This is a genomic window from Gordonia rhizosphera NBRC 16068, assembly GCF_000298195.1.
In the GTDB taxonomy this organism is placed as follows: domain Bacteria; phylum Actinomycetota; class Actinomycetes; order Mycobacteriales; family Mycobacteriaceae; genus Gordonia; species Gordonia rhizosphera.
The window spans coordinates 1-91,330 of sequence record NZ_BAHC01000018.1 but is presented as its reverse complement, the minus strand read 5'-3'; the positions used below and the strand labels follow the sequence as shown (position 1 = coordinate 91,330).

At 67.6% G+C, this 91,330-nt stretch carries 83 protein-coding genes and 1 pseudogene; 54 read left to right on the top strand and 30 right to left on the bottom strand.

From position 1 onward, the window contains the following. On the top strand, positions 1-397 hold a 397-nt coding region (locus GORHZ_RS01740; RefSeq protein ID WP_006329781.1), incomplete at its 5' end, for a P-loop NTPase. Between the two features lie 158 nt (positions 398-555). On the opposite strand, the gene tatB is transcribed toward GORHZ_RS01740, so the two are convergent. The 4 genes from tatB to sigE form a co-directional block, all read right to left on the bottom strand. Further along, positions 556-1,005: a Sec-independent protein translocase protein TatB gene (gene tatB, locus GORHZ_RS01735; protein WP_006329768.1), complete on the bottom strand. Its 450-nt coding sequence runs from the start codon at positions 1,003-1,005 to the stop codon at positions 556-558. Positions 1,006-1,041: 36 nt separating this feature from the next. Then, entirely contained in the window at positions 1,042-2,538 is a 1,497-nt protein-coding gene (locus GORHZ_RS01730; protein WP_083877162.1) for a trypsin-like peptidase domain-containing protein, read from the bottom strand. Positions 2,539-2,547: 9 nt separating this feature from the next. Further along, positions 2,548-3,129: a hypothetical protein gene (locus GORHZ_RS01725; RefSeq protein ID WP_006329766.1), complete on the bottom strand. Its 582-nt coding sequence runs from the start codon at positions 3,127-3,129 to the stop codon at positions 2,548-2,550. 150 nt (positions 3,130-3,279) lie between these two features. Further along, positions 3,280-3,891: an RNA polymerase sigma factor SigE gene (sigE, locus tag GORHZ_RS01720; RefSeq protein WP_006329765.1), complete on the bottom strand. Its 612-nt coding sequence runs from the start codon at positions 3,889-3,891 to the stop codon at positions 3,280-3,282. Between the two features lie 269 nt (positions 3,892-4,160). On the opposite strand from sigE, the gene GORHZ_RS01715 reads away from it, so the two are divergent. Continuing rightward, entirely contained in the window at positions 4,161-4,829 is a 669-nt protein-coding gene (locus tag GORHZ_RS01715; RefSeq protein ID WP_006329764.1) for an O-methyltransferase, read from the top strand. Between the two features lie 24 nt (positions 4,830-4,853). On the opposite strand, the gene manB is transcribed toward GORHZ_RS01715, so the two are convergent. The 3 genes from manB to rfbD are packed head-to-tail and all read right to left on the bottom strand — an operon-like array spanning position 4,854 to position 7,817. Then, a complete protein-coding gene (manB, locus tag GORHZ_RS01710; protein WP_006329759.1) occupies positions 4,854-5,960 on the bottom strand; it encodes a mannose-1-phosphate guanylyltransferase in 1,107 nt (368 codons plus the stop codon). Further along, entirely contained in the window at positions 5,950-6,843 is an 894-nt protein-coding gene (locus tag GORHZ_RS01705; RefSeq protein ID WP_006329753.1) for a glycosyltransferase family 2 protein, read from the bottom strand. The genes manB and GORHZ_RS01705 overlap by 11 nt, the downstream gene beginning before the upstream one ends. Before the next feature lie 53 nt (positions 6,844-6,896). Then, positions 6,897-7,817: a dTDP-4-dehydrorhamnose reductase gene (gene rfbD / locus GORHZ_RS01700; protein WP_040529701.1), complete on the bottom strand. Its 921-nt coding sequence runs from the start codon at positions 7,815-7,817 to the stop codon at positions 6,897-6,899. A gap of 227 nt (positions 7,818-8,044) precedes the next feature. On the opposite strand from rfbD, the gene GORHZ_RS01695 reads away from it, so the two are divergent. The 4 genes from GORHZ_RS01695 (at position 8,045) to GORHZ_RS01680 (ending at position 12,099) form a co-directional block, all read left to right on the top strand. Beyond that, the gene (locus GORHZ_RS01695; RefSeq protein ID WP_040529713.1) at positions 8,045-10,051 is read left to right on the top strand and encodes an LCP family protein; all 2,007 of its coding nucleotides are present in this window, start codon (positions 8,045-8,047) and stop codon (positions 10,049-10,051) included. A gap of 26 nt (positions 10,052-10,077) precedes the next feature. Beyond that, positions 10,078-10,800, top strand: a complete 723-nt coding sequence (locus GORHZ_RS01690) for a TIGR03089 family protein (RefSeq protein ID WP_006329749.1) — start codon at positions 10,078-10,080, stop codon at positions 10,798-10,800. 74 nt (positions 10,801-10,874) lie between these two features. Beyond that, positions 10,875-11,249: a nitroreductase family deazaflavin-dependent oxidoreductase gene (locus tag GORHZ_RS01685; protein WP_040529700.1), complete on the top strand. Its 375-nt coding sequence runs from the start codon at positions 10,875-10,877 to the stop codon at positions 11,247-11,249. A gap of 16 nt (positions 11,250-11,265) precedes the next feature. Further along, positions 11,266-12,099, top strand: coding sequence for a dienelactone hydrolase family protein (locus GORHZ_RS01680; RefSeq protein ID WP_006329747.1), 834 nt, complete (start codon positions 11,266-11,268; stop codon positions 12,097-12,099). A 23-nt stretch (positions 12,100-12,122) separates the two neighbouring features. On the opposite strand, the gene purE is transcribed toward GORHZ_RS01680, so the two are convergent. Continuing rightward, a complete protein-coding gene (gene purE, locus GORHZ_RS01675) occupies positions 12,123-12,668 on the bottom strand; it encodes a 5-(carboxyamino)imidazole ribonucleotide mutase (RefSeq protein ID WP_040529711.1) in 546 nt (181 codons plus the stop codon). After that, complete coding sequence (locus GORHZ_RS01670) at positions 12,665-13,879, bottom strand: 5-(carboxyamino)imidazole ribonucleotide synthase (protein ID WP_083877159.1); 1,215 nt, start codon at positions 13,877-13,879, stop codon at positions 12,665-12,667. The genes purE and GORHZ_RS01670 overlap by 4 nt, the downstream gene beginning before the upstream one ends. Positions 13,880-13,959: 80 nt before the next feature. On the opposite strand from GORHZ_RS01670, the gene GORHZ_RS01665 reads away from it, so the two are divergent. After that, entirely contained in the window at positions 13,960-14,520 is a 561-nt protein-coding gene (locus tag GORHZ_RS01665) for a GtrA family protein (RefSeq protein ID WP_006329738.1), read from the top strand. Here the strand turns inward: GORHZ_RS01665 and GORHZ_RS01660 are convergent. The 3 genes from GORHZ_RS01660 to GORHZ_RS01650 are packed head-to-tail and all read right to left on the bottom strand — an operon-like array spanning position 14,492 to position 17,119. Further along, a complete protein-coding gene (locus tag GORHZ_RS01660; RefSeq protein ID WP_006329736.1) occupies positions 14,492-15,868 on the bottom strand; it encodes a sensor histidine kinase in 1,377 nt (458 codons plus the stop codon). The genes GORHZ_RS01665 and GORHZ_RS01660 overlap by 29 nt on opposite strands. A gap of 22 nt (positions 15,869-15,890) precedes the next feature. Further along, positions 15,891-16,565, bottom strand: coding sequence for a response regulator transcription factor (locus GORHZ_RS01655; RefSeq protein ID WP_006329729.1), 675 nt, complete (start codon positions 16,563-16,565; stop codon positions 15,891-15,893). Continuing rightward, positions 16,562-17,119 (bottom strand): PH domain-containing protein, encoded by a 558-nt coding sequence (locus tag GORHZ_RS01650; protein WP_006329728.1) that lies wholly within the window; start codon positions 17,117-17,119, stop codon positions 16,562-16,564. The genes GORHZ_RS01655 and GORHZ_RS01650 overlap by 4 nt, the downstream gene beginning before the upstream one ends. A 116-nt stretch (positions 17,120-17,235) precedes the next feature. On the opposite strand from GORHZ_RS01650, the gene GORHZ_RS01645 reads away from it, so the two are divergent. Then, complete coding sequence (locus GORHZ_RS01645) at positions 17,236-17,814, top strand: hypothetical protein (protein ID WP_006329727.1); 579 nt, start codon at positions 17,236-17,238, stop codon at positions 17,812-17,814. Positions 17,815-17,836: 22 nt separating this feature from the next. Here the strand turns inward: GORHZ_RS01645 and GORHZ_RS01640 are convergent, their stop codons facing one another. Continuing rightward, a complete protein-coding gene (locus GORHZ_RS01640; protein WP_006329726.1) occupies positions 17,837-18,625 on the bottom strand; it encodes a biotin--[acetyl-CoA-carboxylase] ligase in 789 nt (262 codons plus the stop codon). A 144-nt stretch (positions 18,626-18,769) separates the two neighbouring features. Between GORHZ_RS01640 and GORHZ_RS01635 the strand changes: the two genes are divergently transcribed. The 13 genes from GORHZ_RS01635 to GORHZ_RS01575 all read left to right on the top strand — a co-directional run bounded on the left by GORHZ_RS01635 (position 18,770) and on the right by GORHZ_RS01575 (position 29,732). Continuing rightward, positions 18,770-20,398: an acyl-CoA carboxylase subunit beta gene (locus GORHZ_RS01635; RefSeq protein ID WP_006329724.1), complete on the top strand. Its 1,629-nt coding sequence runs from the start codon at positions 18,770-18,772 to the stop codon at positions 20,396-20,398. After that, positions 20,395-20,643, top strand: coding sequence for an acyl-CoA carboxylase subunit epsilon (locus tag GORHZ_RS01630; RefSeq protein ID WP_006329723.1), 249 nt, complete (start codon positions 20,395-20,397; stop codon positions 20,641-20,643). Before GORHZ_RS01635 ends, GORHZ_RS01630 begins: the two co-directional genes overlap by 4 nt. Then, a complete protein-coding gene (locus GORHZ_RS01625) occupies positions 20,637-21,281 on the top strand; it encodes a Maf family protein (RefSeq protein WP_006329716.1) in 645 nt (214 codons plus the stop codon). Before GORHZ_RS01630 ends, GORHZ_RS01625 begins: the two co-directional genes overlap by 7 nt. Positions 21,282-21,416: 135 nt before the next feature. Continuing rightward, a complete protein-coding gene (locus tag GORHZ_RS01620; protein ID WP_006329714.1) occupies positions 21,417-22,313 on the top strand; it encodes a sulfurtransferase in 897 nt (298 codons plus the stop codon). Then, the gene (locus GORHZ_RS01615) at positions 22,310-22,762 is read left to right on the top strand and encodes a SufE family protein (RefSeq protein WP_006329713.1); all 453 of its coding nucleotides are present in this window, start codon (positions 22,310-22,312) and stop codon (positions 22,760-22,762) included. The genes GORHZ_RS01620 and GORHZ_RS01615 overlap by 4 nt, the downstream gene beginning before the upstream one ends. After that, positions 22,759-24,276: a condensation domain-containing protein gene (locus tag GORHZ_RS01610; protein ID WP_006329711.1), complete on the top strand. Its 1,518-nt coding sequence runs from the start codon at positions 22,759-22,761 to the stop codon at positions 24,274-24,276. Before GORHZ_RS01615 ends, GORHZ_RS01610 begins: the two co-directional genes overlap by 4 nt. Positions 24,277-24,471: 195 nt before the next feature. Further along, on the top strand, positions 24,472-26,271 hold the full coding sequence (locus GORHZ_RS01605) for an acetyl/propionyl/methylcrotonyl-CoA carboxylase subunit alpha (RefSeq protein WP_006329709.1): 1,800 nt from the start codon (positions 24,472-24,474) through the stop codon (positions 26,269-26,271). Positions 26,272-26,282: 11 nt separating this feature from the next. After that, positions 26,283-26,639, top strand: a complete 357-nt coding sequence (locus GORHZ_RS01600; protein WP_006329707.1) for a GNAT family N-acetyltransferase — start codon at positions 26,283-26,285, stop codon at positions 26,637-26,639. Positions 26,640-26,837: 198 nt separating this feature from the next. Then, a complete protein-coding gene (locus GORHZ_RS01595; protein ID WP_006329705.1) occupies positions 26,838-27,272 on the top strand; it encodes an SRPBCC family protein in 435 nt (144 codons plus the stop codon). 406 nt (positions 27,273-27,678) lie between these two features. Then, complete coding sequence (locus tag GORHZ_RS01590) at positions 27,679-28,122, top strand: SRPBCC family protein (protein ID WP_006329703.1); 444 nt, start codon at positions 27,679-27,681, stop codon at positions 28,120-28,122. A 40-nt stretch (positions 28,123-28,162) separates the two neighbouring features. Then, complete coding sequence (locus GORHZ_RS01585; RefSeq protein ID WP_006329701.1) at positions 28,163-28,603, top strand: SRPBCC family protein; 441 nt, start codon at positions 28,163-28,165, stop codon at positions 28,601-28,603. A gap of 39 nt (positions 28,604-28,642) precedes the next feature. Further along, positions 28,643-29,083 carry an SRPBCC family protein gene (locus tag GORHZ_RS01580; RefSeq protein ID WP_006329699.1) on the top strand — a complete coding sequence of 147 codons (441 nt, stop codon included), beginning with the start codon at positions 28,643-28,645 and terminating at the stop codon, positions 29,081-29,083. Positions 29,084-29,294: 211 nt separating this feature from the next. Next, positions 29,295-29,732: an SRPBCC family protein gene (locus GORHZ_RS01575; protein WP_006329697.1), complete on the top strand. Its 438-nt coding sequence runs from the start codon at positions 29,295-29,297 to the stop codon at positions 29,730-29,732. Between the two features lie 15 nt (positions 29,733-29,747). On the opposite strand, the gene GORHZ_RS01570 is transcribed toward GORHZ_RS01575, so the two are convergent. Continuing rightward, positions 29,748-30,350, bottom strand: coding sequence for a nucleotidyltransferase family protein (locus GORHZ_RS01570; RefSeq protein ID WP_040529709.1), 603 nt, complete (start codon positions 30,348-30,350; stop codon positions 29,748-29,750). A gap of 228 nt (positions 30,351-30,578) precedes the next feature. On the opposite strand from GORHZ_RS01570, the gene GORHZ_RS01565 reads away from it, so the two are divergent. The 3 genes from GORHZ_RS01565 to uraH are packed head-to-tail and all read left to right on the top strand — an operon-like array spanning position 30,579 to position 33,433. Further along, positions 30,579-32,561, top strand: a complete 1,983-nt coding sequence (locus tag GORHZ_RS01565; RefSeq protein ID WP_006329693.1) for a solute carrier family 23 protein — start codon at positions 30,579-30,581, stop codon at positions 32,559-32,561. A 9-nt stretch (positions 32,562-32,570) separates the two neighbouring features. Beyond that, positions 32,571-33,110, top strand: a complete 540-nt coding sequence (gene uraD / locus GORHZ_RS01560) for a 2-oxo-4-hydroxy-4-carboxy-5-ureidoimidazoline decarboxylase (RefSeq protein ID WP_040529692.1) — start codon at positions 32,571-32,573, stop codon at positions 33,108-33,110. Next, positions 33,107-33,433 carry a hydroxyisourate hydrolase gene (gene uraH, locus GORHZ_RS01555; protein ID WP_006329690.1) on the top strand — a complete coding sequence of 109 codons (327 nt, stop codon included), beginning with the start codon at positions 33,107-33,109 and terminating at the stop codon, positions 33,431-33,433. Before uraD ends, uraH begins: the two co-directional genes overlap by 4 nt. A gap of 122 nt (positions 33,434-33,555) precedes the next feature. Here uraH and GORHZ_RS01550 read toward each other — a convergent pair whose 3' ends face one another. After that, positions 33,556-34,500, bottom strand: a complete 945-nt coding sequence (locus tag GORHZ_RS01550; RefSeq protein WP_006329689.1) for an AraC family transcriptional regulator — start codon at positions 34,498-34,500, stop codon at positions 33,556-33,558. A gap of 120 nt (positions 34,501-34,620) precedes the next feature. On the opposite strand from GORHZ_RS01550, the gene GORHZ_RS01545 reads away from it, so the two are divergent. Both GORHZ_RS01545 and GORHZ_RS01540 read left to right on the top strand, forming a co-directional pair. Further along, positions 34,621-35,187 (top strand): flavin reductase family protein, encoded by a 567-nt coding sequence (locus GORHZ_RS01545; RefSeq protein ID WP_006329688.1) that lies wholly within the window; start codon positions 34,621-34,623, stop codon positions 35,185-35,187. 50 nt (positions 35,188-35,237) lie between these two features. After that, the gene (locus tag GORHZ_RS01540) at positions 35,238-36,848 is read left to right on the top strand and encodes a 4-hydroxyphenylacetate 3-hydroxylase family protein (protein WP_006329687.1); all 1,611 of its coding nucleotides are present in this window, start codon (positions 35,238-35,240) and stop codon (positions 36,846-36,848) included. Between the two features lie 123 nt (positions 36,849-36,971). Here the strand turns inward: GORHZ_RS01540 and GORHZ_RS01535 are convergent, their stop codons facing one another. Continuing rightward, positions 36,972-40,397 carry a pyruvate carboxylase gene (locus GORHZ_RS01535; protein ID WP_006329686.1) on the bottom strand — a complete coding sequence of 1,142 codons (3,426 nt, stop codon included), beginning with the start codon at positions 40,395-40,397 and terminating at the stop codon, positions 36,972-36,974. Positions 40,398-40,630: 233 nt separating this feature from the next. Between GORHZ_RS01535 and GORHZ_RS01530 the strand changes: the two genes are divergently transcribed. The 5 genes from GORHZ_RS01530 (at position 40,631) to GORHZ_RS01510 (ending at position 48,525) form a co-directional block, all read left to right on the top strand. Continuing rightward, positions 40,631-42,115: an MFS transporter gene (locus GORHZ_RS01530; protein ID WP_006329684.1), complete on the top strand. Its 1,485-nt coding sequence runs from the start codon at positions 40,631-40,633 to the stop codon at positions 42,113-42,115. A 52-nt stretch (positions 42,116-42,167) separates the two neighbouring features. Continuing rightward, positions 42,168-43,526, top strand: a complete 1,359-nt coding sequence (locus GORHZ_RS01525) for an 8-oxoguanine deaminase (protein WP_006329682.1) — start codon at positions 42,168-42,170, stop codon at positions 43,524-43,526. Between the two features lie 10 nt (positions 43,527-43,536). Next, positions 43,537-44,355 (top strand): FAD binding domain-containing protein, encoded by an 819-nt coding sequence (locus GORHZ_RS01520; RefSeq protein WP_006329680.1) that lies wholly within the window; start codon positions 43,537-43,539, stop codon positions 44,353-44,355. Continuing rightward, the gene (locus GORHZ_RS01515; RefSeq protein WP_006329678.1) at positions 44,352-47,171 is read left to right on the top strand and encodes a molybdopterin-dependent oxidoreductase; all 2,820 of its coding nucleotides are present in this window, start codon (positions 44,352-44,354) and stop codon (positions 47,169-47,171) included. Before GORHZ_RS01520 ends, GORHZ_RS01515 begins: the two co-directional genes overlap by 4 nt. A 79-nt stretch (positions 47,172-47,250) precedes the next feature. Continuing rightward, the gene (locus tag GORHZ_RS01510; protein WP_006329676.1) at positions 47,251-48,525 is read left to right on the top strand and encodes an Nramp family divalent metal transporter; all 1,275 of its coding nucleotides are present in this window, start codon (positions 47,251-47,253) and stop codon (positions 48,523-48,525) included. A 7-nt stretch (positions 48,526-48,532) separates the two neighbouring features. On the opposite strand, the gene GORHZ_RS01505 is transcribed toward GORHZ_RS01510, so the two are convergent. Next, positions 48,533-49,756 (bottom strand): acyl-CoA dehydrogenase family protein, encoded by a 1,224-nt coding sequence (locus tag GORHZ_RS01505; protein WP_040529690.1) that lies wholly within the window; start codon positions 49,754-49,756, stop codon positions 48,533-48,535. Positions 49,757-49,863: 107 nt separating this feature from the next. Here GORHZ_RS01505 and GORHZ_RS01500 point away from each other — a divergent pair, with 107 nt between their 5' ends. The 3 genes from GORHZ_RS01500 (at position 49,864) to GORHZ_RS01490 (ending at position 56,176) form a co-directional block, all read left to right on the top strand. Then, a complete protein-coding gene (locus tag GORHZ_RS01500; RefSeq protein WP_006329665.1) occupies positions 49,864-50,565 on the top strand; it encodes a (2Fe-2S)-binding protein in 702 nt (233 codons plus the stop codon). Between the two features lie 115 nt (positions 50,566-50,680). Further along, positions 50,681-55,315, top strand: a complete 4,635-nt coding sequence (locus GORHZ_RS01495; protein WP_006329664.1) for an ATP-dependent helicase — start codon at positions 50,681-50,683, stop codon at positions 55,313-55,315. 63 nt (positions 55,316-55,378) lie between these two features. Next, entirely contained in the window at positions 55,379-56,176 is a 798-nt protein-coding gene (locus GORHZ_RS01490) for a DNA-formamidopyrimidine glycosylase family protein (protein ID WP_006329662.1), read from the top strand. Between the two features lie 43 nt (positions 56,177-56,219). Here the strand turns inward: GORHZ_RS01490 and GORHZ_RS01485 are convergent, their stop codons facing one another. Together GORHZ_RS01485 and glpD are read right to left on the bottom strand one after the other, a co-directional pair. Continuing rightward, positions 56,220-56,642 (bottom strand): pyridoxamine 5'-phosphate oxidase family protein, encoded by a 423-nt coding sequence (locus GORHZ_RS01485; protein WP_006329660.1) that lies wholly within the window; start codon positions 56,640-56,642, stop codon positions 56,220-56,222. A gap of 109 nt (positions 56,643-56,751) precedes the next feature. Continuing rightward, positions 56,752-58,494 (bottom strand): glycerol-3-phosphate dehydrogenase, encoded by a 1,743-nt coding sequence (gene glpD / locus GORHZ_RS01480; protein ID WP_040529687.1) that lies wholly within the window; start codon positions 58,492-58,494, stop codon positions 56,752-56,754. 54 nt (positions 58,495-58,548) lie between these two features. Between glpD and glpK the strand changes: the two genes are divergently transcribed. Further along, positions 58,549-60,057: a glycerol kinase GlpK gene (gene glpK / locus GORHZ_RS01475; RefSeq protein ID WP_040529685.1), complete on the top strand. Its 1,509-nt coding sequence runs from the start codon at positions 58,549-58,551 to the stop codon at positions 60,055-60,057. A gap of 17 nt (positions 60,058-60,074) precedes the next feature. Here glpK and GORHZ_RS01470 read toward each other — a convergent pair whose 3' ends face one another. Next, a complete protein-coding gene (locus GORHZ_RS01470) occupies positions 60,075-61,478 on the bottom strand; it encodes an NAD(P)H-quinone dehydrogenase (protein WP_006329655.1) in 1,404 nt (467 codons plus the stop codon). A gap of 131 nt (positions 61,479-61,609) precedes the next feature. On the opposite strand from GORHZ_RS01470, the gene GORHZ_RS01465 reads away from it, so the two are divergent. Beyond that, entirely contained in the window at positions 61,610-62,092 is a 483-nt protein-coding gene (locus GORHZ_RS01465; protein WP_006329654.1) for a gamma-glutamylcyclotransferase family protein, read from the top strand. A 30-nt stretch (positions 62,093-62,122) separates the two neighbouring features. On the opposite strand, the gene GORHZ_RS01460 is transcribed toward GORHZ_RS01465, so the two are convergent. Together GORHZ_RS01460 and GORHZ_RS01455 are read right to left on the bottom strand one after the other, a co-directional pair. After that, positions 62,123-63,280, bottom strand: coding sequence for an amidohydrolase (locus GORHZ_RS01460; protein ID WP_040529682.1), 1,158 nt, complete (start codon positions 63,278-63,280; stop codon positions 62,123-62,125). Next, complete coding sequence (locus tag GORHZ_RS01455) at positions 63,277-63,975, bottom strand: enoyl-CoA hydratase/isomerase family protein (RefSeq protein ID WP_006329652.1); 699 nt, start codon at positions 63,973-63,975, stop codon at positions 63,277-63,279. Before GORHZ_RS01455 ends, GORHZ_RS01460 begins: the two co-directional genes overlap by 4 nt. A gap of 36 nt (positions 63,976-64,011) precedes the next feature. Between GORHZ_RS01455 and GORHZ_RS01450 the strand changes: the two genes are divergently transcribed. The 5 genes and pseudogenes from GORHZ_RS01450 (at position 64,012) to GORHZ_RS01430 (ending at position 69,514) form a co-directional block, all read left to right on the top strand. Further along, positions 64,012-64,815 carry a purine-nucleoside phosphorylase gene (locus tag GORHZ_RS01450; protein WP_040529679.1) on the top strand — a complete coding sequence of 268 codons (804 nt, stop codon included), beginning with the start codon at positions 64,012-64,014 and terminating at the stop codon, positions 64,813-64,815. A 5-nt stretch (positions 64,816-64,820) separates the two neighbouring features. After that, positions 64,821-66,443: a phospho-sugar mutase gene (locus tag GORHZ_RS01445; protein WP_006329649.1), complete on the top strand. Its 1,623-nt coding sequence runs from the start codon at positions 64,821-64,823 to the stop codon at positions 66,441-66,443. Then, a complete protein-coding gene (locus GORHZ_RS01440; RefSeq protein ID WP_006329647.1) occupies positions 66,443-67,234 on the top strand; it encodes an ABC transporter ATP-binding protein in 792 nt (263 codons plus the stop codon). Before GORHZ_RS01445 ends, GORHZ_RS01440 begins: the two co-directional genes overlap by 1 nt. 125 nt (positions 67,235-67,359) lie before the next feature. Next, a complete protein-coding gene (locus tag GORHZ_RS01435; protein WP_040529677.1) occupies positions 67,360-67,971 on the top strand; it encodes a DUF8020 domain-containing protein in 612 nt (203 codons plus the stop codon). A gap of 300 nt (positions 67,972-68,271) precedes the next feature. After that, a pseudogene (locus GORHZ_RS01430) lies at positions 68,272-69,514 on the top strand (HNH endonuclease signature motif containing protein). A 349-nt stretch (positions 69,515-69,863) separates the two neighbouring features. On the opposite strand, the gene upp reads toward GORHZ_RS01430, so the two are convergent. Beyond that, positions 69,864-70,487, bottom strand: a complete 624-nt coding sequence (gene upp, locus GORHZ_RS01425) for a uracil phosphoribosyltransferase (RefSeq protein WP_006329633.1) — start codon at positions 70,485-70,487, stop codon at positions 69,864-69,866. 203 nt (positions 70,488-70,690) lie between these two features. On the opposite strand from upp, the gene GORHZ_RS01420 reads away from it, so the two are divergent. Next, entirely contained in the window at positions 70,691-71,965 is a 1,275-nt protein-coding gene (locus tag GORHZ_RS01420) for a SatS C-terminal domain-containing protein (protein WP_040529706.1), read from the top strand. 163 nt (positions 71,966-72,128) lie between these two features. Here the strand turns inward: GORHZ_RS01420 and GORHZ_RS01415 are convergent, their stop codons facing one another. From GORHZ_RS01415 to GORHZ_RS01400, 4 genes are all read right to left on the bottom strand, one after another. After that, on the bottom strand, positions 72,129-73,541 hold the full coding sequence (locus tag GORHZ_RS01415; protein ID WP_006329615.1) for an IS1380 family transposase: 1,413 nt from the start codon (positions 73,539-73,541) through the stop codon (positions 72,129-72,131). 143 nt (positions 73,542-73,684) lie between these two features. Then, a complete protein-coding gene (locus tag GORHZ_RS01410; protein WP_006329613.1) occupies positions 73,685-74,821 on the bottom strand; it encodes an adenosine deaminase in 1,137 nt (378 codons plus the stop codon). Then, positions 74,818-76,164, bottom strand: coding sequence for a thymidine phosphorylase (locus tag GORHZ_RS01405; protein ID WP_006329611.1), 1,347 nt, complete (start codon positions 76,162-76,164; stop codon positions 74,818-74,820). The genes GORHZ_RS01410 and GORHZ_RS01405 overlap by 4 nt, the downstream gene beginning before the upstream one ends. Then, positions 76,161-76,562 (bottom strand): cytidine deaminase, encoded by a 402-nt coding sequence (locus GORHZ_RS01400; protein ID WP_040529674.1) that lies wholly within the window; start codon positions 76,560-76,562, stop codon positions 76,161-76,163. Before GORHZ_RS01400 ends, GORHZ_RS01405 begins: the two co-directional genes overlap by 4 nt. 224 nt (positions 76,563-76,786) lie before the next feature. Between GORHZ_RS01400 and sdhC the strand changes: the two genes are divergently transcribed. The 10 genes from sdhC to GORHZ_RS01350 all read left to right on the top strand — a co-directional run bounded on the left by sdhC (position 76,787) and on the right by GORHZ_RS01350 (position 87,556). Then, positions 76,787-77,194, top strand: coding sequence for a succinate dehydrogenase, cytochrome b556 subunit (sdhC, locus tag GORHZ_RS01395; protein WP_040529673.1), 408 nt, complete (start codon positions 76,787-76,789; stop codon positions 77,192-77,194). Positions 77,195-77,206: 12 nt separating this feature from the next. Beyond that, positions 77,207-77,665: a succinate dehydrogenase hydrophobic membrane anchor subunit gene (locus GORHZ_RS01390; RefSeq protein ID WP_006329607.1), complete on the top strand. Its 459-nt coding sequence runs from the start codon at positions 77,207-77,209 to the stop codon at positions 77,663-77,665. 17 nt (positions 77,666-77,682) lie between these two features. Beyond that, positions 77,683-79,437: a succinate dehydrogenase flavoprotein subunit gene (gene sdhA / locus GORHZ_RS01385; protein ID WP_006329606.1), complete on the top strand. Its 1,755-nt coding sequence runs from the start codon at positions 77,683-77,685 to the stop codon at positions 79,435-79,437. Continuing rightward, positions 79,437-80,228: a succinate dehydrogenase iron-sulfur subunit gene (locus GORHZ_RS01380; RefSeq protein ID WP_006329604.1), complete on the top strand. Its 792-nt coding sequence runs from the start codon at positions 79,437-79,439 to the stop codon at positions 80,226-80,228. The genes sdhA and GORHZ_RS01380 overlap by 1 nt, the downstream gene beginning before the upstream one ends. Positions 80,229-80,325: 97 nt before the next feature. Further along, a complete protein-coding gene (locus GORHZ_RS01375; protein WP_006329602.1) occupies positions 80,326-81,705 on the top strand; it encodes an aspartate aminotransferase family protein in 1,380 nt (459 codons plus the stop codon). 61 nt (positions 81,706-81,766) lie between these two features. Next, positions 81,767-82,990 (top strand): PucR family transcriptional regulator, encoded by a 1,224-nt coding sequence (locus GORHZ_RS01370; protein ID WP_245551318.1) that lies wholly within the window; start codon positions 81,767-81,769, stop codon positions 82,988-82,990. A gap of 206 nt (positions 82,991-83,196) precedes the next feature. After that, entirely contained in the window at positions 83,197-84,897 is a 1,701-nt protein-coding gene (locus GORHZ_RS01365) for a PHA/PHB synthase family protein (RefSeq protein ID WP_006329600.1), read from the top strand. An 11-nt stretch (positions 84,898-84,908) separates the two neighbouring features. Then, positions 84,909-85,361, top strand: a complete 453-nt coding sequence (locus GORHZ_RS01360; RefSeq protein WP_006329598.1) for a MaoC family dehydratase — start codon at positions 84,909-84,911, stop codon at positions 85,359-85,361. Continuing rightward, positions 85,358-86,245 (top strand): alpha/beta fold hydrolase, encoded by an 888-nt coding sequence (locus tag GORHZ_RS01355; protein WP_006329596.1) that lies wholly within the window; start codon positions 85,358-85,360, stop codon positions 86,243-86,245. Before GORHZ_RS01360 ends, GORHZ_RS01355 begins: the two co-directional genes overlap by 4 nt. Before the next feature lie 51 nt (positions 86,246-86,296). Next, positions 86,297-87,556: a D-alanyl-D-alanine carboxypeptidase family protein gene (locus GORHZ_RS01350; RefSeq protein ID WP_006329594.1), complete on the top strand. Its 1,260-nt coding sequence runs from the start codon at positions 86,297-86,299 to the stop codon at positions 87,554-87,556. A 170-nt stretch (positions 87,557-87,726) separates the two neighbouring features. On the opposite strand, the gene GORHZ_RS01345 is transcribed toward GORHZ_RS01350, so the two are convergent. From GORHZ_RS01345 to GORHZ_RS01335, 3 genes are read right to left on the bottom strand one after another with little or no spacing between them, the layout of a single operon-like run. Next, entirely contained in the window at positions 87,727-88,764 is a 1,038-nt protein-coding gene (locus GORHZ_RS01345; protein WP_006329592.1) for a YhjD/YihY/BrkB family envelope integrity protein, read from the bottom strand. 38 nt (positions 88,765-88,802) lie between these two features. Further along, complete coding sequence (gene trpS, locus GORHZ_RS01340) at positions 88,803-89,837, bottom strand: tryptophan--tRNA ligase (RefSeq protein WP_006329590.1); 1,035 nt, start codon at positions 89,835-89,837, stop codon at positions 88,803-88,805. A gap of 54 nt (positions 89,838-89,891) precedes the next feature. Beyond that, entirely contained in the window at positions 89,892-90,728 is an 837-nt protein-coding gene (locus tag GORHZ_RS01335) for an exodeoxyribonuclease III (protein WP_006329588.1), read from the bottom strand. 125 nt (positions 90,729-90,853) lie between these two features. Here GORHZ_RS01335 and GORHZ_RS01330 point away from each other — a divergent pair, with 125 nt between their 5' ends. Together GORHZ_RS01330 and GORHZ_RS01325 are read left to right on the top strand one after the other, a co-directional pair. Continuing rightward, complete coding sequence (locus GORHZ_RS01330; RefSeq protein WP_006329586.1) at positions 90,854-91,036, top strand: (2Fe-2S)-binding protein; 183 nt, start codon at positions 90,854-90,856, stop codon at positions 91,034-91,036. Between the two features lie 102 nt (positions 91,037-91,138). Next, positions 91,139-91,330, top strand: a 192-nt coding sequence (locus tag GORHZ_RS01325; RefSeq protein WP_006329584.1) for a ferritin-like domain-containing protein, incomplete at its 3' end; no start/stop codon positions are given.

The following is a 91,330-nucleotide window of genomic DNA, read 5'->3' as shown; positions in this document are numbered from 1 at the left end:
CCTCGTCGTCACGACCCCGCAGCAGGCGGCGGCCGAGGTCGCCGAACGGGCCGGCGCCATCGCACTGCAGACCCGACAGAAGATTCTCGGTGTCGTGGAGAACATGTCCTGGCTCGAGCTGCCCGACGGCACGCGGATGGAACCCTTCGGGTCCGGAGGCGGTGCCAAGGTGGCCGAGCGTCTGACCAGAGCGGTCGGCGCACCCGTCGAACTGCTGGGTCAGGTACCCCTCGAGACGGCCCTGCGTGAAGGTGGGGATGCCGGTGAGCCGGTGGTGCTGTCGGCCCCGGACTCGCCGTCGGGGTCGGCGCTGCGCGCCATCGCGGAGAAGCTGGCGGTCCGCCGGCGCGGCCTGGCCGGTATGAGCCTGGGTATCGACACCACCCGCCACACCTGAGCCCACGACTTCTGAAGCCACCTCGGCTGCGGCACTCGACGGTCGTCCGCCGAGTGCCGGTTGGTCCGCGAGTGGCACGCCGGCTGCCGGCATGGTCGTGAGACAGGTGCTGGTGGCGAGCGACGACCCGGCAGGCGGGGGACGAACCGGGAGATCTTCTACGTGGCGTCCCAGTCGGTGACGGAGCGGCGACGGGGGGCCTGGGGCGTGACGTCGCCGGTGGTGGCGGGGGCCGCCGGGGGGTCCGTCGGCACGGGCGCGGAGACCGGCTTGATCGGGGGCGTGTCGGTGCTCGACCGGTCCACCGTGGTGGCATCGAGGCCGAGGGTGAACAGCGAATCGTCGCCGTCGAGCAGGTGCTTGGTCACCATCGCGCGCGGTGTCATCCCCCGCAGTTCGTTCAGTTCGGCCAGCGGTTTGCGCAACTCGTCGAAGTCGGGACCGAGTTCGTCTTTCAGCTGGTCGGTCGCCCCGGTGGCGTAATCGCGCACCTGCCGTAGCGACTTCATCGTCCAGGACACCGCGCCGGGAAGGCGGTCGGGCCCGAGGATGATCAGCCCGGCCGCCAGCAGGACGGCGATCTCACCCCAACCGATACTGCTGAACATCTCGTCTTCCCCGTCGCTCGAACCCGGATTCCGCCATCAGTCGCTCTGCGGCGTGATGTCTCCATCGAATGTACGGCCATCGCGCCAGTACGTGAACGGGACCGCCTCGCCGATCTTCGCGGTCCGCACGGCGACGGTCAATTCGTCGGCGCTCTCGATCGGGCGGCCGTTGAACGAGGTGATCACGTCGTCCTCGCGCACCCCGGCACGGTCCGCGGGCCCGCCGGCCACGACGTTGCGGATCTGCGCGCCGAGCACCCGGTCGTTGCGGACCGAACTCGCGTTCACACCGATCTGCGGGTGGTCGACCTTGCCCTGCCGGATCAGCGTCTCGGCGATGGGTATCACCTGGTTGATCGGGATGGCGAAACCGAGACCGATCGATCCGCCGCCGGGTACCAGTCCGGCGGTGTTGATGCCGACGACCTCGGCAGCATCGTTGACCAGCGGACCACCGGAGTTGCCGGGATTGATCGCGGCGTCGGTCTGGATTGCGTCGATCACCGCGTCGGTGTCGGATTCGGCATCCGGCCGCAACGGCACGGGCCGGTTCAGCGCGCTCACGATGCCGCTGGTCACCGTGCGATCGAGACCCAGCGGTGAGCCGAAGGCGACCACTTCCTCGCCGATCTGCAGGGTGTCGGAATTGCCGAGCGTCGACACCGTGGGGTTGTCGACGTTGTCGACCTTGAGGACCGCCAGATCGGTCTTGACGTCGCGCCCGACGATCCGTGCCGGAACCCGGGTGCGATCGAAGAACACGACCTCGAGTTTGGCGTTGCGGTCGTTGGCCGCCATCGAGATGACGTGATTGTTGGTGACGATGTAGCCGTCGCGGTCGATGATGAATCCGGACCCGGTCCCCACCGCGCTCGAGGTACGGACGTCGATGGCGACGACCGACTTCTCGACGGCGCGGGCCACCTCGGCAACGGGCGATCGCGGAGCGTCGCCGCGGCCGTCGGCAGTGGACAACTCTACGGAATCCGAGTTCAGCGGTGCCACGACCTCGGCGGTCCACCGGCCGACGAGACCACCGAACACCCCGATGAGCAGGGCGAGCACGCCGAGGGTGGCAAGCGCGTGCCAGGCGACTCGCCGACCGAACAGCACGTCCGTGACCCCGAGTCTCGGCCCCGGATCGGTGGGTTCGGCCTGTGTCGGGGTGGCGAGCGCCGGCTGATCCATGGCGGCGATGCTCTCCGGGTCCCGCCACGGGTCGGCCGGTGAGTCCGGGGTATCGGGTACCCCGTAGGCCGCGAGCGGATCCCGTTGCAGAGTGTCCGCTTCGCCCTCGGGTCGGCCGAATGCCTCGGCGAGGACGGGGTCGGGTGGGGCGATCTCGGGTGCGGGTCCCCGCCGATCAGAATCCGGAGATTGGTCGAAGGACCCCCGCACACCGTCGGGACGGCCGAAAACCGCGGCCGTCTCCGGTGAGATGGCCGCATGCCGTGACGTGGCCGGAGCCGACGCGCCCTCGGCGCCGTCGACGGATCGCTCGAGGGCGTCCTCCCCGGTCTTCTGCCCTGTCATGTCCACGTGTCAGCGGCCCCGCCACCGGCTCATCCGCGCGCGAGTGCTCGGCTGGACGGCCTGATCGGGTGTGACGCCGCGATCGGCCCCGGTGACCGGGAATCCCGGCGCCTCCATCGGGCTCGTGCGGCCGTCGCGGTGCCACGGCGTCACGTCGTCGCGCCGATCTTCGGTATCGGCGACATCGATCTCCTGCGTCGGGATCTGGCTGAGCTGACCGAGGAGCGTGGCGGGTATCGACACGTCACCGGCCGACCGCAGGCGGGCGCGCGCCGACATCTGCGCGTCGACGGCCGCCATGCATTCAGGGCACAGTGCGAGATGCTGCGTAGCCCGTGTATGGGCTGTCACACCGAGCTCACCGTCGACGAACGCGGCCACGGCCTCGGCCGCGAGATGTTCGGTCGGCGCGAACCGTCGGCCGCCGGCCATGCCCGGCGCGCGATAGGTGCGATTGGGAGAGAACGACGCGGTGACCGGCGACCAGGTCGCCGGGTTCCAGGCCGAGCGACGGCGTCCGCGGAGATTCGACGCTGACGGCGGGTTCTCGTCCCATCCCCCCGAGGTGGTTCGACCTCGGTTCATCTCCATCTGACGCTCACCTCTTCCACCAAGCGGTCGTCGCCCGCATGGTCTTCCGGACCCAATGTGTATGCGGGGCGACAACCCAGCCTATCCGAAGGTCCCAACGATGTCGGGGCGGCTGCGGTTCCCGGGGAATCTCCGGGTGATCGATACCGACTACCGGGTGCTGCCGACCGCGACCGACCGGCTACCCGTGTGTCCCTTCGCCGCGAGGTGGTCGCGGATGGTCTGCCGGCCGCGGTGGATCCGGCTTCGGACGGTGCCCAGCTTGACGCCCAGCGTCGTCGCTATCTCCTCGTAGGACAGACCCTCGATGTCACAGAGCACGACGGCCGCACGGAACTCAGGGGGCAGCGCGTCGAGCGCATCCTGCAGGTCGGGATCGAGGTTCGCGTCGTGGAAGATCTGCTGCGGATCGGGCGTGTCGGCAGGCACCCGGTCGTACTCCTCGGGCAGCGCCTCCATGCGAATCTTGCTACGACGACGCACCATGTCCAGGAACAGGTTGGTGGTGATGCGATGCAGCCAACCCTCGAATGTGCCGGGACGGTAGTTCGACAACGACCGGAAGACCCTGATGAAGGTCTCCTGGGTGAGATCCTCCGCGTCGTGTTGATTGCCCGACAGGCGATAGGCCAGGCGGTACACGCGATCGGCGTGTTCACGCACCAACTCATCCCAGGACGGCATCAGGGTCTCGTCACCAGTGGCATCGAACCCGGCCGTCCCCGACGGGACGACATCTGCAGACCCCAGCGGATCAGTCATTCGGTGGCCTAGTTTCCTCTCCCCGACATCGCAGCCGATGTCGGATGTTCACGTCGGTAAACCTCATCAGGCGCGGCAGTATTCCCTCTCTGCCCGCGTACCTAGAACCCTCTCCCATCGTGGTGTGGTCGCCGTATGAGACACCTGAGGTTTCGCTGAGGAAGTGAACGGGCGTGCCAAGCTGCCCGCAAATGACGCCTGACCACGGAATTCACGTTCGGCTGGCGCGCCGCCCACGCTCGGGTCGGAATCCGACCTACGCTCGGGGAATGACCGATTCATCAGGGGGTTCCCGACCGACGGCACCGGCGGGATCCGCCGCCCTCCACGACTACGCGGAGTCGGCGATCGTCGAGGACGACGCCCTGGTGGCGGCGCGGGCCCGCGCCGACGAACTCGGTGCCACCGCGGTCAGTCCGGCCGTCGGCGCCCTGCTGGCCCTGCTGGCCCGCGCGACCGATGCGCGCGCCGTCGTCGAGATCGGTACCGGGGCCGGCGTCAGCGGGCTGTGGCTGCTGGCGGGCATGGCGTCGGACGGCGTGCTGACCACGATCGACCCCGAACCCGAGCATCATCGCGCGGCTCGACTGTCGTTCGCGAGCGCCGACATCGCGCCGGGTCGCACCCGACTGATCAACGGTACCCCCACCGAGGTCCTGCCGCGTCTGTCCGACAACTCCTATGACCTGGTGTTCGTCGACGGACCGCTCATCCATCATCCCCGTCATGTCGCCGAGGCGATCCGGATGCTGCGCCCCGGCGGTGTGGTCGTGGTGCACAACGCCACCGCCGATGGCGCGGTGGCGGACACGACCCGTACCGATCCTCCCGCAGCGGCCGCCCGCGCGGCGGCGATGTTGATCGCCGACGACGAGCGTCTGCTGCCGGTGGTGATCCCGCTTGGTGCCGGCGTCCTGGCCGCCGCCAAGGCGCGCTGATCGACGGACCGTCGGCCACCGCACTCAGACGTCGGTGGAGAACCGAATCCCGTGGTCGGGGATCTGAATCCCCGGCCACACCCGGGCACCGCGGAGCAACTCGCAGCGCGCGCCGATATCCGCGCCGTCGCCGATCACGGTGTCCCGGATCAGGGCCCGTGGACCGACCCGCGCCCCGAACCCGACGATGCTGCGCTCCACCACCGCGCCGGCCTCGATGACCGCACCGTCGAAGACGACGGCGCCGTCGAGTCGCGCACGAGGACCGATCTCGGCGCCGCGCCCCACCACGGTCCCGCCGATGAGCACCGCTCCCGGACCCACTCCGGCGCCCTCGTGGACGAGTGACTCGCCGTGCCGGTCGCCCAGCGCCGGCGACGGTGCGATGCCGCGGACCAGGTCGGCCGAGCCGCGCACGAAGTCCTCCGGTGTCCCCATATCGCGCCAGTAGGCGTGGTCGACGTGTCCCTGGATGTGCCGGCCCTCGGCCAGCAGCTTCGGGAACACCTCGCGTTCAACCGAGACCGGGCGGCCGGGCGGGATCTCCTCGATCACCGAGCGGCGGAACACATAGGTGCCGGCGTTGATCTGATCGGTCGGCGGGTCCTGGGCCTTTTCCAGAAAGTCGGTCACCCGGCCGTTCTCGTCGGTCGGCACACAACCGAAGGCGCGCGGATCACCGACCCGCACGAGGTGCATGGTGACATCCGCCCCGGAGCTTCGGTGGGTGGCGAGCACGTCACGGACGTCGGTGCCGCCCAGCACGTCGCCGTTGAACACCAAGATGGTGTCGGCGGTCAGCTCGTCGAGCACGTTGCGGATCCCGCCACCGGTACCCAGCGGCTCCTCCTCGGTGACATAGCGCAACCGCAGGCCGAGTTTGGAGCCGTCACCGTAGTACTCGGAGAAGACGTGGGCCTGAAACGACGTGCCCAGTATGACGTCCTCGACCCCGGCCTGCCGGATCCGCGACAGCAGGTGGGTGAGGAACGGGACTCCCGCCGTCGGCAGCATCGGCTTGGGCGCCGACAGGGTCAACGGACGCAGCCGCGTTCCCTTGCCGCCGACGAGCACCACCGCCTGCACGGCAGGCGGGACCTCGGTTCCCTCGACCAGGTTGTCACTGACCACCGGTTCCTCCTCGATTGTTGTCGGTAGTGCGCCGCGCCGCGATGACCGCCACCCGGGAGCGCACCGCGAGCCCGACTCGCAGCGCCAGTCGGATCGGCGCCCGCAGGATGCCCGGATTGCGATCCGCCTGGAACCGGTACGCGCTCTGGTGGTGCGCGGGCAGCATCTTCTCCGGATTGCGACCTGCCGCGTGTCCCTTGGTGTGCACGATCTCCGCGCTGGGTACATAGACGTTGAGCCAGCCCGCTCTGCCGAGCCGGTCACCGAGATCGACGTCTTCCATGTACATGAAGTAGCGCGAGTCGAATCCGTCGATCGAGTCGAAGGCGGCGCGCCGGACCAGCAGACACGAACCCGACAGCCACCCCACGGGTCGCTCACTGGGGGCCGCGTCGTCGGCTCGGTAGGCCGTGGTCCACGGATTGGACTTCCAGATCGAACCGAACAGCGCGTGTCCCGCGCCGGAGATGAGGTCGGGGACCCGGCGAGCCGAGGGGTAGACCGAGCCGTCCGGCTCACGGATCAGCGGGCCCAGCGAACCGGCCCGAGGCCAGCGCCGTGCGGCGGCGAGGAGTTCGTCGAGACAGCCCGGTCCCCACTCGACATCCGGGTTGGCGATCGCGATGAACTCCACGGCGGGGTCGACCTCGGTGACGGCACGGTTGATCCCGCCGCCGTAGCCGATGTTCCCGCCGGTGTGGATCAGGGTCACGTTGTCGAAATCCTGCTCGGCGGCCTCCGGGGCGCCGTCGGTGGAACCGTTGTCGGCGATGACCACGTGCGGCACCGGAGCCGACGTCGCCTTCTCCAGGCTCCGCAGGAACGTCGACAGGTGCTCCCCCGACGAATAGGTCACCGTCACGACGGCAAGCTGAGCAGTCACCGGGTCAGGGTAACCAACGTCGCGCGCACTCGGTGTCGCACGATGCGCCGACATCACCCGACTCCCGCGCCGGCGGAGTGCACGGCCGCGTGCAGCGCCTGCCGCCAGTCCCGCAGCGGAGTCAGGCCCGCGGCCGCCCACGACGACCCGGACAGCACCGAAAACGCCGGTCGTGGGGCCGGACGCGGGAAGTCGGCGGTGGTACACGGCCGAACCCGGGCGGGATCGGCGCCCAGCTCCTCGAACACCGCCCGCGCAACCTGATTCCAGGTCACCGCTCCGGCATTTGTGGCGTGTACCACCACTCCGCAGGTCGTGGGACCGGGGCCGGCGGCAATGAGCTCGGCCAGCCCGGCGGCCAGGTCGAGTGCGTAGGTCGGCGATCCGGTCTGGTCGTCGACGACGCTCAGCTCGTCGCGCTGCGATTCCAGCCGGCGAATGGTCCCCACGAAATCGGGGCTGTCGGGCCCGCCCGTGTAGACCCAGGCGGTCCGGACGATCGTGGTGCGGGGGTCGGCGGCCATCGAAGCGCGCTCACCGGCCAGCTTCGACGCGCCATAGACCGTCTCGGGTTCACCGGTCGGCTCGTCGGGTTCGTACGGGACCGTCCGTCGCGGGGCGTCCGCGGTGGCTGCGGCGCCGGCGAACACGTAGTCGGTGGAGATGTGGATCAGCCAGGCACCGGCCGCTGCGGTCGCGCGCGCGAGGTTGGCCGGTCCGTCCCGGTTCACCGCGAAGGCGCGCCCCACGTCGGTCTGGGCGCCATCGACGTTCGTGTACGCCGCACAGTTGAGCACCACGTCGCCGGGACCGAGATCGGTCAACGCGCGCGCCACCGACGCCGGGTCGGTGATGTCGATCTCGGCGGAGGTTAATGGGCGCAGCACCCAGGACGGGTTCGGGCGCGCCTGCACGGCCGCACCCAACTGCCCCCCGGCGCCGACCAGGTACACAGTCGGACTCATGGCACACATCGTGCCGTATGCGTGTGGCGCTCGGGCGGCGGGGCGGTGATCGGAGTCTCGGGACACCGCTCGGCGTTGCGGCCGTGATTTCGGAGTTCACTTCAGTAGCCTTGCGTCAGTACAGCAACACCAGACACGCCGATCTCATGAACAACGGCACACACTCGTGTAACACGCGCAACGCGCGGTGGACACTCGCGCCGAAGTTCGCCGACGACGAAAGGGATTGCCCCTCCGTGGAGTCTCGACCCGACGGTGCCCGCCGACGATCCGATGGTCGCGCACAGCCCGACGAGCCCACCGGTGGTCGCGCACGACGCGCGCAGCCACCGGCATCGGGACGTGCGTCCGACCAGCCCCGTCGTCGCCGCCCGCCCGCCGACTCCCGCGACCCGCGCGACGGCGAACGCCGCAGCCCCGGGGAACGTCGCAGCCCGGGGGAACGCCGCACGCCCGGCGAACGCGGTGTTTCCGGGGATCGACGCAGCCCGGCCGGCGAAGGTCGCCGGTCTGCTCCACCCCCGCGGCGCCGCCCCTCCGGAGCCGACGACGAGACCAGGCGGGCGTCCGGGGAGATCCACAAACGCCGCCGCGGCGACGATCGCGCCGCACCCCCGGCGGCGGCCCGTCGCCGTCGACCCCAGGGCGACTCGGCACCCGGCGAGCCCCGGCCTCGTCGTCGCCCCGAACGGGCGGGCCCCGCCGACGCCGCACGGACCGCCTCGACCGGGCCACAGAACACCGGGCCACAGAACCCGGCACGATCCCCGCAGCCCGCGCCCGCGAAACGCCGGTGGTCGTGGCGGTCGAAAACCGCCCGGACGGGCGTCGGCCGCGGGCTGATCGCGCTGCTGTCACTCTCGGTGCTGGTGTGCACCGGGTACGCATGGAACAGCGTCAACAGTCTGAACTCCAACATCACCCAGCTGGCCGGCCTGCCCCTCGGCGGCACGAAGGACGGCGCGGTCGACATCCTGCTGGTCGGCATGGACTCACGCACCGACGCGAAGGGCAACCCGCTCTCGGCGAAGGAGTTGCGCTGGCTGCGCTCCGGCGACCAGGTCACGACCAGCACCGACACCATCGTGCTGATCCGTATCCCCGATGACGGATCGTCGGCGACCGCGATCTCGATCCCGCGCGACTCCTACGTCGAGGTCCCGGGGATCGGCATGTCGAAGATCAATGCCGCCTACGGCGCCACCAAGGAAGGCGTCCGACGCCGTGAGGTCGAGGCGGGCACCCCGGAAGCGCAGGCCGAACACGACGGCACGCTGGCCGGACGCAAGGCCCTCATCGACACCGTCGCGACACTGACCGGGGTGAAGGTCGATCACTACGCCGAGGTCGGCCTGCTCGGTTTCGCCCTGCTGACCAATGCGGTCGGCGGCGTCGACGTCTGCCTGAAGAACCCGGTGAACGAGCCGTTCTCGGGCGCACGCTTCACCGCCGGACGCCAGACGCTGCGCGGCCCGCAGGCGTTGAGCTTCGTCCGGCAACGCCACGACCTCCCCCGTGGGGACCTCGACCGCATCACCCGCCAGCAGGTGTTCATGGCGTCGCTGACCCAGAAGATGCTGTCCGCGCAGATGTTGACCGACCCGGGCAAGCTGTCCGAACTCCAGAATGCGATCTCCCGGTCGGTGGTCATCGACGACGACTGGGATGTCCTGAAGTTCGCCGAGCAACTCAAGGACCTCAGCGGCGGCCGCGTCAAGTTCGCCACCATCCCGGTCGTCACCGAGCAGGGCTGGAGTGAGGACGGACAACAGAGCGTCGTCGAAGTCGACCCCAAGCAGGTGCAGGCCTTCACCGAAGGCCTCCTCAACAAGCAGCAGGCGAGCGCCGGCAGCGTCGACCGTGCCGACTACACCGTCGACGTGGTCAACGCCGGCACCATCGACGGGCTCGCGTCGAATGTGTCGAACATCCTGACCAACAAGGGGTTCCAGACAGGCAAGACCTCCAGCGGAGCGGCCGACGACCGTGACTCCGTCGTCTACGCCCACGCCGACGACGCCGGCGCACGCCTGCTGGCCAAGGAACTCGGTGGTGCGCCGGTGCGCGTCGACCCGTCGTTGCCAGAGCGGCGCCTGCGGGCCGTCCTCACCAACACCTACGAGGGGCCGGGTTCGATCAGCGACACCGGGGCTCAGGCCGACAGCACGCCGGCCGTCGAGCAGGTGGCCGCAAACCGTCCGCCCATCACCGCCGGCACCGACGGCCCGACCTGCGTGAACTAGACACACCACGAGGAGGCGCTGACCCGATGACCGCCGGATCGATCACCGACGCCGTATTCGGCGTCCTCGAGGACTGGACCCAGCCCCTGCTGACCCACTACGACCACGAGTCCGGGGAGCGGACCGAACTGTCCGGCGCGACCCTGGGCAACTGGGCGGCCAAGTCGGCCAACTTCTTCGTCGACGAGGCCGGGTTCGACTCGGGCGACATCCTTCTCGTCGACCTGCCCGAGCACTGGCAGACCGTGGCGATCCTGCTCGGCGCCTGGTGGGCCGGTGCGCGCGTCGTGCTGCCCGAGGACGACCCGGATCCCACGACGGTCCTCGCGGTCGTGACCGCACGGGACCGCATCGACCACTACGACGACGTCGACGAGGTTCTCGTCGCCTCGCTCGACCCGTTCGCGCTGGGGGTTCGCGACCTCCCGATCGGTGTCACCGATTTCGCGACGGCCGTCCGCGCACACGGTGACCGGTATTCGCCGCGCACGGCGGCACGCGGCCCGGTGCTCGACGACGCCACGACCGAGGTGGTGCTGGCCGGCGCCGCTGCGGCCGCGCAGGCCGACGGTGTCGGCGCCGGCGATCGTGTGCTGACCCTACGGCCGTGGCGCGCGACGTCGGAGATCGTCACGAACCTCCTGGCGCCGTTGGTCGCCGGCGCCTCGCTGATCACCGTCGCACACGCCGACGAGGCCAAGATCACCGACCTCGCGAGCACCGAACGCGCATCGGTCGTGTTGCGCTGAGGGGCCTCGGCCTCAGCAGGGCCAGTTGATGTCGCACCTCCCGCAATCGGCCGTCGTACGGCATCCTCGTACGCATGAAGATGCCCATGACGGTCGCGCGATTCAACAAGGTGGTCACCAACCCGATCCAGCGCCAGTGGGCGCCGAGGTTCGCTCCCTGGGCGATGATCGAACACGTGGGACGAAAATCGGGCACCAAGTACTCGATCCCCGTGTTGGCCTGGGTGGACGGCGACCGCCTCTCCATCGTGCTGACCTACGGCCGCCACACCGACTGGGTCCGCAACGTCACCGCGGCCGGCGAGTTCGGACTGATCCGGAAGTCCAAGCACTACAAGGTGGTCCGGCCGCGGATCATCCCGTCGGATTCACCCGACGTCGCTCGCGGAGCCCGAATCCCCGCTCGCCTCTTCGATTCCGTCCTCATCGGGACGATCGTCGACGGCTGATCAGGAGACGACAGACATGACAAACGACTCTCTCGACGACTTCACCGCACGAGAGGTCACCGTCTCGGACACGACCCGGCGCGTCTACTCACAGGGCACCGGTCCGGCCGTGATCGTGATCGCGGAGATGCCCGGGATCACCCCGAAGGTGGCCGATTTCGCCCGGAAGGTCGCCGCGCGCGGTCTGACCGCCGTGATGCCGTCGCTGTTCGGGGTGGACGGCCAGGACCCGCGACCGGCGAATCTCGGCAGGATCGGGACCGCGCGGACGATGGTCGGAACCATCGCGAAGGCCTGTATCAGCCGCGAGTTCACCGTACTTGCCACCGGGAAGACCTCACCGATCGCGGACTGGTTGCGCGGTCTGGCGGCGCAGGAGCACGAACGCTGCGGAGGTCGGGGCGTCGGCGCGGTCGGGATGTGCTTCACCGGTGGATTCGCTCTGGCCATGGCGACAGACGACCGACTGCTCGCGCCGGTCATGTCGCAGCCCGCGCTGCCGTTCGCGATGACTCCGTCCCGCCGAAGGTCGATCGGTTTGAGTGACGCCGACCTGACTCGCGTGACGTCGCGCTGTTCCGCCGGTCTGCAGGTGATGGGCCTACGATTCGAGGGCGACCGCGGGGCACCGAGACAACGATTCGAGTTCCTCCACGAGCAGCTCGGTGACGCCTTCCTCGCGGTCGAACTCCCCGACTCCGCGGCGAATCCGGATTCGATGCTGTCGCAGCCGCATTCGGTGCTGACCGAGGACCTCATCGATGAGCCCGGACAGCCCACCTACCAAGCGCGGGAACAGGTCCTCGACTTTCTCGTTCAGAGGTTGTTGGAAACGCCACCGGAGCAGTGAGGCGCCCCCGGATCCAACCCGGTCTAACCCAGCCCGAGGAGTTTGCGGCGCAGCGCTTCGTCCTTCTCCAGCACCATGGCCTCCAGCCCGCGCTGGAAATCCTCCATCCGCGAACGCAATCCGGCATCCGACGACGCGAGGATACGCACCGCGAGCAGTCCGGCGTTGCGTGCGCCGCCGATCGAGACGGTGGCCACCGGCACCCCGGCCGGCATCTGCACGATCGACAGCAGCGAGTCCATACCGTCGAGAGTCCGCAGCTGCACCGGCACACCGATCACCGGCAGCGGTGTCGCCGACGCGACCATACCCGGCAGATGTGCGGCGCCACCGGCTCCGGCGATGATGACCGAGATCCCACGTCCGGCCGCACCGGCGGCATAGTCGAGCATGCGTTGCGGGGTCCGGTGCGCCGAGACCACACCCACTTCGAAGGGCACCTCGAACTCCGCGAGCGCCTCCGCGGCGGCCTCCATGGTCGGCCAGTCGGAGTCGCTGCCCATGATCAGCCCGACACGTGGGCGGGGCGCCTCCGTGGTCGCGGTGGTCGTGTCTGCCGTCTCGGTCATGAGTGCGGATCCCATCCATCGGTCCATTCGGCACGCGACATCCACTGAGCGGCACGCTCGGCGCGTTCCCGGACATCGTCGACCGAATCGGCTGGGGTACCAACAATGTTCACGTGCCCGATCTTTCGGTCGGGTCGTTCACCCTTACCGTACAGATGCACCTTCGCGTCGGGCATCCGTGCCATCAGGTGATGCAGCCGTTCGTCCATGGACATCGTCGGCGCGTTGTCGGCGCCGAGGATGTTCGCCATCACCGTGACCGGCGCCCGCGATGTGGTGTCGCCGAGCGGATAGTCGAGCACCGCACGGATGTGCTGTTCGAACTGCGAGGTGACCGCGCCGTCCATGGTCCAATGCCCGCTGTTGTGGGGACGCATCGCGAGTTCGTTGACGACGATCTCGCCCTGGTCGGTCTCGAACAGCTCCATGGCCATCACCCCGACGACACCGAGTTCGTTCGCCAGTCGCAGCGCCATCTGCTGGGCCTGTTCGGCGACGTCGGTGGGCAGCCCGGTGGCCGGGGCGATCACGACCGCGCACTGGCCCTTGCGCTGAATCGTCTCCACCACGGGCCACGCGGCGCCCTGACCGAACGGCGACCGCGCGATCATCGCCGACAACTCCCGCCGCATCGGCACCTTCTGCTCGGCGATGAGCCCGACACTTCCGTCGGTCTGGTCGAAGACGTCCAGCGCCTCGTCGCGGTCGTCGAGCAGCCACACTCCGCGCCCGTCGTAGCCGCCGCGGACCGCCTTGACGACGATCTGCCATCCGTGCCGCTCACCGAAGTCGATGAGCCGGGTGCGCGCGGCGTCGTGATCACCGGCGAGGTCGACGAAATCCGGTACAGGCAGTCCCAGCTCCGTGAGGCGACGTCGCATGGCGAGCTTGTCCTGCGCGTAGTGCAGGGCCGCCGACGGCGGACGTACTGTCACCCCATCTGCCTCGAGCGCCTGCAGATGCGCGAGTGGCACGCCCTCGTGGTCGAAGGTCAGTGCCGTCGCTCCCTGCGCCGCGGACCGCAGGGCCGACAGGTCGTCGTGCGAGCCGACCACGACGTCGGCACTGACCTGGGCCGCGGGGTCGCTGCTGCTGACGGCCAGGACCCGCAGGCACTGACCCAGCGCGATCGCCGCCTGGTGGGTCATGCGCGCCAGCTGGCCGCCCCCGATCATCGTCACGGTGGGCATTTCGGAACTCACGCGACACATCGTGGCACGAACGCGACATCATTCGCACATGAGCGCCCGCACAGGCTACTCATGGGTTCGGTTTCGTACACTCGGACCTTGTGCCCAACATCGACGAGCTGGTCGCTCGACTTCCCGAGCCGGTTCACCGGCTGGTCTTGCGCCACCACGAGCTGATCAAGTTCGCTCTCGTCGGCGGCACCACGTTCGTTTTCGACCTGGCGATCTTCTATGGCCTGACGTTCACCGTCCTGGAGGCGAAGCCGGTGGTCGCCCGTATCATCTCCGGAACGTTGGCGACGATCCTCAGCTACATCCTCAACCGGGAGTGGGCGTTCAAGAACCGCGGCGGACGGGAACGTCACCACGAGGCGCTGCTGTTCTTCGCGATCAGCGGGATCGGCGTGATTCTGGCGGCCGCGCCGCTGTGGCTGGCCAACAATGTCTTCGACATGCGGTCCAACCTGTCTCTCGTCGAACTCGCGGTCGTCGATTTCATCCTCGGCTTCATCATCGGCAACATCCTGCAGATGGGCTTCCGGTTCTGGGCCCTGCGGAAGTTCGCGTTTCCCGTCGAGCAGTTACGCGGGGGCGATGCGGGTTCCACGGACCTGTATCCGACCGCGCAGGAACTCAGCGATGAGGAACTCGGTCACGCGTGACGCGTGCCGGATGAGCTTTCGCGGTGCCCGCGGGTCCGACGCCGTTCGGGTCCGGGTCGTCCCCGTCGGGGTCAGGAGCGTCGGTTGCCTGCGCGGCCGGCACGACGATGGCGAACACCGGTGGGCGGCGCGCGGTCAGGTCGAGTCGCCCGCCGTCGGCCTCCACGAGTGCCCGCGCGAAGGACAGACCGACACCGGTGCTGCGGCCCGCGGAGAACCCGCGCCGGAAGATCAGACTCACCAGCGCGTCGTCGACGCCGTCGCCCTCGTCGGAGACGGTGATCCGCAGCATCTCCCCCGACGGAAGGTCGTCGACGGCGATCCGGCAGGTACCCGCACCGTGCTGCAACGCGTTGTCGACGAGGACGCTGAGCGCTTCGCGCAGCCGGCCGGGACGGGCGCTGAGCGCGGTCGGCCGCCCCGAGAATGTGGCCGAGATCTTTCGTCCGTCGGCCGCGAACGCGGCCTTGAAATCGCCGACCAGCGTGCGAACCATGTCCTCGACATCGATCGTGCTCGGCGTCGCGGGATCATTCCGGGAGGCGGCCACCATCTCGTCGAGTTCGCGCGAGAGCCGTTCGACCTGTTCGAGCGCCGCCTCGGCCTCGGTGACCACCGCAGGGTCGTCGTGCAGAGAGAGTTCGTCGAGCCGCAGCTGTATCGCGGTGAGCCGGGACCGCAGCTGGTGGGAGACGTCGCCGACGATCTCCCCCTCACGCTCGAGGCGCAGCGCGATCTCCGCGTTCGCGTCGTCGAGGGCACGTGACACCCGGTCGAGTTCGCTGATGCCATAGGACTTCCACTCCGAACGGAAGTCGCCTTTGGCCATCGCGGCGGCCCGCCCCGCGAGATCGATCAGCGGGTCGGCGACGCGACCGGCGGTGACGGCGGCGACGATGGTGCCCGTGGCGATCGACCCGGCGACGACCACCGCGACGATGCCCACCGCGGCGAGCTGATCATCGCGAACCTGGGCCATCGGGATCTCCAGCAGCAGCGATCCGGCCTGGCCGAGCGCAATCGACTCCTTCATCGAAGCGCCCTCGATCGGAACCCCGACAACGGTCTGCGCCTGCGCTCCTCCCGACACCGGGTACCGGATGGTCAATCGCCCGTTCTCCGGCAACAGCAGACGAAACGCCTCGGTATCCAACGAGCCCGGGGCGACGGTGCCCTCTTCTCCCTCCGCACGGATCAGCTGGTCGGAGATGAGCTTGAGCCGGTAGTCCAGCGTCTGGCGGGCGTTGTCGGCGACCCACCACCACGCCACCACCGACAGCGGAATCCCCAGCAGCAGGCCGACCGCCACGATCATGGCGATCATCGTGTTCAGGATTCGGCGCCGCATGAAGTCTCCCGACCGTCGCCGATCACGGATCGAATCGGAAGCCGACACCGCGCACCGTGACGATGTGGCGGGGCCGGTCCCGCTGGTCGTCGCCGATCTTGCGACGCAACCACGAGATGTGCATGTCGAGTGTCTTCGACGACCGCAGGTCGGCTGATCCCCAGACCTCGGTAAGGATCTCGTCGCGGCTGACCACCTGGCCCGAGCGCTCCATGAGGAACCGCAAGAGATCGAACTCCCGGTTGGCCAGCACGAGGTCCTCGCCGTTCACCAGGACGCGCCGACCGCGGGTGTCGAGTTGGATGTCACCGCCGTCGAGGACCTCGTCGGTACTCTGCTGCCGGCGCAGGAGGGCTCGGACCCGGGCCAGCAGTTCGGCGAGGCGGAAGGGTTTCCCGACGTAGTCGTCGGCGCCGGCATCGAGGCCGACGACGAAATCCACCTCGTCGGTGCGTGCGGTCAACATGAGTACGGCCAGCTGTGGACGGGCGACCCGCACCCGCCGGCACACCTCGAGACCGTCGATCTCGGGCAGCCCGAGATCGAGGATCAGCAACTCGAAGCGACTGTCGAGGGCCCGATCCAATGCCTCGGCACCGTCGGTGACCACCTGACATCCGTAGCCCTCGCGCGTGAGGGCCCGCGCGAGCGGCTCGGCGATCGCGGTGTCGTCCTCGGCGAGCAGTACGTCGGTCACCGTCCCACTCCTTCGTCGAACCGCGTGTTCTCGTCACCCGGCAACTCGTCTTCGTCCTCGTTGATGTCGAGAACCTCGTGATACAGCAGCGCATGCACCCGTTCGACCTGCGGGATGTCGTCGAAGGAGAGCGGATCGTCGGAGGCCGACTCGATGATCAGGGTGCCGGTCCTCAGGAGCCGATCGATCAGACCGTGCCGGAACTCGACGGTGTTGATCCGCCGGATCGGGATGTCGATGCCCGATCGGGTGACGATCCCGTTGCGGAAGATCACCCGCCGATCGGTGAGCACGAAATGCGTCGATTTCCACGAGATCAGCGGCCGCAGGAAGTACCAGATGAACCCGAGTACCCAGGCCACCCCGACCACGATCAGCAGCACCATCGTCGTCGTCGACCCCAGCTCGGATCCGCTGATCATGCCGGCGAGCACCCCCGCGACCGCGGTGATCACCAGGAACAGCAGAAACGGCCCGATCAGGCATTTCCAGTGCGGATGCCGGTGCAGCACGATCTCCTCGCCGGGCGCGAGGTTCTCCCGTGGGTAGGACATGAAATCAGCTTAATCCGAGCCGGCCGACTGGCCCCCGATCCCACGATGTGCGGTGGGTAGACTTCCGACCAGGCGACATCTCTAGAGACGCAAGCGGTACGAGGTCAGGAAGACGTATGAGCTACCAGGATCCCCGCGACCCCCGCGATCCGCGGACCAGGCGATACGAGTCGGGATACCCGGAATCGAGGGCGTACAGCCACCACGATCAGGAACCCACCCGGTACTCGCCGAGCGGCCGGTACCAACCCGAGCCGCAGCGCCCCCGGCTGGGCCCCGACATCAACCCGACGATGTTCGTGGGTGGGGTCGTGATGACCGGAGTGGTCACCGGCCTCGCCGCGTGGCTGGCTGCCTGGATCATCCGGGCAATCGTCGAACGCATCAACGAGGCCGGCCGTTTCGGGGTGTGGAATCCGCTGGCGCGCGACGAGATCTGGTTCGCGGTGATGGGGTTCCTGTGTGCGCTGGCCGCCGGCGCCCTCTGGTACGTGTTGCAGCTGATCACGCCGTCACCCGACCAGTTCTACCGCTGGATCGTCGCACTCCTCATCGCCGCCGCCGCCATCATCCCGCTGGTGTTGTCGGTCGAGGTGTCGGTGGGCATCGCCACGGCGGTGCTGCACCTGATCATCGGGGTCCCGGTGCTCGTCCTGATACCCACGATGGGTCACAAGAGCATCAACACCGGCTGACCGCGCCGATCGGGCGGCCGACTCAGTCGGCCGCCCGCAGATGGGTGACATCACCGGCTGAGGCCACCACCTCGCGTCCGTCCGCGTCGACGACGATCCGGCCGGCGGTGTCCACGCCGATGGCGGTGCCGATCACCTCCTCGTCGTCCGGCAGGGTCAGCCGGACGCGTCGACCGACGGTGTCGCTGCGGTCGCGGTAGATCTCGGCCAGCCGCGTCACGTCGTCGGGCCAGGACTCGAGCAGGTCGGCGAGCGCTCGCAAGAACGCATCCGCGAGGTCGGTCAGCGACACCTCGGTCCCGGTCACGATCGCCAGCGACGTCGCGGTCGGCACCGGCAGCTGCTCGGGGGTCATCGAGGTGTTGATCCCGATACCGATCACGGCGATCCCGCCGCCGGGTGCGGTCGTGAACTCCGACAGGATGCCGGCCACCTTCCGATCGTCGATCAGCACGTCGTTGGGCCACTTGAGGGTCGGGCGCACCCCGGCCACACCCTCGATAGCGGTCACCGCGGCGAGCCCCGCGATCAGCGACAGCCATCCGAGATCCTCGGTCCGGTCGCCGACACGCACCGCCGCCGACATGGCGAGTTGGCCGCCCGCGGGCGCTTCCCACACCCGCGTGTGCCGACCGCGTCCGGCCGTCTGGTCGGTGGTCATGCGGACCGTCCCGGCGACGTCGCCGACGGCGGCGCGCGCCACGAGATCCGCGTTGGTCGACCCGGTGGACCCGACCACCTCGATCGTGTGCCATCGCGTACCGCTCAGTCGCTCGGTGAGAACAAGAGGATCGACGGTGTGGTCAGTCATGTCGGAAACGCTACTGCGCGACCGGCGACGCCACGTCGGGAACCGCGCGGATCGGTTCCCGACCGATCGCTCGGGAACCTGAGGGATATCTCACGTTGGTCCTGGTTGACGTGGCTCACACCAGGGTCGTTAGCATCGTTGTTCATGACGACAGCTTCGCGCGACGATGACGCAGCCCCCGATATCCACACCACAGCGGGGAAGCTCGCCGACCTGCGCAATCGCCTCGAGGAGATCCAGCACCCCGTCGGCGAGGCCGCGGTCGAGAAGATCCACGAGCGGGGCAAGCTCACCGCCCGCGAACGCATCACCCATCTGCTCGACGAGGGCTCGTTCGTCGAGCTCGACGCCCTGGCGCGCCACCGCAGCACCAACTTCGGCCTCGCCGAGCGTCGTCCCCTCGGCGACGGTGTGGTCACCGGTTACGGCACCATCGACGGCCGCGAGGTCTGCATCTTCTCCCAGGACGTCACCGTTTTCGGCGGTAGCCTCGGCGAGGTCTACGGCGAGAAGATCGTCAAGGTCATGGACCTCGCGATCAAGACCGGCCGACCGCTGATCGGTATCAACGAGGGCGCCGGTGCCCGTATCCAGGAGGGTGTCGTCTCCCTCGGTCTCTACGGCGAGATCTTCCACCGCAACGTCCGCGCCTCCGGTGTGATCCCGCAGATCTCGCTGATCATGGGCCCCGCCGCCGGCGGCCACGTCTACTCGCCGGCGCTGACCGACTTCGTCGTCATGGTCGATCAGACCAGCCAGATGTTCGTCACCGGGCCCGATGTCATCAAGACCGTCACCGGCGAGGACGTCACGATGGAGGACCTCGGCGGAGCCAACACCCACATGACCAAGTCGGGTGTGGCCCACTACGTCGCCTCCGACGAGGAGGACGCCCTCGACTACGTCAAGGAACTGCTCGGTTACCTGCCGAGCAACAACCGGGCCGAGGCCCCGCGCCTTCCCGTCGCGCAGCCGGCGGCCGGATCGATCGAAGAGACCCTCACCGACGAGGACCTCGAGCTCGACACGCTGATCCCGGACTCCCCCAACCAGCCCTACGACATGCACGAGGTCATCAAGCGCATCCTCGACGACGACGAGTTCCTCGAGGTGCAGACCGAGCGCGCGACGAACATCATCGTCGGCTTCGGTCGCGTCGACGGGCGTAGTGTCGGCATCGTCGCCAACCAGCCGACCCAGTTCGCCGGCTGCCTCGACATCAACGCCTCGGAGAAGGCCGCGCGCTTCGTGCGCACCTGCGACGCCTTCAACATCCCGATCGTCACCCTGGTCGACGTCCCCGGCTTCCTGCCCGGCACCGACCAGGAATACAACGGCATCATCCGGCGCGGCGCCAAGCTGCTCTACGCCTACGGCGAGGCCACGGTCGGCAAGATCACCATCATCACCCGCAAGGCCTACGGCGGCGCGTACGACGTGATGGGTTCCAAGCACATGGGCGCCGACGTGAACCTCGCGTGGCCGACCGCGCAGATCGCGGTGATGGGCGCGTCCGGCGCGGTCGGGTTCGTCTACCGCAGCCGCCTCAAGGATGCCGCCGCCAAGGGTGAGGATGTCGACGCGCTGCGCCTCGAACTGCAGCAGGAGTACGAGGACACCCTCGTCAACCCCTATGTCGCCGCCGAACGCGGTTACGTCGACGCGGTGATCCCGCCCAGCCACACCCGCGGCCAGGTGGCCACGGCGCTGCGTCTGCTCGAGCGCAAGATGGTCACCCTGCCCCCGAAGAAGCATGGGAACATCCCGCTGTGAGTGACGACACGACTACCGTGACCGAGAACGACACCGAGCCGACCGCGGCACCGCTGTTGAGCATCGTCCGTGGCAACCCGACCGACGAGGAGGTGGCGGCGCTGGTGACGGTCGTCGCCGCGGCCGCGAGTTCATCGGGCAGCGCCCCGGCCGACGAGGGGCCCCGCGACGACTGGGGTCGTCCCGAGGACCGGTTGCGGCCGATCTGGGGTGCGCCCGGCAGCTTCACCAACCTGAGGTGGTGACCACCACCTCGGTGGTCCTCGGGTCCGCGTCGCCGGCCCGGCTGCGGGTGCTGCGCGAGGCCGGCCTGGACCCGCGGGTGATCGTCTCCGACGTCGACGAGGACGCCTTGCTGGCGACCCTCGCCGGCGTCTCCCCCGCCGACATCGTGGTGCGGCTCGCGGACGCGAAGGCCGATGCCGTCGTCGCCGAGGTCCTCGCCTCCGGCGACGACGCGTCCGATGTCGTCGTCCTGACCTGCGATTCGATGTTGCTGCTCGATGGACAGCTGACCGGGAAGCCGCACACCGCCGACGCGGCACGGGCGCAGTGGCGACGTATGCGTGGGCGGTCGGCCGAGCTGTTGACGGGACACTGCGTCTCGCGCGTCGGGTCCACGACGATGTCGTCGCGTGCACACGCCTCGGCCGCCACCACGATCCACTTCGCCGACATCGACGACGCCACCATCGACGCCTACGCCGCGACCGGTGAACCCTTGTCGGTCGCCGGGGCATTCACACTCGACGGTCTCGGGGGCTGGTTCGTCGACGCCATCGACGGCGACCCGTCGTCGGTGATCGGCATCGGTCTCCCCACTGTGCGCAGACTCCTCACCGACGTCGGCGTCGACGTGACGTCTCTGTGGCGCCCGGTGTAACGATGCCGACACCCCGCAACACCGCCCACCGCACGCGGACAGGCCAGGTGACTCGGTAGGCTCGTCTATCGACACCACAGCTCGAATCCTCCGGGTCACCGGTGGGTTCGCCACCATTCCTGGGAGGGACCGCAGTTGAGCGTTGAGACCGATCCGAATCCGGCGTTCGCCGCCTACGCACACCCGGAGCGTCTCGTCACCACCCAGTGGCTGTCCGCCCACCTCGGCAGCAAGGGACTGAAGATCATCGAGTCCGACGAGGACGTTCTCCTCTATGACATCGGCCACATCCCCACCGCGCAGAAGATCGACTGGCACCTGCACCTCAACGACCCGATCACCCGCGACTACATCGACGGTGAGCAGTTCGCCGAACTGATGCGCAGCAAGGGCATCGAACGCGACGACACCGTCGTCATCTACGGCGACAAGAGCAACTGGTGGGCCGCCTACGCCATGTGGGTGTTCACCCTCTTCGGTCACCAGGACGTCCGTCTGCTCGACGGTGGGCGCGACGCCTGGATGTCCGAGGACCGCGACACCTCCTTCGACGTCCCCGAGTACCCGCGATCGGACTACCCGGTGATCGAACGTGACGACACACGGATCCGGGCGTTCGCGGCCGAGGTCCTCGGCGTGCTCGGCGAGCAGCCGCTCGTCGACGTCCGGTCGCCGCAGGAGTACACCGGCGAACGTACCCACATGCCGGACTACCCCGAGGAAGGGGCGTTGCGCGGCGGGCACATCCCCACCGCGCTCTCGATCCCGTGGGCCCAGGCGGCGGCCGCCGACGGGCGCTTCCGCCCGCGCACCGAGCTCGAGGAGGTCTACGGCGGGCTCGACCCCGAGACCCCGACGATCGCCTACTGCCGGATCGGGGAACGCTCGAGCCACACCTGGTTCGTGCTCACCTACCTGCTGGGCTTCTCCCACGTCCGCAATTACGACGGCTCGTGGACCGAGTGGGGCAACGCGGTGCGGGTGCCGATCGCGATCGGACCGGAGCCGGGATCGGCTCCGGCGCCGAGATGAGCCTGCCCGCCACCCTCGCCGAGATCGTCGACGACTTCGGCGCGGTGAGCGATGCGGACAAGGTGACCATGCTGCTGGAGTTCTCGCGGGAACTGCCCGACCTGCCCGACCATCTCCGCGAGGAGGCCATGGAGCCGGTTCCCGAATGCCAGTCACCGGTGTTCGTGTCGGTGGACGCGTCCGACCCGGGGGCGGTCCGGCTGCACTTCAGCGCGCCGCCGGAGGCTCCGACGACCCGCGGTTTCGCCTCGATCCTGCAGCAGGGCCTCGACGGTGTACCCGCCGATGACATCCTCGCGGTGCCTGCGGACTTCTACCACGATCTAGGGCTCGGCTCGGCCGTCAGTCCGCTACGCCTGCGCGGCATGGCTGGGATGCTCGCACGAATCAAGAACCAGGTCCGCACCCAGACGGGTGCGGACCCGGGCGCGTCGCCGACCCCGGCATGAAGTTCATCCAGATCCGCGAGGAGTCGATCGAGCCGGGTGGACTCGTCGAATGGATGCCGTATGTGCCCGGTGGGCTCGGTGCGTGGAGTCACGACTCCCGGCTGACCTCCCACAACCACGAGCAGCACCTGCGGTCCGCGTTCGACTATCGGGTCCGCACACGACGCGAGGGTGGACGCGAATCCTGGTTGGGTCTGTCGATCGAGTTCGACGAACCGCTGTCGATCCCGGCGATCCGGACGACCCTGACCCGGTGGATCGACCGCCACGAGGTGCTGCGCAGCCATGTCGTCATCAAGGGTGACGGCCTGCAGCGGCTGACGACCGCCCCGGGCACGGTGAAACTCAAGATGGGTCGCATCGGGTGGTACACCCAGCCGGGTCCACTCGTGGAGCAGATCGCCGGGGCGTTCGACCGGGCCACCGCCCCGCTGCACTGGCCGGCCTATCTGTTCGCGACGGTGGGACGCGAGGAGTCGTTCACGCTGCTCTTCGCCGCCGACCACTCGCTGGTCGACGGCTACTCGCTGATCATGGCGCAGGAAGAGCTGTACCGGATCTACCGGTCGGTGCGCGACCACACCGACCCGCAGCTCCCCCCGGTGGGCAGCTACGTCGACTTCAGCGCCGAGGAACGTCGCCTCGCCGACCAGACCGGCGCGGACCATCCGGCCGTGGCCACCTGGGCGCAGTTCCTGCGGTCCGGCCGCGGCAATCTGCCCGCGTTCGCCTACGACCGCGAGCCCGCGGACCGCGACGCCACTGTCTTGACGGCGACACCGGACACCGAACAGGCGCCCGCCCAGCAGTCGATCACCGGGATGATCGTCGACGACGACGCGGCGAACCGGTTCACCGCGGTCTGCTCGGCGGCCGAGGGCACGCTGACCGCCGGGGTGCTTGCGGCCTTCGCCATGGTGTACCACCAGCACACGGGCGACCCGGAGTTCCGATGCGTCCTGCCCCGGCACACCCGTAACGACGCGCGCTGGCTGACCTCACTGGGTTGGTTCGTCGCGGTGGCACCGTTCTGCATCGACGTCTCGGACTCCCCCACCTTCGATCAGGCGATCTCGCGGGCCACGGCCGAACTCAAACGGGCCCGCCAGGGGGCGTCGCTGCCCTTCCTGCGGGTGGCCGAGTTGCTCGACGAGACGACCGGGCCGCAGTTCGTCATCTCGTTCATCGACACCCGCTTCGCACCCGGCGCAGCGGAGGCCGACGCGGGTCGGGCCAAGGTACTCCGCAGCCACAGTTACGCACCGCACGAGGTCTACATCTGGGTCAACCGGACGCCGGCCGGGATGCGGGTCTCGGCACGTTTCCCACCGGAGGAATCCGGTGGCGACACCGCAGCCGTCGCGCCGGCGGACGGAGTGAACAATCCCACTCCCGAACCCGGCTGGGACAGCGAGGTCGGCGACGGCGCCGGGCCCGTGCATCGCTACCTGCGGGATTTCACCCGACTCGTCCGAGAAATCGGCGACACCAGCGCGTTTGGTACCCGGGAGTAACCCCCGGGTACCACCGAACGATTGCTCGGTGAGCTAGGGTAATGCCCGGAACACGCGACGCTTAGACTCCAAGTGTCGTGCGTCACCCGTGCGGCCGGCAACCCTTGGCCACCATGGGTGCAACAACCAGACGAGCGAGTCAGACATACCAGCCAGTGCCGCCGCCCAGCGGCGTCACGACGCCCAGGAGAACAAGTGCCTAGTCCCTCTGCGAACACCATTTCCAAGGTCCTCATCGCCAACCGCGGCGAGATCGCGGTCCGCGTGATCCGCGCGGCACGCGACGCCGGTATCCCGAGTGTCGCGGTCTACGCAGAGCCCGACGCCGAAGCACTGTTCGTCAAACTCGCCGACGAGGCCTTCGCGCTCGGCGGCCAGACCTCCGCCGAGTCCTATCTGGTCTTCAACAAGATCCTCGACGCCGCCGAGAAGTCCGGGGCGAACGCCATCCACCCGGGCTACGGCTTCCTCTCCGAGAACGCCGACTTCGCGCAGGCGGTCCTCGACGCAGGGCTGATCTGGATCGGGCCCTCGCCGCAGTCGATCCGCGACCTCGGCGACAAGGTCACCGCGCGCCACATCGCACTCAAGGCCAACGCCCCGATGGCCCCGGGTACCAAGGACCCGGTCAAGGACGCCGACGAGGTCGTCGCCTTCGCCGAGGAGCACGGCGTGCCGGTCGCGATCAAGGCGGCGTTCGGTGGTGGCGGTCGCGGTATGAAAGTCGCCTACACGATCGAGGAGATCCCGCATCTGTTCGAGTCCGCGACCCGTGAGGCGATCGCCGCGTTCGGCCGCGGCGAGTGCTTCGTGGAGCGCTACCTCGACAAGGCCCGGCACGTCGAGGCCCAGGTGATCGCCGACCAGCACGGCAACGTCGTCGTCGCCGGCACCCGCGACTGTTCTCTGCAGCGCCGCTTCCAGAAGCTCGTCGAGGAGGCCCCCGCGCCGTTCCTGACCGACGAACAGCGCACCAAGATCCACGAATCCGCGAAGGCCATCTGCCGTGAGGCGGGCTACTACGGCGCGGGCACCGTCGAGTTCCTCGTCGGCAGCGACGGCCTGGTGTCGTTCCTCGAGGTCAACACCCGTCTGCAGGTCGAGCACCCGGTCACCGAAGAGACCGCCGGCATCGACCTCGTGCGCCAGCAGTTCCGGATCGCCAACGGCGAGAAGCTCGAGTTCTCCGAGGACCCGGCCCCGCGCGGCCACGCCTTCGAGTTCCGCATCAACGGCGAGGACCCGGGCCGTAACTTCCTGCCCGCGCCCGGCCCCATCACCGTCTACCGCGAGCCCAACGGACCGGGCGTCCGCGTGGACTCCGGCGTTGTGCAGGGAGACGTGATCGGCGGCCAGTTCGACTCGATGCTGGCCAAGCTGATCGTCACCGGCGAGACCCGCGAGCAGGCGCTCGAGCGTGCCCGCCGCGCCCTGGCCGAGTTCGAGGTCGAGGGCCTCGCGACGGTGATCCCGTTCCACCGGCACATCGTCTCCAACCCCGCCTTCATCGGCGGTGTCGACGAGAACGGTGTCGAGGGTTTCGAGGTCTACACCAAGTGGATCGAGACCGACTGGGAGAACCCCCTCGAGCCCTACACCGGTGCCGAGCCGATCGAAGAGGACGAGTCGCTGCCGCGCCAGAAGGTCGTCGTCGAGGTCGGCGGTCGCCGCGTCGAGGTCTCGCTGCCCGGTGACCTGTCGCTCGGTGGTGGTGGCAACGGTGTCGTCCGCAAGAAGCCCAAGGCCCGCGCACGCAAGAAGGGTGGCGGCGCGGCCGCATCCGGCGATTCCGTCGCCGCACCGATGCAGGGCACCGTCGTCAAGGTCGCCGTCGAGGAGGGCCAGCAGGTGTCGGCCGGTGATCTGGTCGTCGTGCTCGAGGCCATGAAGATGGAGAACCCGGTCACCGCGCACAAGGACGGCGTGGTCACCGGTCTCGCCGTGGAACCGGGTGCCGCCGTCACCCAGGGCACTGTGCTGCTCGAGCTGAAGTAGTCCATCTGCGGATGGAACCGGTCGAGATCAACGCCGGGACGTGGTACCTGCGTGCGCTTCGTGCGGACGATCGGGTCACCGACGTCCCGGCGTTGTCCGATCTGGGGGTCGATGACCCAGACGAGTACGTCGCCGGGGCAAGTCGCTCGTGGGAGAATGAATCCCGCTACGTGTGGGCGGTGTGCGAGCCCACCACCGGGGAACTCGTCGCCCTGATCGGGGTGCGGAGAGACCCGGCGCGACTGTCCGGCCGGGCCCGTTCCGGTCGCGCCGACGCGCTTGAGGCTGCCCGCAGCCCCGTCCGCCGGTTCGCCGACGGTGCACTGGGTCTCACGATCTCCGACGAGCTGGTCGACAACATCCCCTGAATGACAATCGGATCCAGGCCTGGACGCTGGACCGCGCCAGATTGGGGTCTAAAGTCCCGCCGGAACGGGCATTTTCGTCGATCCGATAGTAGGACTATGAATACTGCGCGGCCACAGCGTCGACAAGGAAGTCGGCCCCCGCAGACGGTGCCAGCCGGCCCGGGTTCATGGTGTCGCGTTGTAGGGGAGACGACGAAGATGAGCACTTCGGCCAAACACACGCACAGCATCCATATCGACGCACCGGTGGAGAAGGTGTTCGGGTACATAGAAGTACCCGCGCATTTCATCGCCGCCATGCCTGCGAACAACGAGGTCGTCCTGGGAAAGGTCGATCAGAAACCCGATGGCGCGGTTGTCGGCTACGAGATCAAGTACCGACAACTCGGCATGCACCTGAGTGCCACCATGACCCGCGAGGCCTACGTCCCCAACGAACGGATCCACGATCACGCCTCCCTGGGCGTGGATCACATGCTGTCGGTCGAGCCCGACGACACTGGGACGAAGCTGACCTACACCGCGGACGCCTCACGACTGATGAAGATGATCGACGCGGTCTTCTTCCACGGGGACAAGCACATCGGGGAGGCGCTGGAGAAGATCAAGAAAGAAGTCGAGGCACTGCCCTGATCCGGTGACCGCCGACCCGGCCGTATTCTTACCTCGCCGCGACGTCAAGGACGACTGAGTCGTCTGCGCCGCCGTGGTCGGCCTCAGACTCGAATCACCGCACTCGAAGCAGCCGCACTTCGCGACGACGCGTTCCAACCACTCCCCTTGATGCGCACCGATTTTCGGACTGCCAAACCCGCGTTCGGCACCGTCGCTGCAGGCCGTCACCTTCGCGACCCTCGCACCGCTGATCCAGGACGCTGTACCGCGTCAGATTGGGGTCCTAAGTCCCACCGGAACGGGCATTTTCGCCAATCCTGAAGCAGGACAATGAACATAGCGCGGTCACAGCGTCGATAACGAAGTCGACCCCCGGCAGTCGGCCCGGGCCCACGGTGCCACGCTGCCACGGGAGGCGATGAAGATGACCACTTCGGCCAAACACACGCACAGCATCCACGTCGACGCGCCGGTCGAGAAGGTGTTCGAGTATATCGAGGTACCCGGCAATATCGTCGCCGCAATGAACGCCATGCCCGGGGAAGGCGAACTCGTTCTCGGCGAGGTCGATCAGAAGCCCGACGGCGAGGTGGCCGACTATCGGATGACGTTCCGCGAACTCGGCATGCACATGCACACCACGATGACCCGTGAAGAATACATGCCCAACGAACGCATCACCGACCACTCGTCTCTGGGCGTGGACCACATGTTCTCCGTCGCGCCCGAAGACACGGGCACGAAACTCACCTACGCCTGGGACGCCACCAAGCTGATGAGAATGATCGACGCGACGCTCTTCCACACGGACAAGCACATCGGCGAGGCGCTCCAGCACGTCAAGAAGGAAGTCGAAGCGCTGCCCTGATCTCCGAGCCCGCCCATATCAACAAAGGGAGTTGAGCACGATGACCATTTCGGCCAAACACACCCACAGCATCCACGTCGACGCACCGGTGGAGAAGGTGTTCGGGTATATCGAGGTACCCGCCCATTTTGTCGCAGCCATGGCAGGGCCCGAGGACACAGACATCGTCCTGGGAAAGGTCGATCAGAAGCCTGACGGCGAGGTGACCAGCTACGAAGTCAAACACCGCGAATTCGGCATGCACCTGAGCACCACCCTCACCCGTCAGGAGTACGTGGCCAACGAACGCCTCGTCGACCACGCCTCCCTGGGTATGACCCACATGTTCACCGTCGAACCCGACGACGCAGGCACGAAGCTGACCTACGCCTGGGACGCGTCGAAGCTGATGAAGATGATCGACGCGACCTTCTACCACACGGACAGGCAAATCGACGAACTACTGGAGAACGTCAAGAAGGAGATCGAGGCGCTGCCCTGATCTCCGAGCCGGCGGGATCAGAGAAAGGAGTTGAGCACGATGACCACTTTGACCAAACACACGCACAGCATCCATATCGACGCACCGGTGCAGAAGGTGTTCGGCTGGATCGAGGTTCCGGCGAATTACGTGAGTGTCATGCAGGCACTCGAGTCGAGCGCCCTCGACCTGGCGGAGGTCACCACGACGCCCGAGGGCACAGTGGCCGACTACAAGATCAAGTTCCGTGAGCTCGGCATGCACCTGACCGCCACCATGACCCGTGAGGACTACGTGCGGAACGAACGCATCACCGACCATTCCTCCTTGGGCGTGTTCCACATGATGTTCGTCGAGCCCGACGACACGGGCACGAAGCTGACCTTCGTCTGGGACGCGTCGAAGCTGATGAAGATGATCGACGCGACCTTCTACCACACGGACAAGCACATCGACCAGGCGCTGGAGAAGATCAAGAAAGAAGTCGAGGCGCTGTCCTGATCGGTCGGCGTCGCCCGCTCCGTCGATACCACACCGGCTCTCCGACAATCGGAGTGGCAGGACGGATCTTCCACGAAATGGACATGAATCCGACCGGCTAGTAGGACACTGGACGTAGCGCGGCAGCGTCGACGCAGGAGTCGACCCCCGGCGAGCCGGTGCTCCGCATGCCGGGCCCATCGTGCCGCGTTGCTGAGGGGAGGCGACGGAGATGACCGCTCCGGCCAAGCACACGCGCAGCATCCACGTCGATGCACCGGTGGAGAAGGTGTTCGGCTACATCGCGGAGCCCAAGCACTTCGTCGCCTCCATGCCGGAGGAGTCGCATTCCGTCCTGGGAGGGAAGGTGAAGCAGACGCCCGAAGGTGTGGTCACCGAATACCAGATCGAGCACCGCGAATTCGGCAGGCACATGACCACTACCGTCACACGTGCGGAGTACGTGCCCAACGAACGCCTCGTCGACCATGCCTCGCTGGGGGTGGACTACATTCTGTCCGTCGAACCGGACGACACGGGCACGAAGCTGACCTACGCCTGGGACTCGTCGCAGTTGTGGAAGATGGTCAGCAAGACCTTCTTCGGCGGCGACCGGTGGGTCGAGGGCGCGCTGACGAAGTTCAAGGAGCGGATCGAAGCGCTTCCCTGACACCGGCTCCCACCCTCACGGACCGGGTGGCGGCTCGCCGCCGACCCGGAAGTCATGGTCGAGTCCCGTGGCCAGATCACCACACTCGACCACCGTCACCTCGTCGTCGTGAGCTGCCAGGTAACGCCCCGCGCCGATGTCCCCCGACAGAGTGCCCATGACCGGTCCCAGGTGTGCCGTACCGAGGTAGACCGGATGGCCGGGGCGGCCGTGGAAACAAGCCCGCACGAGGGCTGTCGGGGAGCGACCGCTCGCCTCTAGCACTCGGGCCACCACCTCGGGGCCGACATCGGGTGTGTCAACAACATGTAAAACCACGCCGACCAGATCGGCACGTTCCGACACGCGCCCGAGGACGTCGCAGACGGTTGCACCGAGCCCTGAGGTCCAGTCCGCGATCACCCACGCCGTCGCCGGCGGTGGTGGCGCCACGATCTGGGCACCCATCGCGACGACCACCTCGTCACATCCGCCGGCATCCAACACGTGCACTGCCTTGCGGAGCCAATCACCTTGATGCGCAGTGATTTTCGGTGCACCGTACCGACGTCCGGCACCGGCCGCGAGGATCACCCCGAGCACACGTGCCGATGATCCGGTGCGCCCATTGCCGCCCATCGCTTCCGCCTCCATACTGCCGGCGATGGTAGTCGTCACTCCGCGCGGATGTCGGATTTACCTCACGGAAACATACGATCGGCCCCCGCGCGAAATTGCCCGCGCGGGTCCACTATCGATTTGCTGGCCTGCCGTCTCCTGCGACGGCTTCCCGACGCCCGATCGCCCAGTACGACACAAAGCAGTACGACACACAAAAGCAGTACGACACACAGAGGTATGCAAACAATGGCAACCGACGCGGATTCTGTGACACCACCGGCACCGGCGAAGAAGCGGGTCCACCCCGTCGACCAGGTGCCACCCGCCGGCAAGCTGCTCACCCTCGGCGCGCAGCACGTCGTCGCCTTTTACGCCGGTGCGGTGCTGGTGCCGCTGATCATCGCCAAGGCCATCGGCCTCGACGACGACGCGCTCACCATGCTGATCACCGCGGACCTGTTCACCTGCGGTATCGCATCGATCATCCAGTCCGTCGGCATCTGGAAGATCGGTGTCCGGCTGCCGCTCCTGCAGGGCATCACCTTCGCCGCGCTGGCCCCGGTCATCAACATCGCGAACAGCAACGGGGGCGGCCGGGTCGGCCTGCTCACCGTCTACGGGGCGGTGATCTCCGCGGGTATCTTCACATTCCTGATCGCACCGTTCTTCGCCAAGCTCATCCGGTTCTTCCCGGCGGTGGTGACCGGCACCGTGATCACGATCATCGGTGTGGCGTTGCTCCCGGTCGGCATCGGCGACGCGACCACCGACCCACTGACCCACACGTCCGATCCCAGCAGCACCCGGTGGATGCTCTACGCGGTCGGCACCATCCTCGCGATCGTCATCATGCAGCGCTTCCTGCGCGGCTTCTGGGGGACGATCGCCGTGCTGCTGGGTCTCACCGCCGGCACGATCGTGGCCTGGATCCTCGGCGACACCAGCTTCGACGCGGTCGCCAACGCCTCCTGGGTGGGCTTCACCCCGCCGTTCGCCTTCGGCTGGCCGCGTTTCGACGTGATCGCCATCGTGTCGATGATCGTGGTGCTGATGATCATCGCGGTCGAGTCGACCGGTTCGGTGTTCGCCACCGGCGAGATCGTCGGCAAGCGGATCCGCAAGGACGACATCGCCGCGACCGTCCGCGCCGACGGCTTCGCGACGATCATCGGCGGTGTGTTCAACTCGTTCCCCTACACCGCGTTCTCCGAGAACGTCGGGTTGGTGCGCCTCACCGGGGTCAAGAGCCGCTTCGTGGTGGCCGCGGCCGGCGGCATCATGATCATCCTGGGTCTGCTCCCGAAGACCGCCAAGGTCGTCGAGTCCATTCCGTCCCCGGTACTCGGCGGCGCCGCGATGACACTGTTCGCCACGGTCGCCGTCGTCGGCATCCAGACCCTGTCGAAGGTCGACTTCACCGACCACCGCAACCTGATCATCGCCAGCACCTCCTTGGCCATGGGGCTCTACGTCGAGTTCAGCCAGTCCTCGGCACCCGAGCAGGTGATCGGCGCCGACGGCCAGACCATCGACATCCCGGCGCTGCCCGGCATCGACGAGGCGGTCCCCGGCATCCTGCAGATCCCGTTCAGCGCCGGCATCACCATGGGCGCCATCACGGCGATCCTGCTGAACATCTTGTTCTTCCATGTCGGCGCCAAGGGCCCTCGAGTGGCGGGCGGCGGATCGATCACGCTCGACGAGGTCAATTCGATGACCAAAGAGCAGTTCCATCTGACGTTCGGGGAAGTCGTCCAGGATGTCGGCTGGGTGCTCGACCGCGCGTACGACCAGAAGCCGTTCGAGGACGTGCACGACCTGCGATCGGCGTTCCAGGAGGCGATGCTCACCGGAAGCGACGAGCAACACCTCGAGCTCATCCGGGCGTTCCCCGACCTCGGCAGGGAGGACGAGTCGGGAGAACTCGTCGCGGTCGACCACAAGGGCTTGTCCCAGCTGGAAGAAGACGAGCATCAGAACGTGGTGAACCTGGCCGAGGCCTACCAGGAGCACTTCGGCTTCCCGCTGGTGATCTGCGCACGCGAGACCGAGCGCTACGACCGGGTGCTGCGCAACGGATGGGCCCGCATGGACAACTCGGAGACCAGCGAGAAGTCATTCGCTCTCATCGAGATCGCGAAGATCGCCAACTACCGGTTCGACGACCTCGTCGCCGACGCGAATCCGATCACGTCGGCGCGGTTCACTCGGCAGCCGGAACTCTCCTAAGCTCAGACCATGAGACGCGTTGATTGGCGAGGTATGCCGAGTTTCAATGAGCTGACCGAGAGCCAGGCGATCCACGAGCTCTACGAATGCTGCAGTTCCCGGATCTGGGCCCTACGGGTCGCGAAAGCGCGGCCGTTCTCCGACGACGAGGCTCTGCTCGAGTACGCCGACCTGATCTTGGCGGAATTGACCGAGATCGATCTCGACGAGGCGCTCGCCGGCCATCCGCGGATCGGTGACCGGCCAGACAATCCGTCGTCGGCACGTGAGCAGTCGGGCGTCGCCGGCGCCGACGCCGACGTGCTGACCGATCTGAAGAAGCTGAATGCCGAATACGAGGAGAAATTCGGCCACGTCTACCTGGTGTTCGCCAACGGCCGACCGGCCGCCGAACTCCTCGACATCCTCAAGCAGCGGATGCACAACGATCCCGAGACCGAACGTCGTGTCATGCGGATGGAACTGGCGAAGATCAACCGCAGCCGACTGACACGGATGCTGACACCGGCAAGCGCCTATCGGGACCCGGCAGTGGAGGCGCAGGCGTGAGCGGCCTGTCCACACATGTGCTCGACGCCGTATCCGGTGCTCCGGCAACGGGTGTCCCGGTCACGCTGCAGGATGCGAGTGGTACCGAATTGTCCTCTGCCGTCACCGATTCCGATGGCCGCATCGGACAGGTCAATCCGTATCCACTGATCCCCGGTATCTACCATCTCGTGTTCGACACCGGAGATTGGTTCGCCGACAACGATATCGACGGTTTCTATCCGGAGATCGACATCTGTTTCGAGGTCACCGATCCGGACCGGCACTACCACGTCCCGGTACTGCTGAGCCCATACTCGTATTCGACCTACCGCGGGAGCTGAACACGCAGAACTCGCACTTACACGCGAAGTTCTTTGTGTAAGTGCGAGTTCCGCGTGTTTCACGTGGCGGCCCGGCCTCGTCCGGTGCCCACGCACGACTACGTCGCAGATGCCACCCGGGGTCACGCCTCCCGCAGCACCTGCGACGGCGCCACCCCGTAGCGCTGCCGGAACGCCGCGGCGAACCGTCCGGTGTGGGTGAACCCCCACTTCATCGCCACATCGGTCACCGAGACCGCGGCGCCGCTCGCGAGGTCGTCGTGCACGGCGGCCAGCCTGATCTCGGTGAGACACTCCCGCGGCGTCTTCCCCACATACTCCCGGAATCCCTCTTGCAGTCGTCGCACGCTCACGCCGGCCGATTCCGCCATGTCGGCGGCCGTCCACGCCCGCGCGGGGTCGGCCCGCAACGCGTCGAGTACCCGGGTCACGATCCGCGGACGTGGGAGCTGATGATCGCCCGGATCGTCGGTGATCGCGGCGAGCAGGAACGCGTCGGTCAACGATCCGGCGAGCTGTTCGGCGACCAATGGATTGGCCAGCAGCGGATCGTCGTCGGGCTGACCGGCGATCGACTGCACCAGGCGGAACCAACTCGATCCCTCGGGTGAGCGCAGGTCGAGTTGGTCGGGTATGGACGCATCGGGAAGCCCGGTCACCCGACAGAGCTCGTGGTGCAGGAAGTCGCGGTCGATCTTGACGCCGACGATGGTGCACGTGCTCGACCACCGGGTGATGTCGGTCGGGGTGTCAGGAGGGTTGACCGTCGCAAACCCGCTGGTCGACACCACCGTGTGCCCGGCGACCGACGTCTCGAGTACACCGCCGAGCGGGACGTTGATGCCGTAGGCGCCGGGATGGTCGGAGTGGATCGAGACCTCCGATCCCCAACCGATCCGCGCGATGCGCAGAGGACCGAGAACCGTGACACCGAGATCGGCATCCGCGGCCGTGCTGCCGGCCTCCCGCGGGCTCAACACGTGCGGAAAGTACGCCTCCGACACCGCACTCGACGCCGCATCCCAATCGGGATCACCCGGTATTCGAAGCTGTTGCAGCTGACTCATCGAGACTCCTCACGACCTCGCCGCGCATTTCGGACCGCTGTCGCGCTCAGCGGATCGTCAGGGGGCCCTGTCCGACCTATGTTCTAACTCACATTTTGCACCACCGAAAGGAGGAGTCACATGGAACGCAAGGCCCTGCAGAACGTCTTCGGCCAGTTCGCCAGCGGCGTCACCGTCATCACCTGCGCAAACGCCGACGGTGAGCCCCACGGCGCGACGGTCACCGCGTTCACCGCTGTGTCGCTCGAACCACGTCTGTGCCAGGTGACGCTGACCCGCAAGTCCAAGGCCTGCGGGTACCTCACAGACGCGCCGTTCGCGGTCAACATCATGGCTGCCGATCAACTCGACATCGCGATGCATTTCGCGGGCCGGCCGGCCGACCCCGGACCAAAGTGGGCCGACGGGCCGACCGCTCCGATCCTCCACGGAGCAGCCGCCACGCTGAGCTGCACTCCCTGGCGTAGCTACGACGGCGGTGACCACATCATCTTCATCGGCGAGATCGTCGACGCCCAGGCCAGCGGAAAGCCACCACTCCTGTACTACCGCAGCACGTTTCACGACCTCGGTGAGCCGAGCGTGAACTCGCTGTGGACCCTGTCGGCCGACGATCCGCATTCCGGATGGTTCGACTCCACCACCACCTTCACGCCGTTCCACATCGCCGAATCCCAAACCGCCTGAACCAGATTCATATTCAGTCACGATCGATCGATCAGAAAGAGGTATCAATCATGACCACCATCGACGAGCGACCCGAAACCGATGCACCGCAGGTCAACCCGGCCGCCGACAGCCCGGCCAACCAGACCAAGAACTTCGCATCGCGCCCGATGACGGGCGACGAGTACATCGAGTCACTCAAGGACGGTCGCGAGATCTGGCTACACGGCGAGCGTGTGAAGGATGTGACCACCCATCCGGCCTTCCGCAACCCGATCCGGATGACGGCGCGCTTGTACGACTCGATGCACGACCCCGAGACCAGGGACAAGGTGACCACGTCGACCGACACCGGCAACGGCGGCGTGACCATGCCGTTCTTCCGGGCACCGAAGAGTTCGGCGGACCTGATCGAAGAACGCGACGCGATCGCCGAGTGGGCACGCATGACCTACGGCTGGATGGGCCGCTCCCCCGACTACAAGGCCAGCTTCCTCGGCACGCTGCACGCCAACAAGGACCTTTATGCACCGTTCGAGGCCAACGCCGAACGCTGGTACCGCGAATCACAGGAGAAGGTGCTGTACTGGAACCACGCGATCATCAACCCGCCGGTCGACCGGCAGCTGCCCCCCGACGAGGTCGGCGACGTGTTCATGAAGGTGGAGAAGGAGACCGACGCGGGGCTCATCGTCTCCGGCGCCAAGGTCGTCGCCACCGGCTCGGCGATCACCAACTACAACTTCATCGCCCACTACGGCCTGCCGATCCGCAAGAAGGAGTTCGCGCTCATCTGCACGGTGCCGATGGATGCGCCCGGCATCAAACTCATCTGCCGCAGCTCCTACACCGAGCACGCCGCGGTGATGGGTAGCCCCTTCGACTACCCGCTATCGAGCCGGATGGACGAGAACGACACCATCTTCGTCTTCGACAAGGTGCTCGTGCCGTGGGAGAACGTCTTCATGTACGGCGACGTGGACCGCATCAACGCCTTCTTCCCACAGTCCGGCTTCCTGCCGCGATTCACCTTCCAGGGCTGCACGCGACTCGCGGTGAAGCTCGACTTCATCGCCGGTCTGCTGATGAAGGCGCTCGACTGCACCGGTTCCGGCGACTTCCGCGGCGTGCAGACCCGCGTCGGCGAGGTGATCGGCTGGCGTAACCTGTTCTGGACGCTCACCGACGCGATGGCCCACAACCCCGAACCGTGGATCGGCGACACGGTGATCCCGCGTCTGGAGTACGGCCTCACCTACCGGATGTTCATGATGCAGGGCTACCCTCGCATCAAGGAGATCATCGAACAAGACGTCGCCTCGGGCCTGATCTACCTGCCTTCGAGCGCCGCCGACTTCAAGAGCCCCGACGTACGGCCCTACCTCGACAAGTACGTCCGCGGCTCCAACGGCATCACCGCGATCGACCGCGTCAAGGTGATGAAGGCGCTCTGGGATTCGATCGGTTCCGAGTTCGGCGGCCGCCACGAACTCTACGAGCGCAACTACTCGGGCAACCATGAGAACGTCAAGGCCGAATTGCTGTTCGCCGCGCAGAACCGCGGAGGCGTGGACCAGATGAAGGGTCTCGCCGAGCAGTGCCTGTCCGAGTACGACCTCGACGGTTGGACCGTGCCCGACCTCATCGGCAACGACGACGTCAGCTGGTTCGGCAACAAGTAGGACCGGACACTTCGCGCAAGCGGACGGCGCGATACCCCCAACACACAGAACTCGCGCTTACACACGAAACTTCGTGTGCAAGCGCGAGTTCTGTGTGTGCCAGCCGCTCCCTACCCGATCTCCCTACCCGATCTCGATGAGGAGGTCGCCGGGTGCGACGGTGGTGACGGGGCCGATGGCGACGCGGGCGACCTTGCCGCCGATGGGGGCGGTGATGGTGGCCTCCATCTTCATGGCCTCGATGGTGCCGATGGCGGCGCCGGCGGCGATCTCGTCGCCGACGTCGACCGACAGGGACACGACCCCGGCGAAGGGCGCCCCGACGTGGTGGGGGTTGGAGCGGTCGGCGCGTTCGGCGGCCTCGACGGCGGAGTCGACCGTCCGGTCGCGCACCGCGACCGGACGTAGCTGCCCGTTGAGCACGCACATGACGGTGCGCATGCCCTTCTCGTCGGCGTCACTGATGGCCTCGAGCCCGATCAGCAGGTCCACACCCGGCTCCAGCACGACGCGGTGCTCCTCGCCGTAGCGCAGCCCGTAGAAGAACTGGTTGGCCGACAGCCGTGAGGTGTCGCCGTAGAGCTCGAAGTGCTTCTCGTACTCGTCGGTCGGCCCGGGGAACAACAGCCGGTTCAACGTCTGCTGGCGTGCCACACCCGGTTCGTCGAGCGCTTCGGACTCGGCGTCGGTCAGCGTCGCCGGCGGCGGCGCCTCGCCGCGCCCCTTCAGCGCGATGCTGCGCAGCGGCTCCGGCCAGCCGCCGGCGGGGTCGCCGAGTTCACCGCGCAGGAACCCGATGACCGAGTCGGGGATGTCGTAGGACGACGGGTCGGCGGCGAACTCCTCGGCGGTGATGCCGCGTCCGACCAGGGCCAGGGCGAGGTCACCGACGACCTTCGAGGACGGGGTGACCTTGATCAGCCGGCCCAGCATGCGGTCGGCGGCCGCGTAGGCCTCCTCGACCGCCTCGAACCGGTTGCCCAGGCCGAGTGCCATGGCCTGCTGTCGCAGGTTCGACAGCTGCCCGCCCGGGATCTCGTGGGTGTACACGCGCCCGGTCGGGGAGGGCAGCCCGGATTCGAACGGCGCATACACCTTGCGCAGCGCCTCCCAATACGGTTCGAGATCGCAGACCGCGGCCAGGTCCAGGCCGCTGTCGCGCTCGGTGTGCGCGGCCGCGGCCACGATCGCCGACAACGCGGGCTGGCTGGTGGTGCCCGCCATCGACGCACTCGCCCCGTCCACCGCCGACGCACCGGCCTGCCACGCGGCCAGATAGGTGGCCAGCTGCCCGCCCGGGGTGTCGTGGGTGTGCACATGCACCGGCAGGTCGAACTCGGTGACCAACGCCGACACCAGCGTCGTGGCGGCCGGGGCGCGCAGCAGTCCGGCCATGTCCTTGATCGCCAGCACGTGTGCGCCGGCCTCGACGATCTGTTCGGCCAGCCGCAGGTAGTAGTCGAGGGTGTAGAGGTCCTCGGCCGGGTTCGCCAGGTCGCCGGTGTAGGACATCGCGACCTCGGCGACCGCGGTGCCGGTCTCGCGGACCGCGTCGATGGCCGGGCGCATCTGATCGACGTTGTTGAGGGCGTCGAAGATGCGGAAGATGTCGATCCCGGTGCGCGCGGCCTCGTCGACGAACGCGGTGGTCACCTTGGTCGGGTACGGGGTGTAGCCGACCGTGTTCGCCCCGCGCAGCAACATCTGCAGACAGATGTTCGGGATCGCCTCACGCAGCTGCGCCAGCCGGTCCCACGGATCCTCCTTGAGGAACCGCAACGCCACATCGTAGGTGGCCCCGCCCCAGCACTCGATGGACAACAACTGCGGGGTCAACGCCGCCACATACGGCGCCACCGCCAGCAGACCACTGGTGCGCAACCGCGTCGCCAGCAGCGACTGATGCGCGTCGCGGAAGGTGGTGTCGGTGACGCCGAGACGCTTGGAGTCACGCAGATCCGCCGCGAACCCCTCCGGACCAAGCTTCAGCAGCCGCTGACGCGACCCGTCGGCCGGGTGGGCCAGCACCGCCTTGTCGACGGTGGGGAACTTGTCGCGCGGGTAGATCGTCGTCGGTCGCTCGCCATGCGGCTTGTTGACCGTGACGTCGGCCAGATAGGTGAGGATCTTGGTGCCGCGGTCGGCCGAGCTGCGTGAGGTCAACAGCCACGGTCGCTCCTCGATGAACGAGGTGGTGACCCGCCCGGCGCGGAAATCCGGGTCGTCGAGCACCGCCTGCAAAAACGGGATGTTGGTGGCCACGCCTCGAATCCGGAACTCGGCCACCGCGCGGCGGGCGCGGGCCACCGCGGTCGCGAAATCCCGTCCCCGACACGTCAATTTGACCAGCATCGAGTCGAAGTGCCCGGTGATCTCGGCACCCAGCACCGCGCCGCCGTCCAACCGCACCCCCGCACCACCCGGGCTGCGGTAGGCGGTGATCCGCCCGACGTCGGGACGGAACCCGTTGGCCGGATCCTCGGTGGTGATCCGGCACTGCAACGCCGCACCCCGGATGGCGATCCGCTCCTGCACCAGCCCCAGATCCGGCAATGCCTCACCCGCGGCGATCCGCATCTGCGCCCCCACCAGGTCGACATCGGTGATCTCCTCGGTCACCGTGTGCTCGACCTGGATGCGCGGATTCATCTCGATGAACACGTACGGGCTGGATGCATTCGCCCCGCTCGCTGCGCTCCCGGCGGCGGACTCGTCGAGCAGGAACTCCACCGTGCCCGCACAGGTGTAGCCGATGTGCCGGGCGAAGGCGACCGCGTCGTTGCAGATCTTCTCCCGCAACTCCGGCGACAGATTCGGCGCCGGCGCCAACTCCACCACCTTCTGATGGCGGCGCTGCACGCTGCAGTCCCGCTCGAACAGGTGGATCACGTTGCCGTGGGTGTCGGCGAGGATCTGCACCTCGATATGGCGCGGGTTGACCACCGCCTGCTCCAGGAACACCGTCGGATCCCCGAACGCCGCGTCGGCCTCGCGCGAGGCGGCCGCGACCGCCTCGGCGAGATCGGCGAGCGTCTCCACCCGCCGCATCCCGCGCCCGCCGCCCCCGGCGACCGCCTTGACGAACACCGGGAACTGCATCTGTTCGGCCGCCGCGACCAGCTCGTCGACATCGGCCGACGGCTCCGAGGACGCCAGCACCGGCAGACCCGCCGCCTTCGCCGCCGCCACCGCCGTCGCCTTGTTCCCGGTCAATTCCAGGACATCGGCCGAGGGCCCCACGAAGGTGATGCCATGCTCGGCACACGCCGCGGCCAGCCCCTGATTCTCCGACAGGAAGCCGTAACCGGGGTAGATCGCGTCCGCACCACAGCGCAGCGCCGCACCCACCACCTCGTCGACGGACAGATACGCGCGCACCGGATGACCCGGATTGCCGATCTGATAGGACTCATCAGCCTTCAGCCGGTGAACCGAATTCCGATCCTCATACGGAAAAATCGCAACAGTCCGCGCACCGAGTTCATAGGCGGCGCGAAAGGCGCGGATCGCGATCTCACCGCGGTTGGCAACCAGGACTTTCTCGAACAAGGGACTCTCTCTCGTCGGGTGCGGGTACACACTCGTCAGGTTTGCACAGCCCGCGTCGTGGCAAGCCGGTGTTCCGGCTCGGCGGACGGATCACGATGATCACCGTGACCTGTCCATGATATGTGTGCCCGGTCACTCCGATCACCCCCGCACCCAAGTTCTCCAGGTCTTTTGCAACCCGAACGATCGGTAGGTCCCGGTGCGGGGTAGCGTGGCCGCGGAGGTGCATATCCGTGAGTGCGATTCAGCGACCGGAGGAATCAACGCCAGACCGGCCGTCTGACCACGCCGTCGCGGACGATCATCCGCGCCTCGCGGTCACCGTCCTGTGCGCCGCCGGCATCGTCGTGGCGCTGATGCAGACGATCATCGTGCCGCTGATCCCGCAACTCCCGAGCCTGCTGGATGCCGCACCGGCGAACACATCGTGGGCGCTCACCATCACCCTGCTGATGGGCGCGGTGATCACGCCCATCGGCGGCCGGCTCGGCGACATGTACGGCAAACGACTGATGCTCGTGTCGAGCATGGGGATGGTCGCCGCGGGTTCGGTCGTCTCCGCGATGTCCACGTCGCTGGCGCCGTTTCTCGTCGGCCGCGCTCTGCAGGGCCTCGGCTTCGGCACCATCGCGCTCGGGATCAGCGTGATGCGCGACATCGTGCCGCCCCGGCACCTCGGCGCCTCGGTCGGCACAATGAGCGCGTCGCTCGGGATCGGCGGCGCACTCGGGTTGCCGTTCGCCGCGGCGATCGCCCAGCACGTCAGCTGGCACGCGTTGTTCTGGGCATGCGCCGCCGCCGCCCTGATCGGCGGGATCGGGATCGCCCTCACCGTCCCCTCGAGTCCAACCCGGACCGGCGGGCGCTTCGACACCCTCGGCGCGATCGGTCTTGCGGCGATGCTGACCTGCCTGCTGCTCCCACTGTCGAAGGGCGCCACCTGGGGTTGGGACAGTCCACTCACCCTGGGTCTCTTTGCCGCATTCGTTGTGGTGGCCATCGGATGGGCGCTGCACGAACGCCGACACACCAACGCGCTCATCGACCTCGCCGTGGCGGCCGAACGACCGGTGCTCTTGACCAATATCGCATCCGTCACCGTCGGATTCGCGTTCTACTCGATGCAGCTCATCCCGATCCAACTGCTGATGGCACCGACCTCCAGCCAGGACGGTCTCGGGATGGACATGCTCGGCGCGGCCCTGATCCTGACGCCGAGCGGACTGGTCATGTTCGTCTTCTCCAATATCAGTGCGCGAATGACCGCCGCGTTCGGGCCGCGGGTCTCGCTGGCGGTCGGCGCCGTCGTCCTGGGGATCGGCTACATCGTGTTCATCGTGACGATCGCCGGCCCGTTCGAGGTGACCTGGTGGCTGATGATGGCCGTCGCGTCGCTCATCGGTGCCGGGCTGGGTATCGCGTACTCGGCGATGCCGGCGCTGATCATGCGCGCGGTCCGGGTCGAGCAGACCGGTGAGGCCAACGGCGTCAACGCGCTGATGCGGGTCGTCGGAACCTCCTTGTCGGCGGCGGTCGTCGGCATGATCCTCACGGCCTCGATGATCACCGTCACCGGTGACGGAGGTGCGCCGGTCGAAGTCCCCTCCGAGACGGGCTACCTGTGGGCCTCGGTGTTCTCGTTGGTCGCCTGCGTGGTGGCAACGGTGATCGCGCTGTCGATCCCGTCGCCACACCCGATGGCCGTCGAAGACATCTGACCCCGCCGCGCCCCGACATGCGACGACAGCGGGATCGTCGTAGCGTGACCGGGTGTCCCCCCTGACTCTGATCGAGAACGCGCACGTCATCACCGTCGACCAAGCGCGCCGCGAGCTCTCCGCTGCATCGGTGCTGATCGAAGGCTCGCGCATCGTCGCGATTGGCGAGAGTCCGGGCACCCTCCCCGCCGACGCACTCCGGGTCGACGGCTCCGGATGCGTGCTGACGCCGGGTCTGGTCAACACTCACCATCACCTCTATCAGTGGATCACCCGTGGCCTGGCCGCCGACCACACCCTGTTCGAATGGCTCACCACGCTGTACCCGATCTGGGCGGGCATCGACGAGGACGCGGTCCGCACCGCGGCGCTCGGGGGTTTGACCCAACTGGCGCTGTCCGGGTGCACCACGACCACCGATCACCATTACGTCTTCCCGGCCGAGGGCGGTGACCTCCTCGGGGCGGAGATCGACGCGGCGCGGACCATCGGGCTGCGTTTCCACCCGACGCGCGGTTCGATGGACCTGTCCGAGAAGGACGGCGGACTGCCACCGGATTCGGTCGTCCAGCCGATCGACGAGATCCTGTCCGCGAGCGCCGATGCGGTGTCGCGGTGGCACGACGCCGCACCGGACTCGATGCTGCGGATCGCGCTCGCCCCCTGCTCGCCGTTCTCGGTCACCACCGACCTGCTCCGGGAATCCGCGGTCCTGGCACGCGAACTCGGGGTGCGGATGCACACCCATCTTGCCGAGTCGCTCGACGAGAACACCTACTGCGACGAGCATTTCGGCTGTACCCCGTTGCAGTACATGGAGTCGGTGGGCTGGGTCGGCGACGATGTGTGGTTCGCGCACGGAATCGAGTTCGACGACGACGAGATCTCGCGTCTGGCCGCGACCTCGACCGGCGTCGCGCACTGTCCGACCTCCAATGCCCGGCTGGGAAACCGGATCTGCCGCACCCGCGATCTGGTGGACGCCGGCGTGCCGGTCGGCCTCGGCGTCGACGGCGCCGCGTCGAACGAGTCCTGCCGGCTTCTCGAGGAAGCCCATCAGGCAGTCCTCATGGCGCGGGCCCGCGGCGGGCCGACCGCCCTGACCACCCGAACCGCGATCGAGTTGGCGACCATCGGGGGTGCCCGGGTACTCGGCCGCGCCGCCGACACCGGGTCCATCGAGGTCGGCAAGCTCGCCGACCTCGTGCTCTGGGACCTGTCGTCGGTCGCCCACAGCGGCATCGACGATCCGGTCGCGGCCCTCGTACTGGGCGCGATCCCGCCGGTCGCGGCGAGCTGGGTCAACGGTCGCCGCATCATCGCCGACGGCGAGATGCGCACCGTCGATGCGGACATCGTCGCGGCCGATGTCGCGCGCGAACACCGGCGTCTGATCGCCAAGGCCGGATAGGACTGGGACGGTGGACCTCAACACGATCGTCGGCTACCGACACGCCCGCACCCGCGACAACCTCACCCTCGCGCCGGGCGAACGGTTCGTCGCCGGCGGCACCTGGTTCTTCTCCGAACCGCAGGTCGACGCCGACGGTGTCGTCGACCTGACCGCCCTGGACTGGCCCGCACTCGAGGATCTGCCCGACGACGGCCTGCGCATCGGCGCCACCTGCACCATCGCCGAACTCGCCGCTCTCGCACCACGTCCACCGTGGCGTGCCCAGCCGCTGTTTCCCGCGTGCGCGAACGCGCTGCTCGCCTCGTTCAAGATCTGGCACGTCGCGACGGTGGGGGGCAACATCTGCCGGTCGTTCGCGGCCGCCGCGATGGTCTCGCTGACCGCCGGCCTCGACGGCATCGCCGTCATCTGGTGCCCCGACGGCACCGACCGTCGAATCCCGGTGGCGGAGTTGATCACCGGCAACGGCACCAATTCCCTCGCCCCGGGTGAGGTGCTGCGCGCGGTCGACATCCCGGGGACGTCGATGCGGGCGCGCACGGCGATGCGCAAGATCGCCCTGGCCGAACTCGGCCGATCCGGCGCCGTCGTCACCGGGCGGGTCGACGAGGACGGTTCGACCGTCGTCGGCATCACCGCGGCCACTCTCCGTCCGACGATGCTGCGCTATCCGACCCTGCCCGACCCGGCCACCCTACGACGAGATGTGACCGCCTCCGACGGCTACTACACCGACCCGCTCGGTGCCGCCGACTGGCGGCGCGGGGTGTCGGCGGTTCTGGCAGAACAGATCCGGACCGAACTCACCGGCGGTGACGTCCGATGAAGTTCTCGATCAACGACGCGGACTACGAGCACACGCCCCGACCCGGACAGTGCCTGCGCACCCTGCTGCGCGACCTCGCCCACTTCGAGGTGAAGAAGGGGTGCGACGCCGGCGACTGCGGCGCCTGCTCGGTCCTCGTCGACGGCACCCCCGTCCACTCCTGCATCTACCCGGCCCAGCGCATCGACGGACATGATGTGACCACCGTCGCCGGCCTGGGCACCCCTGACGACCTGCACCCGATGCAGCAGGCGTTCGTCGACAACTTCGCATTCCAGTGCGGCTTCTGCACCGCAGGTATGGTTGTCACCGCCTCCACCCTCGGCCCCGAGGATCTCGACGACCTGCCACGCCGGATGAAGGGAAACCTGTGCCGCTGCACGGGATACCGCGCCATCCGCGATGCCATCACCCAGGGCCTCACCGCCGACAGCACCCCGAATCCCGCCGACGGCACCCCAAAACTCGCCGACAGCACCCTGAATCCTGCCGACAGCACCCCAAAACTCGCCGACAGCACCCAGAATGGCCCCGACGGAATCCCGGGAGTCGTGGGCTGCGCCGTCGCTCCCCCCGCGGCGCGGCGCGTCGTCACCGGCTGTGAGCCGTACACCTTCGACACCCCCATCGACGGCCTCACCTATCTCCGCGTGCTTCACTCACCGCATGCACACGCACGCATCGTCGCGATCGACACGGCCGCGGCCGCCGCGGTCGACGGCGTCGAGCTGATCCTCACGCACGAGAACGTTCCGGCCACAAGGTTCTCCACCGCCCGGCACGAACACCGCGAGGACGACCCCGACGACACCCGCATCCTCGACTCGGTCGTGCGGTTCGTCGGGCAACGCGTCGCCGCCGTCGTCGCCACCACGCCCGCCGCGGCCGAGGAGGCCTGTCGCCTCATCGACGTCACCTACGAACCGCTGCCGGCCGTCTTTGATCCGGAGGAGGCGCGCACTCCCGGCGCGCCGCTGATCCACCCCGATCTGGCCCCCGCGGACCGGGTGGCGCACGCCGGGAAGAACGTGATCGCCGACTTCCACAGCGGTTTCGGCGGCGACGTCGACGCGGCGCTGGCCGATGCGGCGGTCACGGTCTCCGGGACATGGACCACCGCCCGCGTCTCCCACGCACAGCTCGAAACCCACGGCGCCATCGGCAGCCTCGACGACGACGGCCGCCTGGTGATCCGCACCAGCACCCAGGTGCCGTTCCTGGTGCGTGACGAACTCGCCCACATCCTCGACCTGCCGCCCGACCGCATCCGCGTGTACAGCGCCCGGGTGGGCGGCGGCTTCGGCGGCAAGCAGGAGTTGCTCACCGAGGACCTCGTCGCGGTCGCCGTGTTGCGCACCGGGAAACCGTGCGCCTACGAGATGACCCGCACCGACGAGATGACCCGCACGACCTACCGCCATCCGTTCCGGGTGGCCGTGAACCTCGGCGCCGACGACGACGGCCGGCTGACGGCCCTGAAGATCGACGTCCTGTCCGACACCGGCGCCTACGGCAACCATGCGATCGGCGTGATGTTCCACGCCTGCGCGGAATCGGTGTCTGTCTACAACTGCCCCACCAAACGCGTCGATGCCGAGGTCGTCTACACCAACAACCCGCCGTCGGGGGCCTTCCGCGGCTACGGCCTGGGCCAGGTGATCTTCGCGATCGAGTGTGCGCTCGACGAACTCGCCGTCGCCCTCGACATCGACCCGTTCGAACTGCGCCGCATCAACGCGGTCGCCGACGGCGACCCCCTGCTCATCGCCCACCCCGAACCCGAGGCCGACCTCGTCTACGGCAGCTATGGCCTCGATCAGTGCCTCGACCTAGCGCAGCAGGCGCTCGACGCCGGCAATGGCGTCACCGCACCCGACGGCCCGGCCTGGCGCACCGGCGAGGGCATGGCACTGGCCGCGATCGCGACGATGGCGCCGCGCGGCCACATCTCGCACTGCCGGGTGTCGGTCGGCGCCGACGGCATCTACGACGTGGGCATCGGCACCGCCGAGTTCGGTAACGGCACCACCACGGTGCACACCCAGATCGCCGCCACCGCCCTGCAGACGACCGTGGACCGGATACGTCTGCACCACGGGGACACCGACGCCTCCGAACACGACACCGGCGCCTTCGCCTCGGCCGGCATCACCGTCGCCGGCAAGGCCCTGCACGCCGCGTGCGTCTCACTGCGCGAGAAGCTGACCGGAACGGCCGCGAGCGTCGCCGACGTCGAACCCGACCGCGTCGCGCCCGGCCGCGACGGCTACTTCGTCGGGGACCGGGTGGTCACCTTCGGGGAGATGGTCGATGCCGCGCCCACGACCGATCGCGACGGTGACCGTGTCGTGGCCGCCGGCGTCGAGAACGGCGACCTGCGATCCATCGCCTTCAACGTCCACGCCTTCCGGGTCGCGGTGAACACCGAGACCGGCGCGGTGGTCATCCTGCAGTCGGTGCAGGCCGCCGACGCGGGCGTGGTGATGAATCCCCAGCAATGTCTCGGTCAGATCGAGGGCGGGGTCGCGCAAGCGATCGGGTCGTCGCTGTACGAGGAGATCATGCTCGACGACGGGGTGCCTCAGACCCCGGTGCTGCGTGCCTATCGGGTGCCGCAGATGGCGGACATCCCCACGACCGAGGTCTACTTCGCCGACACTTCCGACGAACTCGGCCCGTTTGGCGCCAAGTCGATGAGCGAATCGCCGTACAACCCGGTGGCTCCCGCGCTCGCGAACGCGATCCGGCGTGCCATCGGCGTCCGGCCGTACGAGCTGCCGATGTCCCGTGATCGAGTCTGGCGACTGATGCAATGAATGTTCCGATATTTCGGACAGCCGAACTTTTTTATTCGAGCCGCTTGAAACATTGCGCGCTCTGTGTCAGATTGGGCCGATGACCGTGGTCGGCACACGTAGCAGCGACACCGAGGGCACCAAGTCCCCGTTCCGGAACCGGCGGGGCGCGCTCCGCAATGCCGTGCTGCTCGGACCCGCGTTCGTGGCCGCCATCGCCTACGTCGACCCCGGCAACGTCGCCGCGAACATCACCGCGGGTGCCCGCTACGGTTTCCTGCTCGTCTGGGTACTGGTACTGGCGAACCTCATCGCGATGCTGATCCAGTATCAGTCGGCCAAACTCGGCATCGTGACCGGCCGCAGCCTGCCCGGCCTGCTCGGCGAGCGCCTCGGCCGTCGCTCACGCCTGGCATTCTGGGCGCAGGCCGAAGTGGTCGCCATCGCCACCGACCTCGCGGAGGTCCTCGGCGGCGCCATCGCCCTGCAACTGCTGTTCGATCTCCCCCTGGTCCTCGGCGGGGTCATCGTCGGGGTGGTGTCGCTGCTGCTCCTGCTGCTGCAGAACCCCCAGCAGCAACGCATCTTCGAGCGCGTGATCCTGGGCCTGCTCGCCATCATCGTCATCGGCTTCCTGGCCGGCCTCGTGGTCAACCCGCCGCCCGCCGGTGACGTGCTCGGCGGTCTGGTACCCCGTCTGCAGGGCAGCGAGACGATCCTGCTGGCCGCGAGCATGCTCGGCGCGACGGTCATGCCGCACGCCATCTACGTCCACTCGTCGCTGGTCATCGACCGCCACGGCGTGGCCGACACCGAGTCCCGCAAACGGTGGCTCGTGCGCGTGACGCGCTGGGACGTGGGCATCGCGCTCGCCGTCGCCGGAGCGGTCAACATCGCGCTGCTGCTACTCGCAGCGCAGAATCTCCGCGGCAAGGAGGGCACCGACACCATCGAGGGCGCCTATCACGCCGTCGCCGACGCCATGGGCCCGGTGATGGCGACCGCATTCGCGATCGGACTGCTCGCCAGCGGCCTGGCCGCCACCTCCGTCGGATCGACGGCCGGCGCCGCGATCATGGGCGGCCTGCTGCGCCTTCGCATCCCCTTGCTGATCCGACGCGTCGTGACGATCATCCCGGCGCTCGTCGTCCTGGGACTCGGCGTGGATCCCACCTGGGCGCTGGTGATCAGTCAGGTCGTACTGAGCTTCGGCATCCCGTTCGCGGTCATCCCGCTCGCGCGGTACACCTCCGACCGCTCGCTGATGGGTGATCTCGCCGACGGGTGGCCGCTGCGGGTCGGCGCCGGTGTCGCATCGGTGCTGATCGTCGTCCTCAACATCACGCTGATCGGCCTGATCTTCACCGGCACCTGACCGCGAGTCACCCCCGCAGCAACCCCTTCGCCACGTGCGTCACCTGGATCTCGTTGCTGCCGGCGTAGATCATCAACGACTTCGCGTCGCGGGCGAGTTGTTCGACCCGGTACTCGGCCATGTAGCCGTTACCACCGAACAGCTGGACCGCCTCCATCGCGACCTCGGTGGCGGCGCGGGATGAGTAGAGCTTCATCGCCGAGGCCTCCGCGAGACTGAGCGGCTTGCCGGCCTGACCCCGCTCGATCGCGCTGAACAGCATGTTCTGCACGTTGATCCGGGCGACCTCCATCTCGGCGAGCTTGAGCTGGATGAGCTGGAACTGGCCGATCTCCTGCCCCCACAACATGCGGGTCTTCGCGTACTCGATGGACAGCCGCTGCGCCTCGTTGATGATGCCGAGCGACAGCGCCGCGATGCCGACCCGCTCGGCGGTGAACCCTGCCTTGGCACCCTCGGAGCCGCGCGCGTCCTCGCCGGTGTCCTCGGTCTCGCCGAGCAGACGGTCTTTGCCCAGGCGCACGTTGTCGAAGAACAACTCGCCCGTCGGCGAGCTCATCATGCCCATCTTCTTGAACGGTTTGCCCTGCGTCAGCCCGGGCATCCCCTTGTCCAGCACGAACGAGAGCACCTTGCGGTCACGCATCGGCGTGTCGGAACCGTCGTCGAGCTTGGCGAACACGACGATGGTGTCGGCGTACGGGCCGTTGGTGATGAAGGTCTTCTGACCGTTGAGGAGGTAGTCGTCGCCGTCGCGGCGCACGGTGGTCTTCATGCCGCCGAGGGCGTCCGAGCCCGAGTCCGGTTCGGTGATCGCCCAGGCCCCCACCTTCTCCATGGTCACGAGCTCCGGCAGCCAGCGCTTCTTCTGCGCGAGGGTGCCCTTGCCGCGGATCGTCGAGGCGGTCAGCCCCATGCTGACCCCCATCGACCCGACGAGACCGAGGCAGACCCCGGCCAGTTCGATGTTGACGATCATGAACATCGACCCGGACATGCCGCCACCACCGCCGCCCGACGGCTTCGTTCCGCTTGCCTCCGCCTCGAGTTCCTTCTCCAGGGCATCGGAGGCCAGCGCATCGACACCGAAGGTTCTGAGCAGCTTGCGGGTGATGTCATACGGCGGCAGCTGACCGCTCTCGAGCTCGTCGATATGCGGGCGGATCTCCTTGTCGATGAACTGCCGCAACGCATCTCGGACCATCAGGTCTTCGTCGGACCACTCGAACATCACACACTCCCCGGGATCAGAACACGTTCTACATCGTTGGTGAATACTGTGTCAGCAGTCCCTCGGGTTGTAAAGGTACGAAACAGAGATCCTGTATCTTCTTCGGGGTGGTGACGATCGAGAAGGACCTCGCCGGGCTGGGTCCGTTCTTCGCGGTCGACACCCATCGTCGTGGCGAGATCCGAAACTCCCCGTGGGAGTCATTTTCTGACCTGCTGACCGATGCGGCTCTGGACGCCCGGGTCAGCAACGTTCGCAGCGCGCTCGCCGCAGGCACCGAGTCCGGACAGGTCGAGGAGCGCGTCGCCGCCTCGGTCGCGCATCTCGGCCTCGTCGCCCGCGTCGTGGCCCCACGGATCGCGTCGATCGCGTTGCGGCACAGGCCGATGTCGTGGCGTGCCGAAGATCTGTGGTGGCAGGATCAGCTCGGCGGACCGTACCCGTTGTCGGTGGTGTTCGTCGACGAGCGCGACCCCTGGGCCGGTTCTGCGGTGGTGGCGCTCACCGCCGCGTTCTCCCGGAGGTTCGCGGTCAGTGGTCACGTACTGTCCGGCAACGTCGCGTCCGCCGCCAACAGCGCGGCCCGTCTCGTCGCAGCCGCCCGCCCCGAGCTGTCACCGGGTGCCCACGCCGCCGCCGACGAGATCCTGGCCGAACCCGACGTCGAATCCGGTGCGCTGCGATCGGGGCCGGAGTTCCGAAGGCGCAGTTGCTGCTTGATCTACCGGGTGACCGGCGACCGCACCGCTGTGTGTGGGGACTGCGTCCTGCAGAGCAGCACCTCGGCGTGCGAGCAGTCTTCTTCGTAGTCGGTCGCCTCGGCGACCTGCGGCTCGATGACGATGCGGGCGAAAAATACCCGACAACGCCGGTGTGCTGCGATGTACAACGCGGCTTGTCGGAGCGGTGAGGGATGATGGCAGTGTGGCGCGCCCGGCCCCGGTCCTCGAACGTTTCACCGCCCCCACCCGGCGGTGGTTCTCGGGTGCCTTCCACGAGCCGACAGCCGCGCAGACCGGCGCCTGGTCCTCAATCGCCGACGGAGACAACACCCTGGTCATCGCCCCGACCGGCTCCGGCAAGACACTCTCGGCGTTCCTGTGGGCTCTCGACCGGCTGGCCGCCGACCCCGACCGCCGCCACGGCACCCGCGTGGTCTACGTGTCCCCGCTCAAGGCGCTGGCCGTCGACGTCGAACGCAACCTGCGCGCCCCGCTGACCGGCATCACCCGCGCCGCGCAGGAGCTGAACCTGCCCGAGCCGAACATCACCGTCGGGGTCCGCTCCGGCGACACCTCCCCGGCGCAGCGACGGGCCCTGGTCAAGACGCCGCCCGACATCCTCATCACCACCCCGGAGTCGCTCTATCTGATGCTGACCTCGGCGGCGCGGGAGACCCTCGCCGACGTACACACCGTGATCGTCGACGAGGTGCACGCCGTCGCCGCCACCAAACGCGGCACCCATCTGGCGTTGACCCTCGAGCGGCTCGACGAACTCCTCGACAAGCCCGCCCAGCGCATCGGGCTGTCCGCGACGGTGCGCCCACCCGAGGTGGTCGCGGGATTCCTGAGCGGTTCGGCGCCGTCCCGGATCGTCAAGCCGCCTGCCGCGAAGACCTTCGACCTGCGCGTCGACGTCCCGGTCGCCGACATGGCCAACATCCCCGCACCTGACCACGCCGACGAACTCGACGACGCGTTCTCGCCCACCGCCGGGTCGCTGTGGCCGTACGTGGAGTCGTCGATCGTCGACCTGATAGAGAAGAACCGCGCGACCATCGTGTTCGCCAACTCGCGCCGCCTCGCCGAGCGATTGACCGCCAGGCTCAACGAAATCCACGGACAACGACTCGGGCGGCCCGCCGACCCCGACCGTCTCAACCCCACGGTCGCCGGCGGTGCCCCGGCCTTTGTGATGGCCAGCGGCAAATCCGCCGGTGCGGAAGCGATACTGGCGCGGGCGCATCACGGTTCGGTGAGCAAGGAACAACGCGCGCGGATCGAGGACGACCTCAAGGCCGGCCGGCTCGCCTGTGTGGTGGCGACCAGTTCGCTCGAACTCGGCATCGACATGGGCGCAGTCGATCTCGTCGTGCAGGTGGAGGCCCCGCCGTCGGTGGCCAGCGGTCTGCAACGCATCGGCCGCGCCGGACACCAGGTCGGCGAGATCTCCCAGGGCGTCCTCTACCCCAAACACCGCACCGACCTCATTCACTGCACGGTGACCGTCGAGCGCATGCTCGACGGAGCGATCGAGGAACTGCGCGTCCCGCGCAATCCCCTCGACATCCTGGCTCAGCAGACCATCGCCGCCGCCGCGATCGACGATCTCGACGTCGATCACTGGTTCGACGTGGTTCGCCGGGCCGCACCATATCGCGAGCTCGGCCGACAGGTGTTCGAGGCGACCCTCGATCTGATCTCCGGACGCTTCCCGTCCGACGAGTTCGCCGAACTCCGGCCGCGTGTCACCTGGGACCGCGAGAACGGCACGCTGGCCGGTCGTCGGGGCGCGCAACGCCTCGCCGTCACCTCCGGCGGCTCCATCCCCGACCGTGGCCTGTTCGGGGTGTTCATGGTCGGGACGGGCCGTGGTCGGGGCGAAAAATCCACCCGCGTAGGCGAACTCGACGAGGAAATGGTCTACGAGTCGCGGATCGGCGACGTGTTCGCGCTCGGCGCGACCAGCTGGCGGATCGAGGACATCACCCACGACCGGGTCCTCGTCTCCCCCGCACCCGGCCAGCCCGGCCGCCTACCGTTCTGGATCGGCGACACCGTCGGCCGGCCCGCCGAACTCGGAGCCGCGATCGGCAAGTTCACCGGCACAGTGACCGATCCGGAGAAACTCGACGCGCACGTGGAACGTCTGGGGCTCACCGAATTCGCCCGAGACAACCTGGCGGCGCTCATCTCCGAACAGCGTGAGGCGACCGGCCACGTGCCCACCGACCGCACCCTCGTCGTCGAGAGATTTCGCGACGAGCTCGGCGACTGGCGGTTGATCCTGCACTCCCCCTATGGCTTACGAGTTCATGCGCCATGGGCCAGCGCGATCTCGGCCCGGCTGCTGGCGACGTTGGGCATCGAGGGTGCGACGACGGCATCCGACGACGGCATCATCGTGCGGCTCCCCGACACCGACGACGACCCACCCGGCGCCGCGGTGTTCGTGATCGACCCCGACGACATCGAACAGCTCGTCACCGACGCCCTGGCCGATTCGTCGATGTTCGCGTCGCGGTTCCGCGAATGCGCGGCGCGCGCCCTGCTGCTGCCGCGTCGTGATCCCGGACGCCGCGCACCGCTGTGGCAGCAACGTCAGCGCAGCGCCCAATTGCTCTCGGTCGCATCGCGATTCCCCGACTTCCCGATCATCCTGGAGACGGTCCGCGAATGCCTGCAGGACGTCTACGACCTACCCGCCCTCACCGATCTCCTCACGCGGCTGCGCACGCGTCGGGTGCGGATGGTCGAAACCGAGACCGAGAGCCCCTCCCCGTTCGCGGCGTCCATGCTCTTCGGCTACGTGGGTGCGTTCATGTACGCCGACGACGCGCCCCTGGCCGAACGACGCGCCGCGGCGCTGTCGCTGGACACCAGCCTGCTCGCGCAGCTGCTCGGGCGGGTGGATCTGCGTGAACTCCTCGATCCCGCGGTCATCGCCGAGGTGACCGCCCGCCTGCAGCGGCTGTCACCGGACCGGCAGGCCCGCGACGATGAGGATGTCGTGGACCTGCTGCGCTGGCTGGGGCCGCTCACCACCGCCGACGTGTCGGCGCGCTACCGCGGCGACGACGCCGCCGTCGATGTGCTGACCGAGCTGCACCGCACCGGTCAGATCATCTCCGTCAAACACAACGGTCGGCCGCTGTGGGCGGCCGTCGATGACACCGCCCGACTCCGCGACGGGTTGGGAGTACCCGCACCGCTCGGGATTCCGGCCGCCTACCTGGAACCGGTCGGAGATCCGGTCGGCGATCTGGTGGGCCGCTACGCCCGCACCCACGGCCCGTTCACCGTGTCCGACGCCGCATCCGCGCTCGGCATGGCCACCGGGGTCGTTCGCGACACGCTGGTCCGGCTCGCCGCCGACCGGCGGATCGTCGAGGGCGATTTCCTGCCCGACGACCTGCTACCCGACGGATCCGACACCGGGCGGCACACCACCCAGTGGTGTCACGCCGACGTACTCGGTCAGATCCGGCGTGGCTCGCTGGCGGCGAGCCGCACCGAGATCGCGCCGGTACCCACCGAAGTCCTCACCCGCTTCCTTGCGGCGTGGCAGCATGTCACCCCCGACGACCGATTGAGCGGAGTCGACGGGGTCGCCACCGTCATCGACCAACTCGCCGGGTACCCGCTACCGGCCTCGGCATGGGAATCCCTGGTTCTCCCGTCCCGCGTCGCCGGATACACGCCGGCGATGCTCGACGAACTGCTCAGTTCCGGTGAGGTGATCTGGTCCGGACACGGACCCATCGGCGGAGCGGACGGCTGGATCGCGCTGCACCCGATCGACGTGGCGCCGCTGACCCTGCCCGACCCCGACGACATCGACGCCACCCCGCTGCACGACCGGCTCACCACGATCCTGGCGCCCGGCGGCGCCCTGCGGTTCCCGCAACTGGTCGACACTGCCGGCGACGGCGCCGGCGAACCTCCACCCGCCACCGACGTGGAAACGGCTCTGTGGGACCTGGTCTGGGCCGGACGGATCAGCAACGACTCGTTCGCCCCGGTCCGCGCCCTGCTCACCCCCCGCCGCATCTCGTCGTCGTCGCGATCGACGCCGGCGCACCGGACGCGGGGACGGGCCCCACGCCTTCGCCCCCAACGATTGTCGACGCGCTACCTCGCCGAGCACGGCGCCGGACGCTCGGTCGCGCCCACCGCGAGCGGCCGCTGGTTTCTCCTCGAACGCACCGAGACCGATCCCACCGTGGCGACACAGGCGCTGTGCGAACAGCTCCTGGCCCGCTACGGGGTGATCACCCGCGGCAGCGTGGCCAGTGAGAACGTTCTCGGCGGATTCGCCCGGATCTACAAGGCGCTCACCGTCTTCGAGGACAGCGGTCAGGTCCGGCGCGGCTACTATGTCGACGGGCTCGGTGGCGCGCAATTCGCATCCACGGCCACGGTCGACGACCTCCGCCGCCACGGACTCGACCGCCGTGCCGCCGAGGACGCCCTCGTGCTCGCCGCCACCGATCCGGCCAACCCGTATGGGGCGACACTGGAGTGGCCACGCCCGATCGACGACGACGGCGGGCATCGACCGGGACGAAAGCCGGGCGCACTCGTCGTCGTGGTCGACGGCACCCTGGCGGTGTTCGTCGAGCGGGGCGGGAAGACACTGCTGACCTTTACCGACTCGACCCGGTCCCTCGAGGTTGCGGCGGGCGCGCTGGCCGATGTCGTTCGCTCCGGCCGGATCTCGCGGCTGATGATCGACCAGGTCGACGGCAGGCCGGTGCTGGGCACCGAGTTCGCCGGCCTCCTCGTCGATGCCGGCTTCGCGACCACACCGCGGGGAATCCGATTGCGCTACGGATAAACGGTCTGAGGCGCAGCGGATTCGAGAACACCGGCACGATGCGACACGAGGGGCGGCGGACACATGCCCGAGGGTGACACGGTCTTCGCCACAGCGGCGCGACTGCGCGTCGCGCTGGCGGGACGCCGGTTGCGGCACACCGATTTCCGGGTACCACGTCTGGCCACCGTCGACCTCACCGGTCGACGCGTCAGCACGGTCCGCTCCCGCGGCAAGCACCTGTTCATCGACGTGGAGGGTCCCGACGACGCTCGTGCGGCGGACAGTGCGGTGAGCATCCACTCACATCTGAAGATGGAGGGTGCCTGGGTTATCGGACCGATCGGCCGCCGTTGGCGGCGGCCCGCGCATCAGGCGCGGGTCGTGCTGCGCACAGACGAACACGAGGCCGTCGGATTCGACCTCGGCATCCTCGAACTGCTCACCGACCCGGATGCAGCACTCGAGTATCTGGGTCCGGATCTACTTGCCGACGACTGGGATCCGGCCGAAGCGGCACACCGACTCGAGTCGCTCCCCGATCAACCCATCGGCACCGCGCTCCTCGATCAACGACTGCTGGCCGGGATCGGCAACGTGTATCGCAGCGAGATCTGTTTTCTGGGGGGGATGCTGCCGACCCGTCCGGTGGCCGCGGTCGACGTGCCCGCCACCGTCGATCTCAGCCGCCGACTGCTGTGGGCGAATCGCCTTCGTACGGCGCGAACGACCACCGGCAACACGGCGCCGAATGCGCGTCTGTGGGTGTACGGACGGCGAGGGCAACCGTGCCGCAGATGCCAAACGCCGATCGAGCGAGGCGAACTCAACTCGATCGGCGGCGATCGCGTCGTCTACTTCTGTCCGGTTTGCCAGACCTGAAGTCGAACACGTGGCAGGGCACCGATGCGATACCCGCCCCCGATCAGACCGGGTACCGTTCCGGCTCTGGGCCGAACTGGAAACGCCGTCCGGTGATCTCGTCAACCGAGATCTCGACGTAGTTGTACTTGATCGTGGGAATCCACGGTCGTAAGGGCAACTCGTCGGCGGCGGCGATCTCACCAGTCGAAACCAACACGCGCGCAGACCCCTTCACCACGACGCTCCACCCGCCCGCGTCGGTGTGCTCGTCGGCCTCGAAGGCCACTCGTTCGTTGACCGCGAGTTCGGAGAGCTTCGTGCCCTCCCCCGTACGGAAGAGGACCTTTCCGTCGCCGGCGTAGTAGTTGACCGGAAACACATCTGGCTGTCCGCCGACGCTCAGGGCGATTCGCCCGAGTTCGACGGTTGCGAGAAGTTTCCAGGACTCATCGCTGGTGAGTTCCTGCACCACGTTGTCGACCATGATCCGTCCTTCTGCCGATTATCATTCTTCTTCTGACGAGGTTAGGACCACAAGAGCCCAAGGTCCCGGCTTACACGATCTACCATCGTCAATTCACGTTGGCGCATGATCAGTCCGGTACCGGCACGGGTTCGAGTATCTCCGGCCGCGCCTCGGGCGCCGCGGCGCGTAGCGCATCGGCCGAGTCGTCATCGGGTTGCTGTTGCGAGGCGATCTCGGCCTCGACGCGTGCGATGTAGGTCGCCACCTCGAAGGCCGTCTGTTCATCGGTCCAGTTCAGGATAGGGGCCAACAGGTCGGCGACCTCGCCCGCACAGTCGACACCCCGATGCGGATACTCGATGGCGATGCGGGTCCGCCGCGCGAGGACGTCCTCGAGATGCAGTGCGGCCTCGTCGATTGCGGCATAGACCACCTCGACACGCAGGTATTGCGGGGCCGCGGCCAACGGTCGCAGCAGCGACGGGTCAGCCTCCGCGTAGTAGAGCACGTCGCCGATCAGCGAACCGTATCGATTGAGAAGACGCCGAATCCGGTACGGGTGCAACCCGTATCGCTGGCCGAGATGCTCGCACTGGTTGATGAGGGCGAAGTAGCCGTCCGCACCGAGGAGCGGTACTCGTTCGGTGATCGAGGACGCCACCCGGGTCGGGATGAAGTCGGTGCAGGCGTCCACGGCGTCGGCGGCCATCACCCGGTAGGTCGTGTACTTCCCGCCCGCGATCGACACCAGGCCCGGCGCGACGGTTGCCACCGCGTGTTCACGGGACAGTTTCGAGGTCTCGTCGTCCTCACCGGCGAGCAGTGGCCGCAGCCCCGCATAGACGCCCTCGATGTCGTCGTGGGTCAGCTTGGTCACCAGGACCTCGTTGACGCGTTCCAGGATGTAGTCGATGTCGGCGCGGGTGGCCGCCGGGTGGGCGAGGTCGAGATTCCAGTCGGTGTCGGTCGTGCCGATGATCCAGTGTGTCTCCCAGGGGATCACGAACAGCACCGAATTGGCGGTGCGCAGGATGATCGCGGTCTCGCTGACGATACGGTCGCGGGGCACCACGATGTGGACACCCTTCGACGCCCGAACCCGGAAGTGTCCCCGCTGTTTCGACAACGCCTGTACCTCGTCAGTCCAGACCCCGGCGGCGTTGATCACGCAGTGGGCGCGCACCTCGGCGGTCTCGCCGTTCTCCGAATCGCGCACGCGCACACCGAGGACGCGGTCGGACTCCTTGATGAAGCCCACCACCTGTGTCGAGGTCCGGATCACCGCACCGTAATTCGCAGCGGTCCGGGCGACGGTGAGGCTGTGTCGGGCGTCGTCGACGACGGTGTCGTGGTAGCGGATCCCGCCGATCAGCGAGTTCCGTTTGAGCGCCGGCGCCACCCGCAACGCCCCCGACCTGGTGACATGATGTTGCCCCGGAACGGATTTCGCGCCACCCATGCGGTCGTAGAGAAACAGTCCGGCGGCCACATACGGACGCTCCCAGACTCTCTTGGTCAACGGATACAGGAAGGGCAGGGGTTTGACGAGGTGCGGGGCGAGCAGCCGCAGCGACAGTTCCCGCTCTCGCAACGCCTCACGCACCAGCCCGAATTCGAGCTGCTCGAGATACCGGAGTCCACCGTGGAACATCTTCGACGACCGGCTCGAGGTACCCGAGGCGATGTCGCGGGCCTCGACCAGTGCCACCCGCAGTCCCCGGGTCGCCGCATCGAGCGCGGCACCGACACCGACGACGCCGCCACCGATCACGACGATGTCGAATTGTTCACTCCCCAACCGCCGCCACGACTCGGCCCGGTAGAGCGGGCCCATGTCCGCCGGGCGGTCCGGGTTGAACTCGGTGTTCATGCCTGTCAGCCTAATTGATCTTCTCCGACCCCACCGCGTGCGACACTGGGCGGCGTGGGTAGCGCAAACACATACGTCGCAGCCATCGACCAGGGCACCACGTCGACACGGGCGATGATCTTCGACCGCCGGGGACGGGTCCGCAGCTCCGAGCAACTCGAGCATCGGCAACTGTTTCCGCAGGCAGGCTGGGTGGAACACGACGCCGCCGAGATCTGGCGCAACACGCGGCGTGTGGTGGCGGCCGCGCTGGCCTCCGCGGATCTGACCCACAACGACATCGCCGCCTGCGGAATCACCAACCAACGTGAGACAACTCTCATCTGGGATCGTGAGACGGGAGAGCCGATCCATCCCGCGATCGTCTGGCAGGACACCCGGACCAATGACCTATGTGCCGAACTCGCCGGCTCCGCGGGCACCGACCGTTACCGGGACCGGACCGGTCTGCCGCTGTCGACCTATTTCGCCGGGCCCAAGGTCCGCTGGCTGCTCGATCACGTCGACGGCGCCCGACGACGCGCCGAGGCCGGTGAACTCTGTTTCGGCACAATGGATTCCTGGCTGGTGTGGAATATGACCGGCGGCCGCGACGGCGGCCTGCACGTCACCGACGTCACCAACGCGTCCCGCACGATGCTGATGGATCTGCGCACCCTGGAGTGGGACGAGGAGATCTGCGCCGAGATGGGTGTCCCGACCGCGTTGTTGCCGCAGATCCGCAGTTCGTCGGAGATCTACGGACGGCTGCGCGAACACGGCTCGTTGCCCGGGGTGCCGCTCGGCGGCATCCTGGGCGATCAACAGGCGGCCACCTTCGGTCAGGCCTGCCTGGATCCCGGCGAGGCCAAGAACACGTACGGCACAGGCAACTTCCTGCTGCTCAACACCGGAACGTCGCCGGTGTTCAGCGATCACGGCCTGTTGACCACCGTCTGCTACCGCATCGGCGAGCAACCCGCACGCTATGCACTGGAGGGCTCGATCGCGGTGACCGGGTCGTTGATCCACTGGCTGCGCGACAACCTGGGACTCTTCACGCATACGGCCGAGGTCGAGGCCCTGGCGAAGACGGTGGAGGACAACGGCGGAGCGTACTTCGTGCCGGCGTTCTCGGGGTTGTTCGCCCCGCGCTGGCGGCCGGATGCCCGCGGCGTCATCGTCGGTCTGACCCGCTTCGTCAACAAGGGACACCTGGCGCGGGCCGCCCTGGAGGCGACCGCATTCCAGACCCGCGAGGTCATCGAGGCGATGCAGGCCGATTCCGGTGTCGCGCTGTCGACGCTGAAGGTCGACGGCGGCATGGTCGTCAACGAGTTGCTCATGCAGTTCCAGGCCGACGTCCTCGACGTCCCGGTGGTGCGCCCGGTCGTCAGCGAGACCACGGCCCTCGGTGCGGCGTACGCGGCCGGCCTCGCCGTCGGCTACTGGGAGTCCGAGGACGAGATCCGTGCGAACTGGGCCGAGGACAAGCGCTGGACGCCGCACATGTCGGCCGAGAAGCGTGCGGGACTCTACGCCGGGTGGACGCGGGCGGTCGACCACAGCCTCGACCTGGCCTGACCCGCGACCACCGGCGGTCAGTCCAGGTCGTCGTGGCGGACCAGCTGACGCGCCGCCTCGGTGACCGATCCGGACAGTGACGGGTAGACCGAGAACGTCGCGGCAAGGTCGGACACCGTCAGCTTGTTCTGCACCGCCAGGGCGATCGGGAGGATCAGCTCCGAGGCGGTCGGCGCCACGACCACCCCGCCGATGACGACACCGGTCGCGGGGCGACAGAAGATCTTGACGAAACCGCGGCGTAGCCCGCTCATCTTGGCGCGCGGATTCGTCGCCAACGGCAGCATGACCGTCCGCGCCGGGTATTCACCCGCGTCGATCGCCCGCTGCGACACACCCACGGTGGCGATCTCAGGCCGGGTGAAGATCGCCGACGCAACGGTTTTCAACTTGAGCGGGGTGACGCCCTCGCCCAGGGAGTGGTACATCGCGATCCGTCCCTGCATGGCGGCGACCGAGGCGAGTGGCAGCAGTCCGGTACAGTCGCCGGCCGCGTAGATCCCCGGCACCGACGTCCGCGAGACGCGGTCGACGGTGATGTACCCGCCCCGGTCGACCTCGACCCCGGCCTGTTCGAGTCCGAGGTCGGGTGTGTTGGGGACCGAACCCACCGTCATCAGCACATGCGATCCGGTCACCGTGCGACCGTCGGCGAGATGCGCGGTCACCGAATCCCCGTGCCGCTCCACCTTGTCGGCCCGGGCGTGTTTGATCAGTTCGACACCGCGTTCGGCCAGCGCGTCCTCCAGCACGAGGGCGGCATCCTCGTCCTCGTGGGGCAGCACGCGATCACGACTGGACACCAGTGTCACCCTGACGCCGAGCTCGGTGTAGGCGTGCACGAACTCGGCACCGGTGACGCCGGAGCCGACGACAATGAGGTGTTCGGGGAGTTCATCGAGGTCGTAGAGGTCGCGCCAGGTGAGGATGCGTTCGCCGTCGGGTTGAGCGTCGGGCAGGATACGTGGTGTCGCGCCCGTGGCGATGAGGACGACGTCGCCGTCGTAGCGCTGTGTGGAGCCGTCGGCCAGCGTGGCGTTCACCCCGTGCGTGCCGACGCCGACCTGACGGGCGTCGAGTGTGGCCGTGCCGGACACCAGGGTCACCCCCTCGCTGATCAACCGGGACCGGATGTCGGCGGACTGGGCGAAGGCCAGATCCCGGACCCGCTGGTGGATCTGCGGCAGCGTGACCATCGCGTCGTCGCTGCGGAGGTTGATGCCGAGATCGACCGCGCGACGGACATCGGTGCGTACCCCTGTCGACGCGATGAAGGACTTGGACGGCACGCAGTCCCACAACACGCAGGCACCGCCGATGCCGTCGGAATCGATCAGCGTGATGTCGGCGCCGTAGGCCGCGGCAACCAGGGCCGCCTCATATCCTGCGGGTCCGCCGCCGATGATCACGATCTTGGTCACTGTCAGTCCCTTCGTCACCTGCGGCCACGGGCATCTCTCGCCCTACAACCTAGTCTCCCGGCCTGTGGTCGGATGCACCGACGTCGGTGTCCCGCTTTCGCCCTGCGCGCCGAGCATCTAGGCTTTCGCCCGTGCCGATATACGCCGCCTACGGTTCCAACATGCATCCCGAGCAGATGGCCGAACGTGCGCCGCACTCCCCGATGGCGGGGACCGGGTGGTTGCGCGGATGGCGCCTGACCTTCGGCGGCGGCGACATCGGCTGGGAGGGTTCACTCGCGACGGTCACCGAGGATCGCGACGATCCCGACGCCAAGGTGTTCGTCGTGCTCTACGACGTGCCGACCGAGGACGAGGAGAACCTCGACCGGTGGGAGGGTTCCGAACTCGGGATCCACGTCAAGGTCCGCGCCCGGGTCGAGACGGCCGACGGGCCGGTGTTGGCCTGGCTCTATGTGCTCGATGCCTACGAAGGCGGTCTCCCCTCGGCCCGCTACCTCGGTGTCATGGCCGAGGCCGCGGAGATCGCCGGAGCACCGTCGGACTACGTCCAGGACCTGCGTCTGCGCGAATCGCGCAACGTCGGTCCCGGCCCGGGTCCCGGCGAGGCCTAGTACGCGACCCGGGTGCTCTGATGCCGGTGCTCAGATGCCGTTGAGCACGATGCCGGCGAGGGTGCGCACGCCGATCTCGAGGGAGCGCTCGTCGAGCACGAAGTTCGGCTGATGCAGGTCGACCTGCGGTCCGATCCCGTCCCAGACCCCCAGTCGGCCCATGGCTCCCGGCACGTGTTCGAGGTACCAGGAGAAGTCCTCGCCGCCGGGTGACTGCGGGGTGTCGGCGACGGCGCTCGGGCCGATCGCGGCGACGGCGGCGCGCATCATCGAGATCGCCTGGTCGTCGTTGACGACCGGGGGGACACCGCGAAAGTAGGACAGGTCGTAGCGCACGCCGAGCGGGGCCAGCAGTTCACCGATCATGCTGCGCACGAGCGGTTCGAGTTCGGCCCAGCTCCCGTGGTCACCGGTCCGCACCGTGCCCAGCAGCCGCCCTTCCTGAGGGATCGCGTTGGCGGCGCTGCCGGCGTGTGCGGCGCCCCACACCATGATCGTCCCCGAGCGCGGGTCCACCCGCCGCGACAGGATGCCGGGCAGCCCGGTGATGACGGTGCCCATTGCGTAGACGAGATCCCCGGTCAGATGTGGACGCGATGTGTGTCCGCCGGCCGAGTGCAGCTGCAGGTCGATGTGATCGGCGGCCGACGTCAGCGGACCGGCGCGCAGGCCGACCGAGCCGACCGGCAGTTTCGGGTCGCAGTGCAGGGCGAAGATCCTGCTGACGCCGTTCATCACGCCGGCCGCGACCGCGTCGAGGGCACCGCCCGGCATGACCTCCTCGGCCGGCTGGAAGATCAGCCGGACCCCGACGGGCAGTTCGTCGACGCCGGCGAGCAGTCGGGCCACGCCAATCAGGATCGCGGTGTGGGCGTCATGGCCGCAGGCGTGGGATACGCCCTCGACCGTCGAGCTGTAGAGCAGACCAGTGTGCTCGGTGATGGGCAGCGCGTCCATGTCGGCACGCAGCGCGATCCGCGGCCGACCGGTCGGACCGAGATCGCACACCACACCCGTACCGAGCGGCAGACGCCGGGGATACAGTCCGGCCTCGGTCAGTTGCGCCATCACGAGTTCTGTCGTGTTGACCTCTTGGCGCGACAACTCCGGGTGAGCATGGATCTTTCGACGCCATCCCACGACCTCCGAGCCGTGAGACGCCCACCAGGTGTCGATAATGCTGCTCACAACAGGTTTGCCGGGGTCGGGGTCTCGAGATCGGCGATGAGGGGGCGGCGCAGCCCGACCTTGATCTGGCCCAGGTTGGGTCCCGCGAGTGGTGCCCGTTCGGCGGCCACTTCCCGCGCGCGGTCGAGGAGTCGATCCGCCTCCAGGGCCTCCTCGAGGATGCCGGCCGCGGCCGCGTCGTCGGCGCCGTAGCGGCGCGAGGTCAGCATCGCCTCGGTCGCGGCGGCGTCGGGCAGACGCGTACGCAACAGGGTGGCCATGCCGCGGGTGAACGGCATGCCGAGCGCCGCCTCGGGCAGCGACCAGAACCCGCGGTCGGCGCGCATCAACCGCACGTCGACGCACTGGGCCAGCATCGCGCCGGCCCCGAAGGCGTGCCCGTTGATCGCGGCCACCGTCGGCACCGGCAGGGTGAGGAGCTTGATGTAGAGCTCATGGACCCGGTCGAGGTATCTCGGCAGTCCACTGGCGTTCGCGGCGATGTAGTCGGTGTCGAGGCCGTTGGAGAAGAACTTGCCGGTGGCGGTGATCACCAGGGGTTTGACCGTCTCGGCCGCCACCTGCTCCAACAGGCTGTCGACGGATTGCAGCCACTCGAGCCGGAAGCGGTTGTCCGGGTTGGCCTCGTCGAGTTCGGCGCCCTCCGTGCCGAGGTAGAGCTCGTGCACATCACCGGTGGAAGTGAGAAACGGCATGCAGCGACCTTATCGCCTGGCACTAGGGTTGGGCCCATGGATCCCACCGCCGACGCCGACGCCGCGGCCATCGCGGCCGCGGCGACCATCGCCGCCGAGACCGATTGCGCCGCCCACGACGTCGCCGTGGTACTCGGCTCCGGGTGGGCCCCGGCCGCGGACGCGTTCGGGACCCCGATCGCAACCCTGCAGATGGCCTCGATCCCCGGCTTCAGCCCTCCGAGTGCGTCGGGCCATGGAGGCATCGTGCGCTCGGTCCACATCGGCGACCGTCGTGTCCTGATCATGCTCGGCCGCATCCACGCCTACGAGGGCCATCACCTCGCGCGGGTCGTCCACCCGGTGCGCACCGCGGCCGCCGCCGGCGCGCACACCGTCGTCCTGACCAACGCTGCCGGCGGGCTCCGCGACGACATGACGGTCGGCCAGCCGGTACTCATCGCCGACCACCTCAACCTCACCGCGCGGTCCCCGCTGGCCGGCGCACAGTTCGTCGACCTCGTCGACGCGTACTCGCCGCGGCTGCGCGAGATCGCCCGCGACACGGACCCGTCTCTGGCCGAGGGCGTGTATGCGGGATTGCCGGGGCCGCATTACGAGACACCCGCCGAGATCCGGATGCTGCGCATCCTCGGCGCCGACCTCGTCGGCATGTCGACCGTGCACGAGACCATCGCGGCACGCGCGGCCGGGATGAATGTCCTCGCGATGTCACTGGTGACGAACCTCGCCGCCGGGATGACCGGGGAACCGCTCAGCCACACCGAGGTCCTCGAGGTCGGGCGGGCGTCGGCCGCCCGCATGGGAGAGTTGCTGGCCTCGATCCTCGCCGAACTCTGACGACGATGCCCGTCATCGACCCCCGGGACTGGATCGCCGACGACCCGGACCCCGCGACCCGCTCCGAACTGTCCGCCCTGAGTCCCGACCAGCTCGCCGAAAGGTTCGCCGAGAACCTACATTTCGGGACCGCCGGGTTGCGCGGGCCGGTCCGCGCCGGCCCGAACGGGATGAACGTCGCGGTCGTCACCCGCGCCACCTGGGCACTCGGGCAGTGGCTGATCGATCACGGACATCGCGGCGCGCGCGTCGTGGTGGGCCGCGACGCCCGTCACGGCTCGCGGGCATTCGCCAAGGCCACTGCGGAAGTCCTTGCCGCGCAAGGGTTCGACGTCATCGTCTTGGCAGGAACCACCCCGACGCCGCTCGTCGCGTTCGCCTGCCGGGACACCGGCGCGATGGCGGCGGTGGCCGTCACCGCCTCCCACAATCCTCCCGCCGACAACGGCTACAAAGTCTACGTCGACGGGGGCGCGCAGATCATCCCACCCGCCGACCGCGAGATCGAACGACTGATCGAATCCGCACCGGGCGCGAACACCGTTGCGCGACAGCCGGTGTCGCCGGATGACCGCAGCGTGCGCAACACGGCCCGCTATCTCGATCGTCTCGTCGAACGGTTCGGGCGCGTGGCGACCCCCCGGGTGCGGATCGCGCTCACCGCGCTCCACGGTGTCGGTGGCCGGATCGCTGTGTCGGCACTGCGGCGCGCCTGTTTCGACGACATCCACGTCGTCGCCGGGCAGTTCGCCCCCAACCCCGACTTCCCGACCGTCGCGTTCCCGAATCCCGAGGAGCCGGGCGCGACCGATCAGGTGCTGGCACTGGCGCAACGCGTCGATGCGGACATCGCGATCGCCCTCGACCCGGACGCCGACCGCTGCGCGATCGGCACCCGGGTGCACGGCCGGTGGCGCATGCTGACCGGCGACGAGACCGGAGCGCTGCTCGGCGCCCACCTGCTGGCGACCACGACCCTGACCAACCCGGTGGTGGCCAGCACGATCGTGTCGGGTTCCCTGCTCGCCGCCGTCGCCGCATCCGCCGGCGCACGCCACGTCACCACGCTGACCGGCTTCAAGTGGCTGGTGCGAGCGGGTGAGCCCTTGCTGTATGCCTACGAGGAGGCGATCGGGCACTGCGTGGACCCCGCCGCGGTCCGCGACAAGGACGGAATCGGCGCGGCCGTGGTGGCCGCGATGCTGACCCGGCACCGGGTCGCCATGGATTCCGATCTGTCCGCGGCGCTCGACGACCTCGCCGTGGCCCACGGCGTGCATGTCACCGCGGGGCGTTCCATCCGGGTCACCGACCTCGACGAGATCACCGATCTGATGGCGGGTCTGCGCCGGGCCCCGCCGACGCGTCTGGCCGGCGTCGCCGTCGGGGCGCACGACTACGCCACCCGCACCGACGAGCTGCGCACCGATGCGGTCCGGCTGACCGGTGCCTGCGCCGACGGCACCACTGTGCGGGTCATCGCACGTCCGTCGGGTACCGAACCGAAGCTGAAGTACTACATCGAGGTCGTCGCTCCGCCCGGGCGGCCCGATGTCGAGGAGACCACCACCCGCCTGCGCACACTGGCCGCCGACATCGCCGCCGCGCTGCCGGACCGGAGCCGGTGATGGGACACCGTCCACCCGCCCTGCTCGCCGCCGTGTCGATCGACGTCGTCCGCTCCGGCCGCCGCCTGCTGCACGAGGTGAACCTACAGGTCGCTGCTGGTGAGCACTGGGCGCTGCTGGGCCCCAACGGCGCCGGCAAGTCCACCCTGATGGCCATCCTCGGCGCGCGTGGGCACCCCACCACCGGCACAGTCGACGTGCTGGGCAAACGCCTCGGTCGGGTGGACATGCGCGAGTTGCGCACACACATCGGGCATGTGGATCCGCGGTGGCGTATCGACATCCCGCTCACCGCCCACGAGGTGGTGCTCACCGGCCTGACCAACACCCCCGAACTCGACCGCCGTCATCACTACACCGAGGCCGAGCACCGTCATGCCGACGAACTGCTCGAACTGCTCGGCATGACGGCACGCCGGGAATCGCTGTGGCCGGTGATGAGTCAGGGCGAACGCGGCCGCACGCTGATCGCGCGGGCACTGATGCCGCGTCCGGCGCTCCTGCTCCTCGATGAGCCGGCGACCGGACTCGACCTCGCGGCCCGTGAGAAGCTGCTCACCGGGATCGACCAATCGCGTTCTGAGGTGCCCGATCTCGCGAGCGTTCTGGTGACCCATCACCTCGAGGATCTGCCCACGAGCACGAGCCATGCGATGCTGCTGCGCGACGGCCGTGTCGTCGCCGCCGGGCCGGTCGACGTGGCACTCACGTCGTCGACGATCAGCCGATGCTTCGACCACGACGTCGTGGTCCGCCGGGCAGACGGGCGCTGGGCGGCGGTGGCCGCCTGAAACGCGCGTCCCTCGTCGCTCGAAAAGTGTCAATCCGACCGTCGATACCGTTTCGGGCATCGTCGAGGCGCTACGGTTACCAGGGGGCCTCAACCGCATCGTCCACAACTCGAATCGGGTCCACAATGAAACTCTTAAGACTCGTCCTCGTGACCATCGCGCTCGTCGCCGCGTCGGTTCTCACGATCGCCGCCGGAACTGCCAACGGCGCACCGATCTCCAGCGTGCCCAGCCAGCTCACCAAAGCATCAGCGGACGGAAAGACGATCATCTCGGTACTCCGGAACGCGACCTTCGCCACGGCATCGGACGCGAACGCCCTGATCGTGCTCGACCGTCAAGGGAATGTCATCGACCGCGTCGACCTGACGATTCCCCTCAACGGGGTTCGGGTTCCGCTGCGGACGACGGTCAGTGCGGATCGGACGACCGCGACGCTGACACCGATTCTCACCCCGCAGGCACGGGCCGCGATCGCGGCAGGCATGCACCCGGCGTCGGCCAAGAAGGACCGCGCGTACCAGCAGATGATATGGCACATCAACAACGGGTGGAACCGTGGTGGCGGTGTCGCGACCGCGATCGGCGCCATCGCCGGGTTGATCATCGGCTGCGTGTTCCTCGTCGGCTGCCCCGGGGGAGCCGGTGTCGGTGCGGCGATCGGTGCCGTCATCGGGATCAACAACGGCGACCCGCAAGCCGGACAAGCGATCCTGAACTGGATCAACACTCCGTAGCGCTGTTAGAGCGTGTTTGAAAACTGGTCCCATAGGAGACCCGGAGCGCCAGCGGAGGGTCGACGCGTTGGGCCGCCGCTGTACGGACCCTTCGCGACGCTCGCTCGTTCCTCGCGGGCTCAGGGACCAGGTTTCCAATCACGCTCTTAGCTCAGGGACACCGATGCCGAGGATGTGTCGTACCCTCACGATACGATGAGGGTTCGAACCGACTTCCGGTTGGCGAAAACCATTGCAGCGCAGTTAAATAACTATGTCGCGGCCATTGTGTTCGAACAGGTGTTCGACTACCATTAGGGCATGCCGATCGAGACACTGCTCCCCACCGTCCGTGACCTGACCATCACCGCCGACGCCACCGGCCACGACGTCTTCGACACCACCAAGATCCTGATGGGGCTGCGGAACGTGGTCGACCATCAACTCGCCGTGCACGCCGGCGCTGGACCGGTTGGGGGTGGCCCGGCAGACCGGCGGCAAAACCCGGGCGTTGTTGATCGAGATGGGTGCTGCACCCACGGTGGCGGATCGGTGGCTGCGGATCGCGGCCGCCCTGGCCACCCTGGAACGGGTCGCCGCGTACAGCGGAGATGGAGTGTTCTCCGGGGAACATGTTGACGCCCTGGTCCGCGGGATGGGGCATATCGAGAAACGCGCCCCGGAACCGTTGAGCGAGGTGTCGCGCATCGAACACCAGCTCGCCCTGATCGCCCAGGCGTTTGCCGGGGCCACCCCACGCGAGGTGCTCGACACCGCCCGCAGCATCGGCAACCAGATCGCCGACGACCACGGCGGTGTCCCGGCCGGTGAGGACCGCACCATCAACGAGTGGACCACCACGCCCACCGACGACGGACGGTTGGAAGTGCAGGCGAATCTGGACATCGTGATCGGGGAGAAACTCGTGTCGGCGATCGAATCCCTGGCCGGTAAACGCCCCGAACCCGACGGCTCCGAGGATGCCCGATCCGCGGGGCAGCGCCGTGCGGATGCGTTGGAGATGATCCTGGACGCGGCCGCACGCGCCGCCAGTTCGGGTGTCGCGGATCTGGTGGCGGCCCCGAAAACGCAGTTGAATCTGACCGTCCCGGCCGACACCCCGGATGCGGCGGCGTTGCAGTGGCTGGGCCCGATCTCGCAGACCCTGGCGAAAACGCTGTCCTGTGATGCCACCGTCACGGCGATCATCGTCGACGGCGAGAAGGTGCCCTTGGACATGGGACACCCGCAGCGCCTGTTCACCCACCATCAACGCAGAGCATTGATCGTCCGCGACCAGTGCTGTGTCAAATGCGGTGCGGCAGCAGGATATACGCAGTGCCACCACGTGCAGCATTGGGCTGATGGGGGTCCCACCGACCTGGACAACGGGTGCCTACTGTGCACCTCGTGTCACGCCCAGATCCACGCCTCCGGCTGGGACATCGTGATGGGCGCCGACCGGCATCCCTGGCTGCTGCCACCGGTGGAGCAGGACCCGAACCGCACCCCGATACCGGCCTACAACAGGCGCGCCATGCACCTCGACGGCGTCGCCGCCTGACCCGAGGCCCTGATCCCGGGGCCTGACCCACGGCACGACCGACCAGCAGCACGGCCTGACCGAGAAGAACTGACCAGCGGCACGACCTGAACCGACCAGCCCAGACCACAACCGACCAGCCCAGACCACCCCGGGAACTCCCCGGACGCACGTTCCTTGAAAACTCCACAGTGTGAAACAGCGGCGCACCCCCGTGTACCCGCCGGATCTCGGTCCGGCGGGCACACCGGTGGCGACACGAACCCCTCCCGGTCACGGAGCAGGTGTCGCGTTCCGCGGAATGTTCGTCGATCCCCGGAGGACCTAGGTCGTCGACCTCGTATCGGTCAGGGACCGGCGGATGGCACGATCAGCGCGGCCCGAACTGACGGTCCCCGGCGTCACCGAGGCCCGGCACGATGTAGGCGGCATCGTTGAGTCCCTCGTCGATGGCCGCGACCACCAGACGCACCGGGTGGCCGGAGGCCTCGAGCGCCGCGACACCCTCGGGCGCGGCCACGACGCACACCGCAGTGATGTCGGTCGCCTTGTGCGCGATGAGCAGGTCGATGGTGTGCAGCATGGAACCGCCGGTGGCGAGCATGGGATCCAGAACGAACACCGGAATGCCGGTCAGATCGTCGGGCAGCGACGCGAGGTACGGCACGGGCTGCGCGGTGTCCTCGTCGCGCGCCACCCCGACGAAACCGACATGCGACTCCGGCACCATCGCATGCGCCTGCTCCACCATGCCCAGCCCGGCCCGCAGCACCGGCACGAGCAGCGGCGGGTTGGCCAGGCGGGTGCCGTCGAAGGCGGACAGCGGTGTCTCGATCGGCACCGGCGCGGTCGGCGCACCGGCGAGCGCCTCGTAGACGAGCATCTGTGTCAGATCGGACAGCGCCGCGCGAAACCTCGCATTGTCGGTGGTCTTGTCGCGCATGGTGGTCAACCGGGCCGCGGCCAACGGATGATCGACGATCTGAACCTTCATGGCACAACCCTAATGCGCAACCAGACCCGGCAGCGGTGCGTCGCGGACACCAGACCCGGACAATCCTCGAACACGACGTCCCGAGAATGGTCCGCCCAGGTGACGGGAATGCACAGCCCCTCGCGACGCCCCTCGCGGCGTTCACCGACACGACGCGGGGCCGCTACCCGCGTGCGCGTGTGGAATCGCTACGCTGTGACCTCATGGCCGGAGACATCGTCCCCATCGAGCTCGGACTCACCGACGGAAACGTCTTCACCCTCTGGGCGCCGCGCTGGCGCGAGGGCGACGACGAGTGGGAGGCTTTCCTCGGCCTCGACGAGGACCTCTACGGGTTCCCCGGCGTCGCGGAGCTCGCAGCGTTCGTCCGCAACGACGACGAGAACGATCTGGTGGAGCATCCCGCCTGGGACACCGTCGTGCGCCTGCAGGCCGACGAGCTCGTGCCCGACGACCGCCACTCCTACGACCTCGTCGGCGTTCCGGAGCTCGCCGCCGAGGATCCGACCCCCGAGGTCATCGCCGAACTCGAGGACGCCCTCGAGATCGTCCGCATCCTGGGCGAGGTCTGCGAACTCACCGTGGTGACCAAGTTCTTCAACGGCAATCCGATCCTGGGTGCGGTGACCACCGGTACCCGCAACTTCACCGGCCGCGAGGGCGTGGATCTGTGGGTCCGGATCGGCCGCCTGATCGCCAAGCACTGGGACGACGTGATCGATGCGATCGACGCCGTGATCACCACCCCGGACGTCGACAAGGCCGCCGTGGCCACCGCCGAGGCCGAGCTCGAAGCCGCCGCGTCGGCCGAGGACGAGGACGAGCCCGTCGACGAGGAACTCGAACTCGTGGAGGAAGGCGACGACGAGGACGAGGACGAGGAAGACTCCGGCGACGACGAGGACCTCGATGACGAGATCGACGACGACGACTTCTGGGCGAATGTCGGCATCGATCCCATCCGTATCGTCACCGCCGACGGCGAGTACCTGTCGCTGCGTTGCTATCTGGGCGATGACCCGGTGTTCCTGGGATCGGGTGGGAAGATCTTCGTCTTCACCTCACCGCGCGCGCTCAGCCGTTTCCTCGCCGATTCGACCGACCACGATCTGGCCGATCTGTCCACCTTCTCCGACGTGCAGGTGGCGGCGACCGACGGGTCGCTGGAGTTCGACGTCCTCGACGACAACGTCTACGTTCTGCCCGGACTCGCCGACGACATCGCGGACGGCCCGCGCCGGATGGACCGCAACCAGCTCGATCTGGCGGTCGAACTCCTCACCGACGCCGCCGACTACGCCGACGACGACTCGGTGAACGAGGCACTGGGATCGACCACTCCCCTGGGCTGGTTCGTCGACTATGCCACCAACCCCGACCCGAAGCGGATGGCACCGAGCCCGCCGTTCGACAACGAATCGGAGGCTTGGCGCGCATTGGTGCACGACTTCGAGGAACGGCTCGTCAAGAAGTCGTGAGCCGGCCGTAGCCTGAATCCACCGATCAGCTTTTCCGTGTGCGTGTGATCGCGGATTTGAGGTGTGTGATCGCAAATTTATGGTGTGGGCGCGGGTGAGTCGCTGGTCTGCCCAGCTTTTTCACGTGAGGGTTGTGGTCGGGCCTGATGTGGCGGTGGACGGGTTAAGCGGCTGGGGGTGGTCCGTAGCCGATTGTGTAGTGCCACAGGAATATCCAGGGCTGGTCCCAGGGCCAGTGGGTGGGAAGCCGCAGGCGTGGTCGGCGCTGGGGGTGGGTGATGCGGGCGGGGACGGCCACGATTGTGCGGCGCAGCGTGGCGCCGCGGGCCACGGCGTGGGTGGTGCCGGCCAGGACTCCGGCGGCGCGCAACAGGTTGTGGGCGATCGCCGCGCACAGCGCCCAGGCGGAGTTGGCGGCGAACGAGCCCGAGGGCATGTGGGCCAGGGGTCCGTCGATGAGGTCGGCGAACACGTTCTCGACGATCGCGTGGCGACGGTGGTCGATGTCGGCCTCGGGTGCGGGCGAGGTGGCGTTGGTCAGAAACGGGTGATACCGCCAGACCGGGAACATCGGTTCGGGGTCACCGGGGGCGTTGCGGGCGTCTTTGACCCGGCGCACGATCAGTCGGGCGGTGACCGGGGTAGTGGTGGATGCGCCGGCGGTGTAGGTGACTTCAGCGACTTCGGCATCAGAGATCCACTCGCCGGTGTCGGGGTCGCGGACCGCGCCGGGATACCGGACCGGGGTCCACGCATCCTCGTCGATCGCGGCGATCGCCTTCTGCACTGCCGAGTTCTTGGCCAACACGAGAGAAAACTGCACACCGGCACGCAGGCAGGCGGTCATCACCTCCACGGTGCCATACGCCGAATCGCCGCGCACCAGAATCTGCCCGGTGGCTCCGGCGGCGCGAGCCACCGCGATGGAGCGGGTGATCATCCGAGCCGCCCCCTGACCCGACGGGGTTTTCCCGGCCCGTAACAGCATCCCGGCCACCACCGGCGCCGAGGTAGCGGTGCTGATCGTGGTGACCAGCGGCGCCAACCCTTTGCGCAGCACCTGTCTACCGCCGACCTTGGTGTGGCCGTAGGAGGCACCTTGTTTGGCATGTCCGTAGACCGGACGCAACAGCGAGTCGATGTCGATGACGGTCCGTTGCTCGCCACCGGCGAGCAGGTGCGGTACCCGACCCACCAGCGACGACAGGTGATTGGTCAACACCGATTCGAGTTGCTTGGTGTGACCGAAGGTGAACTCCCGCAGCAGGGTTCCCATGGTTGATGGCGCATACAGTTGATCGAAGAGCATCGGCATGCCCCCGGCGCGCAGCATGTTGAGGTCATCGATACTGTCCGCGCCCGCGCACATGCCGGCGATCACCGTCATCAGTTTCGGCGCGGGATTGGCCGCCCCGGACTTGATGCGTTCGCAGGTGAACTTCACCTTCTCGGCCAGCAGACGATCCAACCCGGTCTCACCCGCCAAGGCCAACACCGGCACCAGGCCGGCATACGACACGAGTGAATCCTCATCGAACTGCGCCGACGACGCAGCGAACGTATGCGACAATCGCACCGGAAGTGCCCTTCTGTGGCTGTGTGATTAATGCGTGAAGAACATCAATCATCCCAGCTCAGAGGGCACTTTCTCCGTCACGACACCCGAAATCAGCGAATCGGGTCGGTGGATTCAGGCTTAGTGGTCCTGTTCAGAACCACTTAGCCGATCAGTACCGCATAACCGGGTTTGATGACATCGTCGATGAGCCGTAGCCGCTCGTCGAAGTGGACGAAGGCCGACTTCATCGCGTTCACCGTGAAGCGCTCGAAATCGGTCCAGCCGTAACCGAACTGCTCGGCGAGCCGGTAGAACTCCTTGCTCATCGTCGTGTCGCTCATCAGACGGTTGTCGGTATTGACGGTGACCCGGAATCGCAACCGCGCCAGCGCATTGAACGGATGCTCCGCGATCGAGGAGACCGCACCCGTCTGCACATTCGAACTCGGACACAACTCGAGGGGAATCCGTTTGTCGCGCACGATGTTCGCGATCTGACCGAGTTCGGCGCCCTCGAAGGACTCCGCGGCCAGATCGGCACCCGGCGGCAGATCGATGTCGTCGATGACCCGCACCCCGTGCCCGAGCCGGTCGGTACCGCAGAACGCGATCGCCTCGTGGATCGACGGTAGGCCGAACGCCTCCCCGGCGTGAATCGTGAAGTGCGCGTTGTTGGCCCGCATGAACTCGAACGCGTCGAGGTGACGAGTGGGCGGGTTGCCGGCCTCGGCACCGGCGATGTCGAAGCCGACGACACCCTCGTCGCGGTAGCGCACCGCGAGTTCGGCGATCTCCCGCGAGCGCGCGGCATGCCGCATAGCGGTCACCAGGCACCGCACCATGATCGGCCGACCCGTCGCCGCGGCGGCGGCCTCCCCCTCGGCGAAACCGGCCAGCACCGCCTCGACCACCTCGTCGAGAGTCAGGCCGTGTTCGAGATGTTGCTCGGGCGCATACCGCACCTCCGCGTAGATCACCCCGTCGGCGGCGAGGTCCTCCACGCATTCGCGCGCCACCCGCGCCAGCGACGACGGCGTCTGCATCACCGCCACGGTGTGCGCGAAGGTCTCCAGATACCGCTCCAGCGACCCGCTGTCGGCCGCGTCGCGGAACCAGTGGGCCAGCGACTGCGCGTCGTCGGCGGGCAGCTCGGTGTACCCGACCTCGTGGGCCAGTTCGAGGACCGTGGCCGGTCGCAACCCACCGTCGAGGTGATCGTGCAGCAACACTTTCGGGGCCAGGGACAGATTCGGTAGGTCGAGTGGCCGGCCCGCCGGCGGCGTCGGTTCGACGGTCATGCACCGACGGTAACGCGATCGATCACCAATGGCGTGCGTTGCGGCGCTTGTTCACCGATCGTCACCGCGGCCGTCAGGGCGGCGCGCGCCCCCGCGAACCGCTCCGGGGTCTGCGTGTGCAGGGTGAACAGTGGCGCACCGGCCCGCACCCGGTCGCCGGGTTTGGCGTGCATCTGCACCCCGGCCTCGGATTGCACGGCCTCCCCGGGCACCGCACGCCCGGCCCCGAGCCGCCAGGCCGCCACCCCCACCGCCATCGCGTCCACCCGGGACACGATCCCGGACTCGGCGGCGACGACGGTGTCGGTGTGCCGCGCCGACGGCAACGCCGCGTCGGGATCACCGCCCTGCGCAGCGATCATCGCCCGCCAGACGTCCATGGCCATACCGTTCGCCAGATGCAGGGCAGGGTCCGCGTCGGGCAGGCCGGCCGCGTCGAGCATCTCCCGCGCCAGCGCGACGGTCAGCTCGACGACGTCGGCGGGTCCGCCTCCGGCGAGGACTTCCAACGACTCGGCCACCTCGAGCGCATTGCCCGCGGTCGCACCGAGAGGGCAGTCCATGTCGGTGAGCAACGCTCGCGTGTCCACGCCGGCCTCATTACCGAGCCACACCATCGTCTCCGCCAGCTCACGGCTCTGCGCGAGGGACTTGAAGAACGCGCCGCTGCCGGTCTTGACGTCGAGCACCAGCGCACCGGTGCCCTCTGCGATCTTCTTGCTCATGATCGAACTCGCCACCAGCGGGATCGATTCCACCGTGCCGGTGACATCGCGGAGTGCGTACAGGCGGCGATCCGCGGGTGCCAGGTCGCCGCCCGCGGCGCAGATCACCACACCCACGTGTTCGAGCTGGTCCGACATCTCGTCGGGGTCCAGATCGGCCCGCCAGCCCGGGATCGACTCGAGTTTGTCCAGGGTGCCGCCGGTGTGTCCGAGCCCCCGGCCCGACAATTGCGGCACCGCCACCCCGAAGGAGGCCACCAGCGGCGACAACGGCAAGGTGATCTTGTCGCCCACCCCGCCAGTGGAATGCTTGTCGACGGTCACCAGCGGCCGCCCGTCTCGGCGCAGGCCGGAGAAGTCCATCCGCCGCCCGCTGTCGATCATCGCCCGGGTCCACCGCGCGATCTCCGGGCGGCTCATCCCCCGCAGGAAGATGGCCATGAGCAGCGCGGACATCTGTTCGTCGGCGACATGCCCACCATGGGTGTAGCGGTCGATGATCCACTCGATCTGCGCGTCGGTCAGCGCGTTGCCGTCACGTTTGGCGGTGATCACCGAAATTGTGTCGATGATTTCCTCGTCGGTCGCCACGGCATCGGTGGGGCCGGTACCGCTCATCGGGCGGCCTCCAGATCGTCGGGACCGAATGCATCGGGCAGCAGCTCGCCCAGCGACACCGGACCCCCACCGTGGTCGATCAGGAGGTCGCGCCCACCGTGCTCGAGGAGGACTTGGCGGCACCGGCCACACGGCATCAGCACGGCGCCGTTGCGATCACATACCGAGACCGCGATGAGACCCGTCCGGCCGGTACCCACGAGATGGGCGATCAGCGCGACCTCGGCGCAGATCCCGAGCCCGTATGAGACATTTTCCACATTGCAGCCGAGCACCACCTCACCGTCGACGGTGAGACCCGCTGCGCCCACGGGGAATTCCGAGTAGGGCGCATATGCCCGATCGATCATCGCTTTTGCCCTGTGCCGCAACATCTTCCAGTCACTTTCGGCAACCACGTCCGCTGACCTCACAATCGGTACGGGCGACCAAGATGCGTCACAGTTGACCCCGCCAACGTCGGTTAGGCAACCCTAAATCGAGATCACTTGGCGCCCAAATCGGTTCGGGCAAGTTTCTACGGGCCTCAGCATAGGTTTAAAGTCTCTTCCATGGGTCCACGGCCGAGCCTCACAATGCCGACTCGGCAAATCCATCGACGCTGTTGGAGGCCAATTCACTGATGAGCACCCCGACCGAAACGGCACCGGAGCCGGTCCGCAAACGCTCCTTGTATCGAGGCGACCCTGGGATGTGGTCGTGGGTGTTGCACCGCATCACCGGTGTCACCATCTTCTTCTTCTTGTTCGTCCACGTCCTGGACACCGCGGTGATCCGGGTCGATCCGAACAAGTACTCCGAGGTCATCGAGACCTACAAGACGCCGCTCATCGGCCTGATGGAGATCGCGCTCGTCGCCGCGGTTCTCTATCACGCGTTCAACGGCGTGCGGATCATTCTCGTCGACTTCTGGTCGAAGGGTCCGAAGTACCAGCGCCAGATGCTGTGGGCGATCGGCGTGCTCTTCCTGATCGTGTTCGGCGCCGCAGCGATCCGTCTGCTGGCAATCCTCATCGACCACTCGTTCTAGGAGGCACCGAAGATGACTGCATCGCAAGCCGCTCCGGGTGTCGCCAAGAGCCTCGGCACCCAATACGACCGTCCCGCCAGCCTGGACAATCCGCGTGCACCGCGGATGCGCAAGGGCGGCAACTTCGAGAAGTGGGCCTGGCTGTTCATGCGCTTTTCGGGTCTGGCGCTGATCATCCTGACCATCGGGCACATGTTCATCATGCTCGCCTGGGACGACGGCGTGCACCGCATCGACGCGTCCTTCGTCGCCGCCCGGTGGAAGGAACCGTTCTGGCAGATCTGGGATCTCACCATGCTGTGGCTGGCCCAGCTGCACGGCGGTAACGGTGTGCGCACCGTGATCGCCGACTACTCGCGCAAGGACTCCACCCGCTTCTGGCTCAATGTGCTGCTCGGGGTGTCGATGATCCTGGTCCTGGTGCTCGGCACCTACGCCCTTCTGACCTTCGACGCCGCCAGCGTCGACTAAAAGGAGCCCAACAACCCATGCAGGAACATCGTTACGACGTGGTCATCGTGGGCGCCGGTGGCGCCGGCATGCGTGCCGCCATCGAGTCGGCACCCCGCGCCCGCACGGCTGTGCTCACCAAGCTCTACCCGACCCGCAGCCACACCGGCGCCGCCCAGGGCGGTATGTGCGCCGCACTGGCCAACGTCGAAGAGGACAACTGGGAGTGGCACACCTTCGACACGGTCAAGGGTGGTGACTATCTGGCCGACCAGGACGCCGTGGAGATCATGGCCAAGGAGGCCATCGACGCCGTCCTGGACCTGGAGAAGATGGGGCTGCCCTTCAACCGGACCCCGGAAGGCAAGATCGACCAGCGCCGCTTCGGTGGGCACACCCGCGACCACGGCAAGTCGCCGGTGCGCCGGGCCTGCTACGCGGCCGACCGCACCGGACACATGATCCTGCAGACGCTGTACCAGAACTGCGTCAAGCACGACGTCGAGTTCTTCAACGAGTACTACGCGCTCGACATCTGCCTGACGACCAACGACGACGGCGAGCAGGTCGCGACGGGTGTGGTCGCCTACGAGCTGGCGACCGGTGAGATCCACGTCTTCCACGCGAAGTCGATCATCTTCGCCACCGGCGGCTCGGGCCGCATGTACAAGACCACGTCGAACGCGCACACTCTGACCGGCGACGGCATGGGCATCGTGTTCCGTAAGGGCCTGCCGCTGGAGGACATGGAGTTCCACCAGTTCCACCCAACCGGTCTGGCGGGCCTCGGCATCCTCATCTCGGAGGCCGTGCGCGGCGAGGGCGGCATCCTGCGCAACGTCGACGGCGAACGGTTCATGGAGCGTTACGCTCCGACGATCAAGGACCTCGCACCCCGCGACATCGTGGCGCGGTCGATGGTGCTCGAGGTGCTCGAGGGTCGTGGCGCCGGACCGAACAAGGACTACGTCTACATCGACGTGACCCACCTCGGCGAGGACGTCCTCAACGAGAAGCTTCCCGACATCACCGAGTTCGCCCGCACCTACCTGGGTGTGGATCCGGTGAAGGAATGGGTGCCGGTCTTCCCGACCTGCCACTACGTCATGGGCGGCATCCCCACCAACATCGAGGGCCAGGTGCTGCGCAACAACACCGAGGTGGTCCACGGACTGTATGCGGCCGGCGAATGCGCGTGCGTCTCGGTGCACGGCGCCAATCGTCTCGGCACCAACTCGCTGCTCGACATCAACGTGTTCGGTCGGCGTGCGGGAATCGCGGCCGCCGAGTACGCCAACTCCGTCGAGTTCACCGACATGCCCGAGGCCCCCACCGCGATGGTGGACAGCTGGCTGGAGACCATCCTGTCCGAGCACGGCCACGAGCGGGTCGCCGACATCCGGACCGCGCTGCAGGCCACGATGGACAACAACGCCTCGGTGTTCCGCACCGAGGAGACGCTCAAGCAGGCGCTCACCGACGTCCACGCCCTCAAGGAGCGCTACGCCCAGATCCGCGTCCACGACAAGGGCAAGCGGTTCAACTCCGACCTGCTCGAGGCCATCGAGCTCGGTTTCCTCCTGGAGATGGCGGAGGTGACGGTGGTCGGCGCCCTCAACCGCAAGGAATCGCGCGGTGGGCACGCCCGGGAGGACTACCCGAACCGGGACGATGTCAACTTCATGCGCCACACGATGGCCTACAAGAAGGGCACCGACCTCTTGAGTGACATCGAGTTGGACTTCAAGCCCGTGGTGCAGACCCGTTACGAGCCGATGGAGCGTAAGTACTGATGACCGTCAGCATCGACAAGAATCCGACTCCGGCCTCCGCGGAACCGCCGCTGCCGCCCGTCCCCGACGAGGCGACCATGGTGACGCTGAAGATCTACCGGTTCAATCCGGAGAACCCCGATGCCCAGGGCTTCGAGAGCTTCCGTGTGCCGGCACTGCCGACCGACCGTCTGCTCAACCTGCTGCTGTATGTGAAGGGCTACCTCGACGGCACCCTGACCTTCCGCCGCAGCTGCGCGCACGGCGTGTGCGGCTCGGACGCGATGCGGATCAACGGCGTCAACCGACTGGCCTGCAAGCTCCTGATGAAGGACCTGTTGCCGAAGGACAAGACCAAGGAGATCACGATCACCATCGAGCCCATCAAGGGTCTGCCGGTGGAGAAGGATCTCGTGGTCGACATGGAGCCGTTCTTCGACGCGTTCCGGGCGATCAAGCCGTTCCTCATCACCACCGGCAACGAGCCGACCCACGAGCGTATTCAGAGCCAGAGCGATCGCGCCCGATTCGACGACACCACCAAGTGCATCCTCTGCGCCTGCTGCACCACCAGTTGCCCGGTGTTCTGGAACGAGGGCAGCTACTTCGGCCCCGCGGCGATCGTCAACGCACACCGGTTCATCTTCGACAGCCGTGACGAGGGTGCTGTCGAACGTCTCGACATCCTCAACGACGTCGACGGTGTGTGGCGCTGCCGCACCACGTTCAACTGCACCGAGGCATGCCCACGCGGCATCCAGGTGACCCAGGCGATCCAGGAGGTCAAGCGCGCCCTGATGTTCTCGCGCTGACCGTCTCGACAGGCCTTCCCTTGAGCCCGCGAAACCGCCCTTCCCACCACGGTGGGAGGGCGGTTTCATCTTCGACGACAACACAATTGGGGATCCGATGACCGGCACTGCCGATCCCGGCAACCGCTCCCTCGGCGAACGGAGCGCGGCACACCTGTGGGGGCATTTCGCCCGGCACGGCGACGGCATCACCCCGCCGGTGATCACGCGCGGTGAGGGCGTCCGCATCTTCGACGATCGCGGCCGGTCCTACCTCGACGGTCTCTCCGGCCTGTTCGTGGTCCAGGTCGGGCACGGACGTACCGAACTCGCCGAGGCCGCGGCGCGACAGGCCACCGACCTCGCCTACTTTCCGGTATGGGGATATGCGACTCCGCCGGCCATCGAACTCGCCGAGCGCCTGGCCGCCTACGCACCCGGTGACCTGAACCGCGTCTTCTTCACCACCGGGGGAGGCGAAGCGGTCGAAAGCGCCTGGAAGCTGGCCAAACAATATTTCAAACTCATCGGAAAACCGTTGAAGCACAAGGTGATCTCCCGATCGGTTGCCTATCACGGCACCCCACAGGGCGCCTTGGCCATCACCGGAGTGCCGGCGCTGAAGCAGATGTTCGAACCGCTGGTACCCGGTGGGTTCCGCGTGCCCAACACCAATATCTATCGGGCCGACGACGAACTCGCCGCCGATCCCAAGAGATTCGGCCGCTGGGCCGCCGACCGTATCGCGGAGGCCATCGAGTTCGAAGGGCCCGAGACGGTGGCCGCGGTCTTCCTCGAGCCGGTGCAGAACGCGGGCGGCTGTTTCCCGCCGCCCCCAGGCTATTTCGAACGCGTCCGCGAGATCTGCGACGAATACGACGTCCTACTCGTCTCCGACGAGGTGATCTGCGCGTTCGGGCGCATCGGATCGATGTTCGCCTGTGACGACTTCGGATACGTACCGGACATCATCACCTGCGCGAAGGGGATGACATCTGGATATTCACCGATCGGAGCGATGATCGCGAGCGACCGACTCTTCGAGCCGTTCCGCGACGGCACAACCACCTTCCCGCACGGCTACACCTTTGGCGGACACCCGGTTTCGGCCGCGGTGGCGCTCGCCAACCTGGACATCTTCGAGCGTGAGGGCCTCAACGACCACGTCCGGCGGAATGCGCCGGCATTCCGCGCGACGCTGGAACGGCTCTACGACCTGCCCATCGTCGGGGATGTCCGCGGTGAGGGGTACTTCTTTGCCGTAGAGCTTGTCAAGGACCAAGCGAGGAAGGAGACATTCACCCCGGCGGAGTCGCAACGCATCCTGCGCGGATTCCTGACCACGGCGCTGTTCGACGCCGGCCTGTACTGCCGCCCCGACGATCGCGGTGACCCCGTCGTCCAACTCGCACCGCCGCTGATCGCCGGGCAGGCCGAGTTCGACGAGATCGAGCAGATCCTGCGGTCGGTGCTCGCGGAAGCCTACACGCTGCTCTGAGTTTCCCGTCCGGTTGACCGGAATCAGCCCACGGCGCCGTCACGACATCGACAATGGCACGGTGAGCAGCGGCCGAATGACCACGCAGGCAGAGGACGGGGAGAGCGAGCTCAATACGGTCGTGAACGTGCTGTCGGGTCGACTCGACAACCTCGCCCCCAGGGTGGCCCAGACCATCCGGGAGCAGGTGGACTACTACGGCTCGACCCGGGTGATCACGCAATCCGACATCGTCGAGACCGTGCGGAGCAACTACGCGATGGTGATCCACGGGCTCGCGGGCGACGCCGAGTTCGACACCTCCTCCGCAGCGGAGACCGGGGCGAATCGCGCCGACGCGGGGGTGCCGTTGCCGGCTCTGATGCATGCCTACCGGATCGGCTTCCAGATGGTGTGGAACGAATTCATGGCCGTCGCACAGGAGCACCCGGAACTGAGCCGGGAGACACTGCTCGAGGCGACCTCGCGGATGTGGCAGGCGCAGGATGCGTTCGTCGTCGCCATGTCCACCGCGCACCGCGAACGCACGACGGCGATGATCCTCGACGACGCGAGCGAACGCGCCGCGTTGACCCAACACCTGTTGGAGGGCCGCGTATCCTCCGAGCAGAGTCTGTGGGAGATCGCCGAGCATCTTCGACTGCCCCACCGCGGTCCCTACATCGCGGTCGCCGCCCGGGCCACGATCGTCGGCAAGGCGCCGCTGGCGAGTATCGAAGCCAAGTTGTCGAGCGCGGACCTGCGCTCCGCCTGGCGCCTGCTCCCCGACCAACAGATCGGCATCGTGCACGTCCCATCGCCCGACGCCCGGCGCAAAGCGCTCGACATCATGACTCGCGCCGCGACCGACCGGGTCGGGGTGAGCCCGCCCTTCACCGACCTGGCCGACACGGCTCGGGCACTGCGTTATGCACGGGTCGCGATGACCCGGCGTGGCCGAGGGGTCAGCGTCTTCGACAATTCGGTACTCGGGGTGGCGGCCGTCGCCGCGCCGGAGGTCGCGGCCGACCTGTCCGTCACCGTGCTCGGCCGCCTGTTCGACCTGCCGGCCGAGGACCGCGACCCCCTGGTCGAGACATTCCGCGTCTGGTCGTCGGTCGGCGGAAACATCAACGACACCGCGACCCGACTGCACGTGCACCGCAACACCGTTCGCCATCGCCTCCGCCGCATCGAGGAACTGACGGGACGCTCGACCACGGCACCCCGCGAGGTGGCCGAACTGTGCCTGGCCTTCGAGGTCATCGATCAGCTACCGATCGGTGGCGGCGGCCCGCAAGCCTGATGATGGCCGGTTTCGCGTGGGCTCTGACACATCCGACCAGCGCGGTTGTGCACGTGCACACCGACCGGGAAGCGACGTTAGACCGTGCACCATAGCCGAACAGGGGTGATCGGGCACACGATGGTAGGGCAAAGACGGTTGCCCTCCCCACCGGCCGACCGACGAGATCACCGATCGAGCCAGCACTCCCCCCGAAGAGGTCGCATATGACAATCGCCCAAACCCCCACCGCCGCCAACGACATCGTCGCCCCCCTGGATCTGCTGCTGGTCAACTCGACCAAGTCGTTCGCGAGCCGGATGGCCCCCAACGCGGCGTGGGCTCGTTTCGGCGCCTCGCTGGCTTCCCAGCCCATCACCGTCGGCGAGGAGGCGCTCGGCCTCACGCGTGAACTCGCCGCGATCGCCGTGGGACAGTCCGACCGGGCGCCCGCGCGCGGTGACAAGCGGTTCTCGGATCCAGCGTGGTCGGGCAACCCGCTGCTGCGCCGTGTCGAGCAGGCCTACCTGGCGGGCTCGGCCACCGCGGAACGTCTCTACGCCGCCGCCGACCTCGACTGGCGCGATGCCGAGAAGATCCGGTTCGCGCTCGACAACCTCATCGAGGGCCTCTCACCCACCAACAACCCGTTCCTGAGTCCGCTGGGATGGAAGGCGATGATCGACACCGGCGGCATGTCGGCGGTTCGCGGTCTCAAGGCCTTCGCCCGGGACATGGCGTCCAAGCCGCGCGTCCCGGCGATGGTCGATTCGGACGCCTTCGTCGTCGGTGAGACGGTGGCCACCACCAAGGGCACGGTCGTGCTGAAGACCCGGATGTTCGAGCTGATCCAGTATGCGCCGCAGACCCGCACGGTGCACGAGGTGCCGCTGCTGCTGGTGCCGCCGGTGATCAACAAGTACTACATCATGGACATCGCGCCCAACCGGAGCCTCATCGAGCACTACGTCAAGGGCGGCCACCAGGTCTTCGCCATCTCCTGGCGCAATCCCTCCTCGCGGCACAAGGACTGGGGATTCGATGCCTACGGTCAGGCGATCATCGACGCGATCGACGCCACCCTCGCCGTGACCAAGGCACCGTCGACCAACATGTTCGCGACTTGTTCGGGCGGCATCCTCGCCGCCATGACCCTGGCCCACCTCGCCGCGACCGGGCTGGGCGACAAGGTCTCGAGCCTGACTCTCGGCGTCACCGTCCTCGATCAGAGCCAGGCCGGCTTCGCGTCGGCGCTGACCAGCGAACGTGCCGCCAAGGCCGCGATCCGGACATCGTCGAAGAAGGGCTATCTCGACGGCAACGCCATGGCCGAGATGTTCGCGTGGTTGCGCCCCACCGACCTGGTGTGGCGCTATTGGGTGAACAACTACATCCAGGGACGTTCCCCGGCCGCCTTCGACGTGTTGTTCTGGAACGCCGACACGACCCGGATGACCGCCGCCCTGCACCGCGACATGGTGATGATGGGCCTCGAGAACTCTCTGGTCACCCCGGGTAAGGCGACGATGCTCGGCACGCCGGTCGACCTCGGCGCGATCGAATGCGACGCCTATGTCGTCGGTGGCATCGCCGATCACATCTGCCCGTGGCAGGCCACCTACCGCAGCGCGGCCCTGCTGGGCTCCAAGAGCAATACCTACGTGCTCTCGACGAGCGGTCACATCGCCTCCCTGGTCAACCCGCCCGGCAACAAGAAGGCCTCCTTCCGCACGGCGGCGGCCGACGCCGACATCACCTCGGAGGCGTGGCTCGAGACCGCCGAGACGCACAGCGACTCGTGGTGGCCGCATCACCTGCAGTGGCTCAGCGAACGCGGCGGTGACGAGATCAACGCACCGACCGTGCTGGGAGCTGCCGGCTTCGAGGGCATCGCCCCGGCGCCCGGCACCTATGTCCACGCCAAGTGAGAGAGGACCAGATGACGACGACAATTGACAGTCCCGCATCGTTGCCGGCCCACGCCGGCACCACCATGGGCACCACGGAGTGGATGGAGATCACCCAGGATCGGGTGAACATGTTCGCCGACGCGACCGGTGATCATCAGTGGATCCACGTCGATCCGGAACGCGCCGCAGCGGGTCCGTTCGGCGGCACGATCGCGCACGGGTTTCTGACGCTGTCGCTGGCACCGCTGCTCATCGCCGAGACCGTCGAGGTCGGCAACGTGTCCGCCGCGCTGAACTACGGCCTGAACAAGGTCCGGTTCCCGGCGATGGTGCCGGTCGGCAAACGTATCCGGGGTTCGGTGGAACTCGTCTCCGCCCAGGAGAAGCCGGTCGGCATGGAGACCGTCTTCCGGGTCACCTACGAGGTGGAGGGCTCCGACCGCCCGGCGTGCGTCGCGGAATGCGTGGTCCTCTACCGATGACCAGCGAGTCTGTCACCGACGGTCAGGACCCGGGCGAGAACGACCGGCTCATCGCCGCCGGTGGTCAACGTATCCGCGTGCGCTACCGACCCGGAACCGGGGTGCCCCTGGTGCTGTGCAACGGGATCGGGGCCAGCCTCGAGGTGCTCGATCCCCTCGTCGAGCACCTCGACAGCGCCCGTCCGGTCATCCGTTTCGACGTCCCGGGCACAGGTGAGTCCGCCAACTCCCCGATGCCCTACGGATTTCCGTACCTGGCCTGGACGCTGGGTCGGGTGCTCGACCGGCTTGAGGTCGGCGTCGTGGACATCCTCGGGCTGTCCTGGGGCGGCGCACTCGCACAGCAGTTCGCATTCCAGAACCCGCGCCGCTGCCGCCGGCTGATCCTGGTCGCGACCGGCACGGGAGCGATGATGGTGCCCGGCAACCCGCGGGTGTTGAGCAAGATGCTCACGCCACGCCGGTTCAGCGATCCCGAGTACGGCGGCAGTATCGCCGCCGAGCTCTACGGTGGTGTGGTCCGCCATCATGGACGGGATGTCGCCGAGCTACTCATTCGCCAGCTGCACGCCGGATCCAAGATCGGCTACATGCATCAGTTGATGGCCGGTGCCGTGTGGACGTCGCTGTTCGCCCTGCCGGTGATCCGGCAGCGGACGCTCATCGTCGCCGGAGAGGACGATCCGATCATCCCGATGATCAACGGCCACATCATGAGTCGGCTGATGCCGCGCGGCCGTCTGCACCGGCACGGCGGCGGTCATATCGACCTGGTGCTCAACGCCTCGGTATTCGGACCCGTGATCGACGACTTCCTCGGTCCGCCCCGCATCCCGCGGCGGCTGCAGCGTGACCATCCCGAGCACCTCACTCCGGGAGGATGACACCGGCTCGTCGGCGAGGCGAGTGAGTCGGTGGCTGATAATGTCGCAGCCGTGCGGCCCTTCGCCACTCTCGCCGGCCTCTTAGCGGCGCTGCTGATCGCTTTCGTGTCGCCGTCGCTCGCGATGGCGGTACCGGCGCCGACACCGGTGACCGACCACTGCCCGTACCGGCTCGGGACCCCGTCACCGGTGGACGAATCGGAGGTCGTGGCACCGGGAGCGACAACGCCCACCCCGCTGCCGGTCCCGACCCCCGTGGTCGGGGGCGAGCGCCTCGCGGGGTGCGGGGTTCTCGCCGACCCGGCGCTCGGTCCGGTGCCGCCGCGGCTGACCTCGGCGGGGTGGCTCGTCGCCGACCTCGCCACCGGGCAGATCATCGCCGCCAAGGATCCGCACGGCCGGTACCGGCCGGCGTCGACGATCAAGGTCTTGCTCGCCCTCGTGGCCCTCGATGAACTCGACCTCGACGCGGTCGTGGCACCGTCGCCCCAGGACTGGAGCCAGGAGGGCGACTCGTGCGGCATGGGCCCGGGCGGGCACTACACCACCCGCGATCTGCTGACCGGCCTACTCGTTGTCTCCGGCAACGATTGCGCCCATGCCCTGGCTCGCGAACTCGGTGGCGTCGATGCCGCGCTCGCGGCGATGAACGCCAAAGCACATGCATTGCACGCCGACGACACCCGAGCGGCGTCGCCGTCGGGTCTCGATGCGCCGGGCATGTCGTCGTCGCCGTACGATCTGGCGGTCATCTTCCGGGAGGCCATGCGCAACAGCACCTTCCGCGAGTTGATCGCCATGCCGACCTACCGCTTCCCCGGCTATCCGAAACGCCCGGACATCCCGGGTGACAAGAACCATCCCGCCTACCTCATGCAGACGTCCAACCACCTGCTGCTCGAGGGCTACCCCGGCATGGTGGGCGGAAAAACCGGGTACACCGACGACGCGCGCAAGACCTACGTCGGCGTCGTCGAACGTGACGGCAGATCCATCATGACCGTCGAGATGTTCGGCCTCACCGTGGGATCGAATTCGTACTGGGATCAGACGAAGTCGCTGTTCGACTACGGGTTCCGCGCACCGCGCGACGTCTCGGTCGGCACGCTTGTCGATCCCGGGGCGCTCGCGACGCCACCGGGTGCACCGACGACCCCGACGGCGGCTGCACCGTCCCACACCCGCACCGTGGTGGCTGCCGGCGCCGATCAGCCGACACGCGGCGCGGTCCACCTGTTGATCGGCCTCGCGTTGGCATTCACCGCCGCCGTGCTGCTGCTCATCGGATCACGCCTCCTGCGCAGACGCTAATGGTGTGTCTCGGAAATAGGTGACCCGTCTCCGGTGGAGCGATCGGCGATCTGGCAAGGCGGAGGAGGGAGCGATAGCGGCGCTATCGTGACCGACGACAACGCCGCCAGGCGTCGATCGAACGCCGGAGACGAGTTACCTATTTCCGAGACACACCACTAAGGCCGCCCTCAGCGCCGCAATAGCCACCCGACCATCGCACCCAACCCCGCGGTCGCGATCAACGCGGCCGGTTTGGGCATGGGGTTGATCTCGTAGTTCGGTGACACGACCACCTGCGGGAGGGGCTCCTCTTCGGACACCTGGTACTCCTCGTTCATCGGATCGGTGGCACACCAGGCCGCGGCGTAGAGGATGATGCGCGAGGAGAGGTAGGCGAACACCATGATGCCGATGATGGGACCGAACGCGATCCCGGCCGGACTCCCCAGCACCGACGACAGGTAGATCCCTCCCACCGTCTTGACGATCTCGAAGGCGATTGCGGTGATCAGCCCGGCTTTCAAGGTGTTACGAATTGGCAACCGCACCAACGGGAGTCGGGCCATGACGAAGGTGAACAGCACCCACGACGCGAACACCGACATGGTGATGGAGACCGTCCGCACCAGCGTCGGCGCCCAGGACGCGTTCTGCAGGCCGACCCACGACAGGACGGTGTGGGTGAGATCGGAGTTACCGACGGCGGTCAATGCCATGGTCACCGCGAACGCGACTCCGAGCAACGCGAACGCGAGCAGATCCCAGACCTTCGACATCACCGGGTTGCGCTGGATCCGACCGCCCCACATCTCGGTCATGCCCATCCGAACGCCGGAGATCCACCCGATGCCGGTGAACGCCGCGCCGATCAGTCCGACGACACCGACCGTGGTCCGCGAGTTGATCGCCGAGTCGATGATGTTCCCGACCTGTTCGCCGAGCGACCCGGGCATGTTGCGCACCACCGCATCCTGGATCTGCTCGAGCACCTCCGGACGGTTCGCGAGGACGAACCCGGCGATCGCGAAGGCGACCATGATGATCGGGACCAGGGCGAGGATGCCGTTGAAACTGATACTGGCCGCGAAGTGGTTCCCGCGTCGCTGTGTGTAGCGCTGCAGGGTGGCGACCAGATGGTTCAGCCAGCCCCAGTTCTCCCGGACATGCTCGTAGGCCGACTTGCCGCGATCGGCAACCGCCTTCGCCGAATCGACCGCCGAACTCATGGGGAACCGCCTTCCTCATCGGATCGTGGCGGTGTCGCTCATCCGCCAGTGGCCAGGAACCCCACCTTGTCATAGACGGCGGCCAGGGTCGTCGAGGCAATGGCACGTGCGCGCTGCGCACCGCGGGCCAAGACCTCGTCGAGGTATTCCGGATTTTCCATGTACTCGGCGACCCGGCCGCGCAACGGTGTCACGAACTCCGTCAGCACGTCGGCGGTGTCGACCTTGAGGTCGCCGTAGCCCTTGCCCGCGTACTTGTCGACGAGGACCTCGACCGGGGTGCCCGACAGCGCCGACTGGATCGTGAGCAGGTTGCTGACACCGGGCTTGGTCTCCGGATCGAACCGGACGACGGTGTCGGTGTCGGTGACCGCCGAGCGGATTTTCTTCGCGGACTTCTTGGGTTCGTCGAGCAGGTTGATCAGGCCCCGGTCCGACTCGGCGGACTTGCTCATCTTCGCCGTCGGGTTCTGCAGGTCGTAGATCTTGGCGAACTCCTTCACGATGTAGGCCGCGGGCACCTTGAGCACCGGGCCGTATCGCGAGTTGAACCGTTGTGCGAGGTCGCGTGTGAGTTCGAGATGCTGGCGCTGGTCCTCACCGACGGGAACCTGATCGACATCGAAGGCCAGTATGTCCGCGGCCATCAGGATCGGGTAGGTGAACAGTCCCACACCGGCTGCGTCGACGCCCTGCTTGGCGGACTTGTCCTTGAACTGTGTCATCCGGCTGGCCTCGCCGAAGCCGGTGATGCACGACAGCACCCAGGTGAGCTGGGCGATCTCGGGGATATGCGATTGCACGTAGATGGTCGACCGTTCCGCGTCGACACCGACCGCCAGCAGCTGCGCCACGCTCAGGCGGGTCCGCTCGGCGAGAACCTTCGGCTCGTACGGCACCGTGATGGCGTGCATATCGGGGATGAAGTAGAACGCCTCGAACTCATCCTGCAGCGCCACCCACTGCCGGACCGCCCCCAGGTAGTTGCCGAGATGGAAGGAGTCACTGGTCGGCTGGATACCCGACAGGACGCGCGGGCGTGGCGCGGAGGGTGCGGGGACGTCACTGCTCATGCCCTCCAGTTTCGCAGACCCGGCGAGCCGTTTTCGCCGGCGGTCCGCGAACTGTCAGTCGTAGACCACGGTCATCGGGGCGTGATCGGACCAGCGCAGGTCGTAGGCATCGGCCCGATCCACGGTGGCCTTGACCGCCCGCCCGGCGAGGGTGCGATTGGCCAACTGATAGTCGATGCGCCACCCCGAGTCGTTGTCGAAGGCCTTGCCGCGCCACGACCACCAGGTGTAGGGACCGTCGTCGTCGGGGGCGAGGTCACGCGCCACGTCGTTCCATCCGCCGTCGAGCAACGCGCCGACCCACGACCGCTCGTGCGGTAGGAAGCCGGGACTCTTCAGGTTGCCCTTCCAGTTCTTGATGTCGGCCTCGCCGTGCGCGATGTTCCAGTCCCCACCGACCACGACGTGTCGCCGTCGACGCCGAAGACGGTCGAGGTAGGTGCCGAACTCGTCGAGAAAGCGCACCTTCTCCTCGTATTTCGCGACGTCCTTCGGTGCGGTGGTGGCCGCCGCGCCCTTGGGGAGATAGAGGCTCGCCACGGTCATCGCCCCCAGCGAGGAGTCGATGTCGGCCTCGAGGTAGCGACCGGTGGGGTCGAACTCGTCACTGCCGAACCCGGCGCGGACCGCCGTGATCGGCACCCGGCTCAGCACCCCGACCCCGGCATGCCCCTTGACCACCGACGCCGACATCGCGAAGTGCCAGCCGTCGTCGAGCGCCGGTGCCAGCGACTCTCGCGCCTGCTCCGGTTCGGCCCTGACCTCCTGCATCAGGACCACGTCGGAATCGCACGCGGCCAGCCAGTGGAGAAGGCCGCGATTGGCCTCCGATCGATGCTTGACCGCCGCGCGAATACCGTTGACGTTCACGGTGGTGATGGTGAGGGACACACGACAGAGAGTACTGACGGGCGCTGACCACAGAATGGTGCGGTAGTACCAGAGGTAAGGCGACCCTTGTCATCCGCCTTCCTTTATGTAACCCTTACCTAACCAGGTTGTGAAGAGGTGAGGAAATGTTCGTCTGCATCTGCCGCGCGGTCACCGAGGACGAGGTCCATGAGCACTGCTCCGCCGGAGCGACCTCCGTGGACGCCATCGGCGAACGCTGCGGCGCCGGTGAGGGCTGCGGCACCTGCCTCGAACGCCTCCACGAGATCGTCAGCGAACGCAACGCCACCGCTTCGACCGCCGCCTGATCACACCCACCTGACGTCGACGAACGCCCCTCGCGCCGAGATCCGGACGCGGGGGGTTTGTGCATGTTAGGTTCGCACTACCCAGCGAACGGAGGATCGGTCATGCGTGGCGACGACGAGGTGATCGCTCTACTCAACGAACAGCTCACCAGCGAGCTGACCGCGATCAACCAGTACTTCCTGCACTCCAAGATGCAGGCCAATTGGGGCCTCACCGAACTCGCGGCCAAGACGCGCGCCGAGTCGATCGAGGAGATGCAGCACGCGGAGATCCTGACCGATCGAATCCTGTTC

What these genes read in the sequence shown, in the direction of transcription:
- tatB (WP_006329768.1), bottom strand. Translation starts at nt 1,005, where the DNA reads ATGTTCAGCAGTATCGGTTGGGGTGAGATCGCCGTCCTGCTGGCGGCC.
- GORHZ_RS01730 (WP_083877162.1), bottom strand. Translation starts at nt 2,538, where the DNA reads ATGACAGGGCAGAAGACCGGGGAGGACGCCCTCGAGCGATCCGTCGAC.
- GORHZ_RS01725 (WP_006329766.1), bottom strand. Translation starts at nt 3,129, where the DNA reads ATGGAGATGAACCGAGGTCGAACCACCTCGGGGGGATGGGACGAGAAC.
- sigE (WP_006329765.1), bottom strand. Translation starts at nt 3,891, where the DNA reads ATGACTGATCCGCTGGGGTCTGCAGATGTCGTCCCGTCGGGGACGGCC.
- GORHZ_RS01715 (WP_006329764.1), top strand. Translation starts at nt 4,161, where the DNA reads ATGACCGATTCATCAGGGGGTTCCCGACCGACGGCACCGGCGGGATCC.
- rfbD (WP_040529701.1), bottom strand. Translation starts at nt 7,817, where the DNA reads ATGTGTGCCATGAGTCCGACTGTGTACCTGGTCGGCGCCGGGGGGCAG.
- GORHZ_RS01690 (WP_006329749.1), top strand. Translation starts at nt 10,078, where the DNA reads ATGACCGCCGGATCGATCACCGACGCCGTATTCGGCGTCCTCGAGGAC.
- GORHZ_RS01685 (WP_040529700.1), top strand. Translation starts at nt 10,875, where the DNA reads ATGAAGATGCCCATGACGGTCGCGCGATTCAACAAGGTGGTCACCAAC.
- GORHZ_RS01680 (WP_006329747.1), top strand. Translation starts at nt 11,266, where the DNA reads ATGACAAACGACTCTCTCGACGACTTCACCGCACGAGAGGTCACCGTC.
- purE (WP_040529711.1), bottom strand. Translation starts at nt 12,668, where the DNA reads ATGACCGAGACGGCAGACACGACCACCGCGACCACGGAGGCGCCCCGC.
- GORHZ_RS01670 (WP_083877159.1), bottom strand. Translation starts at nt 13,879, where the DNA reads ATGTGTCGCGTGAGTTCCGAAATGCCCACCGTGACGATGATCGGGGGC.
- GORHZ_RS01660 (WP_006329736.1), bottom strand. Translation starts at nt 15,868, where the DNA reads ATGCGGCGCCGAATCCTGAACACGATGATCGCCATGATCGTGGCGGTC.
- GORHZ_RS01650 (WP_006329728.1), bottom strand. Translation starts at nt 17,119, where the DNA reads ATGTCCTACCCACGGGAGAACCTCGCGCCCGGCGAGGAGATCGTGCTG.
- GORHZ_RS01645 (WP_006329727.1), top strand. Translation starts at nt 17,236, where the DNA reads ATGAGCTACCAGGATCCCCGCGACCCCCGCGATCCGCGGACCAGGCGA.
- GORHZ_RS01640 (WP_006329726.1), bottom strand. Translation starts at nt 18,625, where the DNA reads ATGACTGACCACACCGTCGATCCTCTTGTTCTCACCGAGCGACTGAGC.
- GORHZ_RS01635 (WP_006329724.1), top strand. Translation starts at nt 18,770, where the DNA reads ATGACGACAGCTTCGCGCGACGATGACGCAGCCCCCGATATCCACACC.
- GORHZ_RS01615 (WP_006329713.1), top strand. Translation starts at nt 22,310, where the DNA reads ATGAGCCTGCCCGCCACCCTCGCCGAGATCGTCGACGACTTCGGCGCG.
- GORHZ_RS01610 (WP_006329711.1), top strand. Translation starts at nt 22,759, where the DNA reads ATGAAGTTCATCCAGATCCGCGAGGAGTCGATCGAGCCGGGTGGACTC.
- GORHZ_RS01600 (WP_006329707.1), top strand. Translation starts at nt 26,283, where the DNA reads ATGGAACCGGTCGAGATCAACGCCGGGACGTGGTACCTGCGTGCGCTT.
- GORHZ_RS01595 (WP_006329705.1), top strand. Translation starts at nt 26,838, where the DNA reads ATGAGCACTTCGGCCAAACACACGCACAGCATCCATATCGACGCACCG.
- GORHZ_RS01590 (WP_006329703.1), top strand. Translation starts at nt 27,679, where the DNA reads ATGACCACTTCGGCCAAACACACGCACAGCATCCACGTCGACGCGCCG.
- GORHZ_RS01585 (WP_006329701.1), top strand. Translation starts at nt 28,163, where the DNA reads ATGACCATTTCGGCCAAACACACCCACAGCATCCACGTCGACGCACCG.
- GORHZ_RS01580 (WP_006329699.1), top strand. Translation starts at nt 28,643, where the DNA reads ATGACCACTTTGACCAAACACACGCACAGCATCCATATCGACGCACCG.
- GORHZ_RS01575 (WP_006329697.1), top strand. Translation starts at nt 29,295, where the DNA reads ATGACCGCTCCGGCCAAGCACACGCGCAGCATCCACGTCGATGCACCG.
- GORHZ_RS01570 (WP_040529709.1), bottom strand. Translation starts at nt 30,350, where the DNA reads ATGGGCGGCAATGGGCGCACCGGATCATCGGCACGTGTGCTCGGGGTG.
- GORHZ_RS01565 (WP_006329693.1), top strand. Translation starts at nt 30,579, where the DNA reads ATGGCAACCGACGCGGATTCTGTGACACCACCGGCACCGGCGAAGAAG.
- uraD (WP_040529692.1), top strand. Translation starts at nt 32,571, where the DNA reads ATGAGACGCGTTGATTGGCGAGGTATGCCGAGTTTCAATGAGCTGACC.
- GORHZ_RS01550 (WP_006329689.1), bottom strand. Translation starts at nt 34,500, where the DNA reads ATGAGTCAGCTGCAACAGCTTCGAATACCGGGTGATCCCGATTGGGAT.
- GORHZ_RS01545 (WP_006329688.1), top strand. Translation starts at nt 34,621, where the DNA reads ATGGAACGCAAGGCCCTGCAGAACGTCTTCGGCCAGTTCGCCAGCGGC.
- GORHZ_RS01540 (WP_006329687.1), top strand. Translation starts at nt 35,238, where the DNA reads ATGACCACCATCGACGAGCGACCCGAAACCGATGCACCGCAGGTCAAC.
- GORHZ_RS01515 (WP_006329678.1), top strand. Translation starts at nt 44,352, where the DNA reads ATGAAGTTCTCGATCAACGACGCGGACTACGAGCACACGCCCCGACCC.
- GORHZ_RS01510 (WP_006329676.1), top strand. Translation starts at nt 47,251, where the DNA reads ATGACCGTGGTCGGCACACGTAGCAGCGACACCGAGGGCACCAAGTCC.
- GORHZ_RS01505 (WP_040529690.1), bottom strand. Translation starts at nt 49,756, where the DNA reads ATGTTCGAGTGGTCCGACGAAGACCTGATGGTCCGAGATGCGTTGCGG.
- GORHZ_RS01490 (WP_006329662.1), top strand. Translation starts at nt 55,379, where the DNA reads ATGCCCGAGGGTGACACGGTCTTCGCCACAGCGGCGCGACTGCGCGTC.
- GORHZ_RS01485 (WP_006329660.1), bottom strand. Translation starts at nt 56,642, where the DNA reads ATGGTCGACAACGTGGTGCAGGAACTCACCAGCGATGAGTCCTGGAAA.
- glpD (WP_040529687.1), bottom strand. Translation starts at nt 58,494, where the DNA reads ATGAACACCGAGTTCAACCCGGACCGCCCGGCGGACATGGGCCCGCTC.
- GORHZ_RS01455 (WP_006329652.1), bottom strand. Translation starts at nt 63,975, where the DNA reads ATGCCGTTTCTCACTTCCACCGGTGATGTGCACGAGCTCTACCTCGGC.
- GORHZ_RS01450 (WP_040529679.1), top strand. Translation starts at nt 64,012, where the DNA reads ATGGATCCCACCGCCGACGCCGACGCCGCGGCCATCGCGGCCGCGGCG.
- GORHZ_RS01445 (WP_006329649.1), top strand. Translation starts at nt 64,821, where the DNA reads ATGCCCGTCATCGACCCCCGGGACTGGATCGCCGACGACCCGGACCCC.
- GORHZ_RS01440 (WP_006329647.1), top strand. Translation starts at nt 66,443, where the DNA reads ATGGGACACCGTCCACCCGCCCTGCTCGCCGCCGTGTCGATCGACGTC.
- GORHZ_RS01435 (WP_040529677.1), top strand. Translation starts at nt 67,360, where the DNA reads ATGAAACTCTTAAGACTCGTCCTCGTGACCATCGCGCTCGTCGCCGCG.
- upp (WP_006329633.1), bottom strand. Translation starts at nt 70,487, where the DNA reads ATGAAGGTTCAGATCGTCGATCATCCGTTGGCCGCGGCCCGGTTGACC.
- GORHZ_RS01420 (WP_040529706.1), top strand. Translation starts at nt 70,691, where the DNA reads ATGGCCGGAGACATCGTCCCCATCGAGCTCGGACTCACCGACGGAAAC.
- GORHZ_RS01410 (WP_006329613.1), bottom strand. Translation starts at nt 74,821, where the DNA reads ATGACCGTCGAACCGACGCCGCCGGCGGGCCGGCCACTCGACCTACCG.
- GORHZ_RS01405 (WP_006329611.1), bottom strand. Translation starts at nt 76,164, where the DNA reads ATGAGCGGTACCGGCCCCACCGATGCCGTGGCGACCGACGAGGAAATC.
- sdhC (WP_040529673.1), top strand. Translation starts at nt 76,787, where the DNA reads ATGAGCACCCCGACCGAAACGGCACCGGAGCCGGTCCGCAAACGCTCC.
- GORHZ_RS01390 (WP_006329607.1), top strand. Translation starts at nt 77,207, where the DNA reads ATGACTGCATCGCAAGCCGCTCCGGGTGTCGCCAAGAGCCTCGGCACC.
- sdhA (WP_006329606.1), top strand. Translation starts at nt 77,683, where the DNA reads ATGCAGGAACATCGTTACGACGTGGTCATCGTGGGCGCCGGTGGCGCC.
- GORHZ_RS01380 (WP_006329604.1), top strand. Translation starts at nt 79,437, where the DNA reads ATGACCGTCAGCATCGACAAGAATCCGACTCCGGCCTCCGCGGAACCG.
- GORHZ_RS01375 (WP_006329602.1), top strand. Translation starts at nt 80,326, where the DNA reads ATGACCGGCACTGCCGATCCCGGCAACCGCTCCCTCGGCGAACGGAGC.
- GORHZ_RS01365 (WP_006329600.1), top strand. Translation starts at nt 83,197, where the DNA reads ATGACAATCGCCCAAACCCCCACCGCCGCCAACGACATCGTCGCCCCC.
- GORHZ_RS01360 (WP_006329598.1), top strand. Translation starts at nt 84,909, where the DNA reads ATGACGACGACAATTGACAGTCCCGCATCGTTGCCGGCCCACGCCGGC.
- GORHZ_RS01355 (WP_006329596.1), top strand. Translation starts at nt 85,358, where the DNA reads ATGACCAGCGAGTCTGTCACCGACGGTCAGGACCCGGGCGAGAACGAC.
- GORHZ_RS01345 (WP_006329592.1), bottom strand. Translation starts at nt 88,764, where the DNA reads ATGAGTTCGGCGGTCGATTCGGCGAAGGCGGTTGCCGATCGCGGCAAG.
- trpS (WP_006329590.1), bottom strand. Translation starts at nt 89,837, where the DNA reads ATGAGCAGTGACGTCCCCGCACCCTCCGCGCCACGCCCGCGCGTCCTG.
- GORHZ_RS01330 (WP_006329586.1), top strand. Translation starts at nt 90,854, where the DNA reads ATGTTCGTCTGCATCTGCCGCGCGGTCACCGAGGACGAGGTCCATGAG.